Source organism: Bifidobacterium sp. LH_419 (assembly GCF_056356955.1).
The window spans coordinates 1-113,529 of the sequence record NZ_JBKEVG010000010.1 but is presented as its reverse complement, the minus strand read 5'-3'; the positions used below and the strand labels follow the sequence as shown (position 1 = coordinate 113,529).

The window sequence follows — 113,529 nt, the reverse complement described above, 5'->3', positions numbered from 1 at the left end:
CGGCGGTCTTTAACGCGACATCGTGTTAAAACCAACCCGACACGCCTACTGTCACAAGGCCAAACCCCGGTCATAAACACCACGTTTGGTTCCTATAGCCCCGCCGTGGCGTCGCGTGGCGTCCATATGAGCTGCGCATCGGCGCATTACAGTAGGAGTCATGACGGAAAACACACGTGCGCCCGAGGGCATGTCTTCAAGGCCGAGGATCAAGCCGGCGGAGGCGGGGGACACCCGTCCCCTGTCCGTGTCCGCCCGCTTGGGGCGTCTCCAGTTCCACCATTCCGGCAAGTTCCGTGTGCTGCAGGTCGCCGACATCCAGGACGGTCCGAAGGTCGCGAAGGACACGATTCGGCTCATCGAGGCGAGTCTCGACGCGGTCCGCCCCGATCTGGTCGTCTTCACCGGCAACCAGATCGCCGGCTATGATCCCGCGTTCGCCGAAACGTTCCGCAAACGCCGCTGGAGCGCCCCCGCCAGCAGCGATATCGACGCCGATATCGACACGTCCGACGCCGAAGCCGCCAACGCCGCCGCCGAGGCGCACGAGCGTACGCGCGAACTGGTGCGTGGCGCAATCGCCCAGTTCCTCGCGCCACTGATCGAGCGCAAGGTGCCGTTCGCCGTCACGTACGGCAATCACGATTTCCAGTGCGGCCTGTCGAACGACGAACTCGACGCCATCTACCGCGAGTTCCCCGGTTGCGTGAATCCGACGCCCGGCGTGGAGGCGGACGTGCTGTCGGAGCGCACGTTGCTGCCCGACCAGGTCGTCTACCCGCATGCGGCGGGTACGTTCGCGCTGCCCGTCGCCGACGAGGCGCACAAACGCACGGTGCTCGGTCTCGTCGTCCTCGATTCGGGCGACTATGCGCACGGCGGCGGGTTCGCCGCGCCGTCCGCCGACGCGCTCTCGTTCCTCGCGCGCGTGCCGTCGGCGATTGGCGCGCGGTCCGTCCTGTTCCAGCACATGCCGTTGCCGGAATACTATGACCTGCTCACGCCCGTCACCGCGACCACGCCGTATGCGATGCAGGGCTACCGCGACCACGCCGCGCGCTATTACGCGCTGGATGAGGAAAAGGTGCGTCCCGGCGGCTATCTGGGTGAGGGCATCAGTTGCCCGGATACGTCGCGTGAGTTCGCGGTATTGCGCGGCGATGACGCGACGGTGCGTGCGGTGATGGATGATGCGGATGCGGATGATTCCGGTGTGATCGGGGAAGCCGGTTCGGATGATTCCCGTGCCGAGGTGTTTCCTTATATAGGGGTGGCGACCGGCCATGATCATCGCAATTGGTTCGTCGGCGAACTGGACGGCGTGATGATGGCGGCGACGCCGACCTGCGGATTCGGCTCGTATGGGCCCGCGCCGGCGAAGCGCGCGACCAGACTCATCGAATTCGACATCCGGCATCCGTATGAGCCGCGCACGCAGCTGCTGGAGTTCGGAGAGCTCGTCGGCAAGCCCAGTTCGAAGAAGGCGTACACGTACGCGTTGAACGCGAAGCCCCCGCAGGACGGCGAAGGCGACGATCTGCTGCGCAAGCCCACGATATGGGAGCAGCTCAAAGGCCTGTTCGCGTGAGTATGCATTGGCCCCCTCGCCAGAGGGGGCCGAGTAGGGTCTGTTGCCGGCTCAGCGGCCGGAGGAGGCCTTGATAAGGGCTTCGGTCAGGTACTTGCCGGCGGCCATGACGAGCGGCGCGTAACGGCGGCCGGGGGCGTTGCCCATACGGCCGGACGGGCCGGAGATCGAGATCGCGGCGATCACCTGGCCGGAGGCGTTGCGGATCGGCGCGGAGATCGAGCACACGCCCTCCTCGCGCTCGTTCACCGACTCGGACCAGCCGCGCTTGCGGACGGCGGCCAGCTTGGTCGCGTTGAACTTCGCGTGGCGCAGACCCTGATGCATGCGCTCGGAATCCTCCCAGGCAAGCAGGATCTGCGCGGCGGAGCCGGCTTCCATCGAGAGCATCGCGCCCACGGGAATCGAATCACGCAGACCGGAGGCGCGCTCCACGGCGGCGATGCACACGCGCTGGTCGCCCTGACGGCGGTAGATCTGCGCGGATTCGCCGGTGCGGTCGAGCAGCGTCTGGAGGATCGGGCCGGCGGCGGTGAGGAGTCGGTCCTCGCCGGCGGCGGCGGCGAGCTCGGCGAAACGGGAGCCGAGCACGAAACGGCCGTGCTGGTCGCGCAGCACGAAGCGATGGCGTTCGAGCGCGATCGCGAGTCGGTGGGCGGTCGGTCGGGCCAGACCGGTGGCGGCCACGAGCTGGCCGAGCGTGGAGGGGCCGGTCTCAAGGGCGTCGAGAATCTTCACGGTCTTGTCGAGCACGCCGACGCCGGAATGAACCTCGCCGTCGTTCTGCTCGGCGGCCTGCGCAGTGGCGGCGGTGGAGGCCTTGTCGTCGGTGGTGTCCTGCTCGGCGACCGGCTCTTCGGCCACAGCGGTATCTGAGTGCATGGAAGTCATGGTTTCCGTTTATACCATCTCACATAGTGAAATGCCAAATCGAGGCAGTGTACCACGTGACGAACGCCGCATGTCGGCGAATGACCGAGTAATGGAATCTGTGTGCGCTCACATCGTCCACGGGCGGCATGCGAGGTCAACCGACGTCATCGCGATGCGCTCGGAAAGTCGGGGGAAAGGTGACGATTTCGGCGGAATTCCAGCCATAATCCGGCGGAAAACCGGGCTTCCGATGGCACATCTCATAATCCGGCCGGGATATGGTCGCCCCCATGTTGACCGCATACTCTATTACCACGAACACGGCGCAAACACAAGACCTAGCGCCGAGAAATTTAGGAGGAATCCCCATGGGAACGACACTGGCCGAGAAGGTCTGGGCCGATCATCTGGTACGGAAGGGCAGCGACGGAGCGCCCGACCTGCTGTACATCGACCTGATGCTCATGCATGAAGTCACGAGCCCCCAGGCGTTCGAGGGCCTGCGACTGGCCGGCCGCAAGCCCCGCCACGTCGATCAGCTCATCGCCACCGAGGACCACAACACGCCCACGGTGGACATCGACCGTCCGAACCCGGACAAGACGAGCGCCCTCCAGCTGAGCACGTTGGAGAAGAACTGCAAGGAGTTCGGCGTGCGCCTGCATGCGCTCGGCGACGCCGACCAGGGCATCGTGCACGCGTTCGCCCCGATCCTCGGCCTCACCCAGCCGGGCATGACCATCGTGTGCGGCGACTCGCACACCTCCACGCACGGCGCGTTCGGCGCGCTCGCGTTCGGCATCGGCACCTCCGAGGTCGAACACGTGATGGCCACGCAGACCCTGTCCCTGAAGCCGTTCAAGACGATGGCGGTCAACGTGAACGGCAAGCTGCCGGCGGACGCCACCGCGAAGGACATCATCCTCGCGATCATCGCGAAGATCGGCACCGGCGGCGGCCAGGGCCACGTCATCGAATACCGCGGCGAGGCGATCCGCAACCTCACGATGGACGAGCGCATGACCGTGTGCAACATGTCCATCGAGGCGGGCGCGCGCGCCGGCATGATCGCGCCGGACGAGACCACGTTCGAATACCTGAAGGGCCGCCCGCACGCGCCGGAAGGCGAGATGTGGGACAAGGCCGTCGCGTACTGGAAGACGCTGAAGACCGATGACGACGCCGTCTTCGACAAGGAGGTGGACATCGACGCGTCCACGCTCGGACCCTACGTGACGTGGGGCACCAACCCGGGCCAGGGCCTGCCGATCACCGCGAACGTGCCGGTCCCGGCGGACATCGCCGACGCGACCAAGCGTTCCGCCGCCGAGCGCGCCATCACGTACATGGGCCTGAAGCCGGGCATGCCGATCAAGGACATCGCCGTCGACACCGTGTTCATCGGCTCCTGCACGAACGGCCGCATCGACGACCTGCGCCAGGCCGCCGCGATTATGAAGGGCCACCACAAGGCGAAGAACATCCACCGCGTGCTCGTCGTGCCCGCCTCCTCGCGCGTGCGCCTGCAGGCGGAGAAGGAAGGACTTGACAAGGTGTTCGAGGACTTCGGCGCGGAATGGCGCAACGCCGGCTGCTCGATGTGCCTCGGCATGAACCCGGACAAGATGGTGCCGGGCGAACGCTCGATCTCCACGTCGAACCGCAACTTCGAAGGCCGTCAGGGCAAGGGCTCGCGCACGCACCTCGCGTCGCCCGCCGTCGCCGCCGCCACCGCCATCCGCGGCACGATCTCCAGCCCCGCCGATTTGTAAACGGACCGCGCGCCGCGGGCGCACGGACGATTATTCATATGCTCCCCCTTCAGGGGGAGCTGCCCGCGCCGCGGGCTGAGGGGGCGTCGGGTGATTCCCCCTCAGTCGGCCTACGGCCGCCAGCTCCCCCATAAGTGGGGACGCACAACACATCACAAAGGACTTTCATCATGGAAAAACTCACCACGTTGACCGGCGTGGGCGTGCCGCTGCGCCGCTCCAACGTCGACACCGACCAGATCATCCCCGCCGTGTTCCTGAAGCGCGTCACCAAGACCGGCTTCGATGACGCGCTCTTCTACGCGTGGCGCCGCGACCCCGAGTTCGTGCTCAACAAGCCCGAATACGCGAAGGGCCAGATCCTCGTCGCCGGACCGGAGTTCGGCATCGGATCCTCCCGCGAGCATGCGGTGTGGGCGCTGCACGATTACGGCTTCCGCGTCGTCATCGCGCCGAGCTTCGCCGATATCTTCTACGGCAACACGGCGAAGAACGGCGTGCTCGCGGCGATCATGCCGCAGGAGAGCGTCGAACTGCTGTGGAAGCTCCTCGAAGAGGAGCCGGGCCGTCCGATGACCGTCTCGCTCGAGGACCGCACCGTGACCTGCGGCGACGTGACCCTGCCGTTCGAGGTGAACGACTACACGCGTTGGCGTCTGATGAACGGCTACGACGACATCGACCTGACGCTCCAGCACGAGGACGACATCGCCGCCTACGAGAAGATGCGCGCCGAGAAGTTCCCGTTCAAGCCGAAGACCCTCCCCGCCAAGCACCTCCCCGAAGAGCCCGTCGCCTCCGCCCGCGAGCCTGAGTATCAATGGGCAGGCCCGTTGGCCGATCGCGGCATCATTTAGCCGCGATCGCTCGGTCGGGAGCCCGGTGGGCTCCCGGCAGGGCCTGCGCCGAGCCGCGGCAGCGGTGAGGCTGATATCAAGTCTCGCCGTAGGCGAGTCCGTAATCGCCGGACCAGGCCCGTTGGCCGATCGCGGCATCATCTGATATTCCCTTTTGCCTCCCTCTGATGAGGGAGGTGGCCGCCGGAGGCGGTCGGAGGGAGAGACCACAGCGGCCGCAGGCCGCGGGAGGAACGGAATCGGCGTCAAGCCGATGTGTGTTCCTTTCCGCAGCCTGTGGCCGCTTGCGTTTACCCCCTCAGTCGCGCTTCGCGCGCCAGCTCCCCCTGAAAGGGGGCGCAAGGAAAGGTTGGTGCGGCGGTTGCTTTCCAGCCTGCTTTGATTTTCTGCTATCTCTCCCCCAGTCGGCCTACGGCCGACAGCCCCCTCGTCAGAGGGGGCCAAAGAGGTGGCAGTATGGCGCCCCCTTCAGGGGGAGCTGGCCGGCCGGAGGCCGGACTGAGGGGGTTCGTTGCGGCACCCCATGGTTCTTCGTTGTCTATTCCGCGACGCACTCGCAGTCCCTCGCCGGAGCATCTGTTCCGCCTATCGGGACGGCGTCCTATACTTGGCCCCGTATACGAAGGGGTGCTCATGACGTCGTTTGGTCGGGCACTTCGCGAATGAAAGTATGGAGAAGGAAGATGTCGAAGAACATCATGACGCGAGTGGGGATGGGAGTCGTCGGCGTACTTGCCAGTGCGGCGATGCTCTTCTGCGTCCTGCCCGCCCAGGCGGCCACCGGCTGGAGTGCGCTGTCCACCACGGAGAAGAAGTCGTCCTACGGCTACTTCGTCTGGAAGTCCGAGAACGCAACGGATGCCAATGAGAAGGCCACCGCTGCGGATGCGGCTAACATCCTGAGGAACTCCGCGTTGCCGACCACGAAGAACATCGGTGGCAATGGCGATGCGACCAGCCTTGAAAACATGCAGAATGCTCTTGATCAAATCAAGAACATCAATAAATATCGTCTGACTCTGGTCAATGAGCCGTGCCGCACGGATTTGGCCTCCGGCAAGGGACGTGTCTGCGATGACGCGAATAAGAAGCTGACCCCGTACAAGGTCTCGGACACTTTCATGGCGACGGCTCAAGCCAATGCGAATTTCTCTTCGACCAAGGTTGATCATGCCGGCAATAATGGGCAGGAGTTTCCCGGAGCCAAATATCTGACCAGCTATATGGAGAATGCCGCTTGGCCGACCAAACTATTCGATGAAAATGGCAATTCCGGTGCCGCGGTACTGTGGTATAGCGAGAAAGCGAACTACGACAAAAATCCTGCTTGGTCAAGCAATACTGGGCATTACATTTCACTGACCAACAAGTACGCTTATAGCGGCGCGCCGACCTACCTCGAATTGGATATCACTGGTCTGGGCGTCAACTCCACGGCTCCGGCTCCGTACGGCAGCTACGGCAACAAGACGGTCGTGCAGCAGTATGTGCCGTCAAGCTGGGGTTACAGGGGGTATAGCGAAGATGTTGACTCCTACGCCAGCGACTTTAACGCCTATGTCGCCAAGGTGAACGAGCTGGGCAAGAAGTACACCGTCACGTTCAACACGAACGGTGGCTCTGCTGCTGCCACGCAGACCGTGGAATCCGGTGAGACCGCGACCGCGCCGACCGCACCGACCAAGGCCGGGTACACGTTCGGCGGCTGGTACTCCGACGCGCAGCTCACGAAGCCGTACGACTTCTCCACGCCCGTCACCGGCAACATCACCCTGTACGCGAAGTGGGATGCAGTCACCATCACCTCGCTCGACCCGGCCGGGGCCGTCTCCACGCCTGCGGGTGTGGCTCCGACCCTGCCCAAGCAGGTGACCGCCCACTACAGCGACGGTTCCTCCAAGCAGGTCGACGTCACGTGGAACCCCATCAGCAAGAGCGACTACGCCACGGCGGGTAACAGCTTCACCGTGAACGGCACCGTCAACGGCACCGGTATCAAGGCCGAGGTCACGGTGAACGTGATCGCCGCCGTGCCGCAGAGCGCCGCCGTCACGCCCGCCACCGTCTCCACGATCGCCACGCACGCGCCGTCCCTGCCGCAGCAGGCGACCGTCACCTACTCCGACGGCACCACGCAGCAGGCCGACGTCATGTGGGATCCCATCGACCAGAGCAAGTACGCCACCGAGAACGCCGACGGCTTCGACGTGAACGGCACGGTCAGCGTGAACGGCCAAACCTTCACCGTCACCGTGAAGGTGATCGTCACCGCGCGCACCATCACCTCCGTCACCGCGCCGGACGACCAGACCGTCGAATCCGGCACCGAACCCACATACCCGGACGCCGTCGCCGTCACGTACAACGACGGCGAAACCGGCACCGCGAACGTCACGTGGACGAAGCTCACCAAGGACCAGTACGGCAAGCGCACCGGCGGCGAGTTCACCGTGAAGGGCACCGTCGACGGATACGCCGATGGCGTCTCCTTCAAGGTGGCCGTCAAGCCCGCCACCGTGACCGATGTCAAGGCGACCGCCGACACCGCACAGACCGTCGTCGGCGAAACGCCCGACCTGAGCGGCATCAAGGCGACTGTCACCTACTCCAACGGCGATACCGAGACCAAGGACATCACGTGGGAGAAGACCACCGCCGACCAGTTCAAGACGGAAGGCGCCACCGTTCCGGTCAAGGGTTCCGTGACCGTTGACGGCACGGCCTACGAGTTCACTGTCAACGTCGCCGTGGTCGCCGCCACCGTCGAATCCGTCACCGGTCCGTCCGCCGACCCGGTCGTGACCGTCGAATCCGGCACCAAGCCCGACCTCTCGAACGCGAAGGCCACCGTCACGTGGTCGAACGACACCATGACGCAGGAACCGGTGACGTGGGACGAACCGGACAAGGCCGACTACACGAACCGTAAGGGCGGCACGTTCATCGTCAACGGCAAGGTCACCATCGCCGGCAAGGACTACAAGGTGACCGCCACCTACAAGGTCAACCCGGCCGTCGCGCAGAGCGCCACGCCGACCGACGGCACCACCACGATCACCGTGCCGTCCGGCACCGACCCGACCAGCAAGCTGCCGAAGACCGCGACCGTCACCTGGTCCAACGACGATACGACCACGAGCCTGATCACGTGGAAAAAGACCTACACGAAGGGCGACTACTCGAAGCGTGAAGGCAACACCTTCACCGTGAGCGGCACCGTCGATTCGACCGTCGAATCCGCCGCCGCGGCCGACTCCTCCAAGGTCATCGTCGCGAAGGCCGTGGAAGCCGCCACGTTGTCCGTCTCCGTCACGGTCACGGTCACGCCGGCCACCATCACCAAGGTCGCCGACATCCCCGCCGTGACCACCGAGGCGAAGGTCGCGCCGCAGCTGCCGGCCAACGTCAAGACCGACTGGAGCAACGGCGAGACCGGCGTCGACACGCCGATCACGTGGGATGCCATCGACGCGTCCAAGTACGCGAAGCGCGGCGAGTTCACCGTGAACGGCACCGTGTCCGACACCACCGGCAAGACCACCAAGGTGAGCGTCACGGTCAAGGTCACCGCCAAGGCCGAATCCGCCGACAAGCTCGCCGACGTGACCGTCGACTCCGGCACGGACCCCGCATCCGCGCTGCCGAAGACCGTCAAGGTCACCTACACGGACGGTGTGACGGAAGACGCCGCGGTCACGTGGGACACCACGTCCTACACGAAGGCCGACTACTCGAAGCGTGAAGGCAACACCTTCGTCGTCAAGGGCAAGGCCGCCGGACTTGACGTGACCGTCACCGTGAAGGTGAACCCGGCCACCGTGAAGTCCGTCGACACCACGGCCGTGACCATCGGCACCAAGGTCGGCGTGCAGCCCGACCTGCCGAAGACCACCACCGTCACCTGGTCCAACGGCGATGTCGAGAACGTCGCCATCACGTGGCCGGAGATTCCCGCGGACAAGCTCGACCAGGCCGGCTCGTTCGAGATCGAAGGCACCGTTACCGCCGGCGGCAAGGACTACACGATCAAGGCGACCATCACCGTGAAGGAAGCGGAGAAGGTGACCGTCACCTCCGTCGAGCGTGACGTGAAGGTCTCCACCACCGAAGGCACGGCGCCCGCCCTGCCGAAGACGGTGAAGGCCCACTGGTCCGACGGTTCCACGACCGATGCCGCCGTGGTCTGGGGCGACGTGCCCGCTGCCAAGTACGCAAAGACCGGCACGTTCCAGGTGAAGGGCGTCGCCACGGTGAACGGCACCGATTACGAGGTGACCGCCACCGTGACCGTCGTTCCCGGCACGCTGAAGCCGTCCGCGAGCCAGAACGCGAACACGGGCGCCAACACGCTGACGACCACCGGCTCCAACATCGCGATCATCGTGATTGTGATCGTGCTGCTGGTCATCGCCGCCGTCGCCCTGTTCTTCCTCACCAAGCGCAAGAAGTGACAGGTTCCCGCGGGGAATCGTGAGAACGATTCGATTCCGCGACCACGGCTGACGGCGATCGGCGGTTGATGCCGCCGACGAATCGGCCCCATAGTGGCCTCCTTCCCTTCCCGGGAAGGAGGCCACTATGCGTTTCACCGAAGCGAATTGATGTTTCTTGGTTACAAGGGGTACTTCATGGCCGGTCCGACGGTGTAACCGGCTTACGAGGGGTGCCTGACCGGCGATAATCGCCCCCATGAGCGCCGTAAAACGGCGGCAGACGGCCGTACAACGATCCTGTGGTACCCCTCGTAACGAAGATGGGTGACCGCTATCTCAGACATGTACCCCTCGCAGCCGAGAAACCCCTCCCATAAGGAATCCCGCGGCGCATCACCGCCCCGTGAACCATGCTTCGAGCGCGTCCGCGTCAGCACGCCGCAGGAAACGGAACCGGATTTCGGACATGCCGTTCATCACGAACAGGCGCATGCGCAGACTCTCCACGCCGCGTGCGTCGCGCCACGGCGTGGTCGTGCGCGTCACCGACTGCACGCGCGCCCGTCGCGTCATCATCGCGAACAATCCCCAGTGCGTCGCTCCCGTCACCAGAATCCGATGCGGCAGGGCGTTCCCGTCGTCCGGAAGCATCGCATACCCTTCAGCCCTCGCCTGCAGCCATCGGCAGACCGTCCACCACGATCCCGCCGCAAGCGGCGCGACCATCACCCACCATGGCCACGAGTGGGTCGCCGGGCCGCCCATGCCGACGAGCAGCGTGGCGGCGGCGGTCGCGGCGAGCGGCATCGTCACGTAATACCGTGCGAGGCCGCGGCCCGTGCGATGGGTTGGTGCCGTCGCGGCGAATGCGTCTGGAACATCCCATTCGGGCAGCATCGCCCGCAACGTCGCGGCCACGCAGCGTGCACCGATGACCGGCAGCACGACCGCGGCTGATGCGACGTCGTCGCCGCTCGCCGCCGCGGACAGGCCGAGTCGTGTCGAGCACAGCCCGAACACGCGGCGCGGCAACGACTGCGATATGACGATCGTCTGCACGCGGGACGCCGGAATCGTCGTCGCATGGCGCGTGAACAGGCCGCGTTCGACGATCAGATCGTCCCCGCGCCGCCACACCTCGAACCCGTGGAAATGCAGCAGGGAGATCGCGATACTGACGAGCATCAGCAGAATGACGCACGCCAGGATGAGCAGCGTGATCGCCGCGGCACCCTGCGAGGCGTAGTCGCCGATCGACCGTTCCGCAGTGCGCGTGAGCGTGTGGGGCAGCACGTCCTGCACGTTTTGGATGAACCCGAATACGACGAACGCGGCCGCGACGATGCGCGGATCGGTGACGGCGAACAGGAGGATGTCGCGCGTCGACGCACGGAATACAGGGATGGGGGAGGGGCAGGAGGTGACGATGCCGGCGCGCGGGGCGGTGGGGTCGGTGGCGGTGCCGGTTGCAGCATCGGCGGCGGTTATGGCGACCCCATCCGTGGTGACTCCGGACGAGGAATCGGAGGCGGCCTGTGGTGTCGAGGTGCCGGATCGTGCCGCGCCGGCCGCTTCGGCGCGTCGGCGTTCCAACTCGCTTCGCAACGCCGACGGAACCGCGCTCAGATCGATGTCGGCATCGTCGCCGACCGGGGAGACCGTCAGACGGATCACGCCGAACGGGCGCAGATACCACGGGCTCGCGCTGTTGATCGCATGAATCGAGCCATAGGCGATGGCGCGGCGCTTGTGGAACAGCACGCCGGAACGGTATTCGAGCATCGTGGCGGACAGCCGGTATCTGGTCGACATCCATGCGCAGACCGGGCCGACCGCCACATAGGCGACGATCGCCGCGGCCGCCAGCCACAGCCACCATTCGTGGCGCATCAGCGAGATGCGGACGATCACGATGAACGAGAGCAGCAGCGAGACCGTGCCCTTCGCGTTCGACGCCACGCGCACGATCAGCGCCGCCGGGTGGAGACGACGCCACGTCACGGGCCACGTCACGGGCCGCATCACAGGTCCTCCCGCGCGTCGGCCACGCGGGCCGCGATCGTCGCGGCCATGCGCTCGGCCTCCGCGGTGTCCAACGCGGCGATCTCGGTCGTGTCGGCCGCCGTGTGCACGACCACCGTGGTCAGTCCGAACCGGCGCTGCACCGGATTCTGCTTCGTATCCACATGCTGCACGCGGTTGTACGGGGTGGTCGTGGATCTGCGCCACAGCCAGCCCGTGCGCGTGGCGAGGTCGCGCTCGCCGATGCGGAAACGCGTGAACGCGTACCGGTATTTCGTCTGCAACGGCTGGGTCGCGAGGTCGCCGACCGCGTAGACCGCGGCGAGCGCGGCGGCCAGCTGCGTCCAGAACCCCCACCAATCGTGGGATATGCAGACCGCTGTGAACACGCCGCACGCCGCCAACCAGACCGCGCATTGGATCGCCTCGTTGATGAGCCACACCGTCCGCACCCGCTCCGGCAGCGGCCGCCACGCGGCATCGGTGGCGTCGCCGTTGCCGTTGTTGCCGTTTCCCGTGTTGCCGTCGTCACCTTCCCCAAATCCGTTCATGTGTCCCACTGTATCGAATCGAGGCATGTATGCCGATTATGAGCCGATCTCCTGTGGACGCATGTTGACCGTCGCCCTGCGCGGGTGGACGGCCGGCGCGGAATGCGGTTGAGTGGAGGGCAGTGAATGAAAGGAGACCATGATGAGCGTGGATGAGGACAGGCCGGTGCCGGAGCCGCCGTTGCGGGAGGAGCCTCCGCTGTGGGAGGAGCCTCCGTTGTGGGCGCCGTGGTACGGCATCGGATTCAGGCGTGCGGTCGGACGGTTCTTCCGCAAGATGAAGGTACTCGACGGCCGAGCCTCGCGCAGCGAATACTGGTGGGCCGTGCTGTTCTGCACGATTGTGGCCGCCATCGTGGTCGTCGCGGCGATGGGGATCGGCACCGCGGCCGGCGTCAGCGACGTGGCGGGCGGAACCGACGGTGAATCACCGCTGGACGCCGTCGCGGACAACGCGGCGACCGTCGTCCAGCTGCTGCTGTTCATCCCAATCATCACACTGTCCGTCCGACGGCTGCACGACGCGAACCGGAGCGGTCGGTGGCTGCTTCTGCCGATCCTGCTGCAGCTCGGCTCGCTGCTGCCGGTCTTCGTGCTCGCCGTCGTGTACGGCTACGACGGCATGGGGAACAGCGCCGCGGCACCGGCGACCATTGTGGGAATGTTGCTTGCCTTCGCCTGCTACACGATGGGATCGCTGGCATGGGTGATTCTCATGGTGCTGCCGAGCGATCCGCGCGGCATGCGGTTCGACAAGCCGGATGGCATGGCTGCGGCCGGTATGGTCCGTGCGGTTCGCGCGGAGACCGCACGATGAACGACGGTCGATTCGGTCTCTCCGAGACCCGCGCCGCGTTGGAACAGGTGCGCGGCTGGTGGTGTGAACCGCATTTCTTGGAGAAGGATGCGGGAATCGGCCTCGCCGTGATGGTGGCCGGGCTGATCGTCGCGCCTCCGTCATCGCCCGGGCGGATGCTGCTGACGCTGGGCTGGATAGCCGTCATCGCCCTGCTGCCGTTCCGGCCGCGCGAAGTGTGCCTGGTCGCGCCCGTGCTGCTGCTGACGATGGGATTTCTGCCTGATGGCTGGTGGGCGAGCGGCGGATTCGCCGTCGTCACCCTGTTCCTTGCCATCGGCTACGCGCTGCCTAACCGGATGATGCTCGCCGTGCTGGTCGGCTACGCGGCGGTGGACGCCGTCTGCTTCGCGCTGTTCGGCACGCGGTCGATGGGCAGTGGCGTGGTCGCAGGCATGATCGCCGGGTTCGGCGACGTCGGCTTCGGCGTGATGGCCTCCGACGTTCCGGCCGCATCGGTGCCGGGATACACGGCGATCGCGGGCGTCGCGACCGGCGTGTTCGACATCATGGGCTTCGGATTCCTCATCATGTTCGGTGCCGCGTTCCGCCACGCGTCCGTCGCCGGTGAGCGGGCGGCGCGCGTCGAACGGCTGCTCGGCCGCGTCACGCGAGAACAGGCGCTCGCGCACATGATCCACGACGCCGTCGCCAACGACATGTCCACCATCGCGATGCTCGCATGGCGCGCCAAAGCGACGGACGACGATGCGGCCATGCTCGACGCGATCTACGCGCGCTCGCACCACGCGCTCGCCCGCGTGCACGACGTCATCGACGTGCTCAACGGCAAACGCGACCTCGCCGGCCTCGAATCGGAAGTCGCGGCCGAGAGCGCGGAGGGCGGCGGGGTGACGGGCGGTACACCGCCGTTCGACGTCGAACTGGAGAAATACCTCGAAGACCAGGACCGCACGATGACGATGCTGGGATTCGTCGGAACCAGTCGGATCGATGTGACGGGCGGCGGGGACGCCGCGGCAGGGGACGCAGGCGGCGGCGCGCGCGTGCCGAAACCGGTGCAGCGTGTCGTGATGGAACTCGTCGAGGAGATCTACGCGAACATCGTGCGGCATTGCGCGATACCGGATGACGCGACGACGCCCGCGTACAGCCTGTTCATCGGCATCGACGATTCCGGCATCCGCATCAGCGAGGTCAACGCGCTCGCCGGCGACGCGTCGACGCTGATGCACGGACGCAGGCACGGCGGCGGACTGGCGATGCACCGCGCGGCGGTCGAGGCGCTGGGCGGCACGCTCGCCGCGAGCGCGCAGGACGGCGCGTGGACGATCGGCGCGGAGATCCCGCTGCGGCCGGTTCCCGCGGAAACCGGATCAGCGCGCGAGGAACAGGGCGATGGCGTGCGCCAATGAATTGGCGTGCAGCTTGTCGACCGCACGATGGGCGTGCGTGCGCACCGTCGACGCGGCGACGCCCCATCGTGCGGCGATCTGGTCGTAACTCAGGCCGCATGACAGCAGGCGCAGCGTCTCGGATTCCTTGGGGCCGAGTCTCGGGGCGTCGGATGACGGGGAATCCGGGTGTGTGCCGTTCGGGGGTGTGCCGGTCAGCAACCGATGGGCCTCGTCGACGGTGCGGAACACGGGGACGTCCGGCGTGGTCGCGCCGGCCCGGGGCCTGCGGTCAGGTGGGGTGAACGTACCGCCCGATGCGACGACGCGCAACGCGCGGGCCAATTGCGGGACATCCGCCTTGGAGACGATGCCCTGCGCGCCGGCCTCGGCCGCACGTGCGGCATAGTCGGCGGTCGAGAAGGCGGTGATGCCCAGCAGCGCCACGCGGGCATCCCGTTGGCGGATCCTGCGGCATACGCTGATGCCGGTCGCATCACCCAGCGACATGTCCACGAGCAGCAACCGGGGGCGGGTCTCGGGGTCGAGCGCGAGGCGCACCGCTTCGTCGGCGGAACCGACGCCCCACAGCCATCGCGATTCAGGCAGCAGCTGCGGCAGGATGCCCCGCAGCGCGAGCAATGCCATGCGGTCGTTGTCCACCGCCGCGACCAGTACCTGCGGCATCCCCTGAGATTCCATGGCCGTCATCATAACGCGGTCAGGCGTTGCGCGGAATCGATACGGCGGACTTCTGTGGACATCTGTGGACGTGGTCATGTTACGTTCAGGAACGGGGCATAGGTTGGGCGGCATGAATACGAATGAAGAACATCCGCAGGGGGATGCGAATCCGCAGATGCGGCAATCCGAGCAAAAACAACGGGAACAATGGGACGCGACGCAGCAGTCGCAGTATGGGAGCCAGGCGCAGGCGGGTGAGTCGGTACAGCCGGGGAATTCGGGGTGGCCGGGCGGGCCGGTGTCATCGGGTGAGCCGGTGCGGCCGTCGGCATCAGCGGGTGACAGGGGCGAATTCGTAGGGGCTCCGGGCGAACCTGCATGGTCTGGGGGCGAACCTGTAGGGTTTTCGGATGGACGTGTAGGGTCCGAGGGCCAACCTGTAGGTTTGGGGGCCGAACGTGTAGGTGCTGCGGGCCAACCTGTACGGGGTGGCCGAGTAGAAGCTCCCGCCGAGCCGTTTGCCAGCTCGGGGAATCCGCGGAATACCGCGGTTCCCGAAAACCCGGTGATGACGCGGAGCGCCGGTCTTCAGCAGGGGACTGCACAGGTTGCGATGGGAAGCCTGCACGTTGCCGGCGAAACTCCGCACATTGCGCCGGAAACCATGCAGGTTGGTGCCGAAACCATGCAGGTTGGAGCCTATCCGCAGGCCGTTCCCCAGTCTTCGGCCTACCCGCAGCCGCCGGTGTGGCAGCCGGCCCAGTCTCAGGCACAGCCCATGCCGCAGTACGCGCAGTATCCGCAATACGCCACTCCGACTCCCCAGCCTGCGGCGGTTTCACAGCCCGTGGCTGCTCCTCAGGCCGCGTCGGCCCCGCAGACTGTTCCGTATGCTCAGCCAGCCCAGTCCGTGCCATATTCCCAGCAGGCGGCGCCTGTCGCCCAATATCCATCGCAGGCCGCCCAATACCAATATGCGCCGCGCCACGATCACTACGCGTCGCAGTCTGCACAGTACCCGCCGCAATCGGCTCCGTACCCGCCTCAACCTCAACCCCAGTCCTACCCGCAACCCCAGTTCCAGCCCCAGCCGATGTGGCCCACCTACTACGCGCAACCGGTGCCGATGGCGGTGCCGACGTTCGCGGCCATCGACCCGCGCGCATGGTGGCGCACCTGGCGACGCAAGGTCGTCAACCGCGCGATGGGTCTGACCTTGGCCTATCAGGGCGTGATGACGGGCGTGAGCATCGTCGCCGGCATCGTCTTCGGCGCTATCTTCGCCGCGACGAACCGAAGCGGCGGCTCGTCGGCCTACGACAGCGCGCTCAACCGATGGACCGGCGTCCTGAGTCTCATCGCCGTGTTCGCCGCGGTCGGATTCCTGATGTTCATGCGCTGCCGCGACATCTTCACCCGCGAATTCTGGCTCGGCGGCCCGCATCGCGAGACCTACGGCGAGACGAACCAGCTCGGCACGGTCAGCCAGTACGGCGGCCGGCGCATGACCCCGCTCGCGTGCCTCGCGATCATCGTGGTCGCTCTGGGCGTGCAGGGCGTGATCGTCCTCATCCAGCTCGCGTTCTCGATGCTCGGCGCCGATCTGGCCTCGCCCACGTCGGACAGCATCAACGAATCGGCCATCACCGTGAGCATGTGGCTGTACATCGGCCTGGTCGGCCCGATCTGCGAGGAGATGATGTTCCGCGGCGTGCTGATGAAGGAGCTGAAGCCGCTCGGCCGGAACTTCGCGATCCTCACGTCGGCGCTCGCGTTCGGCCTGTTCCATGACGACGTGGTGCAGGGCTTCTTCGCGTTCCTGTTCGGTCTGGTGCTCGGCTATGTCGCGATGGAGTATTCGCTGGTCTGGGCGATCGCGTTGCACATCTTCAACAACGCGATCCTGTCCGGCGTGATCGACGGTCTCGCCAGCCATTTCCTCGGCGACATGGGGTATGGCATCTTCACGCTCGCGTTGGCGCTGGCCGGCGTGATCGGCACGATCCTCGTGTTCGCGCTGTACGGTCGGCGGCTCGGCTGGTTCGTGCGCGCCAATCGCAGCGGCCAGGACACGTATGCCGGGTGGACGTCGTGGGCGTTCATCGTGTTCGTGTCGCTGAACGCGCTGTTCGCCATCGTCTCGTTCGTCTCGGCGATGGTCGGTTGAGCGGAACGGCGCCGCGCCGGCGCGCGGCTTACGTTCCGCTCCGTCGCGTGCGGTCCGTTCCGTGGGTGGTCCGGTTCGCTCCGGTTTTCGCGCGGTTCGCTCCCGGGCATGCACGGTTCGCTCCGTGATTCGCGTCGGTTTTCCGTGGAGAACCGTGGAGTGATCCGTGACGATCGTGGCGCGATCCGTGATAAGCGGGGATCGATCCGTGACCGATGAGGATTGCACGACGAGCGACGCGCCCTTGAAGGCGCGTCGTTTGTGTATGACGATGCCTATGCTGGATAATGGACAGATAGGCGAGCACATCCGCCGGTTTTCGGCGATTTCCGCTCAACGTCGCGCATATGCGCACATCGTCATCTGCGCACAGCATCCGCACATAGTCGAGGAGAATCGAGAACACCATGAGCCAGGGCCTCCAGCAGTCCGAACCGTTCTACGACGTGAACCGTACCTATGAGGACAACTACGAGCAGGGCCCGTTCGGCGCGTTCGCCGAGGCGTTGCATCGGGATGCCGAGGCCGGCGAGACCCCCTCAGACCGCTCCGCGGCCAGCTCCCCCTTGGAGGGGGAGCAAGTCAATGGCGTTTGCTCCCCCACGCATGTGGGGGAGCTGTCGGCGAAGCCGACTGAGGGGGAGACGGCCATCACTGAGGCCGGCTCCGCCCCTGCCGACTCGTTCCTCGGCGTGCCGGTGAACCTCGCGTTCGGCATCCCCGCCGGCCCGCTGCTCAACAGCCGCTTCACGACGGCCGCGTTCCGCATGGGCTTCGACCTGGCCACCTACAAGACCGTGCGTTCGCGCGCGTGGGGCTGCAACCCGTTCCCGAACGTGCTCGCCGTACACCCGAAGTCGGCGGACGGCAGCCTCACCCCCGGCAGCCCGGAACTCGACGAGGGCGTGCTCGCCGACACGAACTATGAGCGCCCGATCTCCATCTCCAACAGCTTCGGCGTGCCCTCGCAGGACCCGGACCTGTGGCAGCCGGACATGTTCCGCGCGATCGCGGCGGCCGGCCCCGGCCAGCTGCTCGTCCCCGGATTCCAGGGCTCCCGCGTGGAGGGCATGACCGAGGAGGAGTACATCGCCGACCATGCGACCACCGCCCGCCTCGTCAAGGAGACCGGGGCGAAGGTCATGGTGATGAACACGAGCTGCCCGAACGAGGGCCACAACGTGCTCCTGTGCCATAATCCGCTGCTCGTCGGCCGCATCGCCGAGGCGGTGAAGAACGAGATCGGCGACACGCCGCTCATGGTGAAGCTCGCCTACATCCCCGACGACGCGGCGCTCGAGCTCATGGTGCGATCGACCGTGGGCCGCGGCACCGTGCAGGGATTCAGCACGATCAACACGATCTCCGCGCGTCTCGTCGACGCGGAGGGACGTCAGGCCCTGCCGGGCAAGGGCCGCGACCGTTCCGGCGTGTGCGGCCACGCGATCCGCGGCGCGGGCCTCGACATGGTCGCGCGCCTCGCCGCGATCCGCGAGAAGAGCGGTCTCGATTTCGCGATCAACGGCGTCGGCGGCGTCGTGACGCCGGATGATTTCGCCGCGTACAAGCGCGCCGGCGCGGACAGCGTGATGTCCGCCACCGGCGCGATGTGGGACGCCGACCTCGCCCACAAGATCAAGGCGACCCTGTAGGTCGGCTTGAGAGGATCGGACCCTCTGACGAGGGGGTTCCCGGCGGAGCCGGGTGGGGGAGAGATACCGCGAACGTGATGTTCCGGCTATCTCTCCCTCCGACCGCCTTCGGTGGCCACCTCCCTCGTCAGAGGGAGGCAATGGGGAGTCCGTCAGGCTTCGGTGACGCGGCCTCCTTCGTCGGAGGGAGACGATGGGTTGCGTCCGTCAGGCTTCGGCGGCGGCCTTCATGGCGACGGCGCCGACGTAGTAGACAGGCTTGTCGAAGTTCGGCTGGAACAGGAAGTCCACGTTCGCGAGCTGGTCGATGGTGAACTTCGCCTGAATCGCCATCGAGATCACGTTCGCGGCACCGGAGATGTCCGCCTTCGAGCAGAACTGGCCGCCCTTGACCTCACGCGTCTCCGGATCCCACGTGAGAATCGACGTGACGGGCGTGGTGGTGAGCATGAAGTCGGGGCGGTAGTCCTCGGTCAGTTCGGTTTCGCGCACGGTGAGCCCGCGGCGTTCCGCGCCGGTTGCGGTCAGGCCGGACGCGGCGAGCGACAGGTCGTACAGCTGCACGGCGCTCGTCGCCTGCGTGCCGAGGTACTTGACGGTCGGCTCCGCGATGTTGCGGCCGACGAGCAGGCCCTGGCGCACCGCGTTCGTGGCGAGCGGGATGTAGTCGTGCTTGCCGGTCGGGTTGTAGAAGACGGTCGCCGAGTCGCCGCACGCGTACACGTCGGGCACGGAGGCGCGCATATAGTCGTCGACGATAATCGCGCCGTTCGGCAGCATGTCGACCTGTCCCTTGAGAAGGTCTGTGTTCGGCAGGAAGCCGACCGCGAGGATCGCCATCTCGGCCGTGTACTCGCCCTTCTCGGTGACGACGGTGACGGTGTCGTCGTCGTTGTCGCGGAAGGCGGTCACCTTCTGTCCGAGCGCGAGCGTGACGCCGTGCTCCTCGAACGCGGCGGCCACCTGGTCGGTGATCTTCTTGTCGAAGTTGTTGGCGAGCGGGCGGTCGAGTCCGTCGACGAGCGTGGTCTTCACGCCGGTGAGCGAGAACTGCTCGGCGATCTCCGCGCCGATGTAGCCGGAGCCGATCACGACCGCCGACTTCGCCTCCTTCGCCTTCTCCTTGATGGCGATGGCGTGGTCCCAGTTCTTGCACAGCAGCACGTGCGGGCTGTCGATGCCGGGAATCGGCGGCACGACCGGGCGCGAGCCGGTGGTGACGACGAGCTTGTCGAAGTGGAGCGTCTGCTCCTCGCCGGCCGCGTCGCCCACGCCCACGCCGATCGCGTCGACCGGACGGTAGGTGAGCGTCTTGGCGGCGACGTCGATGGACGTCACGTCGGTGCGCATGTGCATGGTCGCGCCCGCCTCGGCCAGCGCCTCGGGCGACGAGTAGAACATCTTCTTCGGGTCGGACACGTGGTCGCCGACCCACAGCGCGATGCCGCACGAGAGGAACGACAGCGTGCCGTTGCGTTCGAACACGTGGACGGTCCAATCGGGATGCTCGGCGAGGATCGACGTGGCGGCGAAGGTGCCGGCGTGCGTGCATCCGACGATGGCGACGGTGGTCATGGATTATGCTCCTTTGCGTAGTGGTGCGGGTGGTGCGTTCCGGCAGTCTTCGATCGCCTGCCATCCGTGAACGTTCACCTCTGTTGCCCACCATAGCAAAGCGACGGCGGCGGGTCCGTCGGGCGCGCGGCGATCGCCGACGATTGTGACGCGCGTCACAATCGGCGTGGCGGTCGCGGCGGCGTGCGGCCGGCGGCGCGGCGATTACGCCGCCAGCCGCATCGCCACGGGTTTCACGGTGTTCGCACATGCCTTATGGCACACTGTTTGATAGTGTTTCGCGGTCCTGTTGAATCGAAAGAGGTAATCGTGGGCGAAAACGAGAACGACGTGCTGCACGTCGAGGGCGGCAAGCCGCTGAACGGCACGATCAAGGTGCGTGGCGCGAAGAACTTCGTCAGCAAGGCGATGGTCGCCGCGCTGCTCGCGCCGGGCAAGTCGGTGCTGAAGAACGTTCCGGAGATCCGCGACGTGCACGTCGTGTCCGATCTGCTGCGTCTGCACGGCGTGGACGTCGACGTGGACGGCGATCACGGCGTCGTCACGATCGACGCGACGCACGTCCAGCTCGCCGACGTGGCGGACGTGGACACGCTGTCCGGTTCGTCGCGCATCCCGATCCTGTTCTCCGGTCCGCTGGTGCACCGTCTGGGCGAGGCGTTCATCCCCGCGCTGGGCGGCTGCAACATCGGCGGCCGTCCGATCGACTTCCACCTGGAGACCCTGCGCAAGCTGGGCGCGAACGTCGACAAGGAGCATAAGGACGGCATCCACATCACCGCGCCGAACGGACTGCACGGCGCGAAGATCCACCTGCCGTACCCGTCCGTGGGCGCGACCGAGCAGACGCTGCTCGCCGCCGTGCTCGCCGAGGGCAAGACCGAGCTGTCCGGCGCCGCGATCGAGCCGGAGATCATGGATCTCGTGGCCGTGCTGCAGAAGATGGGCGCGATCATCTCCGTGGACGTGGACCGCACGTTCCGCATCGAAGGCGTCAAGGAGCTCAAGGGCTACACGCACACGTCGCTCACCGACCGCATCGAGGCGGCGAGCTGGGCGTCGGCGGCGCTGGCCACGCGCGGCGACATCTTCGTCAAGGGCGCGACCCAGCCGGAGATGATGACGTTCCTCAACGTGTTCCGTAAGGTCGGCGGCGAATTCGACGTGACCGACAAGGGCATCCGCTTCTGGCATCCGGGCGGCGATCTCAAGCCGGTCGCGATTGAGACGGACGTACACCCCGGCTTCATGACCGACTGGCAGCAGCCGCTGGTCGTGGCCCTCACGCAGGCGAACGGCCTGTCGATCGTGCACGAGACCGTGTACGAGAACCGTTTCGGCTTCACCAAGCCCCTGGTGCAGATGGGCGCGACGATCCAGCTGTACCGCGAGTGCCTGGGCTCCCTGCCGTGCCGCTTCCAGCAGCGCAACTACAAGCATTCCGCGGTGATTTTCGGACCGACCCCGCTGACCGGCCGCGACATCGACGTGCCGGATCTGCGCGGCGGCTTCAGCCACCTCATCGCGGCGCTCGCCGCGAAGGGCCCGTCCAACGTGCAGGGCATCAGCCTGATCGACCGCGGCTACGCCGACTTCCGCGGCAAGCTCCACCAGCTCGGCGCCGACATCGACTGACGGACAACGCATCCAGGCCCCCTCTGACGAGGGGGCTGTCGAACGGAGTGAGACTGGGGGAGAGATAGCTGGAACGTAACGGTTCCCGGTATCTCTCCCCCAGTCCGCTTACGCGGACAGCCCCCTCGTCAGAGGGGGCCTGTACGTGGGGCTGTTCTGCGCCCCCTTCAGGGGGAGCTGGCCGGCCATGAGACCGGACTGAGGGGGCCGTAGCCGGAGCATCCGCCCGGCTCGGCGCATGGACCGCGGTAGGGGGCGAACGTACAATAAGGCGCATGGCATCCAAAGGAAAACCGTCGCCGCGCTCCGCGGTCAAGCCCCTCTCGGACGAGCGCGTCGCCGAACTCGCGAAGAAGCACCATCTCGTCGACCCGATGCGCGACCTGCCCACCGGCACCGACCGCAGCGTCAACCAGCATGAGATCGACGCGCAGAACCCGAAAGGCACGAGGCGTCTGCTCAAAGGCGTCGACGTCGTCTTCAACGCGAGCTGCCGGACCTACGCGTGGGGACTTGACAACATCCCCGAAAGCGGCCCGTTCATCACCGCCGCATCGCACGTGACCATGTTCGACGTGTTCGTGCCGATGGCCAGCCTGTTCCACATGGGCCGCCGCCCGCGCTACATGGCCAAGGCCGAGATGGCGAAGTGGCCGATCATCGGCAAATGGTTCCAGATCGTCGGCATGCAGCCGGTCCAACGCCACTCCGGCAAGGCCAAGGAGATCGAGGAGACGTCCATCGACATCCTCATCTCCGGCCGCCCGCTCACTGTCTGGCCCGAAGGCACCGTCACCCGCGACCCGCAGAAATGGGTGATGAGCATCAAGGAGGGCGCCGCCTACATCGCGCTCGAAGCCTCCCGCCGACTCGGCAAGCAGGTGCCGCTGTTCTGCGCCGCCACCTGGGGCGCCGCCTCCATCAACCACTGGTGGCCGTGGCCGCGCAAGAACGTCGTCATGTGCTACGACCACCAGCTCGACTACTCGGACCTGCTCGAAGGTATGGAGGACTGGGGCGACGAGCCGCCGGCCGAAGCCGTCGAAGCGCTCAAATGGCGCATGTTCATCCGCCTCAACGAACTGCTCGAGGAGATCCGCGGCGAGAAGTTCCCGAAGGAAGGCTACTGGGACTACCGCACGATGAGCCGCACCCCGATCGCCTCGGCGTGAGCGGCGAGTAGCATGGCACGAAGGTCACGAAACAGTCACGAACCGAAAGTAAGGAATCACATAGCATGAAGATCACTGTTCTCGGCGCCGGCGCATGGGGCACCGCGTTCGGCCAGGTGCTGGCCGACGCGGGCAACGACGTGACGATGTGGGCGATGGAGCCCGAAATCGTCGAAGGCATCCGCGACAACCACTGCAACCACGTGAGGCTCCCGTTCATCGAGCATCTGCCGGACAACATGACCGCCACCGGCGACCGCGCCGAATCGGTCAGGAACGCCGAGATCGTCGTCGTCGCGATCGCCGCGCAGTTCGCGCGCGTCGCGCTCGCCGAATTCAAGGGCCTCATCCCCGACGACGCGATCGTCGTGAGCCTCATGAAGGGCATCGAACGCAACACGAACAAGCGCATGGACGAGGTCGTGCGCGAATCCCTCGACCTGCCGGCCGAGCGCTTCGCCGCCGTCTCCGGCCCGAACCTGAGCAAGGAGATCGCGCTGCGCCAGCCCGCCGCGACCGTCGTCGGCTGCGAGAACCTCGACAACGCGACCAAGGTCGCCAAGGCGTGCACCACCGAATACTTCAAGGCGTTCGTCACCACCGACGTCATCGGACTGGAGATGTGCGGCTCGCTGAAGAACGTCGTCGCGCTCGCCGTCGGCATGGCGCGCGGCGCCGGCTACGGCGAGAACACGGCCGCGATGATCGAGACGCGCGGACTCGCCGAACTCACCGCGCTCGGCAAGGCCGCCGGCGCCGACCCGAAGACGTTCGCCGGACTCGCCGGCGTGGGCGACCTGATCGCCACGTGCGGCTCCCCGCTGAGCCGCAACTACACGTTCGGCGCGAACCTCGGCAAGGGGCTGAGCAAGGAGGAGGCGACGAAGGTGAGCAACGGCGTCGCCGAAGGCGTGCCCACCACCGACGCCGTCGTCGCGCTCGGCGACGAACTCGGCGTGCCCACGCCGCTCGCCTACGCGATGAGCCGCGTGCTCGACGAGGGCATCTCCTGCGCCGAGATGCTGTCCCTGCTGTTCGGCCGCGAGATCACCGCGGAATAGTCGCGGAATAGTCGCGGAACCGCCGCGGTGGACGCGGAGCCGCCGCGGAGTAGGATACGGTACCCGGAACGATTCGGTAATTCGGCAAAGAACGATAAAGAAACGGACGAGAAAACGACTATGACCAAGAAGCGCATCGTGGTGTTGTACGGCGGCAGGGCCGACGAGCACTCGATCTCCTGCATTTCGACCGCCGGCGTGCTCAACGCGCTCGACACCGACCGCTTCGAGGCGGTGCCGGTCGGCATCACCAAGGACGGCAAGTGGATCGTCGACGGCGAGGACCCGCGCGGCTGGAACCTCGACGGCGGCGCGCTGCCGACCGTCGAACGCACCGCCGGCGCGCGCGACGTCGTGCTCGACGTGGCGCTCGGCCAGGACGGCTTCTTCGCGCGCAACGCGGACGGCACGCTCGAGCCGTTCGGCCACGTCGATGCCGTGTTCCCCGTGCTGCACGGCCCGTACGGCGAGGACGGCACCGTGCAGGGTCTGCTCGAGATGATGGACGTGCCGTACGTCGGCTGCGGCGTGTTCGCGTCCGCCGCGTGCATGGACAAGCACTACACGAAGGTCGTGCTCAACGCGGCAGGCATCCCCACCGCGCCCGGCGTGATGGTCGACGCGCGTTCCGTCCGCCCCGAGGAGGCGCTTCAGCGCGTCGCCGAGGCGGGCCTCACGTACCCGCTGTTCGTCAAGCCGTCGCGCGCCGGCTCCAGCTTCGGCGTGACGAAGGTTGAGGAATCCGATTCGCCCGAGGCGCAGGCCTCCCAGCTCGGCGCGGCCATCGCCGAGGCCGGCAAGCATGATTGGAAGGTGCTCATCGAACAGGGCATCGACGGCCGCGAGATCGAATGCGCGGTGCTCGCCGCCGCCCCCGGCGACGAGCCGGAGGCCAGCTGGCCGGGCGAGATCGTGCTCGACCATCAGGACGACGACCAGTTCTACGATTTCGACTCCAAGTACATGGACGCGTCCGCCAGCCACGTCGAAGTGCCCGCCGACCTGCCGGTCAGCGTGCTCGAGGACGTGCGCGACGTGGCCCGTCGCGCGTTCGTCGCGGTCGACGGCGCCGGCCTGAGCCGCGTGGACACGTTCGTCACGGCGGACGGCACCGTGATGGTCAACGAGATCAACACGATGCCCGGCTTCACGCCGATCTCCATGTACCCGAAGGCGTGGGACGCCACCGGCGTGAGCTACACCGCGCTCATCACCCGCCTGATCGACGGCGTGTTGCGCTAGGCGCCTGTGTGCCGGTGAGGGCCGGTGGGGGGTGCCGGTCGATTGGTCGATTGGTTGATTGTGTCGGGGAGGGTTCCGTCGCTATGTCGGGACCCTCCCCGCGTGTTTCCGCCGTCCGAATGTCGATGCGGACAACGTAATCGTCGCAGTTCATCTACGGATTCCGAGTGTTCATCAATCCGTCGCGCAAGGTCGCGCGGCGTTCACCGGGGCGTCGGTGTCGGGACGGATAACGGACGTACCTTTCTCAATTGGATTACGGGCCGCGCGCCCACGGCGCGGATGAAGGCCCCCCGATTCCCTAGAGGCAACTCCCTAGAGGCAAGTTGAGTAAGGAACACCCATGAAGAACCTGCGTAAGATCGCGGCTGGCGCCATCGCCACCGTGCTCGCGTTCTCGATGGCCGCCTGCGGTTCGTCGAACGCCTCCTCCAGCAACGGCTCCGGCTCCACCGGCAAGTCCGTCACCGTCGACCAGAAGTCCGCCAAGGCCACCTCCCTCGCCGATTTCGGCACGATGGACGACCTCGTCAAGGCCGCCGAGAAGGAGGGCGCGCTGAACGTCATCGCCCTGCCGCACGACTGGTCCAACTACGGCGAGGTCATCTCCGCCTTCAAGAAGAAGTACCCGAAGATCAAGATCACCGAGCTCAACCCGAACGCCTCCTCCAAGGAGGAGCTCGACGCCGCCAAGACCAACAAGGGCACCGACGCCGCGCCGGACGTCTTCGACCTCGGCCAGCAGATCGCCGCCACCTCCACCGACTCCTTCGCCCCGTACAAGGTGCAGGCCTGGGACAAGATCCCGGACGAGGACAAGGACGCGAACGGCGCCTACTACGCCGACTACACCGGCATCATGTCCATCGGCTGGAACAAGGACAAGTACGGCGAGATCAAGTCCCTCAACGACCTGCTCGACCCGAAGTTCGCCGGCACCGTCGCCCTCAACGGCAAGCCCGCCGAGGCCGGCGCCGCCTTCAACGGCTACCTGATGGTCAACCAGCTGGCCGGCGGCGACATCAAGAACGTCCAGCCCGGCCTCGACTTCTTCAAGAAGCTCAAGGACGCCGGCAACCTCACCACCGTCGACGTGACCAACGGCACCATCGACTCCGGCCAGACCGGCGTCGTCATGGACTGGACCTACAACCAGGCCTCCTACAAGAAGGAGCTGAAGAGCAAGGGCGTCAACTGGGAGTACAAGACCTTCCCGAAGGCGCAGGTCGTCAGCTACTACAACCAGGCCATCAACAAGGACGCGCCGCACCCGGCCGCCGCCCGCCTGTGGGAGGAGTACCTGTACACCGCCGAAGCCCAGAATCTGTGGTTCAAGGGCGGTGCCAACCCGGTGCTGCTCGACTCGATGAAGCAGGACGGCACCGTCGACCAGGCGACCCTCAAGGACGCCATCACCATCGAAGGCAAGCCGGTCAGCTACACCAACGACGACGCCACCCGCATCACCGAGTGGCTCCAGAACAACTGGGACAAGACGATCGGCAACTGAGCCGGTTCGAACGTCAGACCAAGGGAACCGATCCCATGACTGCGTCAATCGCACAGAACGGGTCCGTCGCCGGCAAGGCCGCGGGCCCGTCCGCTACATCCTCCTCCGCGCTCGCGAGGCATCGCAAGGAGCTCGGCACCTTCGCGGTGACGATTCCGTTCTTCGCGTACACCGCGTGCTTCCTGCTCGCCCCGACCGTCATCGTGGTCGTCGGCGCGTTCCAGACCCGTGACGGCGGCTTCACGCTCGACAACTTCAGCAAACTGTTCGAACCGAACACCGTCTCCGCGTTCGTCACCTCCATCCTCGTGTCCGTCGCGTCCTCCGTGATCGGCGCGGTGGTCGGCGGCCTCGCCTCCTACGCGCTCGTCATCGGCTCGAAGCCGAACGGCCTGCTGCGGCGCCTGGTCTCCGCGATCTCCTCCGTGCTCGCCCAGTTCGGCGGCGTGATGCTCGCCTTCGCGTTCATCGCGACGATCGGCATCAACGGCATCGGCACGATGCTCATCAAACAGGTGACCGGACTGACCGTCAACCCGAACTGGCTGAGCTCCCTGCCGGGCCTCGTGACCGTGTACTGCTACTTCCAGATTCCGCTGATGATCATCATCTTCCTGCCCGCCGTCGATTCGATCCGACCGCAGTGGCGCGAGGCGTGCGAGTCGCTCGGCGGCAACACGTTCCAGTACTGGACGCGCATCGCCCTGCCGATCCTCACCCCCCGTTTCATCTCCGCGTTCCTGCTGCTGTTCGCCTCCGCGTTCTCCGCGTACGCGACCGCCGCGGCCCTGTTCTCGCAGCGTTCGATCCTCGTGCCGCTGATGATCCAGGGCGCGATGCGCAACGAGATGGACCCCAACCAGCAGGGATTCGCCCAAGTGCTGGCATTCGCAATGATTATCGTCGTGGCCATCGTCATGCTGCTGAGCCACGCCGTGGAAAAGAGGGCCGGACGTTGGCAGTGAACACCACCACCGAAACCGTCGCGGCGTCGAACCGCCCGCCGCAACTGCGCGCCGCCCGCGTGCGCAGGCAGAGCGTCATCAAGTTCGTCATCCTGTTCGTCACCTTGGCGTTCCTGTTCGTGCCGCTCATCTCCATGCTCGTCTTCACGCTGCGCCACCCGCTGTCCGGACGCTGGTCCGCGGCCCCGTGGATCGCGATCTTCACCGGCAACGGCGAATCGCTCGGCGCCGACCTGACCGTCCTGTGGCAGGGGCTCGGCGCCTCGCTCGGCCTGTGCGTCGTGACCGTCGTGCTCATGCTGCTGCTCATGATCCCCACCATGGTGATTGTGCACATCCGCTCCAAGGCGCTCGAACGCGCCATCGAATGGGTTGCCACGCTGCCGCTGACCATCCCCGCCATCGTGCTCGTCGTCGGACTCGGCCCCATCTACCGCTGGCTGAGCTCCGCCGTGCTCGACACCAACCCGATCTGGCTGTGCTTCGCCTACGTCGTGCTCGTCATGCCGTTCGCCTTCCGCGCCATCGCCGTCGGACTCAACTCCATCGACGTGAAGACCCTCGTCGAAGCGTCCCGCTCGCTCGGTGCCTCCTGGCCGAAGGTCTTCTTCCGCGTCATCATCCCGAACCTGTGGCAGTCGATCCTGTCCGCCAGCTTCATCTCCATCGCCGTGGTGCTGGGCGAATATACCGTCGCCTCGCTGCTCGGCCGCATGAACCTGCAGGTCGCGCTCTACCAGCTCGGCCAATCCAACTCCCAGATCTCCACCGCCATGTCGCTGCTCGCGTTGCTGTTCGGCGTGGTGCTGCTCATCGCGCTCGACCTCATCTCCGAACATATCGGCAGGACGCGCACGGGCGAAACCAAGGAAGGCAAGTAACCGATTATGTCTCTCGCGCAACAGAACAACGTCACGGCCGGCGGCGCCAAGCAGGCCGAACACAAGCAGGCCGAACACGAGTTCAAGAACGACCCGACCGCCACGCTCGAAGGCGTGCGCGGCAAGGACGTGACCAAGGCCGCCAAGGCCCTGCTCAAGGATTCCGCCACCCGCGGCGGCGGCATCCGAATGCAGGACGTTGTCAAGATCTACCCCGGCTCCACCGTGCACGCGCTCGACGACTTCAACCTCGACATCAAGCCCGGCGAGATGGTCGTGCTGCTCGGCGGCTCCGGCTGCGGCAAATCCACCGCGTTGCGCTCCCTCGCCGGCCTCGAGGACATCCAGGGCGGCCGCATCCTCGTCGGCGGACAGGACGTCACCGGCGTGCCCGTCAACAAGCGCGGCATGTCGATGGTGTTCCAGGCGTATTCGCTGTTCCCGCACATGACCGCCGTCGAGAACGTCGAATTCGGTCTCGAAGTGCGCGGCGTCGGGCGTGAGGAACGTCGCCGCGTCGCCATGGAGCATCTCGAACTCGTCGGCCTCGCCGATCAGGCGAACAAGTTCACCCAGCAGATGTCCGGCGGCCAGCAGCAGCGCGTGGCGCTCGCCCGCGCGCTCGCCATCAAGCCGCGCGTGCTCCTGCTCGACGAGCCGCTCTCCGCGCTCGACGCGAAGGTGCGTGTCCAGCTGCGCGACGAGATCCGCCGCATCCAGCTCGACACCGGCACCACCACCGTGTTCGTCACGCACGATCAGGAGGAGGCGCTCGCCGTCGCCGACCGCATCGGTGTGATGAACCACGGCCGCATCGAGCAGATCGCCGCGCCGCAGGACCTCTACCAGCGTCCCGCCACCGAATACGTGGCCACGTTCATCGGTCTGACGAACCGTCTGCCCGGCGCCTCCGACGGCGAGGAGGCGGTCGTGTTCGGCCAGCGCGTGCCGCTGCTGCCCGGTTCCAGGAAGGGCGATCCGGTGGCCGTGCTCGTGCGCCCGGAGAACATCGCGCTCGTGCGCGCCGGCGAGGCCACGTCCGCGGCCGGCGAGCGCGCCCGCGTCGAAGTGATCCACTTCCTCGGCGCCGTGGCCCGCGTCGACTGTGAGATCTCCAGCGGCGAATACCGGCATTGGAACAAGGGCGAACATCTCAAGGTCACCGTGCAGCTGCCCGCGAACGAGCTGCCCGCCGGTCTCGCCGTCGGTGACGAGGTGATCGTCACGCCGCGCCCCGTCGCCGCGCTCGCCTGCTGAATCGCCTTGTGTGGCGTGCCGGCGGTGTGCCGGTGGCATGCCGTTCCGCGTCGCCTTGCGCCGTCCCGCACGGCCTCCCACGGCGGTTGTTGTCAAAAGTGTGCAGTCAACACACTTTTAACATGTTAAAAGTGTTGAGTTGATACACTTTTGACAACAACCGATTGGATAGGAGGCGATGATGCGGCGAATCATCGACGACAGGCTGGAACAGTGGAAACGTTCCGCACGGCGCAAGCCGTTGATTCTGTTCGGGGCGCGTCAGGTCGGCAAGACCTACGCCATCACGCATTTCGCGCGGCGCGCCTTCGACTCCATGGCTTACGTGGATTTCTCCCGTGAACAACGCGCCGCCGCGGTGTTCGGGGATTCCATCGCGCCGGCGGACATCGTGCATGGGTTGGAGACGCTGCTGCGGATGCGCATCGACCCGCAGCGGACGCTGATCGTGCTTGACGAGGTCCAATTGTGCGAACGCGCGTTGACGAGCCTCAAATACTTCTGCGATGACGCGCCCCAATACCATGTGATCGCCGCCGGCAGCCTGCTCGGCGTCAAGGTGAACCGCAGTCGGTACTCGTTCCCCGTGGGCAAGGTGGACATGCTCACCCTGCATCCGATGGACTTCGAGGAGTTCCTATGGGCGAAGGGGGAGGAGCGGCTCGCGTCGGACATCCGCGAGGCGTACCGCACGCCGGAGCGGGCGTTCGGATTCCATGACAGGGCGATGGAGCTGGTGCGCGAATACGTGCTCGTCGGCGGCATGCCCGAAGCGGTCGGCGTCTATGCGCAGTCCGGGCGTCTCGACGACGCGCGCGCGGTCCAACGCGACATCGTCACCGCGTATACGGCCGACATGGCGAAATACGCGTCGCCCCGCGAGACGCAGCGCATCCTCGAAGCGTGGAACAGCGTGCCGAAGCAGCTCGCCAAGGAGAACCACAAGTTCCAGTACAAGGCGATTCGTTCGGGCGGACGGTCGAACATGTATCAGGGGGCGTTGTCGTGGCTGGTGTCCGCCGGCATCATCACGCGTCTCACCCAGGTGAGCGAGCCGGTCGCGCCGCTGCGCGCGTTCGAGGACGTCTCCGCGTTCAAGATCTACATGGCCGACACCGGGTTGCTGTCATGCGAATACGACGCGCTCCCGGCCGACCTGGAACCGTCGGACGACAAGGCCTCGGTGTTCCGCGGCGGCCTGTACGAGAACTATGTGCTCCAACAGCTCACCGCCGCGGACGTCTCCCCGCACTACTGGGGGACGCTGAACCGCGGCGAGGTGGAGTTCATCGCCCGTGACGGCAACGGCGACGTCATCCCCATCGAGGTCAAATCCGGAACGAACGTGACGGCGCGCAGCCTCGTCGCCTATCGGGCGAAATACCGGCCACGGTACGCCGTGCGGTTGAGCGCGCGCAACTTCGGCGTGGACGGCGACCTGAGGAGCATCCCCCTGTACGCCGCATGGCTGCTGGGCGAGAACCTACGGTGAACGCGTGGCTGTGTCCTGATTTGATGCGGCCTTTACTATGGGCGTGACTATTATAGTCGTGACTAGTCACGCCCATAGTTTTGCGCTGGCATCGAGTGCCGTAAGCTGGGACGTATGAGTGATGAACAGCCGCAGATGACACCGTCGCAGATGACACCGTCCCAGACGTCTCAGTCGGGAGACCCGTACCGGCCGTTCTTCATGGAGGCGCACCGGCGGTTCACGCTGATCGGCGTCGGCCTGTGCGTGATGATCGCGTTCTGGGTGGGATTGAACATCGTCTTGTCCGGATTGCTGCGGCCGCTGTTCCCCGGCCCGGGCGGCGCTCCCATGTGGCTCTCCATGCTCATCTCGTCGGGGCCGCTGTATGCGGTCGCGATGCCGTTGGGGCTCAGCGTGTTCTCCCATGTGCCGGCATTGAAGGCGCGCGAGTTCAAGCTCGGCGCGAAACGGTTCTGGACGCTGATGATCGCGTGCTTCCCGATCATGATGGCGGGCAACATCATCGGCACGTGGCTGTCCGGCGTGATCTCGGGAGGCACGGCCACGAACCGCGTTTCCGAGATGATCCTGCACGTGGACCCGTGGGTGGACGTGCTGTTCGTCGTGTTGCTCGCGCCGTTCTTCGAGGAATGGCTGTTCCGCAAGCAGATCATCGACCGCACGCGCCGCTACGGCGAACGCACGGCCATCGTGCTGTCCGCGTTCGCGTTCGCGCTGTTCCACATGAACCTGTACCAGTTCTTCTACGCGTTCGGACTCGGTCTCGTGTTCGGCTACGCGTACATGCGCACCAGCCGGCTGCGCTACCCGGTGATCATGCACATGGTGATCAACGCGTCCGGTTCGCTCGTGGCGCCCGGCATCCTGAAGCTCATCAGCGCCGGCGGCGGCGACGTCGCCAAGATGATGGGCGGTTCGGCGGGCGAGGCCGAGATGATGCGCGTGGCCGAGCACGATCCGGTCGCCATGATGGGCGTCATGCTGCTCGGCCTGTACGGGGTGCTTATGGTCCTGCTCGTCATCGCCGGAGTGGCGCTGATCTGCGTGAACGTGAAGCGCATCGAATTCTACGACCCGCCCGAACAGCTGCCGAAGTGGTACGGCGCGCGCCTCGCGTTCCTCAATCCCGGCATGGCGGTCTACATCCTGCTCACCGTCGTGCTCGGACTGTGGCAGATGGGATTGATTACGCTCTTCTGACCGCGGTCTCTCCCTCCGTCATCGCTGCGCGATGCCACCTCCCTCGTCAGAGGGAGGCAGGGGCAGGTTGGTCATCGCTGCGCGATGCCGTTTCTACTCGGAGGCGCCGCCGTCCTTGACCAGGTAGTCGGCGGTGGCGATGGCGCGCGCCGCGCGGTCCTTCGCCGTGGACAGCAGCACGCCGTCGCGCACGAACAGCAGGATCTCGCCCTCCGCGCCGTACGGGGAGAACCCGGTGAACTTCACCAGCGGCGGGTTCTCCGGCCGTAGCACCGCGCTCGCGCCTGCCTCCACGCGCCGCAGCATGTCACGGCTCACCTCGTCCGGGTCGGCACTGCCCTTCACCGTGAACGGCACCGTGGCCATGCCTTCGGTGACCGTCGTGAGCTGCGTCAGCGAGGCGGTGTTGAGGATCGAGTTCGGGATGACCATCTGGTCGCCGGAGCGCGTCTCGATCATCGAATGACGCCACGTGATGTCCTTCACCGTGCCGGTCACGCCCTGGATCGACACCAGATCGCCTGGCTGGATCACGCGGCCGAGCATCAGCCCGAACCCGCCGATCACGTTCGCGATCGTGTCCTTCAGACCGAGGGACAACGCGACGCCGCCGACGCCGAGGGCGGTGACCAACGTCGTCGGATTGATGCCGAACACCGGTTGCAGCACCATCGTGGCGGCCGCGCACCAGACCACCACGCGCATCAGGTTGATGAAGATGGAGGCGCTGGGGATTTGCGAATTATCCAGCACCTTGCGTAGCAGCCGTCGCAGCACGCGGTCCGCCACCCACGCGGCGGCGACCACCACGAACAGCCACAGCAGTTTGCCCGCGTTCGCACGGAACCAGGCCGCAATCATGTCATCGAAGTTTTCCATGCGCACCACGATAAACGCGGGGGCTGGAAGCCGGTGCATATCCACCGGAGAATATCCGCAAAACCGCACGTCGGCGTGTCGCGCGCGGCGGGCACCCCCTCAGTCGCGTTCCGCGCGCCAGCTCCCCCTGAAGGGGGCGCGAATTCAGTCTGCGCCCCCTTCAGGGGGAGCTGGCCGGCCGTAGGCCGGACTGAGGGGGTGCCTGCCGGACTGAGGGGGTGTCGTTCCGGTCCCTACTCCCGAATCTCCCTACTCCCGGTGCTCGCGGCAGGTCTGACCCAATCCACGCGCCAGACGTATCGGATCGAGGATCTCGTCAAGCTTCTCCGCCGGCAGATCGGTCATCTCGCCGGCCACCTCGCGTACCGTGCGGCCCGAACGCACCGCTTCGGCGGCGATCGCCGAACCCCGCTCGTAGCCGATGTAGTGGTTGAGCGCGGCCGCGATCGACGGCGTCGATTCGGCGTGTGCGCGCCCCACCTCGGTGTGCACGACGATGCCCTCGATGCAGTTGACGCGGAACACGTCCATCGCGTTCGTGAGCAGCGACATGCCGGTCAGCAGCTCGTGCACCATCACCGGGTCGAACGCGTTGAGCTGCAGCTGGCCCTCGGCCACCGCCCAGTTCACCGTCACGTCCATGCCGAACACCATGAAGCAGCACTGGTTCACGCATTCCGGGATCACCGGGTTCACTTTCGCCGGCATGATGCTCGAACCCGCCTGACGCGCCGGCACGTCCAGATCGTTGAATCCGGCGCGCGGGCCCGAGTTGAGCAGACGCAGGTCGTCGGCCGCCTTCTTCAGGTGCACGGCGAGGTTCTTCAGCGCCGCGGAGGTCGACACGTACGCGCCCATGTCGGTCATCGCCGCCACCGGGTCCGGCGCCGCCGTGATCGGCAGGCCGGTGATGCGCGCCAGATGCTCGGTCGCCGCGCGCCGGAACCGCAGATCCGCGCAGATGCCGGTGCCGATGGCCGTCGCGCCGAGGTTCAGCTGCGCGAGCTGCGGCACGAGCCGTTCGAAACCGGCGAGATCGGATTTGAGCAGCGTCGCGAACGCGTGGAACTCCTGCCCGTAGGTCATCGGCACGGCGTCCTGCAGCTGCGTGCGGCCGAGCGTCACGTCGTTGATGTGCTTGTCCGCCAGATCGTGGAACGCCTTCGCGAGACGCTTCGTCGCCTCGGCGAGCGGATGGATCGCGTCGATCAGCGCCAGTTTGCACGCCGCCGGATACGTGTCGTTCGTCGACTGCGACTCGTTCACGTCGTCGTTCGGGTGGATGTACGCGTAGTCGCCGCGCCTGTGCCCGGCGAGCTCCAACGCGCGGTTGGCGATCACCTCGTTCATGTTCATGTTCGACGACGTGCCCGCGCCGCCCTGCATCACGTCCACCGGGAACTGGTCGGCGAGCTTGCCGCCCTCGATCTCGACGCACGCCTCGCGGATGAACCGCGCCTTGTCCGCGTCGATGAGCCCCAGCTCCTCGTTCGCGCCCGCACAGGCCCGCTTGACCGTCGCGTAGGCGCGGATGAGTTCGGGGTGCGCCGAATCGGTGATGCCGGAGACCGGGAAGTTGCCGATCGCGCGTTGCGTGTGGATGCCCCAATACACGTTCGCCGGTACGGCCAGTTCGCCGATGCAGTCGTGTTCGATGCGGACCGGCGCCGGTGCCGGCGCCGGTCCGCCGTCCGTCCGCATCGTGCCGTCGCCAGTCGCGTTCATTGCGTTCGTCTCGTTCGTCATGTCTCCATGATGTCGCCTCGACGCGGGAAACGCCATGATGACGCGATGATTCCCCTCTGTGAGAAACCGCACACCCCCTCAGTCCGCCTACGGCGTCCAGCTCCCCCTTCAGGGGGCGCGGAACCGGCTGGCGCATGTCCAACCTCTTGCGCCCCCTTCAGGGGGAGCTGGCGGGCGAAGCCCGTCTGAGGGGGTGCCGTCGCCCTCCTACTTGTTGTAGATGCGGTTCCAGTAGGCGAGCATGTTCTCCTTGGACATGGACAGGTAGATGCCCATCGCGAGCACGGCCACGTCCTCGTTGAGCAGGTCGTCCATCGAGACGCTCTGGCGCAGCTCCGGCCAGCGTTTGAGGATCGACAGCAGGCCGCCGGCCGTGAAATCGAGCAGCAGATCGGTCTTGAGGTCCAGATGGTCCGCGTCGAGGTCGAGCGTCTGCATCAGCGACAATCGCGCGAAATCATGCAGCGATTCGACGAGTTCGGGGGAGCTGTGCGGCCCGGCGAGCAGGGCGAGGCGGTCGAGACGCTGCTGTTCGCGCGGCGAATGCATGAAATGGGTGACGCGTTTGCGCCACTGCTCCTGCGGGTCGGCGTCCGGATCGGGCGCCTCCTGGATGAGCGGCGAGGTCTGCACCTCGGCGAGGATCGCGGCGTCGGCGAGTTCCGACAGTCCGGAGAAATGATAGTAGAACGAGTTGCGGTTCACCTGCGCGCGATGCACGATGTCGGTGACGGTGATGCGGCGGTACTCGCGGTCGGCGAGCAGCCCCCAGAACGCGTTCTCCATGCGCTCCTTGGCCGGTGGGATGCTCGAGTCCCTGCGTGGTCGTGACATGGTCCCTCCCGTCAACAATCTAGACAATCTGTCTAGACAGTATAACCAATAAGAGGACATGGGGCGAGCGCTGCGCTATGCGGGCTGTTCCGTGGGCTGTTCCTTGGGCTGGTTCCCGGACTGCCGCGCGGACTGTCCGCCGGACTGCCGCGCCATCGTCGCGCGCACCAGGATCGCCACCGCCTCCAGCAGATGACGCCGGTCCTGCGCCGGCAGGCCCAGCATCGACGCGATCATCGCCGGAATCGACCCCGGGAACCCGGCCATCACCTCGGAGAACGTCGTCGCGCCGTTCGCATGCAGCACCGCGAACAGCGCATCCACCGCGCGCTCGCGCTGCTCCACCGTCAACCCGGCCATCCACGCGTTCAACGACTGGTTGAACAGCTGCGAACTCGACGCAAGATCCGGCTCCGTCACGAACCGGTCGCCCTCCACCTGCCAGGAGAACGAGAAATGCTGCATGATCCCGTCCGAATCCGACGTGACCACGCGGCATGGCTCCGGCGTCTCAAAAATCTGCCCCACGATCGACGAACTCGGTACGATCTTCGTCACTTTCGGCTGGATGTCCAGATACTGCCGCGACGTGACCACGTTCGGCGGGAATCCCGGACCATCCAACGAATACACGTGACGGATGCGCCGGCGCACCTCCTCGTCCGCGTTCATCGCCGCGTACACCGCCAGATTGCCGCCCTTCGAATGTCCGGTGAGTACGATGTCCCCGCGCCACAGCCGCGCCACCATGTCGAGGTAGGCGCTCGCCGCCCGCTGCGCCGGCACCGGGTACTGGAAGGCCATGTTGAAGTCCTCCTTCCAGCCGATGAGCGAATCGTCGGTGCCGCGGAAGGCGATGACCAGCGTGCCGCCGCGCGTCGGTTCCTTGACGCGCGGGCGGCCGCGCCAATCCCTGCCGTCGGGCAGCATGAACGTCATCGCCGCGAACTGCGTCTGCTCGCCTGGATTCACGTGTTCGGCCACCGCGCCGAGCCGCGTCGCCGCGAACCGCGGCGAGGCGGCCACGGCGGCGAAGAAGTCGTGCGTCTCGTTCGGGTCGGTCAGACCGACCATCTGCACGTCCGGCTTGCCTGTGTCGGCCGCGCCGGCCGTATTGCCTGTATTGCCTGCCTCGCCCGTATCGCCTGCGTCGTCGCCGTTCCTGTCGCCGTCGCCGCCGGTGCTGCCGGAGTCGTCGGTGTCACCGCTGACCGCGCCCGTGAGCTCGCGATGCAGCGCCTGTTCCGCCTCGGCGAGCGTGACCGATTCGAACGGCTCGCGCACCAGCCCCTTGACCCACAGCCACGGGTGGCGCGGCTCGAACGCGCGCAGCCGGGCCGCGAACGAGCCGCCGCGGCCGCCGTTGCTCTTGCCTTTGGTCTCGTCGAGCGCGAGCGTGGGGGAGAGCCGCGCCACATCCTCGTAGGAGAGCGAGGCGAACACGAGCGCGTCGACCTCGTTGAACGGCGCGTCCGGATCGGTGAGCGGGCGTCGTTCGCCGGTCACATAGTCGAACACGTTGCCCATGGGCGTCTCCTTCCGTGCGTGTGTGGCGCGATTCCCGTGCGATGTCGCGATGTCGCGATGCCGCCGCTCGCGCCCGCCCGGTCGTTCGGCGGTCTCCGGTTGCACCCGGTTGCGTCCCATCGCGTTCAGTCACTCAGTCTAGTCGCGCTTCAGACGGCGCTCATGCGTCATTATCGGCGATTTCGTGCGGTTTTCGCGATGACGGAGACGTGCTGCGAAGCTCCAGGAATCGCGCGCGACACGCCGATGGGGCGTCTCGATTTGCATGATGGTGGAAACTCGCGTAAGTTATTCACTCGTTGCTTCACGGAGCAGCAAACAACTGCGGACATAGCTTAGTTGGTAAAGCGCAACCTTGCCAAGGTTGAGACCGCGGGTTCGAGTCCCGTTGTCCGCTCTCGGAAGGCCGAAGCGATTCGGTCTGAAGATGACCCGGGCGGTTGGCGCAGAGGTAGCGCACTTCCCTGACACGGAAGGGGTCACAAGTTCGAATCTTGTATCGCCCACGAACGTGTCTGCTTCGGCAGACGCGTGCATAACAAAACACGGGGCTATGGCGCAGCTGGTAGCGCATCTCCATGGCATGGAGAGGGTCAGGGGTTCGAATCCCCTTAGCTCCACTCGAAGAAGGAACCGGCGTCCGCCGGTTTTTTCGTCGAAACGCCGGTTTCGCTCGGACGAGCGGCATCGACGCGCGATATGGGCGATTGGCGCAGCGGCTAGCGCACTTCGTTCACACCGAAGGGGTCGTAGGTTCGATTCCTACATCGCCCACCACCAAGGCCACCGCCACAAGCGGTGGCCTTTTGCGTATTCGCGTCGCCTCTCATAGCCCGCGGCGCTTCAGATCGGCGACCAATCCCACGTAGAACTCGCGTACGTCGAAGCCGGGGATGTTCTCGCGGTTCAGGTCGATCATGTCCGCATGGGAGATACCGCGCACGCCGTTCGGCTCCAGCCAGGTGAAGCTCTCGCCCCACGGGAACGACGGCCGTGCGACCAGCCCGTCGTTCGGCCCGTCGAACCATTTCACCAGCGGGTACGTGAAGTTCAACGGGAACTTGCCGGTCGTCGCATGCGCGAGCCGCGATCCGACGCTGCGGCACAGGATGCCCGCGAACGGACCGAGCCCCGGCATACCCGCCGTGCGTCCCGCCGCGGCCGGCACCGCGAGACCAGCCGTACTGCCAGGCATCGGCACCGTTACCGTGCCGGCCGCACCACCCGCCGCCGCACGTGCTCCCTCCTCCAGCAACGCCGCATCGCCGATCTCCGCGTTGAGCCGCGCGCACCCCGCCTGCGTGAGGTCGTGCACCGCAGCCATGAAGTCGGGCCGCTTGTCGCCCAGATGCGAGGCGGCCGCGTTGTACGCCGCCTCGACGCGCCGCTGCACCGCCATCGGGATGTTCGTCAGCAGGTAGTCCGCGAACCCGCAGCCGCGATGCGGCGTGTTGATCGTCGTCAGCGACGCCACCCACCGACCGGCGCCGCACCGCGCGATCGCGTAGCGCATGTCCAATCCGCCCTTCGAATGGGCGATCACGTTCGCCTTCCCGCATCCGGTCGTTTCGACGATCCTCCGGATGCGTTCGGTCAGTTCGCGCGCGCTGTCCGCCACGGACGCCGCCGACTGGTGCTCGCCGTAGTACACGACCGCGCCGTTGCGCTCCAGCTCCGCCGGCACACGACCCCAATAGTTGAGCGCCTTCGTATCGCGGAAGAAGACGCCGTGCACGAACAGGACCGGGTAGCGGGTCGCGCACACGCGTGCGTCGGCGCGCGCCCGGTCCAGCCGCTCCTTCGCCGATTCGAAGCGCACCTCCTCCGCCACGGTGCGGATGATATGGTGCAACGCGATGAGATTCGCGATCGGGATCCAGCCGCACAGGACGCCGATCACGCGGATCTTCAACCCCAGTTGCACCGACGTGAGATACACGGTGACGATGCCGATCCAGAAGACCACCGATTCGACCACCACGACGCCGCCCAACGCGGCGAGCCACGTCGTCCAGCCGTCGGGAACCCAAGGGGCCGGCCATGAGGCCGTCAACATCGTCACAAGAGACGCCGCCAACGCGATGCCGGCGACCAGCGTCGTCCACCAGAACACGCGCAGCATGGCCACGCCGAACGCGCAGGCGGCGATCCGCCCGCTTTTCACCGGGGCGGCCGCCGTCGCGGTCGCCGGAGCACCTGGAACCTTCGCAGAGCCGTTCACGCTTTCACTATACGGCCCCTGTACGGCAAACGGAGGGTCATATCGCTTTGGAGGGGTACCGCCTCTCCTGAGCCGACACTTATCTGCGTTGCGAGGGGTGCCTGCAACGCGATATTCCCGGTTGCCGGCATGCAATGGCGCGGCCCATACCCGGAATATCCGTGGAAAGGTACCCCTCACAAGCCAGATACGCGTCCCACGGAACCGGAATGTACCCCTTCCAACGCAGAAGCCGTCGCAATCGCGACGGCTTCCAGGGCCGCGGCCCGTTATCCGCGGTTATCCGCGGTTATCCACGGCTTTACGGCAGCTGCACCTCGGCCGCCGGATGCTTGTCGCGCCACCACTTCTGCACGAAGTACGCGGCATAGCACACGACGATGAACAGCAGCTCGGCCACGAGCGCGAACCGCTGCTCCTTGTCGAAGAACACGAGCAGGAACGAGGCGGTGCACAGGATGAACGCGCCCCACGAGGTCCACGGGTATCCGGGCGTCGCGTACTTGAGCTCCGCGGCCGTATGTCCGGAGGCGACCCAGCGGCGGCGGAACACGATCTGGCAGTACGCGATCGCGATCCACACCACCACGGCCGACAGGCCGGACAGGGCCACGAGCACGAGGTACACGGTGGAGGCCGCCACCACCGAGGAGAGCAGTGCGAGCAGGCCGCCGGCCATCGCCGCGCACAGGGCCAGCATCGGCACGCCGCGGCGGTTCGTCTTCGCGAACCAGCGCGGGATCATGCCCTCGTGGCCCATCGACCACACCATGCGCGTCGAGGCGTACAGGCCGGAGTTCGAGGCGGAGAGCACGGCCGTGAGCACGACGAAGTTCATGATGTCCGCCGCGTACGGGATGCCCACCGAGTTGAGCACGAGCACGAACGGGCTTTCGCCCACGCCCGCCTGACGCCACGGAATCAGCGCGCTCATCACCACGATCGAGCCGATGAAGAACAGGACCAGGCGCCACAGCGTCGTGTGGATCGCCTTCGGCACCGCCTTCTCCGGGTCGCGCGTCTCGCCGGCGGTCACGCCGATCAGCTCGGTGCCGGAGAACGCGAAGTTCACGGTGAGGATCGTCGCGAACACGGGCATGAAGCCGTTCGGGAAGACGCCGTCCTTGAACAGGTTGTCGAACATCGGCGCGTGCGTGTACCCCTTCATCGGGATGATGCCGAAGATCGTGAGCGTGCCGATCAGGATGAACGCGCAGATCGCGAACACCTTGATCGAGGCGAACCAGAACTCCGCCTCGGCGAAGAACCGCACGGATAGGGCGTTCAGCGTGAAGATCAGCGCGATGCACGCCGCCGACCATATCCATGTGGGCGTGTGCGGGAACCACCGCTGCATGAGCAGGCCGGCCGCCGTGAACTCGGAGCCGAGCGCCACCGTCCACGTGAGCCAGTACTGGATGGCGATCACGAAGCCGGTGCCCGGTCCGATGAACTTCTCCGCGTACACGTGGAACGAGCCGGTCACCGGCATCGCTACGGACAGTTCGCCGAGCGTGAGCATCACCAGGTACACGATGACCGCGCCGATCGCGTAGGCGAGAATCGTGCCGATCGGTCCCGCCTGCTGGATCGTGTAGCCGGAGCTCAGGAACAGACCGGTGCCGATCACGCCGCCCAGCGAGATCATCTGCAGATGCCGCGCCTCCATGCCGCGCTTGAGGTTCGTGTGCAGTGCGTGCCTCGTATGCTTCTCGGTGCCGGTGGTCGGGTCGTCCGGCGGGGTGGTGGCCGGTGCGTCGGTCGCCGTCGCCGTCATGGCGTCGGCGCGCGCTTCCGCCGTCGTTCCGGCTTCGTTGTCGCTCATCTCTCTCGTCCTCTGTCTCGCGGTTGCGGTCGAATCGCAGACAGTATACGCTAGGCCGGTCACGAGCGGGACGCCGGTTCCGGCGCGACGTTCCGCCGGCGCGCGTGCCGCGACGCCGCGGGCGCGCACGCGCCGGCCGGTCTGGTTCAGTCCGCCTTCACGTCGCCTTCCGCGTTGGTGATCGCCTCGGCGATGTTGTCGCGGGTGAAGTCGTGATTGCGGTAGTCAGGATTGTCGACGGGCAGGTGCGTGACCATCGTGTCGAACACCTGGCTCAGGATTTCGCCGCGTTCGAGCACCGCGTCGAGCACGTGGCCTCCGATCGAATGGTCGTCGGCGAGGAAATGCTCGTGGAATCCGGCGACGGCCGCGCCGTGGAACATGACGGGGGAGAAGTAGCCGAGCATCGTGCCGCGCACGTCGTGGCCGAGGAAGATCGCCTGCCGGTCCGCGACCTCCTCGAGCGTCGGGTACGGTGCCTGCTGTTTGATGACGGCGCGCGTCTTGATGAAGCTGAACGTGCCGCGCACGATGACGGCGAAGAACGTGTTCGCGCGTCCGTTCGCCTCGACGATGCGCCGGTTGAGCTCCTCCAGGCCGATGTCGCTGCGTTCGCACTGGTACTGGAACGCGGCCCGGTGCATGTTCGCGAACGGCAGCGTCAGATCGTCGGGCACGGCCTCCACCTCGCCGGTGCGGCCCACCTTCCACGCGCGCCCGTCGAGCACGATGATCTCGCCGTCGAGCCCTTCGCCGGTGCCGATGCCCGTGTCGCCGTGGGTGAGCAGTTCGCCCATCGTCGTGGTGCCTTCCAGCAGCCCTGGCACGAGCAATGCGAGCGTGCCGTGCTGGTAGAGCACGTTCGCGCGGTGATCGTGGATCGGTTCGATCGATTTGCCCTTCAGTTCGCTCACGATTCCGTAATATAAATGACCGCCTCCGGCGAGGCAAGGAAGATGTCGCGGATTCCCGCATCCGCCGCCGTGACCTCGCTCACAGCGTGATTGCGTGTGGATTGGGCACGGCTGGGTATAGCGTATTCGCGTGCTTTCGGGGAGCCGCATCGTGGTCGACGGCGGCCGAATCCCCTCGGGAATCGCACGGGAAGAAGTATGCGGCATATGGTGACGAAGCTGGGATCGAAGCGCACGCTCACGCGTGAGGAATCATACGTTGACGGGCATCTGACGCACACGGCGTTCGTCTCGCTCGCCATCCTCACGTTCATCACGTTCGTCGGCAACTTCACGCAGCTCCAGCTGTCCGCCGCGTTGCCGTCGATCGTCGACGAATTCCGCATCAATGTGACCACCGGACAGTGGCTCACGTCCGTGTTCCAGCTTGTGATGGGCGTGATGGTGCCGCTCACCGCGTTCCTCACGCGCCGCTTCTCCACGCGCCAGATCGTCATCACGTCGATGATCGTGTTCACGCTCGGTTCCGTGTGCGCGTGGCTCGCGCCCACGTTCCTCGTCCTGCTCGCCGGCCGCGTGCTGCAGGCCGTCGGCACCGGCGTGATGTGGCCGGTCCTGCAGATCACCGTGTTCTCGATATTCCCGCTGTCGCGCCGCGGCGCCGCGATGGGCACCGTGGGCATCGCGATGAGCGTCGCCCCCGCCATCGGCCCGACGCTCGGCGGCCTGCAGACCGACGCGAACGGATGGCGTTCCATCTTCCTCACGCTCACGGTGATCGGTGCGCTCTCGCTCGTCGCCGCCGTGCTGTGGCTGCATGATTTCGGCGAGAACGACGCGACCGCGCGGGCCGACTTCTTCTCCGTCGCCCTGTCCGTGTTCGGTTTCGGTGGACTGATGTTCGGATTCACGAACATCGAGAACTATCCGTTCACGCATCCGATGGTGTGGGCGTCGATGCTCGTCGGCGTGGTCGGCATCATCTGGTTCGTCGCGCGTCAGGTGCGCCGTTCGCGCCGTTACCGTGAGGGCGTCGTGCGCGGGGAGAGGCCCGAGCCGGCGCTGCTCGACCTGGGCGTGCTGAGGAACCACTCGTTCACCGTAGGCACGATCACCGCGTCGCTCGCGTTCTTCGCGTTCAGTTCGATTCTGGTGATCATGCCGCTCTACATCCAGAACGACCGTGGCTACTCCGCGACGATGAGCGGCCTCATCATGCTGCCCGGCGCGATCGGCCAGTGCATCTCCCAGCTGTTCGGCGGCAAGGCGCTCGACCGCTTCGGCGCGCGGCCCGTCGCCCTGTTCGGCGCGATCATGCTCACCGTCGGCACGATCGGCATGAGCCTCATCTCGTCCGACACGTGGATCTGGTGGGTGTCGATCTGCCAGTTCGTGCGTCAGATCGGCATGGGGTCGCTGCTGATGCCGATCACCACGTGGTCGCTCAACTGCCTCGAGCCCTCCGGTATCTCCGCCGGCTCGGCCGTGACGAACACGGCCCGTCAGGTGGCGGGCGCGATGGGCGCGCCGATCCTCGTGATCCTGATGGAGACGTTCACCGCCATGTACCATGCGGGCGGCATGTCCGCGACGCTCGCGAACATCGCCGGCATCCAGTGGGCGCTGCGCATCTCCGCCACGCTGTGCTTCGTCATGGTGTTGCTCGTCGCCTTCGGCGTGCGCGGCAACGGCGCGGGCTCCGCCCACGAGGCCGCCGCCCGCGCGATGCGCCGCCTGCGCCGGTAGCGCCGTTAGCGCCGTTAGACTGGGCGTATGAGTGATGTGCCCAAGCCGGTGAAGGCCCCTGTGAAATCTCCCGTCGGCTCTCCCGCAAAGTCCCGCGCCACGGGCGTGCGGGACTGGATTCCCGACCAGCCGGGAGCGTGGGTGATGGCGCTTGCGCCCGCGGCGGCCGGGCTTGTCGCAGGAGGTCCGACCCGGGATTCCGTGTGGCTGGTGGTGCTGTGGGCGCTGTGCTACTGCGTGCAGTTCGTCGCGGCGCGGTGGCTCAAATCCCAGTTCGCGCGGCGGTACCGGATGCCCGTGGCGGGGTATGGGGCGGCGCTGGCCGTGTTCGGGATTCCATTCATCATCGTCAATCCGGGCATACTGCGCTGGGCTCCCTTATATATGGTGCTGGCCGCGCTCTCGTTCCTCGCCGCATGGTTCAGGCGCGAACGCAGCCTGTGGGGCAACGCGGTGGCCGTGCTCGCCTCGTCGCTGATGGCCACGGTCGTCGCCTCGTATGGGGCGCATAATCCGTTGCATGCGATGATGCCGTCCACGGCGGTGATGATGTCGGCCGTGTTCGCGGTGACGCAGTTCGGTTCGGTGCTGTTCGTCAAGACGATGATCCGCGAGCGGGGGAGCCGCGCGTACCTCGTCGCATCGATCGCATGGCATGCGGCACTGTTCGCGGGCGTGACCTGGTGGGTGTGGTCCGCGGCGGCAGGACTCGGACCCGGCGCGTGGATGCGCGCGCGGTTCCTGTGGGCGCAGCTCGCCGCGGTCTGGCTGCTGGCGCGCGCGGTCACGCTGCCGTGGATCGGTTCGCGCCGACGGGTGAAGCCGGTCGTCGCCGGCATGGTCGAGATGGTCTCCACCCTGCTGGTCTTCGTCGCCGTGCTGGCGGTGACGACGGCATGAGCCTGCCTTATACGGTGACGGCGTGTCGCGGGGGCGCGCTCGTCCAAGGCCGGTGATTAGATACTCAAGTTGCCTGATTTGGGCTCGCACATTGGAAATAACAAAGCGAGCACGGGCCGGCGGATCGCAGTGCGATTCGTGGTGCCGTGCACTGATGTCGGATGACCGCCAGAGGACGTATGTCCAAGGGAGGCCATGCGCGCCGGTGCCCTGAAGAAGCAGGCTGGAAACCAGTACACGAATCGCTAGAAAGGGCGGACGGCAATGGCGGGACAGAAAATCCGCATCAGGCTTAAGTCCTATGACCACGAGGTCATCGACCAATCGGCGAAGAAGATCGTCGAAACGGTGACGAACGCGGGCGCAACTGTTGTTGGCCCCGTTCCGCTGCCGACCGAGAAGAACGTTTTCTGTGTTATCCGTTCTCCTCATAAGTACAAGGATTCTCGCGAGCACTTCGAGATGCGCACGCACAAGCGCCTCATCGACATCGTGGACCCGACCCCGAAGGCCGTGGATTCCCTGATGCACATCGATCTGCCTGCGGACGTCAACATCGAGATCAAGCTGTAAGGGAGGAGGGAACCGCTATGTCGCAACATAAGGATCGCAAGGCGCTGCTGGGCAAGAAGCTCGGCATGTCGCAGGTGTGGGACGAGAACGGCTTCTTCGTGCCCGTCACGCTGGTGGACGTCTCCACCAACGTCGTCACCGCCATCAAGACCCCGGAGACCGACGGCTACACCGCCGTCCAGCTCGGCTACGGCCAGATCGACCCGACGAAGGTCACCAAGCCGCTCGCCGGCCACTTCGCCAAGGCCGGTGTGACCCCGCGCCGTCACCTCGTCGAGGTGCGCGAGGACAACGCCACCGAGTACGAGGTGGGCCAGGAGCTCAACGCCGACGTCTTCGCCGAGGGCGCTGAGGTCGACGTGACCGGCACCACCAAGGGCAAGGGCTTCGCCGGCACCATCAAGCGTTGGGGCTTCAAGTCCTACCGCCGTACCCACGGCTCCCACAAGAACGAGCGTCGCCCCGGTTCCGTCGGCGCGTGCGCGACTCCGAGCCGCATTCTCAAGGGCAAGCGCATGGCTGGCCGCATGGGTCATGTGACCTCCACCGTGCAGAACCTGACCGTCGTCTCCGCGGATGTCGAGAACGGCATCCTCGCCATCAAGGGCGCCATCCCGGGCCCGAAGGGCGGCATCGTTCTCGTTCGCTCCGCCGTGAAGGGAGCCTGATAAGCCATGGCTAACGTTACTCTGAACGTCACCGACCCGCAGGGCCAGGCCGCCGGCACCGTCGAGGCCCCGGCCGACCTCTTCGGCTTCTCCGCCGAAGAGGTCCAGTCCCGCATCCCGCTGATTCACCAGGTCGTCATCGCGCAGCTCGCCGCCCGTCGTGCCGGCACCCACGCGACCAAGACCCGCGCCAACGTCTCCGGCGGCGGCAAGAAGCCGTGGAAGCAGAAGGGCACCGGTCGTGCCCGCCAGGGCTCCATCCGCGCCCCGCAGTGGTACCACGGCGGCGTCGTGTTCGGCCCGCAGCCGCGTGACTACTCCCAGCGCACCCCCAAGAAGATGAAGGCCGCCGCCCTCAAGTACGTGCTCTCCGACCGCGCCAACGCCGGTCGCGTGGCCGTCGTCGACTTCGGCGTCTCCGAGAAGCCGTCCACCAAGGCCGCCATCGCCGCCCTGAACCCGGTCATCGGTGAGAAGTTCGCCACCATCGCGCTGACCCGTGACCAGGTCAACGAGTGGCTCTCCGTGCGCAACCTTCCGTATGTCCACCCGATCTTCGTCGATCAGCTCAACACGTACGACGTGGTGACCGCGCAGTACGTCGTCTTCACCAAGGAGGCCCTCGAGGCCTTCGTGGCGGCGAAGACCAAGAAGGAGGCCTGATTTCCATGGTCGCTATTCACAAGCCGGCTCACGACATCATCATCAAGCCCGTCGTGTCCGAGAAGAGCTACGCCGCCTCCGATCGTGGCCAGTACACCTTCGTGGTGGCCCCGAACGCGAACAAGGTGCAGATCAAGCAGGCTATCGAACAGATCTTCAATGTCAAGGTGACGAAGGTCAACACCCTCAACCGTGAGGGCAAGCGCACTCGCGCCCGCCTCGGCTTCGGTCGTCGCGTTTCCCAGAAGCGTGCGATCGTGTCCGTCGCCGAGGGCCAGACCATCGACATCTTCGGTAACTGAAGGTTAGCCGAGAAAAGTTAAAGGAAGAACTACATTATGGCTATCCGCGTTTACAAGCCGACGAGCGCCGGCCGCCGCAACGCCTCCGTCTCGGACTTCTCCGAGATCACGCGTTCCACGCCTGAGAAGTCGCTCGTTCGTCCGCTCTCCAAGACCGGCGGTCGTAACTCCTACGGCCGTATCACGTCCCGCCACCGTGGCGGCGGCCACAAGCGCCAGTACCGTCTCATCGACTTCCGTCGCTGGGACAAGGACGGCGTGCCGGCCAAGGTCGCTCACATCGAGTACGACCCGAACCGCTCCGCCCGCATCGCCCTCCTGCACTACGCCGACGGCGAGAAGCGCTACATCATCGCGCCGAAGGGCATCAAGCAGGGCGACGTCATCGAGACCGGCGCCCAGGCCGACATCAAGCCGGGCAACAACCTGCCGCTGAAGAACATCCCGACCGGTACGGTCATCCACGCCATCGAGCTCAAGCCGCTCGGCGGCGCCAAGATCGCCCGTTCCGCCGGCACCTCGGTCCAGCTCGTCGCGAAGGACGGCGCCTACGCCCAGCTGCGTATGCCGTCCGGCGAGATCCGCAACGTCGACGCCCGCTGCCGCGCGACCGTCGGCGAGGTCGGCAACGAGGACCACGCGAACGTCCAGCTCGGCAAGGCCGGCCGCGCCCGTTGGATGGGCAAGCGCCCGATCACCCGTGGTGAGTCCATGAACCCGGTCGACCACCCGCACGGCGGTCGTACCCGCGGCGGCAAGCCGCCGGTCTCCCCGTGGGGCAAGGGCGAGGTTCGTACCCGTCGTCCGAAGAAGGCTTCGAACAAGATGATTGTCCGTCGCCGTCCGTCCGGCAAGAACCGCAAGTAAGGAAGATTCGAAGCGATGACTCGTAGCATCAAGAAGGGCCCCTTCGTCGACGCCCACTTGCAGAAGAAGGTCGACGAGCAGAACGAGAAGGGTACCAAGAACGTCATCAAGACGTGGTCCCGCCGTTCGATGATCACCCCCGATTTCATCGGACACACGTTCGCTGTCCACGATGGTCGCAAGCACGTCCCGGTGTTCGTCACCGAGGCCATGGTCGGCCACAAGCTGGGTGAGTTCGCCCCCACGAAGACCTTCAAGGGTCACGTGAAGGACGACAAGAAGGCCCGCCGCTAAAGGAGAGAATGACTTATGGAAGCTAAAGCAATCGCCCGTCACGTCCGCGTGACGCCGCGCAAGGCTCGCCGCATGGTCGACCTCATCCGAGGCAAGCAGGCGACCGAAGCCCTCACCATCCTCAAGTTCGCTCCGCAGGACGCGTCCATCCCGGTTCGCAAGGTCCTCGAGAGCGCCATCGCCAACGCGCGCGTCAAGGCCGACAAGGCCGGCGAGCCGTTCCGTGAGAACGACCTGGTCGTCAAGGCGACCTACGTGGACGAGGGCGTGACGCTCAAGCGTTTCCGTGCTCGTGCCCAGGGCCGTGCCGCTCGTATCAACAAGCGCACCTCCCACATCACGGTCGTCGTCGCCAACAAGGAAGGAAACCGCTAAAGATGGGTCAGAAGATCAATCCCTTTGGCTACCGCCTGGGCGTCACTGAAAACCACCGCTCCAAGTGGTTCTCCGATTCCAACAAGGCCGGCGAGCGCTACAGCGACTTCGTCCTTGAGGATGACAAGATCCGCAAGGAGATGAACAAGGACCTCGAGCGCGCCGGCGTGAGCAAGATCGTCATCGAGCGCACCCGCGACCGCGTCCGCGTCGACATCCACACCGCCCGTCCGGGCATCGTGATCGGCCGCCGCGGCGCCGAGGCCGAGAAGGTCCGCGCCAAGCTCGAGAAGCTGACCGGCAAGCAGGTCCAGCTCAACATCTTCGAGGTCAAGAACGCCGCGCTGGACGCCCAGCTCGTCGCTCAGGGCATCGCGGAGCAGCTGACCAACCGCGTCACCTTCCGCCGCGCGATGCGCAAGGCCCAGCAGGACGCCATGCGCGCCGGTGCCAAGGGTATCCGCATCAAGCTCTCCGGCCGTCTCGGCGGTGCCGAAATGAGCCGTTCCGAGTTCTACCGCGAGGGTCGCGTCCCGCTGCAGACCCTCCGCGCCCTGATCGACTACGGCTTCTTCGAGGCCAAGACGACCTACGGCCGCATCGGCGTCAAGGTCTGGATCTACAAGGGCGACATGACCGAACGTGAGTTCGAAGAGCAGCAGGCCCAGCAGAACAACCGTCCCGGCCGTCGCGGCGATCGCCGTCCGCGCCGTGGCAACCGCAACGCCGGTGCCGCCCGCAACGCCGAGGCCCCCAAGGCCGAGGCCGCCGCGGCCCCCGCTGCCACGGAAACGAAGGAGTGAGCAAGAATGCTTATCCCAAAGAGGACCAAGTACCGCAAGCAGCACCGTCCCGTCCGCTCCGGCATGTCCAAGGGCGGCAACGAGATCAACTTCGGTGATTACGGCATCCAGGCGCTGGCCCCGGCTTACGTGACCAACCGCCAGATCGAGGCCGCGCGTATCGCCATGACCCGCTACATCAAGCGTGGTGGCCGCGTGTGGATCACGATCTTCCCGGATCGTCCGCTGACCAAGCACCCGCTCGGCGCCCGAATGGGTTCCGGTAAGGGTACTCCGGAGTTCTGGATCGCCAACATCCACCCTGGTCGCGTGATGTTCGAGATCGGTGGTGTCTCCGAGGACGTCGCCAAGGAAGCCCTGCGTCGTGCCATCGACAAGCTCCCCATGAAGTGCCGTGTGATTGCTCGTGAAGGCGGTGACATCTGATATGGCAGTCGGAACCGAAGAATACTCCATCAAGAATCTCAACGAGAAGACCAACGCGGAGATCGAGGGCTTCCTGAAGAAGTCCAAGGAAGAGCTGTTCAACCTGCGCTTCCAGTCCGCCACCGGTCAGCTCGAGAACACGGCCCGCCTCAAGGCCGTCAAGCACGACATCGCCCGCATGTACACCGTGCTGCGCGAGCGCGAGCTTGGCATCACCTCCGAGCCGGCCGACGAAACCGCTAAGGAGCAGTGATCATGGCTGAAGAGCAGCAGGAGCGCAACTTCCGCAAGGTTCGCCGCGGCTACGTCGTGTCCGATAAGATGGACAAGACGATCACCGTGGAGCTGGAGAACCGCAAGACCCACCCGCTGTACGGCAAGGTCGTCCGCACCACCAAGAAGGTCAAGGCCCATGACGAACACAACGAGGCGCACATTGGCGACCTCGTGAGTATCATGGAGACTCGTCCTCTGAGCAAGACCAAGCGTTGGCGTCTCGAGTCGATCATCGAGCGCGCCAAGTAAAAAAATAAGTTCGGCAAGGCTCGCCGTCCACCGGGCGCGGTTAGATAGATGTTCTGTGCGTCTATCCACCGCGCCCGGTGTGCGGGGAGAACCAGCTCGGCTAAGGAGAATCAATGATTCAGCAGGAAACGCGGCTTCATGTCGCCGACAACACGGGTGCCAAGGAAATCCTTGCCATCCGCGTGCTCGGTGGCTCGAAGCGACGCTATGCCGGCCTGGGCGACGTCATCGTCGCCTCGGTCAAGGACGCGATCCCTGGCGGATCGGTCAAGAAGGGTGACGTGGTCAAGGCCGTCGTCGTCCGTACCGTCAAGGAGCACCGTCGTGTCGACGGCTCCTACATCAAGTTCGATGAGAACGCCGCGGTGATTCTCGGCTCCGGCCGTGAACCGAAGGGCACTCGTATCTTCGGACCGATCGCCCGTGAGCTTCGCGACAAGAAGTTCATGCGCATCGTGTCCCTCGCCCCGGAGGTGATCTGACATGGTAGCCAAGATCAAGAGCGGCGACCAGGTGAAGGTCATCCGCGGCAAGGATCGCGGCAAGGAGGGCAAGGTCCTTCGCGTGCTGCCGAACGACCGTCTGATCGTCGAGGGCGTTCAGATCGTCAAGAAGCACGTCCGCGCCACCCAGCAGGGCCAGCAGGCCGGCATCGTCTCCGTCGAGGCTCCGATCCATCGCTCCAACGTGATGGTCATCGACCCGGAGACCGGCAAGCCGACCCGCGTCGGCGTCATCGTGAAGGAAGAGGCGCGTGACGGCAAGGTGAAGACCGTGCGCGTGCGCGTCGCCAAGAAGTCCGGAAAGGAGCTGGCATGACCGACACCACTACCGTCGAAGCGCCGGCCACCCCGCGCTTGAAGGTGCAGTACAACGAGCATATCGTGCCTGAGCTCGAGAAGGAGTTCAAGTACTCCAACCCGATGCAGGTCGCTCGCGTCCAGAAGGTCGTCGTCTCCATGGGTGTCGGTGCCGCCGCTCGCGACTCCAAGCTCATCGAGGGCGCCGTCAAGGACCTCACCCTGATCACCGGCCAGAAGCCGAAGATTACCAAGGCCAAGAAGTCCGTCGCGCAGTTCCACCTGCGTGAGGGCCAGGCCATCGGTGCGTACGTCACCCTGCGTGGCGACCGCATGTGGGAGTTCCTCGATCGTCTGCTGACGATGGCCCTGCCGCGCATCCGCGACTTCCGTGGCATCAACGGCCACCAGTTCGACGGCCAGGGCAACTACAACTTCGGTCTCACCGAGCAGTCCATGTTCCACGAGATCGATCCGGATTCCATCGACCACCAGCGTGGCATGGACATCACCGTGGTGACCAGCACCAAGGACGACAAGGAAGCCTACGCGCTGCTCAAGCACCTCGGCTTCCCCTTCAAGGAGAACTGATATGGCAAAAACCGCTCTTAAGAACAAGGCGGCCGGCAAGCCGAAGTTCAAGGTGCGCGCCTACACGCGTTGCCAGGTCTGCGGTCGTCCCCATTCCGTGTACCGCAAGTTCGGCCTGTGCCGCATCTGCCTTCGCGAGAAGGCCCACCGCGGCGAGCTGCCCGGCGTTACGAAGTCCAGTTGGTAAACATCGACGCTGAAGGTCCGCGGCTGTAGCTCTCCTGGAGCCCCAGGGGAGCCGGCGGCGGAAACCACGGCGAGAAAGGGCATAAGCCCACATGACAATGACAGATCCGATCGCAGACATGCTCACGCGTCTGCGTAACGCGAGCGCGGCGAAGCACGAGACCGTGGATATGCCGTACTCCAAGTTCAAGAAGAACATCGCGGAGATCCTGAAGCGCGAAGGCTTCATCAAGGACTACACCGCCAAGGAAGCCAAGGTCGGTCAGACCCTTGAGGTCACCCTCAAGTACGGTCCGAACGGCGAGCGTTCCATCCAGGGCATCAAGCGCATCTCCAAGCCGGGCCTGCGTCGCTACGCGAAGTCCGACTCCCTGCCGATGCCGCTCGGTGGCCTCGGCATCGCGATCATCTCGACTTCGTCGGGACTGCTGACCCAGAAGGAATGCCTCGATCGAGGCATCGGTGGCGAGATCGTCGCCTACGTGTGGTGAGAAAGGAGAGCTGACACATGGCATCGCATATTGGTAAGCTCCCCATCGCCATCCCCGCTGGCGTTGAGGTCAAGATCGACGGTCAGAACTTCGAGGCCAAGGGCGCGAAGGGCACCGATTCCTACATCCTGCCGGAAGGCATCACCGCGGCCGTCGAGGGCAACGAGATCATCGTCACCCCGGCCGACGACCTGCGTCCGACCCGTGCCAAGCACGGTCTGGCCCGCTCCATCATGGCCGGCATGGTCAAGGGCGTGCACGACGGCTACTCCAAGACCCTGGAGATCGTCGGCACCGGTTACCGCGCCGTCGCCAAGGGCAAGGGCATCGAGTTCTTCCTCGGCTACTCCCACACGATCACCGTCAACCCGCCGGAAGGCATCACGCTCAAGGTGACCGACGCGACGCACGTCGTCGTCGAGGGCACCGACAAGCAGATGGTCGGTCAGGTGGCCGCCAACATCCGCAAGCTGCGCGCTCCGGAACCCTACAAGGGCAAGGGCATCAAGTATGCCGGCGAGCATATTCTGCGCAAGGCTGGAAAGGCTGGTAAGTGATATGAGCGTCACTATTTTCGGCAAGGGCAAGAAGGCCGCGCTCAAGCGTCGTCACGCCCGCATCCGCAAGCGTATCTCCGGCACCGCCGAGCGTCCGCGCCTGGTGGTCACCCGTTCCAACCGCCACATGGTCGCGCAGGTCGTGGACGATACCAAGGGCATCACCCTGGTCTCCGCCTCCACGCTGACCGCTGACTTCGCCGGCTTCGAGGGCACCAAGGTCGAGGCCGCCAAGAAGGTCGGCGAGCTCATCGCCGAGAAGGCCAAGGCCGCCGGCATCGAGTCCGTCGTCTTCGACCGTGGTGGTCACAAGTACACCGGCCGTGTCGCCGCCGTCGCCGATGGCGCCCGTGAGGGAGGTCTGGCACTGTGAGCGAAGAAATGAAGGAAACCCAAGTGGCTGAAGAAACTCAGAACACTCAGGCTGCCCCGGCTGACGAGAACAACGCCAACGCCAACGACGAGCGTCGTGGCGGCCGCCGTGGCGGTCGTCGCGGCGAGGGCCGTCGCGGTGAGCGTCGCAACCGTCGCGAAGAGAACAAGGGTGATGAGCTCCTCGATCGCGTCGTGACCATCAACCGCGTGTCCAAGACCCACAAGGGTGGCCGTACGTTCAGCTTCGCCGCCCTCGTGGTGGTCGGCGACGGCAACGGCACCGTGGGTGTCGGCTACGGCAAGTCCCGTGAGGTCCCGGCGGCCATCGCCAAGGGCCAGCTGGATGCCAAGAAGCACATGTTCACCGTGCCGCGCGTCCGCGGCACCGTCACCCACCCGGTGATCGGTCACGACGCCGCGGGCACCGTCCTGCTGCGTCCGGCCGCCCCCGGTACCGGCGTTATCGCCGGTGGCCCGGTGCGCGCCGTCATGGAGTGCGCCGGCATCACCGACGTGCTGACCAAGTCCATGGGCTCCCCGACCGCGATCAACATGGTCCGTGCGACCGTCGCCGCCCTCAAGCAGCTTGAGGAGCCGGAGGAGATCGCCGCCCGTCGTGGTCTCGCCCTGAACGAGGTCGCCCCCGATGCCCTGCTGCGCGCCCGCGCCGCCGGCATCGCCGAGGCCCGCAAGGCCCGTGAAGAGGCTCAGGCCGCCAAGGCCGCCGAAGCGAAGGATGGTGAGTGATAGATGGCTAACCTGAAGATCACGCTCCACCACGGTCTCGTGAACCGCACGCCGAAGCAGCGTGCCGCCGCGCAGACCCTGGGTCTGAACAAGATCGGCAAGACCGTTGTCCGTCCGGACATCCCGGCCAACCGCGGTCTGGTGAACGTCGTTCGCCACCTGGTCACCGTCGAGGAGGTCGACTGATTATGGCAGACAACGAAATCCTGCAGATGCACGATCTGAAGCCGGCTCCGGGCGCCAACAAGGCGAAGACCCGCGTCGGCCGCGGTGAGGGCTCCAAGGGCAAGACCGCGGGTCGCGGCGCCAAGGGCCAGACCAAGCGCACCAACGTGCGTCCTGGCTTCGAAGGTGGCCAGCTCCCGCTGTACATGCGCCTGCCGAAGCTCCGTGGCTTCAAGAACCCGTTCAAGGTCGAGTTCCAGGTCATCAACATCGCGCGTCTCGTCGAGCTCTTCCCGGAGGGCGGCGAGGTGTCCGTCGAGAACCTGGTCGCCAAGGGCGCCGTTCGCGGCAACGCCCCGGTGAAGGTCCTGGGCGACGGCGACGTCTCCGTCGCGTTCACGCTCAAGGGCGTGAAGGCCTCCGTTTCCGCCAAGGCCAAGATCGAGGCCGCCGGCGGCAGCATCGAAGCCTGATTCGCCTTCGCGGATCACTCACTTCGGTGAGATAACTTCACGAACATGACCCTCTCGCCCCTCGTGAGCGAGGGGGTCATGTCGTTTCCGACGACTTCTACCCGCGTCGGGGTCCGTGATTTTCCCCGTGTTTTTCCCCGCGATTCCGACGCATTGTTAGCGCTAAGTAGGCACGATACGATATGCTCGTGCGTTAGCGTTCAAAACACGAACACATGAGCATAGCTGTAGCGCCTTGGGCGCATGGGAGGATTTCAGGTGAGGACGTTAATTCAGGCCCTGAAGACGAAGGAGCTGAGGAAGAAGATCCTCTTCGTCCTGTTCATCATCATCATCTACCGCATCGGTTCGTTCATCCCGACCCCGGGCGTGGACTACACCGTCGTGCAGAAGTGCGTGGCGCCCCTGCAGGGCAGCCAGGAGAACTTCATCGGACTGGTGAACCTGTTCTCCGGCGGCGCCATGCTGCAGCTGTCGATCTTCGCGCTGGGCGTCATGCCGTACATCACCGCGTCCATCGTCGTGCAGCTGCTGCGCGTCGTCATCCCGCGCTTCGAGGCCCTGCACAAGGAGGGCCAGTCCGGCGAGGCGAAGCTGACGCAGTACACCCGATACCTCACCATCGGTCTGGCCGTGCTGCAGTCCACCACGATCCTCGTCACCGCCCGCTCCGGCGCGCTGTTCAACTACGCCTGCTCCCAGGTCATCCCCGACGGTTCGGTGTGGAACCTCGTGGTGATGGTCCTCATCATGACCGGCGGCACCGGCCTGATCATGTGGATGGCCGAGCTCATCACCGACAAGGGCATCGGCCAGGGCATGTCCGTCCTCATCTTCATGTCCATCTGCTCCGGCTTCCTGCCGCAGCTGTGGGAGATCGGCTGGGGCACCAACGGCACCGACGGCGACTGGACCAAGTTCGGCATCGTCGTGTCCGTCCTCGTCGTCATCCTCATCTTCGTCGACTTCGTCGAGCTGTGCCAGCGCCGCATCCCCGTGCAGTACACGCGCCGCATGATCGGCCGCAAGATGTACGGCGGCTCCTCCACCTACCTGCCGCTCAAGATCAACATGTCCGGCGTCATCCCGCCGATCTTCGCCTCCTCGATCCTCGCCATCCCGACGCTCATCGCGCAGTTCGGCAAGACCGACCAGAGCTGGGTCAAGTGGATCAACGCCAACCTGGCGAACACCACCAGCGTGTGGTACATCGCGCTGTACGCGCTGATGATCGTGTTCTTCTGCTTCTTCTACACGGAGATCACGTTCAACCCGGACGAGACCGCCGACAACATGAAGCAGTACGGCGGCTTCATCCCCGGCATCCGCGCCGGCAACGCGACCAGCCGCTACCTGAGCTACGTGATGAACCGCCTCAACACGGTGGGCGCCGTCTACCTGTTGTTCGTCGCGCTCATCCCGACCGTCCTCATCATGGCCCTCGGCCTCAACACGCAGCTGCCGTTCGGCGGCACGACGATCCTGATCATCGCGGGTGTCGGCCTCGACACCCTGCGCCAGGCCAAGGCCCAGACCGAGCAGTTCCAGTACGCCGGATTCCTGCTCGAAGACATCGACCACAAGGAAAACTGAGCCAACAAGACAAGGAGCAACGACATGCGTCTTCTCATCATGGGCCCGCAGGGCGTCGGCAAGGGCACCCAGGCCGCGCTGCTCGCCGAGCACTACGGCATCCCCGCCATCTCCACCGGCGACATCTTCCGCGCCAACATCAAGGGCAAGACCCCGCTGGGCCTCAAGGTCATCGAGTACACCGACAAGGGCGAACTCGTGCCGGACGAGCTGACCAACTCGATTGTCAAGGACCGCCTCGCCCAGGACGACGCCAAGAACGGCTGGATCCTCGACGGCTACCCGCGCAACGCCTCCCAGGTCGAGGCGCTCGACGCCATCCTCGCCGAGCTCGGCACCCCGCTCGACGCGGTGGTCGCGCTCGATGCCGACCACGACGTGCTCATGCAGCGCATCGCCAAGCGCGCCGAGGAGCAGGGCCGCACCGACGACAATCCGGAGGCCATCGCCAAGCGCCTCGCCACCTACGCGAAGGAGACCGCCCCGCTGCTGGACACCTACAAGTCCCGTGGCCAGCTGGTCGCCATCGACGGCGTCGGCGAGATCGACGAGATCCAGAAGAACATCGTCGCCGCGCTCGACGCCCGCTGAGTGTAGCGGCATAGCGCGCGTATACCACACGACGGAAGAGCCGGACGAAATGACACGCCGAGTGTCGATTTCGTCCGGCTCTTCGCTATCCTAGTAGATTGGTGTGTCTTCGGATACGTCAATGTAATGCAACCAACGAAACGGAAGCCGGGAGCTCATGGCAAAAGACGGTGTGATTGAAGTCGAAGGTCGGGTGGTCGAAGCGCTGCCCAACGCGATGTTCCGCGTTGAACTCGAAAACAAGCACATCGTGCTGGCCACCATCTCCGGCAAGATGCGGAAGAACTACATCCGCATCCTCCCGCAGGACCGCGTCGTGCTCGAGATGAGCCCGTACGATCTCAACCGCGGTCGCATTACGTACCGTTACAAGTAAGGTACAAGCAAAGGATAACCATGAAGGTCAGCCCTAGTGTGAAGAGGATCTGCGAGAACTGCCGCGTGATCCGTCGTCACGGCCGCGTCATGGTGATCTGCACCAACCCCCGCCACAAGCAGCGTCAGGGCTGAGAGCAGATTCTCCAGCGGCACAATTGAAAATCAGGCGCTCACTCACAGTGCTTCCCGCAAGGGAACGACACTGAACCACGGGTACGTAGGCCCGTGCCGGACAGCCGGACGAGTGGGTGCAAGACCTACGTCAACCAGAAGGAATCGCAATGGCACGTCTTGCCGGAGTCGACATCCCCAATGAGAAGCGCATCGAGATCGCCCTCACCTACATCTTCGGTGTGGGCCGTACTCGTGCGAAGGAAACGCTTGCCGCGACCGGTATCAACCCGGACATCCGCGTCAAGGATCTCACCGACGAGCAGCTGATCACGCTGCGTGACTACCTCGAGGCCAACTACAAGATCGAGGGCGATCTGCGTCGTGAAATCGACGCGGACATCCGTCGCAAGATTCAGATCAACTGCTACCAGGGCCAGCGTCACCGCAGGGGACTTCCTGTGCGCGGCCAGCGCACCAAGACCAACGCCCGCACCCGCAAGGGCCCGAAGCGCACGGTCGCCGGAAAGAAGAAGGCCACCAAGTAATAGGTGGCATTGGCACGGGCCACGGGGTGACACCCATCGCCCGAGCCGCAACCCCAAGCAAACAAGTTCGTTACTAGGAAACGAGGGTCAATGGCAGCGCCTAAGCAAGCCGCTCGTAAGCCCGCTCGTCGCCGCGATCGCAAGTCGATCCCGGTGGGCCAGGCTCACATCAAGTCCACTTTCAACAACACGATCATCTCGATCACCGATCCGTCCGGCGCGGTTGTGTCCTGGGCGTCCGGTGGTGACGTCGGCTTCAAGGGCTCCCGTAAGTCCACGCCGTACGCTGCCGGCATGGCCGCCGAGTCCGCCGCCCGCAAGGCGATGGAGCACGGCGTCAAGAAGGTCGATGTGTTCGTGAAGGGCCCGGGTTCCGGTCGTGAGACCGCCATCCGTTCCCTGCAGTCCGCTGGTCTCGAGGTCGGTTCCATCACCGACGTCACCCCGCAAGCGCACAACGGCGTTCGTCCTCCGAAGCGTCGTCGCGTCTGAGCACTACTAGACAATATTCATCCAACCCGCTGTTGGCCCGGTGAGTGCACCACCGGCCAAAAGCTGAAAGGATACCACAGTGCTTATTGCACAGCGTCCGACTCTTACCGAGGAATCGCTGAACCCCCAGCGCTCCCGCTTCACCATCGAGCCGCTCGAGCCGGGCTTCGGCTACACGCTTGGCAACTCGCTGCGCCGCACCCTGCTGAGCTCGATTCCGGGAGCCGCTGTGACTTCGGTGCGTATCTCCGGTGCCCTGCATGAGTTCACCACGCTGCCGGGCGTCCAGGAGGACGTGACTGAGATCCTGCTCAACATCAAGGGCATCGTGCTCACCAGCGAGTACGACGAGCCCGTCGTGATGTACCTGCGCAAGAGCGGCAAGGGCGAGGTCACCGCCGGTGACATCACTCCGCCGGCGGGCGTGACCATCGCGAACCCGACCATGCACATCGCCACCCTCGCGGAGGACGGCGAGCTCGAGATCGAGTTCACCGTCGAGCGTGGCCGTGGCTACGTGCCGGCTGCGATGAACAAGCAGGACAATGACGAAATCGGTCGCATCCCGGTCGATTCCATCTACTCCCCGGTGCTCAAGGTGAGCTACAAGGTCGAGGCGACCCGTGTGGAACAGCGCACGGACTTCGATAAGCTCATCCTGGACGTGGAGACCAAGCCGGCCATCTCCCCGCGCGACGCGGTGGCTTCCGCCGGTTCCACCCTGGTGGAGCTGTTCGGCCTGTGCCGTGAGCTCAACACCCAGGCCGAAGGCGTCGAGGTCGGCCCCGCCCCGGTGGCGGAGGAGTCCAACCCCGAACTCGCCGTGCCGATCGAGGATCTCAACCTCACCCAGCGCAGCTACAACTGCCTGAAGCGCGAGGGTATCCACACCATCGGCGAGCTGGTCTCCCACACTGAGCAGGATCTGCTCGATATCCGCAATTTCGGCATGAAGTCCATCGACGAGGTCAAGGAGAAGCTCCAGTCTCTGGGCATGTCCCTCAAGGCCTCCCCGCTGGGTGGCTTCGATGCCAACAATCTCGAAGGCGGCACCTTCTTCTCGCCTGAAGACGAGTGAGAACCCGTTAGCCGCATTCGACCAACCGTCCGACCGGTTCGGATGTTCGGGCCACTGCCCACCTGAACCGGCCTGACATAAGGAGTTACTATGCCCACACCCAAGAAGGGCCCGCGTCTGGCCTCCAGCCCGGCGCACGAGCGCCTGATGCTCGCGAACATGGCCACCAGCCTGTTCCAGAACGGCCGCATCGTCACCACGCTGCCGAAGGCCAAGCGCCTTCGTCCGCTGGCCGAGCGCCTGATCACCTTCGCCAAGCGCGGTGATCTGCACTCCCGCCGTCGCGTGATGCGCGTCATCCGCAACAAGTCCGTCGTGCACGTGCTGTTCACCCAGATCGCCGAGCAGATGGAGCAGCGTGAGGGTGGCTACACCCGCATCGTGAAGATCGCCCCGCGCAAGGGCGACAACGCGCCCGCCGCCATCATCGAGCTCGTCACCGAGCCGGTGAGCAAGAAGCAGGCCGTCGTGAAGGAAGCCGAAGCCGCCGCCAAGTCCGCCGAGACCGAGGCTCCGGCTGCCGAGGCTCCGGTTGAGGCTCCGGCCGAGACCGCCGCCGAGGCCACCGAGGCTCCGGCCGAGCAGGCCGAGTGAGCCGTTAGCGTCAGCTGACTCGCGATACAAGGGGTCGGGAATCCACCAGGGTTCCCGACCCCTTTCGCATACCCACCCAATTCCCCTTCCTCCTCTTCCATCCCACCTATCCACCCCACCTATCCCACCTATCCACCCCACTCATCACCCACTCAACCTCCCATGGTGCGGTAAAACACCCATGGTGCGGTAGGCGAAAATGGCGGAATTCCGCCGTTGTGGAGAAAGTGTGTTGCCGCACCATGGGAGAGAGGGCGCTATGGGGAGGTGAGTGATGGGATGGTGGGTTGTGGAGGAGTGGGTTGTGAAAAGGTGGGTTGTGGAGAAGTGGGGAAGTGAGTCGCGGGGAAGCGTTACGGCAACGTGCGGACGGCGCGGATCGCTTCGGCGCGGGAGGCGAGTTCGTCGTCGGGCGGGTAGGCGACGTGTTCCAGCGTGAGTCCCTGCGGCGCGATCGGTCCCGTCGATCCCTCGCGCTTCGGCACGGCCATTTTGCCGGCGAACCAGTCCAGATCGCGTTTGCCGATGCCCACCGCGACGCATGCGTTGACGAGCGATCGCACCATGTTGCGCGCGAACGCGTCCGCGACGATCGTGAAGCACACCAGTCCCGACTCCAGCGTCGGCGTCACGTACCCGATCGTCGCGTCGTCGCCGGTACCGTGCGTCGCGACGTCGTCGCGCGCCGGTACCAGCGGGCGCGACGGGACGCGCGTCCACGCGGCGCGCTTCACCTCGCGAATCGTCGTGCCTCCCGGATTCGGCGTCGCGAACGAACCGAAATCATGGAGTCCCAGCGTCATCGCCGCCGCCCGGTTCATCGCGTCCAGGTCGAGCGTGTCGTCGATGTGCAGCACGCAGCCGCGCAGACGCGGGTCCACCTCGCTCGCGCGGTCGGCGATCCGGTACACGTACGTGCGTTCCAGCGCCGAGAACCGTGCGTCGAAGCCGTCCGGCGCGACGGACACGCGATGGATCGCGATGTCCATCGGCAGAAGACGTTGCAGACGATGCTCCAGCGCGGTGGCCGCCGGCACCTTCATGTGCCCGACGGCGCGTTCCAGCGTCGATTCCGCGATGTCGAGATGACAGACCTGATGGCTCGCGTGGACGCCCGTGTCGGTGCGTCCGGCGACGACGAGACGAAGCGGCTCGTCCGGGTCGTGTTCGGGCACGCGCAGCAGCTTGTGCAGCGCCGCCTCGATGGTGCCCTGCACGGTGCGGATGTCCGGTTGCGTGGCCCATCCGTAGAAGCCGCCGCCGTCGTATGCCAGGTCGATGCGCAGTCGTGTCATAGCCAACGAGTATACGGTTCAGCGCCGATGCGGCGGTGATGGTGCGGCGATGCAGTGACGCGATGATGCGACGATTGTGATGATTGCGACGATGCGGCGGTGACGTGTTCGTAACATTGGCGCGCGTTTGCCGAAACCGGGTCTTCCTACGGTGAGTCGGGTACGAAAGACAAGACCCATCACAAGGAAAGTGGCACGATGATTGAATCGGCGGCGAGCAGGCTTGCGGCGGAACTGGTGGCGCGACGTGAGGAGATCAACCGCGAACTGAGCCGCAACGGCGTGCGGTTCGGCGTGTACAAGGACGGCGTGTACAAGGACCGTCTGTTCCCCTACGACCCGATTCCGCGCGTCATCGAATCCGACGAGTTCGACGAGCTGGAGGCGGGCCTGAAGCAGCGCGTCAACGCGCTGAACGCCTACCTCAGGGACATCTATTCGGAGAAGCGGATCATCCACGACGGCGTCGTGCCCGAGGAGTTCGTGTACACGTCCGCCGGCTACTACCCGCAGGTCAACGGCGTGACGCCTCCCGGCGGCGTGTTCGCGCACATCGCCGGCGAGGATCTCGTGCAGGGCGAGGACGGCCGCTGGTGGGTGCTCGAGGACAATCTGCGCATCCCGTCCGGCGCCAGCTACCCGCTGTTCGCCCGCGACATCGAACGACGCACGAATCCGCGACTGTTCCGCGAGATTCACGTGCGCGACAACCGCGACTACCCGCGCCTGCTGCGCAAGTCGATGGACTTCGTCTCCACCGAGGGCATCGCCGTGGTGCTTACGCCGGGACGCTACAACTCCGCGTTCTTCGAGCACGCGTATCTGGCGGAGAAGACCGGCGCGACGCTCGCCTTCCCCGAGGACCTCGAAGTCGTCGAGAACAAACTGTTCTTCCTCGACTACGCGGGCAACCGCCATCGCGTCGGCGTCGTCTACCGCCGACTCGCCGACGACTTCCTCGACCCGTTCGCGTTCAACCCGGATTCGGTGATCGGCGTGCCGGGACTCCTGTCCGCCTACCGCGCCGGCAACGTGGCGATCGTCAACGCGCCGGGCAACGGTGCCGCCGACGACAAGGCCATCTACTACTTCGTGCCGCGCATGATCAAGTACTACCTCAACGAGGAGCCGATCCTGCACAACGCGCCCACCTACATGCCGATGTTCGAGAAGGACCGCAAGGAGGTCCTCGACCGCATGGGCGAGCTCGTCATCAAGGACGTGGCCGAGGCGGGAGGCTACGGCGTGGTCTTCGGCCGCGACCTTGACAAGGCGAAGCGCGAGGAGCTGGCCGACAAGATCAAGACCGACCCGCGCCGGTTCATCGCGCAGGAGATTATCCAGTTCCGCGACATCGACGTGGTCGACCCGGCGACGGGGGAGCGGAGCCCGCGCAAGTGCGACCTGCGCGCGTTCGTCGTGACCGGCCAGAACACGCACGTGTGGTATTCCGGCCTGACCCGCTACTCGTCCGTGCCTGGCCAGATGATCGTCAACTCCTCGCAGGGCGGCGGCTTCAAGGACACGTGGGTGCTCGCCCCGTCCGACGGCAGCAAGGACTTCGCGCGCGGCGCCGAGATCGAATCGGTGAGCCTCATGCCGCATGCGCGCAAGCATTCGCTCCAGCTTGTCACCGCCTCGAAGGCCGACAACCTGTACTGGCTGGGCCGCTACACCGAACGCGCGTTCACCACGCTCGTCCAGTTCTTCCCGTTCTACGACCGCGTGATGGATGAGAACCCAGACGCGTTCCGCCCGTTCGCCCGCGCGCTCGACCTGCCGGAGGACTTCGAGGACTTCGACACGTTCATCCACTCGTTCCTCTACGACGGCACGAACCCGGATTCGGTGCGCTCCGCCATCGTCGCCGCGTTCAACAACGCGGTCATCCTGCGCCCGGAATTGAGCTCGCGCCTGCTGCAGTACGTGGAGCTCGCGATGACGAACATCACCGACGCGGCCGAACGCTCCGCCAGCGCGGAGGACATCTACACGCAGCGCGACGTGGCCGACGACATGCTCGCCTTCTGGGGCGGCATCGAGAACTCGGCGGCGGACATGACGCTCAAGGCGTTCATCTTCATCGGCAAGTACATCGAACGCATCGACCTGTACACGCGCTTCGGCATGCCGATGGCGGAGATGGAGGCGCCGCTGCGCAAGCTGGAGACCTACGCGCACGCGCTCGACGGCATGCCGCTGCCGCAGTGCTTCGCCGAGGGCGTGAGCTGGCTGCTCGGCCAGCTGCCGCAGCGCGGCTACCCGGAGCTCAACGGGCGCCTGCAGGAGTTCCTCAGCGACTTCGGCCGGCGGTCCATCCACGGCGACATCAAGGACGGCAGCTCGCTGAGCTCGATGAACATGGACGCGCGCAGGCCGTGACCTGGGTCACACTGGTAAAGTTGGAAGACAGTATGTCGTTCCTATGCCGTCCACTTTCCCGGAGCCTGAAGCATGAAAAAACTGGTGTTTGATTATGAGATGAAGCTCAGCTTCAGCTCACCCGTCACCGACCACCGGTTCCAGTTGCGGTGCATCCCCGCCACCGGCCCGCGCCAGCAGGTCGTGGACGTGGAGATCGACATCGAACCGGACGTGGAGTTGGAGACCACCATCGACTCGTTCGATTCGGTCGTGAAGACCGGGTACATCCCCGAGCCGCACGACGTGTTCAACTACAAGGTGACCGGCATCGCGTTCGTCGACAACGAGCACATCAAGCCGGAGATCTACAAGCCGCTCTACCGGTTCGACTCCGCGCTGACGATCCCGGGGCCCGCGGTCGAGGCGCTGACGGCGATTTGCCGCGGGCGTCTCGCCGCCCTGCCGGACAGCGCCTCGCCGATCGACAAGGCGCGCGAGATCATGGACGAGGTGTTCCGCGCGTTCGTCTACACGCCCGGATCCACGACGATCCGCACGACCGCCGAGCAGGCGTTGGCGCAGCGCAAGGGCGTGTGCCAGGACTACGCGCACGTGATGCTCTCCGTGGCGCGCCACTGCGGGCTGATCGCGCGCTACATCGCGGGCCTGCTGGGCGGCGAGGGCGCGACGCACGCGTGGGTGGAGATCTATCACAACGGCCGGTGGATCGGCCTCGACCCGACCCACAACCGCATGGTCGACGACAACTACATCACGATCGCCCACGGCCGCGACTACCGCGACTGCATGCTCGACATTGGCATTTTCTCCGGATACAACGTCCAGCAGAGCCAGTGGGTCAACGCCTCCGTCCACGAGCAGGAGCTGTAGCGGCGGGTCGCGCGCGACGCGCGGTGATTTGCGTATCGGACGAACAGGCTTATAATGAACAGGTTGCGTTTTACGTGACGACTGGATAAGTGTCCGAGCGGTCTAAGGAGCACGCCTCGAAAGCGTGTGAGGGCGAACCCCTCCGCGAGTTCGAATCTCGCCTTATCCGCGATATCAAGGGCTTCGGGAATTCCCGAAGCCCTTTTCGTATGCGGCCGTTCTCTGGCCCCCTCTGACGAGGGGGCTGTCAGCCGAAGGCTGACTGGGGGAGAGACAGCGGCCGCAGGCCGCGGAAGATACGGCATCGGCCGCAGGCCGATTCGATGTTCCCGCGGCCTACGGCCGCTCATCTTCTCTCCCTCCGTCATCGCTTCGCGATGACACCTCCCTCGTCAGAGGGAGGCGATGTTCCGTAGAGGGGGCCGAGGAGCCGTTGCTCAGCGGAAGAGGGCGGAGTCGGCGGAGGGGTAGCCGAGCTCCATCGCACGCCAGGCGCGGGCGGCGGCCATGCGGGCCAGCCAGGCGAGCGTCTTGCGCGACGGGGACGAGGCCGTGCCCGAGGCGTCGGACGAACCGGTGCCGCTCGAATCGGCGGTGCCCGAGCCGGATTCCGCGGAGCCGGAGCCGGCGGCCGATCCGGAATCATCCGTCGTGGAACCAGTCGTCGAATCGTAGGTGGCGGTGCTGTTGGACGTATCGGATTCGGCGGCGATATCGGACGAATCCGCATCGTCGACGCCGCCGATCGCGTCGAGGTAGGCGCGGGCGCAGTCCATCTCGACGACGGCCACCGTCGGCGCTGTCACGCCGGCCGCGGAATCCTCGATCGTGTCGGGATGTGCGAGAAGCTCGTCGACGGCGTACACCTTCTGACGTGGGTCCCGGCTCGCACCGGACAGCGTGAACAGGCGCTGGGCGGCGGTCTTGTGGTTGTCGGAGGCGGCGAGCGTGGCGTCGTCGACGCCGCGCGCCGCCAGCACCTCGAGCGCGAAACCGGCGCGGTCCTCCGCCAGCGACATCGCCGCCAACGCGTCGGCTCCCGCGTCGAGCCGCACGACGTCGCCGTAGTCGACGGTCGGCGGCGTGGGCGAGGCGACGCCGAGCGCCGCGCCGAGCGTCTCGGTGCGGTAGGCGACCTGCGCCGAGCGCAACGCGCCTTCGGCGAACCGCGACGTGCAGACGGAGGCGACGGTGAGCCACGCGTCCGTCGCCGCGAGGCCGTTGAGGTAACGCATCATCGTCGGCTGCGCGTCGGCCGTGCCGGCGTCGCCGCCGGTGCCGGCCTGCGCGGTCAGGTAGGCGCTTTCGCAGGCGCCGAGTTTCGTCGCGTCCGTGTTGCGCGCTTCGAGATGCGGCGTGGCGCATCCCGCCAGCGGCGCGACGAATGCGCATACGGCGACGGATGCGGCGAGACGCGAGACGAGACGCGATGACGTGGGATGCGATAGGGGACGCGACCTGCGGCGCGAGGCGAGACGGGCGATGACGGCGCCGGGGCCCGTGCCCCGCGCGCCCACGGCTGAATCTCGAAGTGTCTGCATAAAACAGTAGAGTAAACATCGACTGTGACCAAATGGGCCAAGAGCCGATATAACTGAACTCAAGGGAGGTCTTGCGACATGGAACTGGACCTGCAAGGCATGCACAAGCTCGCATCCGAGCAAGGAATCGACCCGGCCGCGCTCGACGCGGCCCTCGCCGAGGCGCTGCGCCTCGCCTACATGAAGACCTCGCACCCGGCCAAGCACGCGCGCGTCGAACTCGACGAGCGCGCCGGCACGTTCACCGTGTGGGCCGCCGACGAGATTCCGGGCACCCCCACCGAGGAGGACCCGCACCCGGCACCGACGCTCGGCGAGGAGTACGACGACACCCCGCGCGACTTCGGCCGTCTCGCCGCCGCCACCGCGCGCCAGGTCATCACCCAGCTGTTCCGCCGCGCCGAGGACGAGCGCGTGTTCGGCGCGTTCTCCGGTCAGAAGGGCAAGCTCATCACCGGCATCGTCCAGCAGGACGTGAAGGACCCGTCCAACGTGCACATCGCCGTCGGCGATGTCGAGGCGATCCTGCCCCGCCGCGAGCAGGTGCCGGGCGAGCGCTACCGTCACGGCCAGCGTCTGCGCGTGTACGTGGTGAACGTGGGCCGCGGCGTGAAGGGCCCGGAGATCATCGTCTCTCGTTCCCACCCGGAGCTCGTGCGCAAGCTGTTCGAGCGCGAGGTCCCGGAGCTCGTCTCCGGCGCCGTGTCGATCATGGCGATCGCGCGTGAGGCCGGCGCCCGTACGAAGATTGCCGTCAAGGCGAACACGGACGGCGTGAACCCGAAGGGTGCGCTGATCGGCCCCGGCGGCGCCCGCGTGCGCGCCGTCATGGAGAACCTCGGACCGGAGAAGATCGACATCGTCGACTACTCCGACGATTCGGCGAAGTTCGTGGCCTCCGCGCTGAGCCCGGCCGTCGCGACCGGCGTGCAGGTGATCAGCGAGAAGAACAAGACCGCGATCGCGTTCATCCATGACGACCAGCTGTCGCTCGCCATCGGCAAGGAGGGCCAGAACGCGCGTCTGGCCGCCAAGCTTACCGGTTGGAAGATCGGCATCGAGTCGTCCGAGGCCCACGCGAAGAAGGTCGCCGCGGAGAAGGCCGCTGAGGCCGCCGAGGCTGCCGGTGCGGCGTCCGGCGACGCCGCCTCCGCCCCGGAATCGGCCCCGGAAGCGAAGTAACCGGAAGGCTTGCGCCCGGCGTGCCCACATCCAGCGCTTTGAGTATGCTTGATGCGGTATGCCGGGCGTAAGCATGCCCGGCCAAAGAACGAGGATTACACGATCATGGTCGCACGATGAACAGGCTCGTCGTCTTCAAGTTTTGACCGCGCAGGCGCGTGGTCACGGATAGGAGAACAAGTAGTGGCGAAACCACGCGTTTATGAAATTGCCAAGGAACTCGGCATCGACAGCAAGACCGCGCTGGAGAAGCTGAAGGATATGGGGGAGTTCGTCAAGTCCGCCTCCTCCACGGTCGAGCCCCCGGTGGCTCGCAAGCTCAAGTCCGCCTTCGCGAAGCAGGGCGGCAACGGTGGCCAGGGCGGCAACCGTCAGAACGGCGCCGGCTCGCACGGCGCGAAGGGCGCGCGTCCGGCGGCCCCGTCCGCGCCGCGTCCCGGCCAGCATCATCCGTCTCCGGCCCCGACTCCGGGCCCGGCGGCGTCCCACACCTCCCACACGTCCTCCGCGCCGACTCCGGGCCCGCGTCCGGCGGCGCCGACCCCGGCTTCGGCCGCGGCCGAGCACGAGCAGCGTCCGGTTCCGGGCGCGCGTCCGTCCGCCCCGCACCCGGGCCAGCATCGTCCCGGCCAGGGCGGCGCGCAGGCCGGCGCCGGCTCCCGCGGCGAGCGCGGCGATCGCGGTCAGCATCGCGGCGAGCGCGGCGAACATCGTGGCGAGCGCCGCGGTGAGCGCCCCGGCCAGAACCGTTCCGGCGCCCCGCGTCCGGGCGGCGAGCGTCGCGGCGGCCAGGGCCGTCCGACCGGCGCCCCGACTCCGGGCCCGCGCAACAACCAGCCGCGCGGCGGCCAGCAGGGCGCTCCGCGTCCCGGCCAGGAGCACGGCGGCCAGCAGGGTCAGGCCGGCCAGCGTCCGCACACCCCGGGCCCGCGTCCGGGCAACAATCCGTTCAGCCGCAAGCAGGGCATGCACACGCCTACGCCCGGTGACATCCCGCGTCCGCATCCGATGGCGCGTCCGACCGTGAACGACAGCCGCAACGGCGGCGGTCGTGGTCGCGGCGGCGCCCGCGGCGGCTTCCGCAACGGTCGTCCGGGGCAGGGCGGCGCTCCGCGTCCGGGCCAGTGGGGCCACAACCGTCCGGGTCAGGGCGGTGCGCAGGGCGGCGGCGCCCGCGGCGGCTTCCGCTCCGGCACCGGCACCGGCGGCTTCCAGAACAACGGCGGTCCGAGCAACGGTCCCGCGCGCGGCGGCGGTCGCGGTCGCGGCGGCGCGGCCGGCGCGTTCGGCCGTCAGGGCGGCAAGAGCTCCAAGGCGCGTAAGAACCGTCTGCAGAAGCGCAGGGAGTACGAGGAGATCAAAGCGCCGACCATCGGCGGCGTGCGCATCCCGCGCGGCAACGGTCAGACCATCCGCCTGCGCCAGGGCGCTTCCCTCGCGGACCTCGCGGAGAAGATCAACGTCAATCCGGCGGCCCTCGTCACCGTGATGTTCCATCTCGGCGAGATGGCCACGGCCACGCAGTCCCTCGACGAGTCCACGTTCCAGATCCTGGGCGAGGAGATCGGCTGGAACATCCAGATCGTCTCCGCCGAGGAGGAGGACAAGGAGCTGCTCCAGCAGTTCGACATCAACCTGGACGAGGAGGAGCTGCAGGAGGACGAGGATCTGAAGCCGCGTCCGCCGGTCGTCACCGTCATGGGCCATGTCGACCACGGTAAGACCCGACTGCTCGACACGATCCGCAAGACCAACGTCATTGAGGGCGAGGCCGGCGGCATCACCCAGCGCATCGGCGCCTACCAGGTGACGGTCGAGCTGGACGGCGAGAAGCGCAAGATCACGTTCCTCGATACCCCGGGCCACGAGGCGTTCACCGCCATGCGTGCCCGCGGTGCGGAAATCACCGACGTGGCGATCATCGTCGTGGCCGCGGATGACGGCGTCATGCCGCAGACCGTCGAGGCCATCAACCACGCGAAGGCCGCCCACGTGCCGATCGTCGTGGCCGTCAACAAGATCGACAAGCCGGGCGCGAACCCGGACAAGGTGCGCGGCCAGCTCACCGAGTTCGGCCTCGTGCCGGAGGAGTACGGCGGCGACACCATGTTCGTCGACATCTCCGCCAAGCAGAACATCAACGTCGACAAGCTCCTCGAAGCGGTGCTGCTCACCGCCGACGCGGACCTCGACCTCAGGGCCAACCCGGATATGGACGCCCGCGGCGCCACCATCGAGGCGCGACTCGACAAGGGCCGCGGCGCCGTGGCGACCGTGCTCGTCCAGCAGGGCACCCTGCACATCGGCGACGCGATCGTGGCCGGCACTTCGTACGGCCGCGTGCGCGCCATGCTCGACGAGAACGGCAAGCACATGAAGGAGGCCACCCCGTCCACGCCGGTCCAGGTGCTGGGCCTGACCTCCGTGCCGACCGCAGGCGACCTGTTCCTCGTCGCCCCGGACGACCGCACCGCGCGTCAGATCGCCGAGAAGCGCCAGGCCACCGAGCGTGCCGCGCAGCTCGCGAAGCGCCGCAAGATCGTCTCCCTCGAGTCCCTGAAGGAGCAGTTCGCCAAGTCCGAGGTGGACATGCTCAACATCGTCATCAAGGGCGACTCCTCCGGCTCCGTCGAGGCGCTCGAGGACTCCCTGATGAAGATCGAGGTGTCCGACGAGGTCGGCATCCAGGTCATCCACCGCGGCGTCGGCGCGATCACCCAGAACGACGTCAATCTCGCCACGGTCGACAAGGCCGTCATCATCGGCTTCAACGTGCGTCCGAACCGTCAGGTGCAGGACCTCGCCGACCGCGAGGGCGTGGAGATCAAGTACTACTCGGTCATCTACCGCGCCATCGAGGACATCGAGGCGGCCCTCAAGGGCATGCTCAAGCCGGAATACGAGGAGGTCGTCACCTCCCATTCCGAGATCCGCGAGATCTTCCGCTCCTCCAAGTTCGGCAACATCGCCGGCGTCATGGTGCAGGACGGCGAGGTCAAGCGCGGTACGAAGTGCCGTATCCTGCGCAACGGCGTCGCCACGGTCAACGACCTGGAGATCTCCTCGCTGCGTCGTTTCAAGGACGACGTGCAGTCCGTCAAGGAAGGCTACGAGGCGGGTATCAACCTCGGCACCTTCAACGACATCGAGCTCGGCGACATCATCGAGACCTTCGAGATGCGCGAGGTCGAGCGCAAGTAGCGCACAATGGTCGCCTCCGCGGGAAGCGGAGGCGGCGGTTTTCATGCTCCCCCTGTCAGGGGGAGCTGCCGAACGAAGTGAGGCTGAGGGGGTTGCAGGGCGCGACCGGATGAGGCCGCGTGACCCCCTCAGTCGTCTACGACGACAGCTCCCCCTGACAGGGGGAGCAAACTGTATGGGGCTCCCCTTCCCCGGATGCGGGAGCGAATCATCGAAAGGACTTTCATGGCAGGAACGAATCCCCGCGCCGCGCGCATCGCGGCCCTGATCCAGCGCGTCATCGCGTCCTCCATCGAACGCGAGCTGCATGACAAGCGACTGACGAACATCACCATCACCGACGTGCGCGTGACCAACGATCTGCAGATCGCCAAGGTCTACTGGACGCAGTACGGCCACGAGGGCAAGGAGGCGGGCGAACGCAAGCGCGCCCAGCAGGCCCTCGACCAGGCGAAGGGCCATCTGCGCAAGCTCGTCGGCCACAAGGCCGGCCTGCGCCTCACCCCGCAGCTCCAGTTCGTGTTCGACGAGGTGCCGGGCGAGGCCCACGAGATCGAGGACATCCTCGCCATCGCGCGCAAGCGCGACGAGGAGCTCGCCAAGGCGCGCGCCACCGCCCAGTACGCGGGCGACGCCGACCCGTACAAGCACGACGAGCCGGAAGACGCCGACACCGAGGCGGATGGCTTCGACGACGATGCGGATTCCGACGACGATTTCGACGACATGGACGATTTCGACGTCACCGCGAACGACGCCGAATGACGACGATCGCCTCTCTTTGAGGGAACGAGACCTGCGGAGGTGCCCAGAATGCCGATGACCACCACCACATGCGCCGACGGCCTGCTGATCGTCGACAAGCCGAAGGGCGTGACCAGCTTCGACGCGGTCGCGGCCGTGCGCGCCGCGCTGCACACGAAGAAGGTCGGGCACGCCGGCACGCTCGACCCGATGGCCACCGGCATGCTGGTCATCGGGTTCGGCCGCGCCACGCGCCTCCTGCAGTACATCGTCGAACACGACAAGACGTATGAGGCGACGATCCGCCTCGGCCTCGCCACCACCACCGACGACGCCGAAGGCGACATCATCCCGCCCGACACCGCCTCCCTGCGCTCCCGCTGGCGGGAGCTGTCGGCGCAGCCGACTGAGGGTGGTCGTCCGGACGCGTCGGATGACGACGCCACGAACGCCGCCCGTCTCCGCGCCGTCATCGCATCGACGATCGCCGAACGGTTCACCGGCGACATCGAACAGATTCCGAACACGTTCTCCGCGATCAAGATCGACGGTCAACGCGCCTACGATCTCGCGCGCGCCGGCAAGGACGTCGCCCTGAAGGCGCGTCCCGTCCACATCGCCGAGTTCGCCGTGCTCGCCACACGCGAAGGCGTCGCAAGCACAAGCGACCCCACTTCCCCGCTGCAAACTGACTCCACGTCCCGCTCCCGCTGGCGGGAGCTGTCGGCGCAGCCGACTGAGGGTGGTCCCGAGGGCGGCTCCGAAGTCGAACAGACGGAAGCCGTCGTCCCCGTCATCGACGTGGACGTGCGTGTGAGCTGCTCGTCCGGCACGTACATTCGCGCGCTCGCCCGCGACCTCGGTGAGGCGCTCGGCGTCGGCGGGTACCTCACCCGCCTGCGCCGCACGCGCGTCGGCCGGTTCGCGCTGTCCGACGACCATTCCGGTCTCGCGCAGGTGACCGTCCTCCCGGCCGTCACGGACGCCGGAATCGGCGATGATACGACCGGAACCGGCGAAACCGCGCCCGCTGCGATGCAGGTGATCGCCGCGCACGCCGAGCCGAAGACGTTCACGAACCGCGACGGCGAGACCGTCACGCGCAACCGTTGCGTGCTCGATACGCCCGCCGGACTGTCCGGCGACGCGCGCGGCGACTGGCTGCGCGCGCGTGCCGTCGGCATGGCCGACGCGGCGCGCGGCGCGATGCCGGTCGTCGCCATCACCGCCGACGAGGCGCGTGAACTGCGATTCGGCCGCCGCATCGACCGCGAACTGGAGAAAGGCGTCCACTACGCCGCCATCGTGGCAGAAACGCGCGATGACGCGGCCGGTGCCATCGCCCCCGCCGACGTGGCCGCCATCATCGAACGCGCCAACCGCACCCAGGCCAAGCCCGCCGTCGTCTTCCCGGCGGCGTGAGCGGCGGGAGACGACGGACAGCGTGGCGGCCGAATGCCGTCCGCCACGTCGTCCGTCACAGATGCTGCAACGCGGCGACCGGGCTGATGCGCGACGCCTTCCACGCGGGATAGAGACCCGCGAGCACGCCTGTCAGTATGCCGAGCGCGGGACCCAATGCGAGCAGCAGCGGGTCGATGACGGCCGTCCATGATTGCGCCACGCATACGACGAGTACCGCCGCCAAACCGAGATTCATGCCGAGCAGACCGCCGATGCCGCCGAGCACCGCGGTCTCGCCCAGCACCTGGGCGGCGATATGGGCGGGACGTGCGCCCAACGCCCGGCGCAATCCGATCTCCGGGATACGCTCGTAGATCGATGTCAACGTCGCGTTCGCGATGCCCACGCATCCGATGAGCAGCGCCATCGCCGCCAATCCCAGCAACAGGCCGGACATCGATGATTTCACGCCGCCGGTCGCTTTCGACCAGTCCGGTGGCGCATCCACGACGAATCGGTCGGGGGCGTCCGGCCGCAACGCATACGGTGCCTGACGTGAGATGAGTTGCGCCGCGCCCAGTTGCGTGTGCACCATCATCTCCGCCGGAGAATCCGCGGAGGGAGCGCCGTACATGCCGATCGCCGTGCTGACGGGAATGACGCCTGCGGTCGACAGTTGCGGAATCTCCGGTACCGCGCGCATGACACCGATCACCGTGTACGGTTCGTCGCCGATATAGACGGACCGCGGCGTCGTCGGATCGCCGTCCATACCAAGCGCCTGTGCGGCCTTCGTGCCCAGCACGATCACATGTGAACGATGCCGGACATGCGCCGCGTCGAACGGTACGCCGGACTTCATGCCGGCCCCGATGCCGAAGATCCCCGTATCCGCGGCGTACACGGGGAACGAGGACCGCCCACTGGAACCATCCGCCGCCATGGCCGACGCCGGTGATGTGCGTATCGCCGCCGGACTGCCGTCATCCCCCGAACCGGTCGATACGCGCCAGAACAGCGTCGCCGATTCGACGCCATTGAGCCGTTCCATGCGTTTGCCGGAATCCAGCGGAAATCCCAAGCCCGGCACCAAGCCGGCTGTGTCGCCGGTCTCGCTATCCCCGGCTGCGTTATCACCGTCTCCGGCACCCGGCTTGTCCGTGATGTGCACGGTGGTCGCCTCCAGCTCGTCGAAGCCTTCACTGATCTGGCCATTCGCGCTTTGCGTCAGCCCGATGATGCCGATGAACGCCGCGATACCCAGCACGGTACCGACCAGCGTCATCAGTGTGCGCGACGGGCGTCCGGACAGTGATGACACCACTTCGTAGATGAAATCGGACATCGTGATACGCGATGTCGCGCGTGATTTCGCCCGCGACGCGGAACTCGACTTGAACCATGGCCTCATGATGCGCACCGCTCTTCCCGAACCACGCCGTCCTCCGTACGGAACACACGGTCGGCGAACCGCGTCTGCCGCTCGTTGTGCGTCACCATCACCACCGTCATGCCGTCGTCATGCAGCTGCGCGAACAGACGCATGATCGACTCGGCGCGTTTGGAATCGAGATTGCCGGTCGGCTCGTCGCATAGAATCAGCCGCGGTCTGCCGCAGATCGCGCGCGCGATCGCGACGCGCTGCTGCTCGCCGCCGGACAGATCGCGGGGCAACGACTGCGCCTTGCTCCCCAATCCCACACGTTCCAACGATTCCAACGCGCGACTGCGTCGCACGTCGCGCGGCACGCCGCCGTACAGTCCCGCCATCGCGACATTGTCCAGCACGCTGCGAGCGGCGATGAGATGGAACGCCTGGAAGATGAATCCGATGCGTGAGGCGCGCAGATACGCCGATTCCGCGGCGTCCATCGCACTCACGTCACGCCCCTCGAACCGGTAGACGCCCCGCGTGGGCGCGTCCAACAGGCCGATGATGTTCAACAGCGTCGATTTGCCGGATCCCGATTCGCCGACAATCGCCGCGAACTCGCCCTCGTGGATTGTCAGGGTCACGTCGCGTAGCGCGTGGACGGGCACCGCGCCGCCATACTCCCGGTCGACGTGTTCGAGTTCGATGACCGGTTCCGGCAGGACTCTCGTATCATCCATCGGCGTCACTGCTCCCGTCATCGTCCGCCTACCGCCACGCGGTCGCCTGCGCGCAGGTCCTTCGCATGCGTCGGCGTGACCTGCACGTACCCGTTCGCCTGCACACCGACCTTCACCGGCACGCGCGCGAGCTTATCCTCCTCGCCGCTCCCGCCGCCCGTGACCTTGATGACCGCGTCGCCGCCATCCGTCGCGGTGGTGAGCGCGCCGATCGGCACGGCGAGCACGGCGTCACCCGTGGTGGCGCGTGTCAGACGCACCGTCACCTGTCGTCCCGACAGCGCGGCGTCAAGCGGCTGGTCGCAGTTCACGGTGACGATCGTCGCGTCCGTGTGGACGATGCCGCCGACCTTGCACGGCAATCCATCGCCCGTCCCGGTCTCCACGATGGCGCTCGTACCCGGCACGAGTCCGTCCGTCTGCGCGGAATCCAACGTGGCGTGCACCACCAGCGCGGACGAGGCGAGCGTCAGCACCGTGCCGGACGCGTCGCCGCCGACTTGTGACGTGACGTCGGCGACCGTCGCCGGCATGTTCGGGACGAACACGATTTCGGCGCGCGGCATCGTCGTGCCGGAACGCGCCTCTACCGCCTCCAGCGAGGCCTCGGCATCGGCGAGATCCTGCTGTGACGTGGCGTCGCCGCCGGACGCCGCCGCTTCGGCTGCGCGCACGGCGGCGCGCGCCTGCCGAAGCGACTCGTCGTCGGCGCCGGTGCCGCCGTCGGCCTGCGTCGCGTCATAGCCGTTATCGGCGTACAGCCGTGCGACCGCCGCCTTGGTGAGTGGACCGTAATAGCCAGTGATGCCGCTGCCGTCCAACAGTCCCAGCGCGGTCAGTCCGGTCTGCAACTGTATGACGTCGGGGCCTTTCATACCGGGTTTCATATCGCGCCAGGCCGGCAGCGCACCACGGAACGCGAACACCGGTCGGCCGGAGACCTCCGCCACGATCGTGCCGTCGTTGACCGCCGCGCCTTTGGCGAGCGGCAGTGCGGTGACGATCGGGGAACCGGTGGCGGCGGGTGCGCTTGGGGTCTGCTGGGTGGAGGAGGTATCGCCGGATGAGTTCGTATTGGTGTCGGGCGCGCCTGCGCCGGTGCCCGATGCGACGGCGCCGGTTCCGTTCGTCGCCGCTCCCTGCCCGGAACCGGTGACGGAAACCGTGTTTTCGGCTTCGACGGTGCCTTGGACGGCGATGACGTCGCTGACCACTTTCCGCTCCACCTTCGCGGAAATGATCGATGGCGTGGGTGCGGCGGAATGCGCGGCGATATCCTGCGGCGATTTGATGGCCATGCCCGCCACGAAGCCGACGATCGCCGCGACCACGGAGATCGCGGCGACCAATACCAGCCAGTGGCGGCGCAGACGCTCGACGATGCGGCGTTTGCCGCTCTTGGGAGTGACGCTCACTGTCCGTCACCTTTGGCGAGTTCCTCCTGTGCCTTGAGGAACATGGCATCCGACAGGCGCTTGATGGTGTCCATCGTCGCCTGGTTGTCACGCACGGCCTGCGACTCGTACTCATAGGTCACGTCGGTCACAGTGCGCATCAGACCGCTGGATGCCTTGCAGCCGGCATCGGCGACGGCGATGTTCCGTTCCTCGTCGGTGACGGTGTGCGTGCCGCCGCCTGCCGAACCGTTTCCGGATGCGCCGTTCGTGTAGTGCTTGACGATGTCGCGCGGGTCGTTGTATTCGTAGCCTTTGCCGTCCATGCACGTCTTCCAGTCGCCGATCGCCTTGGTCACGCGGGAATCCTGCAGGGCGTTCTCATCGGCGTTGCGCCGGGCCGTGTCGTAGGTGCCGATTTGGGCGAACCATTCGTCGTTGTATCCCAGGGCGGTGGTGTTCTGATTGTCGCAGCCGGTGCCGTCCGGATTCGCCAGCGCCTTGACATAGCCGGAGGAGGAAGGGCCTTTGAGGGAGGTGCCGTTCGGGGACTGTTGCGTGTTCGTGTTCTTCTGTGTGTTCTTCTGTGTGTTCTTCTGTGTGTTCTTGGTGGACTTGTAGAGCTTGTCGTATTGCGGGGCGTAGCCGTACTTGCGCGCCCATGCGGCGGTCAGCGGGCCCCACTGCGGCGCGTACATCGCCTCGGGATCGTCGGTCGCGGCCTCCATGCCACCCGTGTCTTCGTAACGATAGCCGCGTTCCGCCATGCATGCGGTGTTCATCATCACAAGGGCCTGATTCACCGTGTCCTTCTTGTCGCCCTGCAGGAAGTACTGGTCGAACGGCGATCCGGTTTTGAGGTCGGCGGTCTGGCCGGTACCGGTGTCGTTGGCATCGTCGTTCGCGCCGTCGGATTCGCTGCTGGATTTGCCTCCGGACTGCGACTGTGACGACGATCCGCCGTTCTGACCGTAAATGTCTTCTGCAGTCAGCCCGTCGCCGGCTGCGCCGCTCTGCCCGCACCCCGTGCAGAGCAACAGCATCGTCATGATCAATGCCGACGATTTTACGATCCAGTCCATCGATTCCCCTTAGCGATTGTCTCCCGATGATGACCCGCACCGGCGTCGTCATTGACTTCGAACACGAAAGCGCGCAGCTTCGTTTCGTTTCCGATGATATCGAAACGTGCGGGGGGGGGACAAATCTAGGGCGGGTTGGGCGAAGTCGTTTGGAGGATGAACGACTGCGCCATGTGGCGCCGCGGAGCCTGCCGTGAGGCCACTTCGTCGGCGTTTGCTAGAGTGGTCGCGGCGAAATCGGGCCGCGATCGGTCGCGGATAGCGCCGCGGGCGGCGCCGTGGGCATCACGGCGGTCATCACCGCGGCGACGAGTATGAGGAGCGCAATGGACATCACCTATCTGACCCCTGACGAGACCGGCGACGTCGAGTGGCCGTCCTTCGACAACGACAAGCGATCGGTCGTCACGGTCGGCGCGTTCGACGGCATGCACCGGGGGCATCAGGCCGTGGTCGACCGCGTGGTCGAACTCGCGCGCAAGCATGACGCGTTCTCCATCGTCATCCTGTTCGACCCGCGTCCCGCGTTCGTGCACGGCTGGGCCGCCGCGCACGACGGCGAGGAGCCGGGTGCGGACGTCATCGACGCGAACGCGCTGAGCGGCGTGGACGACCGTCTCGCCTATCTGGAGCAGGCGGGCGTCGAACACGTGCTTGTCGTGCGCTACACGCTCGCGTTCGCCGCGAAATCGTACATCTTCTTCCTCGGCCGACTGGTCGGCAAAATCGGTATGCGTACGCTCGTGCTCGGCTCCGACGCGGCGATGGGCGCGGGCCGCAAGGGCGACGTGAAGGCCATCTCGAACCTGGCCGCCGGCGCCGGCGTGTTCGAACTCGATGTGGTCGACGACCGCGGCCCCGGCGACGTGCGCATCCCGCGCGACTGGAAGCCGGAAATGCCCGCCGAATGGGGCGAGCCGGCCGACCCGTTCGCGAACGCGACCAAGGCGGAACGCCGCGCGTGGAGCAAGAAGCATCAGGCGAAGCTGGCGCGCGCGTGGAGCTCCACGAACGTGCGCTACCTGCTCGGCCACGGCCGCATCAAGGATGCGAACGCGATCCTCGGCCGCCTGCACAGCGTGGTCGGCGAGGTCGTGCACGGCGAGGAGCGCGGCCGCACCATCGGCTTCCCGACCGCGAACCTCGGCGACGACGTGATCGGCTACCTGCCGGTCGACGGCGTGTACGCCGGCTGGCTCGTGGATGGCGACAAGCGCTGGCCCGCCGCCATCTCCATCGGCACGAAGCCCACGTTCAGCGAGAAGACCGGCCTCAACGAGCGTGTGGTCGAAGCGTACGCGATCACCGACGACTGGCTGGAACTCTACGGCCACAAGGTGCGCGTCGAATTCGCCGGCTTCCTGCGCCCGCAGGTCAAGTTCGACGGCGTCGACGCCCTGAAGGCCGAACTCGCCCGCAACGTCGAAGAGACCAAGCGCCTCACCGCCTGACACGCTCGCAGGTTCGCGCAGGCGGCATAGGGCATACGCCTATGCCGCCAGCTCGATGGGGGCTCGTTTCCGTAGCTCCGAATAGGCGATGACACTCACCCCGTAGTTACGGAACGCCTGTACGGCCCCATCCCGTAAATCGCCGTTCCGGTCGTCACCGATGACGATGAGTTTGGAATCCTGCCGTTGCGGGTCTCCTACGGTGTCGTTCCAACCGAACATGATGCTCTGCATGGTGGTCTTATCCAATCGGTTGGGAGCCTGACAGAACCGTGTGGGGTGATTGGCACTACGCTGGAACAGAAAATCGAAATTCACATCGTAACCGGATATGCCACGCACCTGCACGTTCTCCGTGTAGTACACCCCGCAATCGGTGAGTTCAGTGGCGACATCCTCGGCGAAATACTCGGAGACACGACGCTGGGACGCCTCCATGACGGCACCGATGCCGTTCAAGGCCTGAACATACCGGTTCAACGCGTCGGCGCGCCCCTCGTCTGAGGACAGAGTGACGCTGCCGTTCGATTCGATGCGGGCACCGTATTTGCGGGCGATGCGTTCCACACGCCCTCGTCGTGTTTCGGTGAGTGTGATGCCGTTCTGATGGAACGCCTCGAGCGTATAGCCGTCATCGGTGAAACTGATGGAAGGGCCATCGGTCTTGGCGTAGAAACACAGGTCGTCGTTAGAACGGTCGAGGAACGGCAGCGTGATTTCCTGCCAATCGCCGAGCATGCGGAAGGAGGATTCACGTGCCAGCCATTCTCCATACTCCTCGACGAGGGTTTCGGCATTGATGACGGTCATAGCAGGACCCCCAAGGCGGATTTGAGGGTGGCGACCTGGACTATGGTGAGGCCGGGGATCTCGACGCGTTTGCGCATGCGCGGCACCACGGCCGTCGTGAAGCCCAGACGAGCCGCCTCGCGCAGGCGGTATTCCAATCGCGGCGCCGGACGCACCTGACCGGTTAGGGAGATCTCGCCGATCGCACACGTGGTGCGGGGGATTGGCGCATGCTTCGCCGCGCTCGCCAACGCGGCCACGATCGCCAAATCGCACGCCGGTTCCTTCGCGAGTCCGCCCGCGATCGTCGAGATATACAGGTCGTTCTGCAGCAGGTTCACGTGACCATGCCGGTACAGCACGGCCACGAGCATCGCGATGCGGTTCGAATCCACGCCGTTCACCGCGCGGCGCGGCGTCGGCAGCACCGAATTCGTGACCAGCGACTGGATCTCGATCGGCAACGACCGGTGGCCATCCAACGTGAACGTCACGCACGTGCCCTCCACTGGGGAAGGGGCGTCATCGCCTGCGCCGCCATCTCCGTCAGTACCGTCGCCCGAATCGCCGCCGCCCGACAGGAACAACCCGGCCGGATCGGTCACCTCCTCGATGCCTTCGCCGCTCATGTCGAAGCAGCCCACCTCGTCCGTCGGGCCGAAACGGTTCTTCACCGCGCGCAGCATGCGCAGCGCCGTCTCGCTGTCGCCCTCGAACTGGCACACCACATCCACCAGATGCTCCAACGTGCGCGGACCAGCGATCGAACCGTCCTTCGTGACATGGCCGACCAGCAGCACCGGCACGTCCAGCGTCTTCGCCACGTCGATCAGCGCGCTCGCCACCTCGCGCACCTGCGTGGAACCGCCCGAAATGCCATCCACGTCCTGCGAGACGATCGTCTGCGCCGAATCGACGATCGCCAACGTCGGCCGCTCACGCTCGATCAGACCCAGTACCGTGCCCAGATCGGTGGTGGCGGCGAGCAGCAGGTTCGGCTCCACCGCGTCGATACGCGTCGCGCGTAGACGCACCTGCCCCTGCGACTCCTCGCCCGACATGTACAGCACCTTGCCGCCCGCCGCCGCATGGGCGCGCGCGATGTTACCCGCCGTCTCCAACAGCAGCGTCGACTTGCCGATGCCCGGCTCGCCGGCGATCAGCACCACCGACCCCGGCACGATGCCGCCGCCCAGCACCCGGTCGAACTCGGAGAATCCCGTCGGGATGCGCGTGACGTCGTCCGTGCCGACCTCGGTGATCGGCACCGCCGCCGATTCCGCCACCACCGAGGCCTGCGTATGCCCGACGCGCCCGCCGCCCGCCGCGCCGCGACCCACGCCGGCACCGCCGGCCGCACCCGAGCCGCCGCTGCGCCGCGCGGCCGCCGGCCGGGCCTCGTGGAACTCGTCCACCGTGCCCCACTGGCCACATTCGGGGCATTTCCCATACCATTTCGTGCCCGTCCAGCCACATTCCGAGCACAGGTACTGCACATTCGTCTTCGCCATGCCTCGACGATACGCACGCGATCCGCGAATCGGTGCATACGTACCGTTTTCCTTCCGCTCCCGGTGTGTCGCGCCGGCATCCCGTCTCCCATCCCCGGCGTTCCGCGCCTTCCGCAGCGTCACAAGGCTGTGCCACAATCGGAATCATGTCGAATACTCGTAGTTCCTCGCAACACGGCCACGGCAAACTGATCGCCGTCATCATCGCCGCGGCGCTCGTCGTCATCCTCGCACTGCTGTCCGCCTTCGTCTGGCCCGGCTGGGCTCTCAACAAGAACGCCGCCGGCGAACAGAACGGCACGCAGCAGACCGCGGAACCGACCACGCCGAGCATCAAGGCCACGGCCCTGCCGGACAATGCGACCGAACTGCTCAAGGCCATGCCGGACAGCGTGCTCAACTTCGCGCGCACCAAGGCGGACGCCTCGACCACGTGGAACTCCGCCACGCCGCTCGAAGAGTACACGCTCACCTATTCGACCGGCAAGAAGGCCGCCGACGTGACGCTCATCGTCGCCCAATGGAGCACGTCCGACCCGGCGAAGACCCAGTACGACGCGCTCGCCAAGGCGCTGGACGGCAAGTCGATCGCCTCGGGCTCGGTGAAGGTGCAGGGCGACACCACCGGCGACTACGTGGTGAAGACCGACAAGGACGATGCGAAGAAGGCCACCGCCCTGTGGCGCAACGACACGGTCGTGTTCCAGGCCACCGGCACGAAGGCTTCGATCCAGCGGTTCTACGAGAAGTTCCCGCTGTGATGTTGCGACGCTGCGACGCACGGGTGGCGTAGTCCGCGAGAACGTGTATACTCGTGCGAGTTGCAACTTTTACGATTAATCGGATTGGAGGCTTCAGATGGGTTCCGTCATCAAGAAGCGCCGCAAGCGGATGAGCAAGAAGAAGCACCGCAAACTGCTGCGTAAGACCCGCCACCAGCGCAAGTAGTCTTACCTGCATCAAGGCATGAGAAGACCCCCGCGGACCGGAAGGTTCGCGGGGGTCTTCGTTTGTTTTGCGGGGTCGGAGGGGAGGACGTAATGGTCGTTCCGGTGATATCACGGTTCACTCCGGGATTTTCCACGGGAAAACGTGGACAGCTCCGGAGTGAACCGTGACGAATCGGGAGGGGAGCGTGACGGGCCAGGGCGAACTGTGGTCTACCCCTCAGTCGGCTTCGCCGACAGCTCCCCTGTCAAGGGGAGCCGAGAAAAGTGAGGCCGACTCGGTCCGACGTCGGTCGAACTATCTCACTTGTTGCCGTTGGTGAGGACGCGCGGGCCGTTCGGATCGCCGACGATCACCTTGTCGACCATGTTGAGGAACAGGCCGTGCTCGACGACGCCCACCGTGTTGATGAGGTCCTCGGCCAGCTCGAACGGGTGCTCGATCTTCTCCAGGTGCAGGTCCACGACGTAGTTGTTCTCGTCGGTGCGGACCTCCTTGCCTTCGGCGTCGAGACGCAGGACCGGCTTGTAGCCCTTGGCCTCGAACTTCTTGATCACGTGGCCGGCACCGAACGGGATCACCTCGACCGGCAGCGGGAACTTGCCGATCGTGTCGACGACCTTGGATTCGTCGACGATCCACACGATCTTGTCGGAGTTGGTGGCCACGATCTTCTCCCACAGGAGGGCCGCGCCGCCGCCCTTGATGCCGTTGAAGTTCTTGTCGACCTCGTCCGCGCCGTCGATGGTCACGTCGATGTGGTCCACGTCGTCGATGTCGACGATCTTGATGCCGTAGCTCTCGGCCTGCGCCTGCGTGCGGCGGGAGGTGGTCACGCCGGTGAACTGGAGGCCTTCCTCCTGCACGCGGCGGCCGAGCTCGTCGACGAGGAACTTGACGGTGGAGCCGGTGCCCAGGCCCGCGATCATGCCGTTCTCGATGAGCTTGGCGGCCTCGATGCCGGCGGCCTTCTTGAGGGCGTCCTGCTGTGCCTTATCCATGATGTGAATCCTTTCCTTCCATGTGAAAAGTCGTTTCCATCCTAACGCGGGTGGAAGATTGTGCGCGGCTGTGTGCGCTCGTGTTCGCGAAGTGTTCAGTTGCGCAGGAAATCCGCGTTCGCAATCGTGAGATTGCCGTCGCCGTCCACGAATCCGTCCACTGCGATGTACCCGTGCACGTGCATCGCCGTGCCGTCGTAGAACGGGCTCGTCTTCGGTGCGGGCGAGAAGCGCACCGCCCCCGACACCTTCAGCCCGCTCGGCGCGAGTCGCGGCGCGGACTGTGCGGACTGTGCGGACTGTGCGGGTTGCGCGGACTGTGCGGGTTGCGCGGACTGTGCGGGTTGCGCGGACTGTGCGGGTTGCGCGGTGGCATGCGCGGTGGTGCGTTCCGCTGTCGCGCCGCGCGTTTCCGTCGCGTCCGGCGTAGCGTCGCGCGTCGTACGGGGGGCGTCCGGCGCTACGTCAGACGCGTCGCCGCCCGCGCCGCCGAGATCGTCCGGCACGCCTTCCGGTTCGGCGAGCAGATCCGCGAGACTCTTCCGTGATTCCGCCCGCGTCGTCGCCCGAGAGCCGGCCGTCGCGTCGCGACGTGCGCGCGACGGCGCGGCGGCCGTGCCGGCCCCGCCACGCCCCGTCGCCGTCGCGTCGCCGGCCGCGTGCTTGCGCAGGCTCGCCGCGTCCGCCTTGCCGTCCAGCACGAGCTGGACGTCCGGCGGCACGTCGGTTCCGCGCGAGTATTCCGAGTTCAGTAGCGAGCGCCACCCCTCGATCGGTAGATAGCCGTCGCGCGCGCCCGACCGGCAGTCGCCGGCGTACGTGCGCGCGAGTTCGTCGACGAGTTCGTTGCCCGCGTTGCCCGCGTGCCCCTTCACCCATTTGAATTCGACGGGACCGGGGCGTTGCGAGATCGCCTCGTCGATCGCCTGAATGAGTTCGCGGTTCTTGACCGGCTTCTTCTGCGAGTTCTTCCAGCCGTTGCGTTTCCAGCCTTTGACCCATTTCGTCGAGCAGTTGATCGCGTATTGCGAATCCGATTCGATGATGAGCTTCTGCGGTCCCGGATGCGTGCGCAGCGCCTCCAACACGGCGCACAGCTCGCCGATCTGGTTGGTGCCGTTCGTGGCGCCGCCCGCATCGTAGCCGCGTGAGTCGTGCTCATGCCCCGGTTCGCCGCCGTCGCCCGCGTCCTTCGCGTGGTCGGCCCACGCCCAGCCCATCGGTCCGTTCGGATTGCCGAGCGCGGAGCCATCCGTCGATACCACAATCGTGTCAGTCATGCCTCCACCCTAACGGCACCCGCGGGCGTGACGGGGAACGACCGTCCCACCCGCTTCGCGGGACTCCCCGCCGGCGGGAAGTCCGAGGCGAACCGGCGAATGTGAGGTTTATCACACCTATTGATTTCGGGGCGGGAATCTGCCATCGCGCGCGTGCGAATAGCGGCGGAATCCCGTGGACACAAGACTGTTCTTCCCAAAGAATCCTTCGTAGATTGCGAAATGCTTTCGCGGCCGCCTGCCAGCGACTCCAGGGAATCAGGGGCGGAATCCGCGAACCTCCGCAAGCGAACCTCCGCAAGGGAACGAAGGAACGAAAGGAACCCAGGATGACCGCATCATCCCACCGCGCAATCGCCGCGAATGCCGCACGTGCCGTAATCGCCGCGTTCGCGGCCGTCGCCGCGCTCGGCTCCGGACTCGTCGCGCCGGCCGCATACGCCGCCGACGCCGCACAGGGCACGCAGAAGACCACCAGCGACGCCACGCTCACGTGGAGCCTCAACAAGGAATCGAACTGGCGCGCCTACGCGCCGGGCACGTTCAACTTCCTGTCCGCCGGCATCGTCGACAAGACCTCGGCCGACGACTCCGTCGAGGAGAACGAGTGGAAGCAGACGGACGGCAACGTGTCCATCGAGAAGAAGCAGGCGGACGGCACGTACAAGGCCGCCACCTGGGCCGGTCTCAAGACCACGCCGGACGGCAAGGACCTGCCCGCCGCCTATTCCGCGACCGGCGAGGGCAGCGGTAACCGCGTCAAGCTCACCAAGGGCGTCGGCACGATTGATGCCGCGAACGACGACGCCGAGATCTCGTGGGACGGCGCGTTCACCGTCGTCTACTACTCCGGCCTCAACCAGTGGTACGCGAAGGACCTCAAGCTCACCGTGACGAACGGTTCCGGCAAGCTCACCGCCACGCTCGGCGGCTGGGGCACCGACATGAACGACACGAGCAAGTTTGCCGTGCTCGACGAGGAGCAGGACGTGGAGATCGCCACGCTTTCGAACGTCGACGTGAAGGACGACGGCACCGTCGTCACCCCCGACTTCAACGAGACCGACGTGGACGGCCAGGGCACGATGTTCAAGAGCTGGCCGAAGCCGTTCCTCGACTTCGTGACCAAGACCGGCTCCGGCCCGTACTGGTACGCCTCCGGCGGTGCCGCCGACCAGCGCAAGGCACCCGCCGAGATCCAGGTCGCCTACACGGCGAAGACCCCGGAACCGCAGGCCACCGTGCCGGACGCGCCGGCCAAGCCGACCGTGACCGTCGCCGGCACCATGGCCGACCCGTACCGCGTGAAGGTCGATTGGACTGCCCCGGCGAGCGATGGCGGTTCCGCGATCACCGGCTACACGGTGACCCTCACCCCGTCCACCGGCGACCCGGTCAACCAGGACGTTGACGCGAGCGCCACCACCGCGACGTTCGGCAAGCTCACCGCCCAGAACGTCTCCTACACGGCGTCCGTCGTCGCGAAGAACGCGGAAGGCGCGTCCGTCGCGTCCCCGGCCTCCGACGCGGTCACCCCGAACGCCGATCCGACCGCCACGCCGGCCGTCACCGTCGAACCGACCGACGGCATCGACACGGCCGTGGAGAACACGTTCACCGTCAAGGGCACCGGTTTCACCGGTGGCGCCGCCTTCTACGGCGCGTACGCCGTCGTCGCCGACACGAGCAAGTGGAACGCCGGCCAGAACCCAGCCTCGCCGAACGACTTCGTCAAGGCCGCGTGGGTCAAGGCCGCCGACATCAAGGACGGCGCGTTCACCGCCACCGTCACCGTGCCCGCCGGCTCGCTCGAATACGGCAAGACCTACGTGGTCGGCACGACCGCCGCGCACGGCCTGTCCCTGACCGACCGTCGCCTCGACACCGCCACCGCGATCACGCTCAAGGCCCAGCCGAAGGCTCCCGAGGCCCCGGCCCAGCCCACGCTCGCCGCGAACGGCACCAGCGCCACCGTCACCTGGACCGCCCCGGCCGACAACGGTTCCGCGATCACCGGCTACACGGTGACGCTCACCCCGGCCAGCGGCACGGGCGACGTCAAGACCCAGGACGTCGCCGCCGACGCCACGTCCGTCACGTTTGACGGCCTCGCCAAGGGCGTCGCCTACACGGCGTCCGTCGTCGCGAAGAACGCGATCGGCGCGTCCGCCGCGTCCCCGGCCTCCGCGCCGGTCACGATTGATGATGACGGTGATGGTGATGGTTCCGGTGATGGTGATGGTAACGGTTCCGGTTCCACCGATGGCGACGGTACGACCGGCGGCAACGGCGGTAACGGCACCACCGACGGTAACGGCACGACCGGCGGCAACGGCGGCAACGACTCCACCGATGGCACCGGCTCCGGCACGACCGGTACCACGCAGTCCGGCACGACCGGTTCGACCACGACCGGCACCTCGAACACCACGACGAACGGCACGACGAACGCCGCCGGCTCCGCCACGCTGAGCTCGACCGGTGCCTCCGTCGCCGCGCTCACCGCCGTGATGATCGCCCTCGCCGCCTGCGCGGCCACTGCGACCATCCTGCGCCGCCGCAACGCCTGATAGGTGGCGCGAGTACCCCCTCAGTCCGACCTCCGGCCGGCCAGCTCCCCCTAAAGGGGGCGCAAAGGGCCGGCCCGAAAAGACCGTCGATCTCGACAGCTCCCCCTGACAGGGGGAGCAGAGTGATGGCATGTGCCGAAGGCGCATTCCGTTTTTGCTCCCCCACGCATGTGGGGGAGCTTGGCACGCGCGAGATACCCGCCTCCAATAAATCCTTGCTCCCCCACGCATGTGGGGGAGCTGGCGGCGAAGCCGACTGAGGGGGCATCCCGCCCCTCACCCTCATCTCCACCACCCATCTCCCCGTCACTCCCGGAAGGAATACCGATGCCCAGCGGACATGCGATCGCGACTGCGGCCTTCGTGGCCGTGTGCCTGCTGGCGTTCGGCGGATGCGCGAACATCGGCACGATTTCCGAGGCGAGCCTCGACAGCTGCGACGTGCCGACCGCCTCCACCGAGCCGAATCCGCCGCAACTGCCCGACGTCACGCAGGCGCAGCTCACCGATCCGCGCGAAATCACCGGCCCTACGACCGCGTACACGCGATCGGACCAGATCATCCCGATCACGAACGTGCCGTTCGAGGAGCAGCATCTTCCCGTCACCGTGGAAAGCGCGGACGGGCCGGAACAGACCGTGACCGACACGACGCGCATCCTCGCGCTCAACCAGAACGGCGGTCTCGCCGCGGCCGTGTACGCGCTCGGCTTCGGCTGCAACCTGGTCGGCCGCGACACGGCCACCGGCTCGTCCGGCATGGACAAGCTGCCCAAGGTGACCGTCAACGGCATGGACCTGAACGCGGAGGCGATTCTCGCGCTGGAACCGACCGTCATCATCACCGACACGTCGATCGGCCCGTACGACGTGCAGCTGCAGTTGCGCCAATCCGGGATTCCGGTCGTGTTCGTGCCGTTGGAAAGCGAGAAGGGCGTCGCCGGCGTGGGCGCGCAGATCCAGGCCGTCGCCGACGCGCTCGGCGTGTCCGGCCTCGGCAGACAGCTCGTCAAGCGCACGAACAGCGAGATCGGCCGGACCATCCAGAACATCGGCAAGAACCTCGTCCCCACGGACGAGAAGCGGCGCCCCCGCATCGTGTTCCTCTACGTGCGCGGCAAATCGATCTACTACTGGTTCGGCGAAGGCTCCGGCGCGGATTCGCTCATCCAGTCGATCGGCGCGGTCGACGTGGCCGAGGAGGTCGGTTTCAACGGCATGGCCCCCACCAACTCGGAGGCGCTCATCAAGGCGAAACCGGACGTGATTCTCGCGATGACCCTCGGCGTCGAATCCGCGGGAGGCGTCGACGGCATGCTCGCCCTGCCCGGCATTGCGGAGACGCCCGCTGGGCAGCACCGGCGCATCGTCGACATGAGCGACTACGAGATCATGAGCTTCGGTCCGCAGACCGCGCAGGTGCTGGCCGCGCTCGCCACCGCCGTCTACGCGCCCGAACACAGCTACCAGCCGGACGACGAGCCGGAAGTCATCCAGAAACGACTCGACGAGATGCAGGAGGAGAACAAGTCATGACCGAACGTGACTCGCGCATCCGCGCCAACGCGGCCGACCTCGGCCTCGCCGCCCGCACCCCGCGCGTCGGCAGGACCGCCCTCACCTTCATCGTGCTCGCCGCGGGCCTCGTCGTCATGACCGTCGTCTCCGCGTCGCTCGGCCAGCTCATCATCCCCTTCGACCAGGTGCTCGGCTCCGTGCTCAACAAAGTCGGCCTCCACTGGCTCGACGGCCCGTCTCGCGCGTTCGGCGAGGAAGCGTTGTGGAACGTGCGCTTCCCGCGCATCGTCATGGCGATCGTCGTCGGCGCGGCGCTCGGCGTGGCCGGCGCGCTCATGCAGGGCGTGTTCGGCAACCCGCTCGCCGAGCCGGGCACGGTGGGCGTCTCCTCCGGCGCGGCCGTCGGTGCGAGCTGCTCGATCCTCATGGGATGGGATTTCCTCGGCGCGCTCACCACGCCCGCGCTCGCCTTCGCGTGCGGCCTGTTCACCACCCTGTCCGTCTACCTGCTCGCCCGCCGTGACGGCCGCACCGAGGTCGTCACGCTGATTCTCACCGGCGTGGCCGTCAACGCGGTGGCCGGCGCGCTGATCTCGTTCTGCACGTTCGCCGCGCCCACCTCCGCCCGTGACCAGATTGTGTTTTGGCAGATGGGTTCGTTCAACGGTTCGCGTTGGAACCAGGTCGCGCTCGTCGCGCCGATGTGCGTGGTCGGCGTCATCGCCGTGCAGTTCATGGCGCATCGTCTCGACCTGCTCGCGCTCGGCGAGAAGCCGGCCCGCCATCTCGGCGTCGACGTGGAGCGTCTGCGCTTCTGCTCGATGCTCGTCGTCGCGCTGCTCGTCTCGTCGGCCGTCGCGTTCTGCGGCATCATCGCGTTCGTCGGTCTCGTCGTGCCGCATCTGCTGCGCATCATCATCGGTCCTGGGCATCGCGCGCTGCTGCCCGCCTCCGCGCTGGGCGGCGCGCTGCTGCTCACCATCGCGGATTTCGCCGCGCGCACCACGATCCAGTTCGCGGACCTGCCGATCGGCATGCTCACCTCGCTCGTCGGCGGACCGTTCTTCTTCTGGCTGCTGCGCCGCAGCCGCTCCAAGTCGGGAGGTTGGGCATGAAACTAACGGCCATGAACGTCCTGAGCCCGAACCGCACGCATCGCCCGCCGGTCCCGCCGCAGCCGGGCGACACCGTGCTGGAACTGGACGGCGTCGATGTCGAGATCGACGGCCGGCGAATCCTCGACGGCATCGACCTCGACATCCGCGCCGGCGAACTGCTCGCCATCGCCGGGCCCAACGGTGCCGGCAAATCCACGATGCTGGGCGCAATCACCGGCGACGTGCCGGTCACGTCCGGCTCGATCAGCCTGTTCGGCGAGCCGATCGCCGCGTGGGACGCGACCGAGCTCGCGATGCGCCGGGCCGTGCTCACGCAGAACGTGGACGTCACGTTCCCGTTCACCGTCGACGACATCGTGCGCATGGGCCGTTCGCCGTGGGAGGGCACGCCCGACGAGCTGGATGACGACATGGTCGTCGCGTCGGCGATGGCGATGACCGAATCCACGCCGCTCGCGGAACGCGTCTACACGTCCCTGTCCGGCGGCGAGCGCGGGCGCGCCGCGTTCTCTCGCGTGCTCGCGCAGGCCGCGCCGATCCTGCTGCTCGACGAGCCGACCGCCGCGATGGACGTGAAGCATCAGGAGATGCTGATGCGCCTGGGCCGCGACTACGCCGAAGCCGGTTGCGCGGTGGTCGTCATCGTGCATGCGCTCGACGCGGCGGCCGCATGGTCGGATCGCGTGGCGCTGCTGGAGCGCGGCCGGATCGCCGCGCTCGGCGCGCCCGATGAGGTGTTCACGTCCGCGCGACTGTCCGCCGTGTACCAGTGTCCGATCGAGGTGCTGCACCGCGGCGACGGGAGCCTCGTGATCCTGCCGGAGCGTCCGGCCGTGAGTCGTCACGTGTACGGCCGCCGCGCGTTCCCGCTCGAGGGACGCGCGAACCTGCCGCAGTTCGATCATGTGTCCGGTCAGATGTCCGGTCATGGGGAGGAGACGCGATGATGGTGAAGAGGACGATGACGCGTCTGGCCGCATGCGCGCTGTCCGCCGCGCTCGCGCTCGCCGCGGCCGCGACGGCGGTCACGCTCGGCGGCGTGCCTGCCGCGCACGCCGCCGGCGCGAGCGTCGCCGTCAGCGTGGACGGCGGCACGCTCAATTCGGACGGGAACACGGCGGTCGCGTTGTCTGGCAGCGGATTCCAGTCCGTGAAGAACGGATTCGGCGGCATCTACGTGCTGTTCGGATGGGTGAACGATCCGTCCGGCGGTACGTGGAAGCCGTCGCAGGGCGGCGTCACCGGCGAAAGCTACAAGTACGTGCCGGACGACGAGAACGATCCGGCCGGCTACGACGTGTTCGTCGCGTTCCCCGGCAGTTCGACGGCGAGCGCGGCGAATGGCGGCACGATCTCGTCCGACGGCACGTGGAGCGCGACGATCACCGTGCCGGGCGCGCGGTTCACGAGCTACGACCGCAACGGCGACCCGTCCGACGTGGACTGCACGACCGTCCAGTGCGGCATCATCACGATCGGCGCGCACGGCGTCGCGAACGCGAACAACGAGACGTTCACGCCGTTGACGTTCGGCGCGTCCGCCTCGCCCGCGCAGGATGCGGGCGCGACGGGGGCGTCCGATTCGTCGGCGGATGCGGGTGCCGCGGGAGGCGATGCCTTCGCCTCGGGCGGACAGTCCGCCGCGACGACCGCCACGCCGCGATCACAATCGAAGAAGACGACATCGAAGACGGATGCGGGCACGGGCGCGATTGCCGCCGACGCCGCAGTGGAGGGAACGGATATGGGAACCATCGCCACGTCGACGCTCGGCGTCGCGGGAACGCTGATCGTTGCTGCGGGCGTCATCCTCGGCGTCGCCGTGATCGTGCTCGCGGCGGGCATGGGCGGATATCTCGCCGCGAAGTCGCTGCTGCTCGGCGTCTCGCCGGCCGCGTTGGAGAAGGAGATGGCGCGGCGTGAGCGTCGCGCCGAGGCCGTGCGCGCGCGTGAGGAGCTCAAGTCGGCGCGCCGTCGCCGCAAGCAGGCCGAACGGCTGGCGCGCGAACAGGCGAAAGCCGGTCCCGCGCAGGGCCTGCTGGCCGATGCGGGCACGGGCGTGGATGCGGGTGGCGCCGTGGGCATGGCGGCGTCGCGCGCCACGATGCCGGGCGGCATCGGTGCCGTCGGCGATGAGACGCAGGTGCTTGCGATGCCGACGGGGGAGACCACGGTGATGCCTGCGGTCGCGGGTACGTCGGGTGCCGTCGCACGTCGCGCGGCCGACATCCGCGGGTTCTTCACCCGTCAGGTGGCGGCCGGCGCGGTGACGGCACAGGAGGGCGCGTGATGGGAGTGTGGCGCATGATGCTGAGGATGCTGTGCGCATTCGCCGTGGCGCTGACCGTGTGCGCTGGTTCGGTAGCCGTCGTCGCGCCCGCGTTCGCCGTGGGCGCCGACAGTGCGGATAGTGCGGGCGGTGCTGACAATGTGGACGGTGCGGACGGTTCCGGTGATAACGGGGATTCCGGTGATGGCGATGATTCCGGCGACTCCGGGAACGCCACGACACTCGCCGACGTGACGCTGCGCTGGGGCGTGAACGACGAGACCAACTCGGCCGCGTTCTACGGCGGCTGCAACTTCCTCTCCGCGGGAGTCGCCGCGAATACGGGCGGCTCGAAGACCTGGGATGAAAGCCTCTACCGGGCGAGCGACGGGAAGGTGAGCATCCAGAAACCCGACGCGAACGGCACCTGGACCAAGGCGACCTGGGCGTCGAAATGCCTCACCCGTGACGGCAACAACGTGACGATGGGCAAACGCGCCGACGGCCGGTCGATCAACACCGAAACGCAGGTCGTGCTCGGCGGCGGCACCGGCATGGTGAAGGCCGATGGCACGACGACCATCAGCTGGAAAGGCTCGTGGACGGTCGCCTACTACGGCGGCATGACCTACTGGTCCGTCACCGATCCGACGCTCACGCTCGCCGCGGACGGCACCGGCGCGCTCACCGCCACCGCCTCCGGCTACGGCGCCGACATGAACGACGCGAGCAAGTGGCTCACGCTCGAACCGCAGGAGATTCACCTCGCCGACTTCACCGGCGGCAACGCGGTGGACGTCGCGAAGGCGCTCGACGACCACGGGTTCACGGCGACGCCCGACTATCTCGGCATCGCGGTGAACGCGAGCGGCGACCACGGTTCGCAGGCCGCGAAAAGCGACGCGAACGCCGCCTACTGGGGCTCGTTCCCGCAGTCGTTCGTCGACTTCCAGCTCAAAACCGGCCAGTCCGCGTACTGGTACACGTCCGACAGCGCGCGCGATTTCGCGAAACCCGCGCTGCCGGTGAGCGTGCAGTACGACGCGTCGTATCAGGTGGACGCGGGGGAGGGGAGTCCGGACGCCGGGAGCGCCGCCGGGGGAGCGGCGTCGGGGAGCGCGCGCGGTTCGGGTGGTTCGGGTTCCGGCGGTTCCGGCGTGAGTGGTGTGACGGGGAAGGCCGCGTCCGGTGCGACTGGTTCCGGTGCGCGCACGAACGGCACGGGAACGGCGGGTGCGGTTTCCGGTGATGCCGGTGATGATACGGCTGCCGCGGGCGACGATGCGGACGGCGGCGTCGCCGGTGATGATGCGGCGGATTCCGCGGATTCGGGTGACTCCGGTGACGCGGGCGTGCTGCTCGTCGCCGACAACGCGCGCACCATCGCCGTCGGCTCCGGCTCGGTGGCCGTCGCCTCCGGCCTGCCGCTGGCGCTCGGCTGGCTCATCCGCCGCCGTCTCGGCCTCGACGCCGCCGCCGAATTGGACCGGCGATTAGGGCTGTAGGACAACTGTGGCCCCCTCTGACGGGCTGAGCCGTGAAGCGGAGAGCCCGGTGGGTTCTCCGTCGGCGAAGGCGAGCGACAGCGAGCTGATATGAGGTCGGCCGCAGGCCGTCCCTGATTGCGGACGGGCTCCCGGCGAAGCCGGGTGGGGGAGAGAAGAAGAGCGGCCGTAGGCCGCGGGGAAATCGAATCGACCTTCGGTCGATACCGCATCTCCCGCGGCCTACGGCCGCTCCACATACTCTCCCTCAGTCGCGGCTACGCCGCGTCAGCTCCCTCATCAGAGGGAGCCGAGAATGAGGACGTCACTCGCCGAGGGCCTTGTCGACGACCTCGGAGGCCTCCGCGAGCACCTTGTCGAGGGCTTCGGGGCTCTCGAAGGACTCGGCGTACACCTTGTAGATGTTCTCGGTGCCGGAAGGACGGGCGGCGAACCAGTTGTCCTTCGTGGTGACCTTGAGGCCGCCGATCTTGGCGTGATTGCCCGGCGCCTCGGTCAGCTTGGCGGTGATGTCCTCGCCGGCGAGCTGCGTGGCGGTCACGTCGTCGCCGGACAGGGAGGCGAACTTCTGCTTCTGCTCGAGCGTGGTCGGGGTGTCGACGCGCTTGTACCAGGACTCGCCGAAGCGGGCCACCTGGTCCTTGTGGAGCTCGGCCGGGTTCTTGCCGGTCTTCGCGGTGATCTCGGCGGCCAGCAGGTCGGGGATGAGACCATCCTTGTCGGTGGTCCACACGCGGCCGTCGCGGCGCAGGAAGCTCATGCCGGAGCTCTCCTCGCCGCCGAACGCGACCTCGCCGGAGAACAGCGGGTCGACGAACCACTTGAAGCCGACCGGGACCTCGATGACCTTCGCGTCGATCGACGCGGCGACGCGGTCGATCAGGGAGGAGGAGACGAGCGTCTTGCCGACGGCGGCGCCCTTCGGCCAGTCCGGACGGTTGCCGCCGAACAGGTACTCGACGCACACGGCGATGTAGTGGTTCGGGTTCATCACGCCCCAGTTCGGGCAGACGATGCCGTGGCGGTCGGCGTCCGGGTCGGTGCCGCCGACGAGATCGTACTTGTCCCACGCGCCGGCGTTGAGCTGGTCGACGAGGCCCTTCATCGCGTACGGCGAGGACGGGTCCATGCGGATCTTGCCGTCGTGGTCGATGGTCATGAAGCGCCAGGTCGGGTCGACCTCCGGGCGGACCACACCGATGTTCAGGCCGTACTTCTCGTTGATGAGCGGCCAGTAGTTGACGGACGCGCCGCCGAGCGGGTCGATGCCGAGACGCACGCCGGAGTTGCGGATCACGTCGAAGTCGATGACGTTGCCGAGGTCGGCCACGTAGTGCTCGCGGAAGTCGAAGCCCTCGACGTACTCGGACTTGACGGCCTCCTCGTAGGGCACGCGCTTGACGTTCTTGTAGTCGCCGAGCAGCTCGTTGGCGCGGGCGGCGATCGCGTTGGTCACGTCGGCCGGGGCGGGGCCGCCGGTGACGGGATCGTACTTGAAGCCGCCGTCGGTCGGCGGGTTGTGGGACGGGGTGACGACGATGCCGTCGGCCAGGCCTTCACCGGTGAAGCGCTGGGTGCCGTCGGCGGCGCGGTTGTGGGTCAGGATCGCCTGGGAGACGACCGGGGTGGGGACGAAGTCGTCGCGGGAGTCGATGCGCACGTGCACGCCGTTGGCGACGAGCACCTCGATCGCGGTCTTCTTGGCCGGGCCGGACAGCGCGTGCGTGTCGGAGCCGAGGTACAGCGGGCCGGTGACGCCGGCCTTCTTGCGGTATTCGGCGATGGCCTGGGAGATGGCGACGATGTGGGCCTCGTTGAACGAGGTCTTCAGGGACGATCCGCGGTGGCCGGAGGTGCCGAAGATGACACGCTGTTCCGGAACGGACGGGTCGGGGACGAGGTCATAGTACTTGCCGATGACCTCATCGACGTTGATCAGATCTTCTGGGGTGGCGGGCTTGCCCGCATTGTTTGCTACCATGGTTCCTATTGTGCCACGGTTTCGAAGCACGACATGGATGTTGTGTTAATTTTTGTCATATTTTGTGCGAAGTAGTCCCGTTGTCGGCCCCCTCTCGTTGACTGGCCTCTCGCTGGCCGGCCTCCCTCTGACGAGGGAGGTGTCATCGCGAAGCGATGACGGAGGGAGAGAAAAAGAGCGGCCGTAGGCCGCGGGGAAATCGAATCGGCCTTCGGCCGATGCCTTATCTCCCGCGGTCTACGGCCGCTCCTGTCTCTCCCCCACCCGGCTCCGCCGGGAGCCCCCTCGTCAGAGGGGGCCTAGGGGAACTTAGGCCTGGCGCTTGCGCCAGACCGTCAGGCCGATGCCGGCGGCGGCGGCGATGGCGGCGAGCGTCATGACCGCGGCGACGGCGGAACCGGTCGAGGACAGACCACCCTTGGCGGCCGTCTTACCGCCCTGCTGGTCCTTCTTGTCGGACTTGTCGGCGGGCGCGGACGGCTCCGGCTTGGGTTCGGGCTTGGGCTGCTCGGACTCCGTCAGGGCGTCGAAGGCGGTCTTCAGATCGCTGTAGGCGGTCTCGACTTCGGGCTGGGTGGCGTCCTTGTTCGCGAGCACGTCCTGCGCGGCCTTGAGGGCCTTCTGGAACGCGTTCCAGGAGTCGTCGGTGTAGTCGCCCTGCTTGGTGTCCTTCACCTGATCGACCAGAGCCTGCAGCTTGGTCTTGTCCACGGTGGCCTCGATGTGCTTCAGGCCGTCGAAGGCGGTCTTCAGATCGTTGAGCGCACCGTTGACCTCGTCCTGGGTGGCGTCGGTCTTGGCGAGCACGTCCTCGGCGGCCTTGAGGGCCTTCTGGAACGCGTTCCAGGAGTCATCGGTGTAGTCGCCCTTCTGGGTGCCCTTCACCGAGTCGACGAGCTTCTGCAGCTCGGTCTTGTCGACCTTGGCGGCCGGAGTGGACGGCGTCTCGATGTCGATGTTGTCGGTCTCGTCGGTGGACTTGACCGGCTCGACACCGTTGAGGTGCAGTACGAGGGCCTTGGACTTCGGGGCCTCCGGGCCGGCGCCGATGTGGGCGGCGATGCTCGTGTCGCCCTTGTCGGCGAAGACCGCGGTGCCGGAGTCGGACTGGCCGGCGTCGCCGAACCACAGGTACGGGTTCAGCGCGTCGAAGGCGAAGACGTCGCTCTTGTCGGACACGGCGGAGCCGGTGGTGGACACGTTGGCGGCGGCGGAGGATTCGATCTGCACATAGCCCTGCATGTATGCGGTCTTCGAATCCTTCGTGATGCCGAGCTTGGAGAGCTTCACCGGCAGCAGCACGATGTTGGAGTCGGCCACGGTGGAATCCGGAATCGGCTCGGAGTCGATCACATCGCCGAGGGCCAGGCCCTGACCGTTGTTGTAGACCTCGTAGGTTTCGGCCCACACGGCGTCGGTCGCGGTGGACTTGCCGGAGATGGGCTCGGCGGTGCTGATGGAGACGAAGGCGTCGACCTGACCGTCGCCGTTGGAATCCAGCAGCACTTCAGGGATGAAGTTGTTGCCGAGACGCGACCAGGTCTTGTCGGTCTGGACGCCGATGGTCAGGTATCCGGCGGACGGGTCGGACAGCTGGCGGGCGGTGGAGGAGAAGCCGACGGCGCGGATGTCGCCGGCGGCCGCGGAACGGGAGGTGTCGACGCTCGTGGCCTCGTCCCCTGCCGGGTCCTCGGTGAGCAGCTGCATCGGAGCGACCTGCGAGGTGTAGTTCTCCTCGCCGTCGCCCTGCGCGAAGCCGGCGTCGCCGGAGAGCTTCAGTGCGCCCTCCTTCGAATCCTTGGCGAATTCGAGCGAGGACTTGGTCGAGACGGACGGACGCGGCGCGGAGGAGACGGCCACGCGCAGCGGGGAGAACGCGGCGTCGGAGCCCTCGGCCGGGGCGAGACGCACGATGCCGCTGGCATCGGTCACGTAGTTGCTGTCACGGGTGGCGAGGCTCGGGTTCTTCGCCGGCTGGGTGGTGTCGCGCGTGTGGCGCAGCGCGGAGCGGTCCGGGATGCTCAGCGTCACGTTGAACGTGGCGGAGCCGTTGGCGGGCACGGCGAGCGTGGACTTGTCGACCGTGTAGGTGACGCCCGGGGTCTCGGTGCGCGGCACGTAGGCGACGTTGTAGGTCACGGCCTTGTCGGAGGAGTTGGTCACGGTGAAGGACTTCGTCGCGGTGTAGCCGTCGGCGGGCACCTGCACGATGCCGAACTGGCCGGTGACGGCTGTCGGGTCGTCGCTGGCGGCGACGGTGACAGGGTTGTTCACCGCGTCGAGGGCGTCGATGCGGCCGGTGCCGGAGCGGATCGGGCTCGTCGCGGCGCCGCCCTTGCTGATCGTCACGTCATGGTCGGCGGTGTTCATCACGGCGGCCTTGACCTGCTCCGGGGTCCAGCCCGGATGCGCCTGGAAGGTCAGCGCGGCCACGCCGGAGGTGAGCGGGGTGGCCATCGAGGTGCCGCTCATGACCTCCGGCTTGGTGCCGGTGCCGGCGGACGCGGAGACGATGCCCACGCCGGGGGCGGAGACGTCGGGCTTGACGGTGCCGTCGGCGGAGCCGTGGATGCCGCGGGAGGTGAAGTCGGCCACGGTGTCCTGGAAGTCGGCGGAGTAGTCGACCTTGAGGCTCATGCGCTGGTCGGAGGAGAGCTTGACCTCGAGCGTGCCGGCGTCGAGCGCGGACTGGATCTTCTCCACGCCCGGAGCGGTGACCTGGAAGCCGGGGATGCCGGCGTTGCCGGCGATGCCGGCGGACGGCAGCTTGGACTGGGAAGCGAAGATGATGGCCTTCGCGCCGGCCTTCTCGGCGTTGTTGAAGCGTGCGCCGGAGCCGCAGACCACGTTCGCGTCATCCCATTCGACCCACGCGATGTTGCCCTTGACGGCCTTCGCGTCGGCGTCGGAGTAGGCGGCGCAGCCGTTGAGGTTGTTCGGGTCGGAGACCTTCACGACCTTGCCGGTCACGGAGAAGTCCTCGAGCTTCGTGTAGTTCTGCGAGTACTGGCCGGGCAGCGCGGTGCCGGCGATGTCGCTCGGGGCGGTCGCGGTGATGGAGTCCTGCAGCGTGCCGCCGGACTGGCTGGCGGCCACGGCGAGGGAGCTGGTCGCGGTGGCCGGGCTGCCCATGATGTCCGTGAAGTCGCCGTCGTTGCCGGCCGCGACCACGGAGAGCACGCCCTGCTTGGTGAGTGCGTTCACCTTGGCGGTGTCCGGGTCGTCCGGGGTGCCGTAGCCGCCGCCGAGGGACATGGAGAGGATGTCGATCTTCTTGCCTTCGGGCGCGTTGACGAGGTTCTTGGCGACCCAGTCGAGGCCGGCGCCAACCAGACCGGTGGAGCCGCCGTTGTCGCCGAACACCTTGACGGAGTAAATGCCCGCCTGCGGCGCGGAGCCGGGGGCGACGGTCATCGCGCGCACGTCGGCTTCGGAGATCTTCGTGTAGTCGGAGTCCTTGGCGCTCGTGCCGTCGGCCTTCACGCCGTAGCCCGCGGCGGTGCCGGCGACGTGGGTGCCGTGGTGGCCGCCCTTGCCGTCGATCGGGTTCTCGTCCGGGTTCGGGGTGACGTGCACGTTGTCGTTCGGGTAGTAGTCGGAACCGGCGAGATCGGTGCCGCCGAGGAACTTGTTCGTGTCGGCGAGGCCGGCGGGCACGGTCGTGGAAGCGAGCGCCTGCTCGTAGGCCGCGGTGGTGCCGGGGCCGCCGAAGTCGGCGTGCGTGTAGTCGAGACCGGTGTCCATGATCGCGATGTTGACGCCCTTGCCGGTCTTGCCGGTCTGCGTCCACGTGCTCACGGCGCGCACGAGCGCGTCGTTGTTCGCGTTGGCCGGGTTCGCGTTGGTACCGGCCGCGGTGGTGTCCGCCGTGCTGGCGGTGGTCGCGGTCTTCAGCGTGATCGGGCTGATCTTGACGACGTCGCCATTGTTCCCGGCGAGCGTGCGCAGCGCGTTGGCGTCGGCGTAGACGGCGACGCCCGGAACGGTGTACGAGGTGGTGTACACGAGCTTGGCGTTCGGGTCGAGCTTCTTGAGCTGGGCGAACACGTCGTCGGCGGTCGCGGCGGACTGCTCGGCGGCCGCGTTGGCGGCGGCCTTCATCGACGTGCGTGCACGGGTCGAACCGCCGTTGTTGCTGTAGACGGACAGACCGCTCTTGCCGACGGTCTGGATGAACACGAGCTTGGTGCCGGTCGCGTCGGCGAGACGCGACGAGATGTTGGCGTACTGCAGCGGGGTGCCGGTCGCCGGTGCGGCCGACGCGGTGGCCACGAACGACCCCGCGGCCATCGCCGCGCAGGCCGCCGCGGCGGCCCAGCGCATCCATGTGGGTTGCTTCATACCTCTCCTTTTCAGGTGTTCTGCGACCGGATGCGTCGAACGTGCGCGGGGGTATGGCGGAACGCGGATGCGTCGAGACGCTCCCGTGTGATTCAGCTTCGAGTCCCCCGTGCGCGTGCGTGAACCGCCCGCGATAAACGTCTGCATTGTATGGACGCGATTGTTTCCGTCGCCCGTCCGTCCGATTGGTGACACGGTGCCCGCCATGCGGCGATACCGTGGCCCGCGGCCCGCCGCCGGCATCGTTTTCGTTGCCGTTTCAGCGTTTTCAGGCTTCCTTCACATCGTTGTCCGGGCTGTGCCGAATCGCCGCGATACGACGTTTTTCTGGATGTTTCTGAAGATTTTCTTGCATGAATCCTGCATAATTCACATACGCTTGGAACCGTTGCCGTGCATGGCATGCACGATGATTTCGATGCCGGTCGTCAGCCGGAATCTTTCATTGTTTTTACAAGCCTGTAACACGATTCTCGTTTTTCCGTCACGAGCCCTGTCGCCTCCCTCTGACGAGGGAGGTGTCATCGCGAAGCGATGACGGAGGGAGAGAAGCAAAGCGGCCGTAGGCCGCAGGAAACGGAATCGGCCTTCGGCCGATGCGGTGTCTCTGTGGCCTGCGGCCGCTGTCTCTCCCTCAGTCGGCCTGCGGCCGCCAGCTCCCTAACCCCCTCAGTCCGGCCTTTGGCCGGCCAGCTCCCCCTGAAGGGGGCGCAAGAAAATCGACATGCGCGAAGCGCATGATCTTTTCCCTTGCGCCCCCACGGATGTGGGGGAGCTGTCGCGCGAAGCGCGACTGAGGGGGCCGGCGGTTTCATACCGTGGAGGCAATCGTAAAAATTTTCTTTCATAATTCCCGCGGCGCTGGCGGCATTGGAACGATGGGGCTGTGAGGACCGAATCATCCGGTCCGCACAGCCCCGTCTTTTGATTGTTTTTACTTCGGCGCAACATGATGTTCTTCCGTTTCGAGAATTTTTCATAACATGGGGCCACTTTGATCGGGAAACCTGGACGTGCGCACCTTGGCAGTCAAGGAAAGGGGAGTCGCGGCAACGGGCGGGGAAGGATCGAAGCGTCACTCGGAAGGGAGTCGAGAACATCATGAACATCACCACCACGCGCAAGGCCCTGGGCGGGCTGTGCGCGGTCGTGCTCGGGCTGACGAGTCTGGGCGCCGGGACGATGACGGCCATCGCCCAGACCGCGCAACCCGGCCAGACGCAGGCCGCGACGTCGCAGACCACGGCGACGGGCACCGCCGCCAAGTCCGCCAAGGACGACTACACGCTCACCGGCGCGGACGGACAGGCCGCCCCCGTGCAGTCCTCGAACGGCGACGACGCGCTCAAGGCCGCCACCACGCCGCAGCAGGGCGCACCGGATCTGAAGAACGCGAAGACCTTGCCGGACACGGTCAAGCTGAACGACATGTTCCGCTACGAGGCCGCGTCCACGTCCGGCGCCAAGCCCTCCGACGCCGACGCGTTCGCCGCGGACGGCGTGGCAGACACCGGCACCGGTGCCGCAGACAGTGCCCCGGCCCCGGCCTCCGCAACCGCCGCCAAGGCCGAGATGACCCTGTTCCCGCAGACGGTCACGCACAAGGAGCTGTCCGACCGGCGCGCCATCGCCATCCACGCGTCCGGCTTCGCCGCGGGCGAGGCCATCGCGTACGAGGTGGCCGGCCCCGGCGACCCGCTGTACAACATGACCAAGTACTTCGCCGGCTACGCCGACAAGAACGGCAAGTGGATCAACACGATCAGCTACCTGAACGCCGACTACGCGCGCAAGGGCGACTACACCGTCAAGCTCACCGGCATGAAGAGCGGCGCGAGCGTCGAAGACAAGTACACGATCACCGATGATCCGGCCGAGCTGGCCGCCGGCACCGCGAAGATCGAGCCCGCCTCCGCCACGGTCACCCAGTACGACATGCGCTTCACCGGCATGAAGTTCACCGCCTCCGGCTTCAAGGCCGGCGAGGACGTGAAGATCTACGTGGTGACCTCCCTCGGTGACGCGCAGGCCATCGACGACTACAAGGCCTCCGCCGACGGCACCGTCTCCGACGCCATCGTCACCCGCACCTCCGTCGGCCTGACCGGCGTGTTCCAGCTGATCGCGGTCGGCACCGAATCCGGGTCCGCGAAGGCCGACTTCACCATCGTCGCCAACGACGACCCGTTCGCCGACGCGGTGGACAGGAAGGCCGCCGACACGGTTAAGCTCACCATCGACCCGAAGCGCATCTCCCAGTACGCGCTCGGCCTGCAGGGCATGAAGTTCACCGTCGACGGCATGCAGAAGGACGAGAAGGTCGAGTTCATCCTCACCGATCCGGACACCGGATTCCAGCAGGCGTACACGATGCTGCCCACCACCTACCCGAAGCCGGTCGAAGGCCAGTATTCCTCGCCGCTGTACGACACGTCGCTTGCCGCCAAGCCCGGCACCTACGCGGTCAAGGTCGTCGGCACCAAGTCCGGCTACGTGACCGGCAGCTACGAGGTCTACGACGACACCAGCATCACGATCGACCCGAAGATCGTACCGACCGGCGAATTCGCCAAGCACGTCAAGGACGGCGTCGCCACGATGACCCAGTCCGATCTGCTGGCCGACGGCGCGATCACGTTCAAGGCCACCGGCTACGTGCCCGGCGACTACACGGAAAGCTACATCATCAACCCGAACGGCTCCCAGATGCCCGGCGTCAGCGGCCTGACCGGCGACGACGGCACCTACGTGGACGACGGCAGCTACTGGAAGGCCCCGAACAACTTCGGCGGCCGCAGCGGCTACAACAACGCGCTCGTGCCCGGCACGTACACGCTCGTCGTGGCCGACCACTACGCCAAGAGCCGCATCTACAGCCAGATCGCCATCAAGGTGACCGACGACTCCAAGACCGCGCCCCGCGGCAAGGTCGCCGTCTCCGCGAACACGATCAGCGCCTACGACCTCTACAAGAACGGCCTCAAGCTGGACGTCAGCGGCTTCAACGCCTCCGAGCTCGGCAGCCTGCTCATCACCACGCCGAACGGCACGCCCGCCATCGCCAGCCCGATGACGCTCGGCGCCAACGGCAACTACGAGGGCACGTTCAAGGCCAACGATCCGGAGACCGCGCAGACCGGCGAATACAAGGTCGCCTTCTACACCAACGACGCGGACCACCCGAAGCAGGAGGCCACGTTCACCGTGACCGACGACCGCGCGCCCGAAGCCACGATCGGCGTGACCCTCTCCGCCGACACGCTCACCCAGTCCGACTTCGCCAAGACCGGCCTCGACCTGAGCGCCACCGGCCTCGACGCCTACCAGTACGGCGACGTGCGCATCACCGAGCCCGACGGCACCACCGTGATCGCCGCCACGCTGCAGGCCGACGCCGACGGCGACATCAAGCTCGCCGCCCCGCTCAAGCGCGCCACCGACACCGCGCAGTCCGGCGAATGGACCGTCCAGGTGAAGACCAAGGACTACCACCACGGCGAGGCCACGTTCGCCGTCACCGGCGACAACAAGCCGGCCGGCGTCGACAAGACCGAGCTCAAGCGGCTCGTCGACAAGGCCGCCGCGCTCAAGGAATCCGACTACACGGCGGAATCCTGGGCCGGTCTCGCCGCCCCGCTCGCCGCAGCCAAGGCCGTCCTCGCCAAGGAGAACGCCACCCAGGCCGAAGTGAACACCGCGTGGGGCGACCTCAACGCCGCGATCGACGCGCTCGTCGCCGCCGCCAAGCCCAGCACGGCCGATAAGACCAAGCTGCAGGATCTCGTCGCCAAGGCCGAGACGCTGGACTCCTCCAAGTACACGGCGGAATCCTGGGCCGGTCTCGCCTCGCCGCTCGCCGCGGCCAAAGCCGTCCTCGCCAAGACCGACGCCACGCAGCCGGAAGTCGACGCCGCCTACCGCGACCTCGCCGCCGCGATCGACGCGCTCGTCGCCAAGAGCGAGCCGACGCCGCAGCCCGGTTCCGGCGCGGGCGCGGGTGCCGCGAACGCCGGCACCGGCGCGGCCGCGACCTCGCCGCTGGCCTCGACCGGCGCATCCGTGAGCCTGCTGGCGGTCGGCGCGCTGCTGACCCTCGCCGGCGCCGCGATGCTCGCCAAGGCGCGTAAGGAGCGTGCGTGATGGAACACTCGGATAAGGAGAACAAGATGAACGCAACGCGCGCGACGATGTCGCGTTCGAAGAAACTGGGCGTCGCCGCGCTCGCCGCCGGACTGGCGTTCGCCACCGCGGCCGGCGTGATGATGGCCGTGAACGGCCCGGCGGTGGACATGAGCGGCGTCGTGCGATACAGCGCGCCGAACGTCGCGGACTACACGGCGCAGGCCGGCGCGCTCGGCGACGGTCTCAACGCGGCCATCGCGCATGATCTCGACATGAGCGGCGCGAAGTATCTGGCGCTCGCCGACGCCGGCCGCGCCGGGGCGGCGACGGTCAAGTCGCTGGGGAGCGGCGTGAAGGCGTCATGGATCGACGGCGACGGCACGCTGCACGTCATCGCGTCCGACGCGGCGACGGCGCGACGCGCGTCCGCCGCCGGCGCCGACGCGACGACCTCCGATCCGCTGGGACGTGAGGCCGCCGCGAAACAGGCGTCCGACGCCTCCCGCACCTACTACGCCGACTACACGGACGGCACGGTGAAGTCCTACGCGAAGAAGTCCCTCAAACTCACCTCGGGCGGTCTCGCCGCGGGCGACTTCATCGGCGGCACCGGCTACATGGTGACGACCACGTCGGGCGGCAACGCGCGTTGCTCCGCCGGATTCGCCGGCACCGACGGCTTCGGCCAGAACGTGAACCTCACCGCCGGCCACTGCGTCGAAGGCATCGACACCGGCGTGCAGATCAAGGCGATGACCTTCCCGGTCCCGACCATCTACCTCGACCGCCAGTGGGGTCTCGACGACGCGCGCAACGTGGTCGGCCGCGCCGCGCAGGGCCACGTCGGCGACGAGAACGACGCCGGCGTCATCAACCTGTCCGAGAACACCTACCAGTCGTTGCCGCAGGTCTCCACCTGGGGCGCCGACGGCAAGGACGCCTCCCAGTCGAAGGGCGAGGGCCTGTACTCGCAGGACGACGGCACGCCGCTCGACGTGTACGACGGCTCCGACGTGATCGTCGGTATGCCCGCGTGCAAGTCCGGTTCCACCAGCGGCTGGACCTGCGGCACCATCAAGCGCGTGAATGTGAGCGAAAGCATCAACGCGGAAGGCGTGATGAAGTCGGTCTCCGGCTTCCAGTTCGACGCATGCATGCTGTCCGGTGATTCCGGCGGCGCGATCGTCTCCGGCCACTACGCGATCGGCATGGACTCCTACGGCAACATGGACAGCTGCGCCGACCGCGACAATCCGGACGCGGTGGCCGGCGGCTTCGCGTTCATCGCCGGAGACCACAACGCCGAGAAGATGTTCGGCGATAACTTCAACCTGACCATCAAGGTCGGCGAACCGGTGATTTCGGCCGCGGACGCGCAGTCCGTGTCCGGCACGGTCGATGCGGCGACCGGTGCGAAGGTCGCGGTGTCGGTGGACGGCAAGTCGTACACGACGGTCGTCAAGGACGGCGGCAAGTGGTCGGTGCGTCTCGGTGACGGGCTCGCCACGGGTTCGCATGAGGTGAAGGCGACTGCGTCGCTCAAGGCCGCGGGCTCGGATCTGACGACCACGGGTGCGACCGCGAGCAAGCAGTTCACGGTCTGATCGCTTTCGGGTTGTAACCCCCCTCAGTCCGGCCTGCGGCCGGCCAGCTCCCCCTGAAGGGGGCGCGGAGAACGGTCATGCGTTGCACGCATGTCGATCTCCCTGCGCCCCCTTCAGGGGGAGCTGTCGCGCGAAGCGCGACTGAGGGGGTAAACGCGGCTGAGGACGAGGAGGATGATAATGGTGGATGACTTGACCGACGAGTGGGAGGAGATGACGGCGATGGCCTACGACGAGCTGCCCGAGGTGTTCGAGGTCAGCGACCGCCGCGTGCTGCGCGTCATCACGAATCCCATCCGCTACGCGGCGCTGTCGGAGCTATTCGAAAGCCACGAGCCGCTGACCGCCACGCAGATCGCCGACGCGGTGGGCGTCAGCCCCAGCGTGATGAGCTACCATCTGCGCGAACTCGGCAAGGTCGGCATCATCCATCGCGTCCGCGGACTGCGCGACGGACGCGAGGCGCCGTGGATGCCGAGCGCCAAGCAGTACCGCATCGTCGTCAGCAAGGAGCCGAGTCATGAGGCGCGCATGAAACTGATGGACGCCGTGCTCGTCGCGATGCGCGACCGCATCGAACGCATGATCGTCGCGCGTGCCCGGAGCCGCGCCGTGCCGCCGAACGACGCCAGTCCCTACACGATGCTCTCCACCGGCAACCTGGTGCTCACCGAGGAGGAGGGCATCGCCGCGCAACAGGAGGTCCGCGCGATCTGGCGCAAATACGAACAGCTTAGCGACGGGCGCAAGCCGGGACGCTACCCGGTCAACGCCGTCTACGTGTGGTCGTGCCTGCCCGACGCGGCACGTGACGGCGCTACGCGTGACGGCCACGCGCGTAACGGCGGCAGGCGCGCCGCCGCATCGCGCGAGGGCGGCGCGGCGGCGTCTCGACGGGCGCGACACGACCGACAGTGAAAAGGTTTGCACAATCGTTACCGTTCTGTTATAGTGACGCACTGTCAGTTTCCTTAGCAGGGTTGCTACTCAAGATTTCGAGGCAAGACCTGAGGCGTGAGCCAAACCATAGGAACATGCACCCACAAGGTGCGCATCCTACGGTTCCAGACTCTTGCCCCAGGTCTTTTTCGTTGTCTGGGCCAATGTCGACCTGGCAATGGGGAATCTGCGTCATATGGAATGAAGGAATGGAGAACACGATGTCGCATCAGGACGATGTCAAGGCGATCATCACCGCCGTCGGTGGTGCCGCCAACGTCAAGTCGTTGACGCACTGCGCCACCCGACTGCGTTTCGAACTCAAGGACGGAGGCAAGGTCGACCAGGCCTCCCTCGACTCCAACAAGATCGTGCTGGGCGGCGTGCCCCAGTCCGGTGACCGCTACCAGGTCGTCATCGGCGGCCAGGTCGCCTCCGTGTACGAGGAGATCATGCACCTGCCGGAGATGGCGGGTCTCGGCTCCGGCTCCTCCGACGACGACGCCGCGTCGGACGGCGAGATGAGCGACGCCGAGCTCAAGGCCGCCAAGCGCAACCAGGGCGTGCGCGGCAAGGTCGCGTGGCTCGACAACTTCTTCGAGTACCTGGCCGACTCCTTCCGCCCGATTCTGGGCGTCCTGCTCGGCGCGTCCATCATCATCGCGCTCGTCAACCTGTTCATCTCCATCGGCGTGATCCCGAACGACGAGGCCAACACCGGCCTCATGTTCATCAAGGCCATCTGGAAGGGCGTGTTCTACTTCCTGCCGATCATGGTCGCCTACAACGCCGCCAAGAAGCTCAAGGTGGACCCGTGGCTGGGCGGCTCGATCATGGCCATCCTCATGACCCCGCAGTTCGCCTCCCTGTCCGACACGAAGACCTGGGGCAGCGCCGTCAGCTGCGTGGAGAACGCCACGCTCGGCACCTCCGACTGCACCGCCACCGTGTTCGGCCTGCCGATGCAGCTGTCCGACTACTCCGGCAACGTGTTCGTCCCGTTGATGATGGCCGCCGTGCTCGCCCTCGTCTACCACGGACTCAAGAAGATCATCCCGGATTCCGTCCAGCTCGTCTTCCTGCCGTTCTTCTCGATGATCATCGTCGGCGCGCTCACCGCCTTCCTCATCGGCCCGCTGGGCGTGTGGGTCGGCAACGGCCTCGGCGTCGGCCTCGCCTGGATGAACGGCCACGCGCCCTTCATCTTCGCCATCGCGATCCCGCTGCTCTACCCGTTCCTCGTGCCGCTCGGCCTGCACTGGCCGCTCAACGCCCTCATGCTGATGAACATCAACACGCTCGGCTACGACTTCATCCAGGGCCCGATGGGCGTGTGGAACTTCGCCTGCTTCGGCACCACCGCCGGCGTGCTGTTCCTGTCCATCCGCGATAAGGATGACCAGATGCGCCAGACCTCCATCGGCGCCCTCGCCGCCGGTCTGCTCGGTGGCGTCTCCGAGCCGAGCCTCTACGGCATCCACCTGCGCTACAAGCTCATCTACTCCCGCATGCTCGTCGGCTGTGGCGTCGGCGGCGTCGTCATCGCCGTCCTCGGCTGGCTGTTCCCGGCGACCGTCGCCTCCGGCGAGGTCGTGCACGGCGTCACCACCACCGCCTTCGCCTTCACCTCGCTGCTCACCGTCCCGGTGTTCAACCAGATGTGGGTCTACGGCGTGTCCATCGCCGTGGCGTTCTTCGTCGCCATGTTCCTCGTTATCACGCTCGACTACCGCACTCCGGAGCAGAAGGCCGAAGTGAAGGCCCGCGTCGCCGCTGCCCAGAAGGCGAAGGCCGGCAAGGGCGAGGCCGCCGTCGAGGCCGCTCCGGCCGCCGACGCCTCCGCCCCGGCTGCCGAGGCCGCCGCTGAGGCCTCCGCGCCGGCCGCCGAAGCCGCGCCGACCACCGCCGTGCTCGCCCCGGTCAACGGCCACGTCGTCTCCCTCGACGACGCCGGCGATCCGGTGTTCGCCTCCCGCGCCCTCGGCGAGGGCGTCGGCGTCCAGCCCGCCGCCTCCGAGGTCAAGGCCCCGGTCTCCGGCGTGCTCCAGACCGTCGCCGAGACCGGCCACGCGTTCGGCCTCAAGACCGACGACGGCGTCGAAGTGCTCGTGCACGTCGGCATCGACACGGTCAAGATGAACGGTGAGGGCTTCGCCGTCAAGGTCGCCAAGGGCGACCGCGTCAACGCCGGCGATCCGCTCGTCGACGTCGACTTCGACAAGGTGAAGGCCGCCGGCTACAGCACCACCACGCTGATGACGGTCCTCAACACGGCCATGCTCAAGGCGGTCACTCCGAAGACGGACGTGGACGTCAAGGCCGGCGACGAGGTCATCGCCATCGAGAAGTGACCACTCCGACGCGCCGGTCCGGGCCCTCGGCGGATGATTCCGCCGCGGCCCGGGCCGGCGCGTCGGCTATGCTGAGCCCTATGGGCGGCCCGTGAACGGCCTTCGGTCCGATTCGGGCCGCCCATGAGGTGAAAGGGTTGTCATGGAAATACTTCGCGTCTTCAACAACAACGTCGTCCTCGCGAAGGACGGCACGCGCGAGGTGATCCTCACTGGCCGCGGGCTTGGCTTCAAGGCGAAACCCGGCATGACGGTTGACCGCACCAAGGTGGCGCGCGTGTTCGTGCCCGCCGACGGGCGCGACCCCGACCATCTCGCCCAATTGCTCGGCGACATCCCGCCCGAGGTCATCAAACTCGTCTCCGAAGCCATGGACCGAATCGGTCTGGGCGAGGAGGCGGGACAGAATCCCACGCTCGTCATGGCCCTCGCCGACCACGTGTGCGGGGCGCTGCGCCGCGTCAAGAACGGCATCCCGGCCATCGCCTACCCCCTCACCGAAGAGGTGCAGACGCTGTACGAGCGCGAATACACGCAGGGGAAGTCCCTGCTCAAGGCGTTGAACACACGGCTCGGCGGCGTGCTGCCCGAGAACGAGGGCGTCGCGTTCGCGCTGCACCTCGTCAACGCCGGATTCTCGACCGGCGACCTGACCCACACGTATGCGATGACAGGCGTGATCCAGCAGCTGCTCGCCGTCATCGAAAGCACGTACGGCATCACGCTCGACGAACATTCCGTCAACGTGGGCCGATTCATTACGCATCTGCGCTACCTGTTCGTGCGCATCCACCAGCACAGCCAGCTGAAGCGCGAACCCGAGGCGATCGTCGCGTCGATCATGCAGTCCTATCCGAAGGCCGCCGAATGTGCCCACCGCATCGCCGCCCTCATCGAACTGCGTCTCGGCACCACGCTCACCGAAGACGAGATCGCCTACCTCACCCTCCACGTAGCCCGAGTCAGCGCCGCCTGACGTTCGGTTCGGCCCCCTCTCCTTGCAGGGATGGTGCCTGACGTTCCTTCTGTTCTCCCGCAGGGAGGGTGGCTGTTTTTTCTTCCCTCCCCTTGCAGGGGAGGGTGGCGGCGAAGCCGACGGGTGGGGTAGTCCGATACCCCCTCAGTCCGCCTCATGGCGGCCAGCTCCCCCTGAAGGGGGCGCAGAAGCAATGGACCCTACGCCCGAATCGGCTCCATCGTGCCGGTGGCGGACGGGTCGCCGCCGGTGATCTCCGGCACGCGCACGATCAGCGCGTTCCGGTCGACGGTGAACCGGATGTGCTGCGTGGCGGGCAGCATGTCGCCGTCCACCTGCGCGGGCGTCGGCTTCTCCAGTACGAGTTCCGCGCTCACGCCCTGCACCTGGTCGATCGTCGAATTCGTGGAGAGCGGGTTCTGCTCCGCCTTGCCGGTGATCGTCTGATGCACCACGTCGCCGAACAGGTTCGCCCATCCGATGATGCCGCCCGTCGTGTCGATGATCTCGAAATCGAGCAGGCCGTCGTGGAACGAGGCGTTCGGCATCAGCGAGAACACGGGGATCTGGCCGCAGTTGCCGGCCATGAACGTGCGGAACACGAGTCCGCGCGTCGAATGCGTGCTGCCGTCCGCGCTCGTAATCGTCACGTTCGCACGGTATTTCGGCGCGAACAGGTTCTTCACGCCGCCCACGAAATACGCGAGCCAGCTGATGTTCTTCTTCAGTTCCGGATCGGTGTCGTCGATCATCGCCGCGTCGAAGCCGACGCCCGCGATGATGAGGAACGCGTGCGCGTGATCCTCCTCCGGGTGGTCGAGCAGCGCGAGACGGCCCATGTCCACGCGACGCGACCCGTGCGACGTGGCCACGGTGAGCGCCGCATCGATGTCGTCCACCGGAATGCCCATGTTGCGCGCGAACAGGTTGCCGGTGCCGATCGGCACGATGCCGAGCGCGTGGCCGGTGCCGGACACGGCGGACGCGACCGTGCGCACCGTGCCGTCGCCGCCCACCGCGACGACCACGTCCGCGCCGTGCTCGAGCGCTTCGAGCGCACATGCGCGGCCGTCCTTGTCGAGCTGCGTGTCGATGAACTCGATTTCGGTGAGCCCCTTCTCCTTGCAGAACCGTTCGATATGCGCGCGGCGCGCGGCGGCCTGCGGCTTCGACGGGTTCACGATGAACGCGTAATGCACCTGGTCGTCATCGCGTGCGACGAGTTTCTCGGCGAGACGGCGGCGCCGGTACGCGCGGACGGCGAACGCGACGGCGACGATGACGGCGACGACGCCGAGGACTACTGCGATGATGACTGCGGCTGTGGGCATAATCCTTATTCTGCTCACTCGGCGCTAAGATTCCCGCATCGCCACGGAATAATTGAACGATTCCTGCACGTTGGGGTGTGCGGGTCGGACCGGCCGGCGGGCGCCGATTACATGGTCCGCGTCGGTTGCGTGCCATGATTGGCGTGGCGACGACGTGTTTGGCATGGAAGCGACTGCGTTGCCCGTCGGAACGAGACCGCGATACAGGACAACGGGACCCCGCATCCCGCGTGTCGGCTTACGGCGGTAGGCTGGGCGGCATGCTTGATATTCAATTCATTCGCGAACACGCCGATGTCGTCAAGGAATCCCAGCGCAAGCGCGGCGAGTCCGTCGAACTCGTCGACGAGGTCCTGCGCTCCGACGAGGCGCGCCGTTCCTCCCTCAAGGAATTCGAGGCCGCACGCGCCCAGCAGAAGGAGATCGGCAAGAAGGTCGCCGCCGCCCCGGCGGACGAGAAGGCCAAGCTGATCGCCGAGACCAAGGCGCTCGCCAACAAGGTCTCCGAGTACAAGGCCGCCGCGGACGCCGCGTCCGAGGAATACACCACCGCGATGTGGAAGCTGTCCAACATCGTCGAGCCGGAGGCGCCGGAAGGCGGCGAGGACGATTACGTCGTCGTCAAGAAGGTCGGCCAGATCCGCGACTTCGCGGCCGAAGGCTTCGAGCCGAAGGATCACCTGACCCTCGGCACCGAGGTCGCCGGCATCGACATGCGCCGCGGCGTCAAGGTCGGCGGCTCCCGCTTCTACTTCCTGCGCGGCCAGGTCGCCCGCATGCAGATCGCGATGCTCACGATGGCCGTCGACCAGGCCGAGGAGCACGGCTTCACGCTCGCCATCACCCCGACGCTCGTGCGCCCCGAAGTGATGCGCGGCACCGGCTTCCTCAACTCCCACGCCGACGAGATCTACCGTCTGCGCGAGCCCGACGACCAGTACCTCGTCGGCACCTCCGAGGTGGCGCTGGCCGGCATGCACGAGAACGAGATCCTCGACCTCGGCAACGGCCCGCTGCGCTACTGCGGCTGGAGCTCCTGCTACCGCCGTGAGGCGGGCGCCGCCGGCAAGGACACCTCCGGCATCATCCGCGTCCACCAGTTCGACAAGGTGGAGATGTTCGTCTACGCGAAGCAGGAGGACTCCTACGCGGAGCACCAGCACCTGCTGGAGATGGAGCAGGAGATGCTCGCCAAGGTCGAGGTGCCGTACCGCATCATCGACACCGCCGCCGGCGATCTCGGCTCCTCCGCCGCCCGCAAGTTCGACTGCGAGGCTTGGGTGCCGACCCAGGGCCGCTACCGCGAGCTCACCTCCACCTCGAACTGCACCGAGTACCAGGCCCGCCGTCTCAACATCCGCGAGCGTACCGAGGACGGCTCCACCCGCCCGGTCTCCACGCTCAACGGCACGCTGGCCACCACCCGCTGGCTCGTCGCGATCCTCGAGAACCACCAGCAGAAGGACGGCTCCATCGAGATTCCGAAGGCCATGCGTCCCTACATGGGCGGCAAGGAAGTCATCGAACCCACCAAGTGGGAGGCGTGACGCCCTCGCCGGCGTGACGTCCGCTTAGCTCGCCCCACACCCCCATGGTGCGGCAACACACAATCTCCATAACGTTGGAAAATGGCCGTTTTGGTCTACCGCACCATGGGGATTTCACCGCACCATGGGTGTCGGGGGCGATTTATTGGTGCGGGGCGCGCCGCCGTGAAGGCGGAAGGGCGTGTTCCGCACCTTCTGTATAATGAATCGTCGTGCATGCGGCCGAAACGGGGTGTGCGCGTATACGGGTAGATGTCTGAGCGGTCTAAAGAGACGGTCTTGAAAACCGTTGAAGGGCAACCTTCCGCGAGTTCGAATCTCGCTCTGCCCGCCGTAACGAAACGGGGCTTCGGGAATGTCCGAAGCCCCGTTTCGCGTATCCGCCGACTTCCGTCGCGGGTTATAGGAACCAAACGTGGTGTTTTAGAAATCCCGGGCGTGGTGTGGATGCTGTCGCAGGATTTCCGTTGTCTTCCTTTCCTTTTGCATCCAGGCCGAAGCTCGAT

Annotated in this window: 94 protein-coding genes, 6 tRNA genes and 1 pseudogene; 76 read left to right on the top strand and 25 right to left on the bottom strand. The window is 66.4% G+C overall.

Going from position 1 to position 113,529, the window contains the following annotated elements; all coding sequences use genetic code 11:
• Nucleotides 1–160 precede the first annotated feature (160 nt).
• Nucleotides 161–1,588 carry a metallophosphoesterase family protein gene (locus AC1AYX_RS07725; RefSeq protein ID WP_476502939.1) on the top strand — a complete coding sequence of 476 codons (1,428 nt, stop codon included), beginning with the start codon at nucleotides 161–163 and terminating at the stop codon, nucleotides 1,586–1,588.
• Between the two features lie 51 nt (nucleotides 1,589–1,639).
• On the opposite strand, the gene AC1AYX_RS07720 is transcribed toward AC1AYX_RS07725, so the two are convergent.
• The gene (locus AC1AYX_RS07720; protein WP_476502938.1) at nucleotides 1,640–2,479 is read right to left on the bottom strand and encodes an IclR family transcriptional regulator; all 840 of its coding nucleotides are present in this window, start codon (nucleotides 2,477–2,479) and stop codon (nucleotides 1,640–1,642) included.
• 350 nt (nucleotides 2,480–2,829) lie between these two features.
• Here AC1AYX_RS07720 and leuC point away from each other — a divergent pair, with 350 nt between their 5' ends.
• From leuC to AC1AYX_RS07705, 3 genes are all read left to right on the top strand, one after another.
• On the top strand, nucleotides 2,830–4,233 hold the full coding sequence (gene leuC / locus AC1AYX_RS07715; RefSeq protein WP_476502937.1) for a 3-isopropylmalate dehydratase large subunit: 1,404 nt from the start codon (nucleotides 2,830–2,832) through the stop codon (nucleotides 4,231–4,233).
• 170 nt (nucleotides 4,234–4,403) lie between these two features.
• Nucleotides 4,404–5,090 (top strand): 3-isopropylmalate dehydratase small subunit, encoded by a 687-nt coding sequence (gene leuD, locus AC1AYX_RS07710; protein WP_476502936.1) that lies wholly within the window; start codon nucleotides 4,404–4,406, stop codon nucleotides 5,088–5,090.
• A 683-nt stretch (nucleotides 5,091–5,773) separates the two neighbouring features.
• Complete coding sequence (locus AC1AYX_RS07705) at nucleotides 5,774–9,541, top strand: Ig-like domain-containing protein (RefSeq protein ID WP_476502935.1); 3,768 nt, start codon at nucleotides 5,774–5,776, stop codon at nucleotides 9,539–9,541.
• Nucleotides 9,542–9,916: 375 nt separating this feature from the next.
• Here the strand turns inward: AC1AYX_RS07705 and AC1AYX_RS07700 are convergent, their stop codons facing one another.
• Together AC1AYX_RS07700 and AC1AYX_RS07695 are read right to left on the bottom strand one after the other, a co-directional pair.
• Complete coding sequence (locus AC1AYX_RS07700; protein ID WP_476502934.1) at nucleotides 9,917–11,536, bottom strand: PH domain-containing protein; 1,620 nt, start codon at nucleotides 11,534–11,536, stop codon at nucleotides 9,917–9,919.
• A gap of 8 nt (nucleotides 11,537–11,544) precedes the next feature.
• A complete protein-coding gene (locus tag AC1AYX_RS07695; RefSeq protein WP_476502933.1) occupies nucleotides 11,545–12,096 on the bottom strand; it encodes a PH domain-containing protein in 552 nt (183 codons plus the stop codon).
• Between the two features lie 139 nt (nucleotides 12,097–12,235).
• On the opposite strand from AC1AYX_RS07695, the gene AC1AYX_RS07690 reads away from it, so the two are divergent.
• A complete protein-coding gene (locus AC1AYX_RS07690; RefSeq protein WP_476502932.1) occupies nucleotides 12,236–12,913 on the top strand; it encodes a DUF805 domain-containing protein in 678 nt (225 codons plus the stop codon).
• Nucleotides 12,910–14,328, top strand: a complete 1,419-nt coding sequence (locus AC1AYX_RS07685) for a sensor histidine kinase (RefSeq protein ID WP_476502931.1) — start codon at nucleotides 12,910–12,912, stop codon at nucleotides 14,326–14,328. The genes AC1AYX_RS07690 and AC1AYX_RS07685 overlap by 4 nt, the downstream gene beginning before the upstream one ends.
• Here AC1AYX_RS07685 and AC1AYX_RS07680 read toward each other — a convergent pair.
• On the bottom strand, nucleotides 14,290–14,994 hold the full coding sequence (locus AC1AYX_RS07680; protein ID WP_476502930.1) for a response regulator transcription factor: 705 nt from the start codon (nucleotides 14,992–14,994) through the stop codon (nucleotides 14,290–14,292). The two genes, AC1AYX_RS07685 and AC1AYX_RS07680, sit on opposite strands and share 39 nt — an antisense overlap.
• Before the next feature lie 1,123 nt (nucleotides 14,995–16,117).
• On the opposite strand from AC1AYX_RS07680, the gene AC1AYX_RS07675 reads away from it, so the two are divergent.
• On the top strand, nucleotides 16,118–17,158 hold the full coding sequence (locus AC1AYX_RS07675) for a lysostaphin resistance A-like protein (protein ID WP_476502929.1): 1,041 nt from the start codon (nucleotides 16,118–16,120) through the stop codon (nucleotides 17,156–17,158).
• A 407-nt stretch (nucleotides 17,159–17,565) separates the two neighbouring features.
• Nucleotides 17,566–18,810: a diguanylate cyclase gene (locus AC1AYX_RS07670; RefSeq protein WP_476502928.1), complete on the top strand. Its 1,245-nt coding sequence runs from the start codon at nucleotides 17,566–17,568 to the stop codon at nucleotides 18,808–18,810.
• 207 nt (nucleotides 18,811–19,017) lie between these two features.
• Here the strand turns inward: AC1AYX_RS07670 and AC1AYX_RS07665 are convergent, their stop codons facing one another.
• Nucleotides 19,018–20,385 carry an NAD(P)/FAD-dependent oxidoreductase gene (locus tag AC1AYX_RS07665; RefSeq protein ID WP_476502927.1) on the bottom strand — a complete coding sequence of 456 codons (1,368 nt, stop codon included), beginning with the start codon at nucleotides 20,383–20,385 and terminating at the stop codon, nucleotides 19,018–19,020.
• 309 nt (nucleotides 20,386–20,694) lie between these two features.
• Between AC1AYX_RS07665 and murA the strand changes: the two genes are divergently transcribed.
• The 10 genes from murA to AC1AYX_RS07615 all read left to right on the top strand — a co-directional run bounded on the left by murA (nucleotide 20,695) and on the right by AC1AYX_RS07615 (nucleotide 32,803).
• Nucleotides 20,695–22,020: a UDP-N-acetylglucosamine 1-carboxyvinyltransferase gene (gene murA / locus AC1AYX_RS07660; protein ID WP_476502926.1), complete on the top strand. Its 1,326-nt coding sequence runs from the start codon at nucleotides 20,695–20,697 to the stop codon at nucleotides 22,018–22,020.
• 275 nt (nucleotides 22,021–22,295) lie between these two features.
• Entirely contained in the window at nucleotides 22,296–23,192 is an 897-nt protein-coding gene (locus AC1AYX_RS07655; protein ID WP_476502925.1) for a lysophospholipid acyltransferase family protein, read from the top strand.
• A 65-nt stretch (nucleotides 23,193–23,257) separates the two neighbouring features.
• A complete protein-coding gene (locus AC1AYX_RS07650; protein ID WP_476502924.1) occupies nucleotides 23,258–24,253 on the top strand; it encodes an NAD(P)H-dependent glycerol-3-phosphate dehydrogenase in 996 nt (331 codons plus the stop codon).
• Between the two features lie 120 nt (nucleotides 24,254–24,373).
• On the top strand, nucleotides 24,374–25,495 hold the full coding sequence (locus AC1AYX_RS07645; RefSeq protein ID WP_476502923.1) for a D-alanine--D-alanine ligase family protein: 1,122 nt from the start codon (nucleotides 24,374–24,376) through the stop codon (nucleotides 25,493–25,495).
• Nucleotides 25,496–25,838: 343 nt separating this feature from the next.
• Nucleotides 25,839–27,005, top strand: coding sequence for an ABC transporter substrate-binding protein (locus AC1AYX_RS07640; protein ID WP_476502922.1), 1,167 nt, complete (start codon nucleotides 25,839–25,841; stop codon nucleotides 27,003–27,005).
• Between the two features lie 35 nt (nucleotides 27,006–27,040).
• Nucleotides 27,041–27,970: an ABC transporter permease gene (locus AC1AYX_RS07635; protein ID WP_476502921.1), complete on the top strand. Its 930-nt coding sequence runs from the start codon at nucleotides 27,041–27,043 to the stop codon at nucleotides 27,968–27,970.
• Nucleotides 27,961–28,851, top strand: a complete 891-nt coding sequence (locus AC1AYX_RS07630; protein WP_476502920.1) for an ABC transporter permease — start codon at nucleotides 27,961–27,963, stop codon at nucleotides 28,849–28,851. The genes AC1AYX_RS07635 and AC1AYX_RS07630 overlap by 10 nt, the downstream gene beginning before the upstream one ends.
• A gap of 6 nt (nucleotides 28,852–28,857) precedes the next feature.
• Nucleotides 28,858–30,108 carry an ABC transporter ATP-binding protein gene (locus AC1AYX_RS07625; RefSeq protein ID WP_476502919.1) on the top strand — a complete coding sequence of 417 codons (1,251 nt, stop codon included), beginning with the start codon at nucleotides 28,858–28,860 and terminating at the stop codon, nucleotides 30,106–30,108.
• Nucleotides 30,109–30,286: 178 nt separating this feature from the next.
• Complete coding sequence (locus tag AC1AYX_RS07620) at nucleotides 30,287–31,600, top strand: ATP-binding protein (RefSeq protein ID WP_476502918.1); 1,314 nt, start codon at nucleotides 30,287–30,289, stop codon at nucleotides 31,598–31,600.
• A gap of 114 nt (nucleotides 31,601–31,714) precedes the next feature.
• Nucleotides 31,715–32,803, top strand: coding sequence for a lysostaphin resistance A-like protein (locus AC1AYX_RS07615; protein ID WP_476502917.1), 1,089 nt, complete (start codon nucleotides 31,715–31,717; stop codon nucleotides 32,801–32,803).
• 93 nt (nucleotides 32,804–32,896) lie between these two features.
• On the opposite strand, the gene AC1AYX_RS07610 is transcribed toward AC1AYX_RS07615, so the two are convergent.
• The 4 genes and pseudogenes from AC1AYX_RS07610 to AC1AYX_RS07595 form a co-directional block, all read right to left on the bottom strand.
• Nucleotides 32,897–33,682: a mechanosensitive ion channel family protein gene (locus AC1AYX_RS07610; protein WP_476502916.1), complete on the bottom strand. Its 786-nt coding sequence runs from the start codon at nucleotides 33,680–33,682 to the stop codon at nucleotides 32,897–32,899.
• A 249-nt stretch (nucleotides 33,683–33,931) separates the two neighbouring features.
• Complete coding sequence (locus tag AC1AYX_RS07605; RefSeq protein WP_476502943.1) at nucleotides 33,932–35,383, bottom strand: aspartate ammonia-lyase; 1,452 nt, start codon at nucleotides 35,381–35,383, stop codon at nucleotides 33,932–33,934.
• A gap of 252 nt (nucleotides 35,384–35,635) precedes the next feature.
• Nucleotides 35,636–36,262: a TetR/AcrR family transcriptional regulator gene (locus AC1AYX_RS07600; RefSeq protein ID WP_476502915.1), complete on the bottom strand. Its 627-nt coding sequence runs from the start codon at nucleotides 36,260–36,262 to the stop codon at nucleotides 35,636–35,638.
• A 32-nt stretch (nucleotides 36,263–36,294) separates the two neighbouring features.
• A pseudogene (locus AC1AYX_RS07595) lies at nucleotides 36,295–37,789 on the bottom strand (DUF2974 domain-containing protein).
• Between the two features lie 324 nt (nucleotides 37,790–38,113).
• Here AC1AYX_RS07595 and AC1AYX_RS07590 point away from each other — a divergent pair.
• The 4 genes from AC1AYX_RS07590 to AC1AYX_RS07575 all read left to right on the top strand — a co-directional run bounded on the left by AC1AYX_RS07590 (nucleotide 38,114) and on the right by AC1AYX_RS07575 (nucleotide 38,566).
• Nucleotides 38,114–38,186 (top strand) — tRNA-Gly (locus AC1AYX_RS07590).
• Nucleotides 38,187–38,223: 37 nt separating this feature from the next.
• Nucleotides 38,224–38,295: transfer RNA gene (locus AC1AYX_RS07585), tRNA-Val, on the top strand.
• 41 nt (nucleotides 38,296–38,336) lie between these two features.
• Nucleotides 38,337–38,409: transfer RNA gene (locus AC1AYX_RS07580), tRNA-Ala, on the top strand.
• 81 nt (nucleotides 38,410–38,490) lie between these two features.
• Nucleotides 38,491–38,566 (top strand) — tRNA-Val (locus tag AC1AYX_RS07575).
• A 49-nt stretch (nucleotides 38,567–38,615) separates the two neighbouring features.
• Here the strand turns inward: AC1AYX_RS07575 and AC1AYX_RS07570 are convergent.
• The 3 genes from AC1AYX_RS07570 to budA form a co-directional block, all read right to left on the bottom strand.
• Nucleotides 38,616–40,010, bottom strand: coding sequence for an esterase/lipase family protein (locus AC1AYX_RS07570; protein ID WP_476502914.1), 1,395 nt, complete (start codon nucleotides 40,008–40,010; stop codon nucleotides 38,616–38,618).
• A gap of 301 nt (nucleotides 40,011–40,311) precedes the next feature.
• Nucleotides 40,312–41,835 carry an amino acid permease gene (locus tag AC1AYX_RS07565; protein WP_476502913.1) on the bottom strand — a complete coding sequence of 508 codons (1,524 nt, stop codon included), beginning with the start codon at nucleotides 41,833–41,835 and terminating at the stop codon, nucleotides 40,312–40,314.
• Between the two features lie 146 nt (nucleotides 41,836–41,981).
• Nucleotides 41,982–42,749, bottom strand: coding sequence for an acetolactate decarboxylase (gene budA / locus AC1AYX_RS07560; protein WP_476502912.1), 768 nt, complete (start codon nucleotides 42,747–42,749; stop codon nucleotides 41,982–41,984).
• Between the two features lie 198 nt (nucleotides 42,750–42,947).
• Between budA and AC1AYX_RS07555 the strand changes: the two genes are divergently transcribed.
• The 31 genes from AC1AYX_RS07555 (at nucleotide 42,948) to rplQ (ending at nucleotide 60,661) form a co-directional block, all read left to right on the top strand.
• Nucleotides 42,948–44,495, top strand: a complete 1,548-nt coding sequence (locus tag AC1AYX_RS07555) for an MDR family MFS transporter (RefSeq protein WP_476502911.1) — start codon at nucleotides 42,948–42,950, stop codon at nucleotides 44,493–44,495.
• A gap of 27 nt (nucleotides 44,496–44,522) precedes the next feature.
• Nucleotides 44,523–45,395, top strand: coding sequence for a YwiC-like family protein (locus AC1AYX_RS07550; RefSeq protein WP_476502910.1), 873 nt, complete (start codon nucleotides 44,523–44,525; stop codon nucleotides 45,393–45,395).
• Between the two features lie 264 nt (nucleotides 45,396–45,659).
• Nucleotides 45,660–45,968: a 30S ribosomal protein S10 gene (gene rpsJ, locus AC1AYX_RS07545; protein WP_003827292.1), complete on the top strand. Its 309-nt coding sequence runs from the start codon at nucleotides 45,660–45,662 to the stop codon at nucleotides 45,966–45,968.
• Nucleotides 45,969–45,985: 17 nt separating this feature from the next.
• Entirely contained in the window at nucleotides 45,986–46,636 is a 651-nt protein-coding gene (rplC, locus tag AC1AYX_RS07540) for a 50S ribosomal protein L3 (RefSeq protein ID WP_034527320.1), read from the top strand.
• A gap of 6 nt (nucleotides 46,637–46,642) precedes the next feature.
• Nucleotides 46,643–47,299 (top strand): 50S ribosomal protein L4, encoded by a 657-nt coding sequence (gene rplD, locus AC1AYX_RS07535; protein WP_476502909.1) that lies wholly within the window; start codon nucleotides 46,643–46,645, stop codon nucleotides 47,297–47,299.
• A 5-nt stretch (nucleotides 47,300–47,304) separates the two neighbouring features.
• A complete protein-coding gene (gene rplW, locus AC1AYX_RS07530; RefSeq protein WP_476502908.1) occupies nucleotides 47,305–47,601 on the top strand; it encodes a 50S ribosomal protein L23 in 297 nt (98 codons plus the stop codon).
• Between the two features lie 36 nt (nucleotides 47,602–47,637).
• Entirely contained in the window at nucleotides 47,638–48,468 is an 831-nt protein-coding gene (rplB, locus tag AC1AYX_RS07525; RefSeq protein WP_034527305.1) for a 50S ribosomal protein L2, read from the top strand.
• 15 nt (nucleotides 48,469–48,483) lie between these two features.
• Complete coding sequence (rpsS, locus tag AC1AYX_RS07520; protein ID WP_003814508.1) at nucleotides 48,484–48,762, top strand: 30S ribosomal protein S19; 279 nt, start codon at nucleotides 48,484–48,486, stop codon at nucleotides 48,760–48,762.
• A 15-nt stretch (nucleotides 48,763–48,777) separates the two neighbouring features.
• Nucleotides 48,778–49,137 carry a 50S ribosomal protein L22 gene (gene rplV / locus AC1AYX_RS07515; RefSeq protein WP_101622003.1) on the top strand — a complete coding sequence of 120 codons (360 nt, stop codon included), beginning with the start codon at nucleotides 48,778–48,780 and terminating at the stop codon, nucleotides 49,135–49,137.
• A gap of 2 nt (nucleotides 49,138–49,139) precedes the next feature.
• Nucleotides 49,140–49,940 (top strand): 30S ribosomal protein S3, encoded by an 801-nt coding sequence (gene rpsC / locus AC1AYX_RS07510; RefSeq protein WP_034527300.1) that lies wholly within the window; start codon nucleotides 49,140–49,142, stop codon nucleotides 49,938–49,940.
• Nucleotides 49,941–49,946: 6 nt separating this feature from the next.
• Nucleotides 49,947–50,366 carry a 50S ribosomal protein L16 gene (rplP, locus tag AC1AYX_RS07505; RefSeq protein ID WP_055428030.1) on the top strand — a complete coding sequence of 140 codons (420 nt, stop codon included), beginning with the start codon at nucleotides 49,947–49,949 and terminating at the stop codon, nucleotides 50,364–50,366.
• A gap of 1 nt (nucleotide 50,367) precedes the next feature.
• A complete protein-coding gene (gene rpmC / locus AC1AYX_RS07500) occupies nucleotides 50,368–50,619 on the top strand; it encodes a 50S ribosomal protein L29 (RefSeq protein WP_055428029.1) in 252 nt (83 codons plus the stop codon).
• Nucleotides 50,620–50,621: 2 nt separating this feature from the next.
• Nucleotides 50,622–50,891, top strand: a complete 270-nt coding sequence (rpsQ, locus tag AC1AYX_RS07495) for a 30S ribosomal protein S17 (RefSeq protein ID WP_034527291.1) — start codon at nucleotides 50,622–50,624, stop codon at nucleotides 50,889–50,891.
• A gap of 113 nt (nucleotides 50,892–51,004) precedes the next feature.
• A complete protein-coding gene (rplN, locus tag AC1AYX_RS07490) occupies nucleotides 51,005–51,373 on the top strand; it encodes a 50S ribosomal protein L14 (protein WP_034527288.1) in 369 nt (122 codons plus the stop codon).
• A gap of 1 nt (nucleotide 51,374) precedes the next feature.
• Entirely contained in the window at nucleotides 51,375–51,710 is a 336-nt protein-coding gene (gene rplX / locus AC1AYX_RS07485; RefSeq protein ID WP_034527286.1) for a 50S ribosomal protein L24, read from the top strand.
• Nucleotides 51,707–52,282, top strand: a complete 576-nt coding sequence (rplE, locus tag AC1AYX_RS07480; protein WP_476502907.1) for a 50S ribosomal protein L5 — start codon at nucleotides 51,707–51,709, stop codon at nucleotides 52,280–52,282. Before rplX ends, rplE begins: the two co-directional genes overlap by 4 nt.
• 1 nt (nucleotide 52,283) lies before the next feature.
• Nucleotides 52,284–52,469, top strand: coding sequence for a type Z 30S ribosomal protein S14 (locus AC1AYX_RS07475; protein ID WP_003814530.1), 186 nt, complete (start codon nucleotides 52,284–52,286; stop codon nucleotides 52,467–52,469).
• Between the two features lie 91 nt (nucleotides 52,470–52,560).
• Nucleotides 52,561–52,959, top strand: a complete 399-nt coding sequence (rpsH, locus tag AC1AYX_RS07470; protein WP_034527281.1) for a 30S ribosomal protein S8 — start codon at nucleotides 52,561–52,563, stop codon at nucleotides 52,957–52,959.
• A gap of 17 nt (nucleotides 52,960–52,976) precedes the next feature.
• Entirely contained in the window at nucleotides 52,977–53,516 is a 540-nt protein-coding gene (gene rplF / locus AC1AYX_RS07465; protein ID WP_476502906.1) for a 50S ribosomal protein L6, read from the top strand.
• A 1-nt stretch (nucleotide 53,517) separates the two neighbouring features.
• A complete protein-coding gene (gene rplR, locus AC1AYX_RS07460) occupies nucleotides 53,518–53,889 on the top strand; it encodes a 50S ribosomal protein L18 (protein WP_034527275.1) in 372 nt (123 codons plus the stop codon).
• On the top strand, nucleotides 53,886–54,638 hold the full coding sequence (gene rpsE / locus AC1AYX_RS07455; RefSeq protein ID WP_084686093.1) for a 30S ribosomal protein S5: 753 nt from the start codon (nucleotides 53,886–53,888) through the stop codon (nucleotides 54,636–54,638). The genes rplR and rpsE overlap by 4 nt, the downstream gene beginning before the upstream one ends.
• Nucleotides 54,639–54,641: 3 nt before the next feature.
• The gene (rpmD, locus tag AC1AYX_RS07450) at nucleotides 54,642–54,824 is read left to right on the top strand and encodes a 50S ribosomal protein L30 (RefSeq protein ID WP_476502905.1); all 183 of its coding nucleotides are present in this window, start codon (nucleotides 54,642–54,644) and stop codon (nucleotides 54,822–54,824) included.
• Between the two features lie 2 nt (nucleotides 54,825–54,826).
• Nucleotides 54,827–55,276, top strand: coding sequence for a 50S ribosomal protein L15 (gene rplO / locus AC1AYX_RS07445; protein ID WP_476502904.1), 450 nt, complete (start codon nucleotides 54,827–54,829; stop codon nucleotides 55,274–55,276).
• Between the two features lie 258 nt (nucleotides 55,277–55,534).
• Nucleotides 55,535–56,869: a preprotein translocase subunit SecY gene (secY, locus tag AC1AYX_RS07440; protein ID WP_476502903.1), complete on the top strand. Its 1,335-nt coding sequence runs from the start codon at nucleotides 55,535–55,537 to the stop codon at nucleotides 56,867–56,869.
• 24 nt (nucleotides 56,870–56,893) lie between these two features.
• Nucleotides 56,894–57,460 carry an adenylate kinase gene (locus AC1AYX_RS07435; protein ID WP_476502902.1) on the top strand — a complete coding sequence of 189 codons (567 nt, stop codon included), beginning with the start codon at nucleotides 56,894–56,896 and terminating at the stop codon, nucleotides 57,458–57,460.
• A gap of 157 nt (nucleotides 57,461–57,617) precedes the next feature.
• Nucleotides 57,618–57,836 carry a translation initiation factor IF-1 gene (gene infA, locus AC1AYX_RS07430; protein WP_004268611.1) on the top strand — a complete coding sequence of 73 codons (219 nt, stop codon included), beginning with the start codon at nucleotides 57,618–57,620 and terminating at the stop codon, nucleotides 57,834–57,836.
• Nucleotides 57,837–57,856: 20 nt separating this feature from the next.
• Nucleotides 57,857–57,970, top strand: coding sequence for a 50S ribosomal protein L36 (rpmJ, locus tag AC1AYX_RS07425; protein ID WP_003814578.1), 114 nt, complete (start codon nucleotides 57,857–57,859; stop codon nucleotides 57,968–57,970).
• Nucleotides 57,971–58,119: 149 nt separating this feature from the next.
• Nucleotides 58,120–58,497 carry a 30S ribosomal protein S13 gene (rpsM, locus tag AC1AYX_RS07420; protein WP_034527264.1) on the top strand — a complete coding sequence of 126 codons (378 nt, stop codon included), beginning with the start codon at nucleotides 58,120–58,122 and terminating at the stop codon, nucleotides 58,495–58,497.
• Nucleotides 58,498–58,587: 90 nt separating this feature from the next.
• Complete coding sequence (rpsK, locus tag AC1AYX_RS07415) at nucleotides 58,588–58,989, top strand: 30S ribosomal protein S11 (RefSeq protein WP_034527262.1); 402 nt, start codon at nucleotides 58,588–58,590, stop codon at nucleotides 58,987–58,989.
• Between the two features lie 79 nt (nucleotides 58,990–59,068).
• Nucleotides 59,069–60,067 carry a DNA-directed RNA polymerase subunit alpha gene (locus AC1AYX_RS07410; RefSeq protein WP_476502901.1) on the top strand — a complete coding sequence of 333 codons (999 nt, stop codon included), beginning with the start codon at nucleotides 59,069–59,071 and terminating at the stop codon, nucleotides 60,065–60,067.
• Nucleotides 60,068–60,157: 90 nt separating this feature from the next.
• Nucleotides 60,158–60,661 carry a 50S ribosomal protein L17 gene (gene rplQ / locus AC1AYX_RS07405; protein WP_101622008.1) on the top strand — a complete coding sequence of 168 codons (504 nt, stop codon included), beginning with the start codon at nucleotides 60,158–60,160 and terminating at the stop codon, nucleotides 60,659–60,661.
• 353 nt (nucleotides 60,662–61,014) lie between these two features.
• Here rplQ and AC1AYX_RS07400 read toward each other — a convergent pair whose 3' ends face one another.
• Complete coding sequence (locus AC1AYX_RS07400; RefSeq protein ID WP_476502942.1) at nucleotides 61,015–61,956, bottom strand: tRNA pseudouridine synthase A; 942 nt, start codon at nucleotides 61,954–61,956, stop codon at nucleotides 61,015–61,017.
• A gap of 198 nt (nucleotides 61,957–62,154) precedes the next feature.
• Here AC1AYX_RS07400 and AC1AYX_RS07395 point away from each other — a divergent pair, with 198 nt between their 5' ends.
• The 3 genes from AC1AYX_RS07395 to AC1AYX_RS07385 all read left to right on the top strand — a co-directional run bounded on the left by AC1AYX_RS07395 (nucleotide 62,155) and on the right by AC1AYX_RS07385 (nucleotide 65,380).
• Nucleotides 62,155–64,338, top strand: a complete 2,184-nt coding sequence (locus tag AC1AYX_RS07395) for a circularly permuted type 2 ATP-grasp protein (protein WP_476502900.1) — start codon at nucleotides 62,155–62,157, stop codon at nucleotides 64,336–64,338.
• Nucleotides 64,339–64,410: 72 nt separating this feature from the next.
• Nucleotides 64,411–65,211: a transglutaminase family protein gene (locus tag AC1AYX_RS07390; RefSeq protein WP_476502899.1), complete on the top strand. Its 801-nt coding sequence runs from the start codon at nucleotides 64,411–64,413 to the stop codon at nucleotides 65,209–65,211.
• An 83-nt stretch (nucleotides 65,212–65,294) separates the two neighbouring features.
• A tRNA-Ser gene (locus AC1AYX_RS07385) sits at nucleotides 65,295–65,380 on the top strand.
• A gap of 268 nt (nucleotides 65,381–65,648) precedes the next feature.
• Here the strand turns inward: AC1AYX_RS07385 and AC1AYX_RS07380 are convergent.
• Nucleotides 65,649–66,752 (bottom strand): hypothetical protein, encoded by a 1,104-nt coding sequence (locus tag AC1AYX_RS07380; RefSeq protein ID WP_476502898.1) that lies wholly within the window; start codon nucleotides 66,750–66,752, stop codon nucleotides 65,649–65,651.
• Between the two features lie 78 nt (nucleotides 66,753–66,830).
• Between AC1AYX_RS07380 and nusA the strand changes: the two genes are divergently transcribed.
• From nusA to AC1AYX_RS07360, 4 genes are all read left to right on the top strand, one after another.
• The gene (gene nusA, locus AC1AYX_RS07375) at nucleotides 66,831–67,934 is read left to right on the top strand and encodes a transcription termination factor NusA (protein ID WP_476502897.1); all 1,104 of its coding nucleotides are present in this window, start codon (nucleotides 66,831–66,833) and stop codon (nucleotides 67,932–67,934) included.
• Nucleotides 67,935–68,117: 183 nt separating this feature from the next.
• Entirely contained in the window at nucleotides 68,118–71,135 is a 3,018-nt protein-coding gene (gene infB / locus AC1AYX_RS07370) for a translation initiation factor IF-2 (protein ID WP_476502896.1), read from the top strand.
• Between the two features lie 225 nt (nucleotides 71,136–71,360).
• Nucleotides 71,361–71,900 (top strand): 30S ribosome-binding factor RbfA, encoded by a 540-nt coding sequence (rbfA, locus tag AC1AYX_RS07365; protein WP_476502895.1) that lies wholly within the window; start codon nucleotides 71,361–71,363, stop codon nucleotides 71,898–71,900.
• Nucleotides 71,901–71,954: 54 nt separating this feature from the next.
• Complete coding sequence (locus tag AC1AYX_RS07360; protein WP_476502894.1) at nucleotides 71,955–73,301, top strand: tRNA pseudouridine synthase B; 1,347 nt, start codon at nucleotides 71,955–71,957, stop codon at nucleotides 73,299–73,301.
• Between the two features lie 55 nt (nucleotides 73,302–73,356).
• Here the strand turns inward: AC1AYX_RS07360 and AC1AYX_RS07355 are convergent, their stop codons facing one another.
• The 4 genes from AC1AYX_RS07355 to AC1AYX_RS07340 form a co-directional block, all read right to left on the bottom strand.
• Entirely contained in the window at nucleotides 73,357–74,628 is a 1,272-nt protein-coding gene (locus AC1AYX_RS07355) for an ABC transporter permease (protein WP_476502893.1), read from the bottom strand.
• Nucleotides 74,629–74,690: 62 nt separating this feature from the next.
• Nucleotides 74,691–75,416 (bottom strand): ABC transporter ATP-binding protein, encoded by a 726-nt coding sequence (locus AC1AYX_RS07350; RefSeq protein WP_476502892.1) that lies wholly within the window; start codon nucleotides 75,414–75,416, stop codon nucleotides 74,691–74,693.
• Nucleotides 75,413–76,810, bottom strand: a complete 1,398-nt coding sequence (locus AC1AYX_RS07345; RefSeq protein ID WP_476502891.1) for a peptidoglycan-binding protein — start codon at nucleotides 76,808–76,810, stop codon at nucleotides 75,413–75,415. The genes AC1AYX_RS07350 and AC1AYX_RS07345 overlap by 4 nt, the downstream gene beginning before the upstream one ends.
• Nucleotides 76,807–77,871 carry a hypothetical protein gene (locus tag AC1AYX_RS07340; RefSeq protein WP_476502890.1) on the bottom strand — a complete coding sequence of 355 codons (1,065 nt, stop codon included), beginning with the start codon at nucleotides 77,869–77,871 and terminating at the stop codon, nucleotides 76,807–76,809. Before AC1AYX_RS07340 ends, AC1AYX_RS07345 begins: the two co-directional genes overlap by 4 nt.
• Before the next feature lie 326 nt (nucleotides 77,872–78,197).
• On the opposite strand from AC1AYX_RS07340, the gene ribF reads away from it, so the two are divergent.
• The gene (ribF, locus tag AC1AYX_RS07335) at nucleotides 78,198–79,322 is read left to right on the top strand and encodes a bifunctional riboflavin kinase/FMN adenylyltransferase (protein ID WP_476502889.1); all 1,125 of its coding nucleotides are present in this window, start codon (nucleotides 78,198–78,200) and stop codon (nucleotides 79,320–79,322) included.
• Nucleotides 79,323–79,361: 39 nt separating this feature from the next.
• Here the strand turns inward: ribF and AC1AYX_RS07330 are convergent, their stop codons facing one another.
• Entirely contained in the window at nucleotides 79,362–80,132 is a 771-nt protein-coding gene (locus AC1AYX_RS07330) for a DUF1829 domain-containing protein (RefSeq protein ID WP_476502888.1), read from the bottom strand.
• Nucleotides 80,129–81,622 (bottom strand): DNA repair protein RadA, encoded by a 1,494-nt coding sequence (radA, locus tag AC1AYX_RS07325; RefSeq protein WP_476502887.1) that lies wholly within the window; start codon nucleotides 81,620–81,622, stop codon nucleotides 80,129–80,131. Before radA ends, AC1AYX_RS07330 begins: the two co-directional genes overlap by 4 nt.
• A 146-nt stretch (nucleotides 81,623–81,768) precedes the next feature.
• Between radA and AC1AYX_RS07320 the strand changes: the two genes are divergently transcribed.
• Nucleotides 81,769–82,383, top strand: coding sequence for a hypothetical protein (locus AC1AYX_RS07320; RefSeq protein WP_476502886.1), 615 nt, complete (start codon nucleotides 81,769–81,771; stop codon nucleotides 82,381–82,383).
• 97 nt (nucleotides 82,384–82,480) lie between these two features.
• Nucleotides 82,481–82,570 (top strand): 30S ribosomal protein bS22, encoded by a 90-nt coding sequence (locus AC1AYX_RS07315; protein ID WP_004268639.1) that lies wholly within the window; start codon nucleotides 82,481–82,483, stop codon nucleotides 82,568–82,570.
• A gap of 302 nt (nucleotides 82,571–82,872) precedes the next feature.
• On the opposite strand, the gene rpiA is transcribed toward AC1AYX_RS07315, so the two are convergent.
• Together rpiA and AC1AYX_RS07305 are read right to left on the bottom strand one after the other, a co-directional pair.
• The gene (gene rpiA / locus AC1AYX_RS07310) at nucleotides 82,873–83,571 is read right to left on the bottom strand and encodes a ribose-5-phosphate isomerase RpiA (RefSeq protein WP_034527071.1); all 699 of its coding nucleotides are present in this window, start codon (nucleotides 83,569–83,571) and stop codon (nucleotides 82,873–82,875) included.
• 95 nt (nucleotides 83,572–83,666) lie between these two features.
• On the bottom strand, nucleotides 83,667–84,791 hold the full coding sequence (locus AC1AYX_RS07305; protein WP_476502941.1) for a ribonuclease H family protein: 1,125 nt from the start codon (nucleotides 84,789–84,791) through the stop codon (nucleotides 83,667–83,669).
• A gap of 389 nt (nucleotides 84,792–85,180) precedes the next feature.
• Here AC1AYX_RS07305 and AC1AYX_RS07300 point away from each other — a divergent pair, with 389 nt between their 5' ends.
• The 6 genes from AC1AYX_RS07300 to AC1AYX_RS07275 all read left to right on the top strand — a co-directional run bounded on the left by AC1AYX_RS07300 (nucleotide 85,181) and on the right by AC1AYX_RS07275 (nucleotide 93,831).
• A complete protein-coding gene (locus AC1AYX_RS07300) occupies nucleotides 85,181–87,421 on the top strand; it encodes a fibronectin type III domain-containing protein (RefSeq protein WP_476502885.1) in 2,241 nt (746 codons plus the stop codon).
• A gap of 327 nt (nucleotides 87,422–87,748) precedes the next feature.
• Entirely contained in the window at nucleotides 87,749–88,957 is a 1,209-nt protein-coding gene (locus tag AC1AYX_RS07295) for a heme/hemin ABC transporter substrate-binding protein (protein ID WP_476502884.1), read from the top strand.
• Nucleotides 88,954–90,054 carry a FecCD family ABC transporter permease gene (locus AC1AYX_RS07290; RefSeq protein WP_476502883.1) on the top strand — a complete coding sequence of 367 codons (1,101 nt, stop codon included), beginning with the start codon at nucleotides 88,954–88,956 and terminating at the stop codon, nucleotides 90,052–90,054. The genes AC1AYX_RS07295 and AC1AYX_RS07290 overlap by 4 nt, the downstream gene beginning before the upstream one ends.
• 11 nt (nucleotides 90,055–90,065) lie before the next feature.
• Nucleotides 90,066–91,004 carry a heme ABC transporter ATP-binding protein gene (locus AC1AYX_RS07285; RefSeq protein WP_476502882.1) on the top strand — a complete coding sequence of 313 codons (939 nt, stop codon included), beginning with the start codon at nucleotides 90,066–90,068 and terminating at the stop codon, nucleotides 91,002–91,004.
• A complete protein-coding gene (locus AC1AYX_RS07280; protein ID WP_476502881.1) occupies nucleotides 91,001–92,347 on the top strand; it encodes a hypothetical protein in 1,347 nt (448 codons plus the stop codon). Before AC1AYX_RS07285 ends, AC1AYX_RS07280 begins: the two co-directional genes overlap by 4 nt.
• A 14-nt stretch (nucleotides 92,348–92,361) precedes the next feature.
• The gene (locus tag AC1AYX_RS07275) at nucleotides 92,362–93,831 is read left to right on the top strand and encodes a hypothetical protein (RefSeq protein ID WP_476502880.1); all 1,470 of its coding nucleotides are present in this window, start codon (nucleotides 92,362–92,364) and stop codon (nucleotides 93,829–93,831) included.
• 304 nt (nucleotides 93,832–94,135) lie between these two features.
• Here AC1AYX_RS07275 and pgm read toward each other — a convergent pair whose 3' ends face one another.
• Entirely contained in the window at nucleotides 94,136–95,812 is a 1,677-nt protein-coding gene (pgm, locus tag AC1AYX_RS07270; protein WP_476502879.1) for a phosphoglucomutase (alpha-D-glucose-1,6-bisphosphate-dependent), read from the bottom strand.
• A 309-nt stretch (nucleotides 95,813–96,121) separates the two neighbouring features.
• The gene (locus tag AC1AYX_RS07265) at nucleotides 96,122–100,153 is read right to left on the bottom strand and encodes a S8 family serine peptidase (RefSeq protein ID WP_476502878.1); all 4,032 of its coding nucleotides are present in this window, start codon (nucleotides 100,151–100,153) and stop codon (nucleotides 96,122–96,124) included.
• Nucleotides 100,154–101,254: 1,101 nt separating this feature from the next.
• On the opposite strand from AC1AYX_RS07265, the gene AC1AYX_RS07260 reads away from it, so the two are divergent.
• The 5 genes from AC1AYX_RS07260 to AC1AYX_RS07240 all read left to right on the top strand — a co-directional run bounded on the left by AC1AYX_RS07260 (nucleotide 101,255) and on the right by AC1AYX_RS07240 (nucleotide 110,145).
• The gene (locus tag AC1AYX_RS07260; protein ID WP_476502877.1) at nucleotides 101,255–104,293 is read left to right on the top strand and encodes a hypothetical protein; all 3,039 of its coding nucleotides are present in this window, start codon (nucleotides 101,255–101,257) and stop codon (nucleotides 104,291–104,293) included.
• The gene (locus AC1AYX_RS07255) at nucleotides 104,293–105,879 is read left to right on the top strand and encodes a hypothetical protein (RefSeq protein WP_476502876.1); all 1,587 of its coding nucleotides are present in this window, start codon (nucleotides 104,293–104,295) and stop codon (nucleotides 105,877–105,879) included. The genes AC1AYX_RS07260 and AC1AYX_RS07255 overlap by 1 nt, the downstream gene beginning before the upstream one ends.
• A 180-nt stretch (nucleotides 105,880–106,059) precedes the next feature.
• Nucleotides 106,060–106,797 (top strand): helix-turn-helix domain-containing protein, encoded by a 738-nt coding sequence (locus AC1AYX_RS07250; RefSeq protein ID WP_476502875.1) that lies wholly within the window; start codon nucleotides 106,060–106,062, stop codon nucleotides 106,795–106,797.
• Nucleotides 106,798–107,039: 242 nt separating this feature from the next.
• Nucleotides 107,040–109,169 (top strand): glucose PTS transporter subunit IIA, encoded by a 2,130-nt coding sequence (locus AC1AYX_RS07245; protein ID WP_476502940.1) that lies wholly within the window; start codon nucleotides 107,040–107,042, stop codon nucleotides 109,167–109,169.
• A gap of 142 nt (nucleotides 109,170–109,311) precedes the next feature.
• Nucleotides 109,312–110,145 carry a PRD domain-containing protein gene (locus AC1AYX_RS07240; RefSeq protein WP_476502874.1) on the top strand — a complete coding sequence of 278 codons (834 nt, stop codon included), beginning with the start codon at nucleotides 109,312–109,314 and terminating at the stop codon, nucleotides 110,143–110,145.
• Nucleotides 110,146–110,345: 200 nt separating this feature from the next.
• Here AC1AYX_RS07240 and AC1AYX_RS07235 read toward each other — a convergent pair whose 3' ends face one another.
• Nucleotides 110,346–111,476 carry a diacylglycerol/lipid kinase family protein gene (locus tag AC1AYX_RS07235; RefSeq protein ID WP_476502873.1) on the bottom strand — a complete coding sequence of 377 codons (1,131 nt, stop codon included), beginning with the start codon at nucleotides 111,474–111,476 and terminating at the stop codon, nucleotides 110,346–110,348.
• Nucleotides 111,477–111,736: 260 nt separating this feature from the next.
• On the opposite strand from AC1AYX_RS07235, the gene serS reads away from it, so the two are divergent.
• Nucleotides 111,737–113,023, top strand: a complete 1,287-nt coding sequence (gene serS, locus AC1AYX_RS07230; RefSeq protein ID WP_034527232.1) for a serine--tRNA ligase — start codon at nucleotides 111,737–111,739, stop codon at nucleotides 113,021–113,023.
• Nucleotides 113,024–113,269: 246 nt separating this feature from the next.
• Nucleotides 113,270–113,354: transfer RNA gene (locus AC1AYX_RS07225), tRNA-Ser, on the top strand.
• Nucleotides 113,355–113,529: the final 175 nt, after the last annotated feature.

Coding starts and splice junctions, on each gene's coding strand:
- AC1AYX_RS07725 (WP_476502939.1), top strand. CDS start 161: ATGACGGAAAACACACGTGCGCCCGAGGGCATGTCTTCAAGGCCGAGG.
- AC1AYX_RS07720 (WP_476502938.1), bottom strand. CDS start 2,479: ATGACTTCCATGCACTCAGATACCGCTGTGGCCGAAGAGCCGGTCGCC.
- leuC (WP_476502937.1), top strand. CDS start 2,830: ATGGGAACGACACTGGCCGAGAAGGTCTGGGCCGATCATCTGGTACGG.
- leuD (WP_476502936.1), top strand. CDS start 4,404: ATGGAAAAACTCACCACGTTGACCGGCGTGGGCGTGCCGCTGCGCCGC.
- AC1AYX_RS07705 (WP_476502935.1), top strand. CDS start 5,774: ATGTCGAAGAACATCATGACGCGAGTGGGGATGGGAGTCGTCGGCGTA.
- AC1AYX_RS07695 (WP_476502933.1), bottom strand. CDS start 12,096: ATGAACGGATTTGGGGAAGGTGACGACGGCAACACGGGAAACGGCAAC.
- AC1AYX_RS07690 (WP_476502932.1), top strand. CDS start 12,236: ATGATGAGCGTGGATGAGGACAGGCCGGTGCCGGAGCCGCCGTTGCGG.
- AC1AYX_RS07685 (WP_476502931.1), top strand. CDS start 12,910: ATGAACGACGGTCGATTCGGTCTCTCCGAGACCCGCGCCGCGTTGGAA.
- AC1AYX_RS07680 (WP_476502930.1), bottom strand. CDS start 14,994: ATGCCGCAGGTACTGGTCGCGGCGGTGGACAACGACCGCATGGCATTG.
- AC1AYX_RS07675 (WP_476502929.1), top strand. CDS start 16,118: ATGGCGGTGCCGACGTTCGCGGCCATCGACCCGCGCGCATGGTGGCGC.
- AC1AYX_RS07670 (WP_476502928.1), top strand. CDS start 17,566: ATGAGCCAGGGCCTCCAGCAGTCCGAACCGTTCTACGACGTGAACCGT.
- AC1AYX_RS07665 (WP_476502927.1), bottom strand. CDS start 20,385: ATGACCACCGTCGCCATCGTCGGATGCACGCACGCCGGCACCTTCGCC.
- AC1AYX_RS07655 (WP_476502925.1), top strand. CDS start 22,296: ATGGCATCCAAAGGAAAACCGTCGCCGCGCTCCGCGGTCAAGCCCCTC.
- AC1AYX_RS07650 (WP_476502924.1), top strand. CDS start 23,258: ATGAAGATCACTGTTCTCGGCGCCGGCGCATGGGGCACCGCGTTCGGC.
- AC1AYX_RS07645 (WP_476502923.1), top strand. CDS start 24,374: ATGACCAAGAAGCGCATCGTGGTGTTGTACGGCGGCAGGGCCGACGAG.
- AC1AYX_RS07640 (WP_476502922.1), top strand. CDS start 25,839: ATGAAGAACCTGCGTAAGATCGCGGCTGGCGCCATCGCCACCGTGCTC.
- AC1AYX_RS07635 (WP_476502921.1), top strand. CDS start 27,041: ATGACTGCGTCAATCGCACAGAACGGGTCCGTCGCCGGCAAGGCCGCG.
- AC1AYX_RS07625 (WP_476502919.1), top strand. CDS start 28,858: ATGTCTCTCGCGCAACAGAACAACGTCACGGCCGGCGGCGCCAAGCAG.
- AC1AYX_RS07620 (WP_476502918.1), top strand. CDS start 30,287: ATGATGCGGCGAATCATCGACGACAGGCTGGAACAGTGGAAACGTTCC.
- AC1AYX_RS07615 (WP_476502917.1), top strand. CDS start 31,715: ATGAGTGATGAACAGCCGCAGATGACACCGTCGCAGATGACACCGTCC.
- AC1AYX_RS07610 (WP_476502916.1), bottom strand. CDS start 33,682: ATGGAAAACTTCGATGACATGATTGCGGCCTGGTTCCGTGCGAACGCG.
- AC1AYX_RS07605 (WP_476502943.1), bottom strand. CDS start 35,383: ATGCGGACGGACGGCGGACCGGCGCCGGCACCGGCGCCGGTCCGCATC.
- AC1AYX_RS07600 (WP_476502915.1), bottom strand. CDS start 36,262: ATGTCACGACCACGCAGGGACTCGAGCATCCCACCGGCCAAGGAGCGC.
- AC1AYX_RS07565 (WP_476502913.1), bottom strand. CDS start 41,835: ATGAGCGACAACGAAGCCGGAACGACGGCGGAAGCGCGCGCCGACGCC.
- AC1AYX_RS07555 (WP_476502911.1), top strand. CDS start 42,948: ATGCGGCATATGGTGACGAAGCTGGGATCGAAGCGCACGCTCACGCGT.
- AC1AYX_RS07550 (WP_476502910.1), top strand. CDS start 44,523: ATGAGTGATGTGCCCAAGCCGGTGAAGGCCCCTGTGAAATCTCCCGTC.
- rpsJ (WP_003827292.1), top strand. CDS start 45,660: ATGGCGGGACAGAAAATCCGCATCAGGCTTAAGTCCTATGACCACGAG.
- rplC (WP_034527320.1), top strand. CDS start 45,986: ATGTCGCAACATAAGGATCGCAAGGCGCTGCTGGGCAAGAAGCTCGGC.
- rplD (WP_476502909.1), top strand. CDS start 46,643: ATGGCTAACGTTACTCTGAACGTCACCGACCCGCAGGGCCAGGCCGCC.
- rplW (WP_476502908.1), top strand. CDS start 47,305: ATGGTCGCTATTCACAAGCCGGCTCACGACATCATCATCAAGCCCGTC.
- rplB (WP_034527305.1), top strand. CDS start 47,638: ATGGCTATCCGCGTTTACAAGCCGACGAGCGCCGGCCGCCGCAACGCC.
- rpsS (WP_003814508.1), top strand. CDS start 48,484: ATGACTCGTAGCATCAAGAAGGGCCCCTTCGTCGACGCCCACTTGCAG.
- rplV (WP_101622003.1), top strand. CDS start 48,778: ATGGAAGCTAAAGCAATCGCCCGTCACGTCCGCGTGACGCCGCGCAAG.
- rpsC (WP_034527300.1), top strand. CDS start 49,140: ATGGGTCAGAAGATCAATCCCTTTGGCTACCGCCTGGGCGTCACTGAA.
- rplP (WP_055428030.1), top strand. CDS start 49,947: ATGCTTATCCCAAAGAGGACCAAGTACCGCAAGCAGCACCGTCCCGTC.
- rpmC (WP_055428029.1), top strand. CDS start 50,368: ATGGCAGTCGGAACCGAAGAATACTCCATCAAGAATCTCAACGAGAAG.
- rpsQ (WP_034527291.1), top strand. CDS start 50,622: ATGGCTGAAGAGCAGCAGGAGCGCAACTTCCGCAAGGTTCGCCGCGGC.
- rplN (WP_034527288.1), top strand. CDS start 51,005: ATGATTCAGCAGGAAACGCGGCTTCATGTCGCCGACAACACGGGTGCC.
- rplX (WP_034527286.1), top strand. CDS start 51,375: ATGGTAGCCAAGATCAAGAGCGGCGACCAGGTGAAGGTCATCCGCGGC.
- rplE (WP_476502907.1), top strand. CDS start 51,707: ATGACCGACACCACTACCGTCGAAGCGCCGGCCACCCCGCGCTTGAAG.
- AC1AYX_RS07475 (WP_003814530.1), top strand. CDS start 52,284: ATGGCAAAAACCGCTCTTAAGAACAAGGCGGCCGGCAAGCCGAAGTTC.
- rpsH (WP_034527281.1), top strand. CDS start 52,561: ATGACAATGACAGATCCGATCGCAGACATGCTCACGCGTCTGCGTAAC.
- rplF (WP_476502906.1), top strand. CDS start 52,977: ATGGCATCGCATATTGGTAAGCTCCCCATCGCCATCCCCGCTGGCGTT.
- rplR (WP_034527275.1), top strand. CDS start 53,518: ATGAGCGTCACTATTTTCGGCAAGGGCAAGAAGGCCGCGCTCAAGCGT.
- rpmD (WP_476502905.1), top strand. CDS start 54,642: ATGGCTAACCTGAAGATCACGCTCCACCACGGTCTCGTGAACCGCACG.
- rplO (WP_476502904.1), top strand. CDS start 54,827: ATGGCAGACAACGAAATCCTGCAGATGCACGATCTGAAGCCGGCTCCG.
- AC1AYX_RS07435 (WP_476502902.1), top strand. CDS start 56,894: ATGCGTCTTCTCATCATGGGCCCGCAGGGCGTCGGCAAGGGCACCCAG.
- infA (WP_004268611.1), top strand. CDS start 57,618: ATGGCAAAAGACGGTGTGATTGAAGTCGAAGGTCGGGTGGTCGAAGCG.
- rpmJ (WP_003814578.1), top strand. CDS start 57,857: ATGAAGGTCAGCCCTAGTGTGAAGAGGATCTGCGAGAACTGCCGCGTG.
- rpsM (WP_034527264.1), top strand. CDS start 58,120: ATGGCACGTCTTGCCGGAGTCGACATCCCCAATGAGAAGCGCATCGAG.
- rpsK (WP_034527262.1), top strand. CDS start 58,588: ATGGCAGCGCCTAAGCAAGCCGCTCGTAAGCCCGCTCGTCGCCGCGAT.
- rplQ (WP_101622008.1), top strand. CDS start 60,158: ATGCCCACACCCAAGAAGGGCCCGCGTCTGGCCTCCAGCCCGGCGCAC.
- AC1AYX_RS07400 (WP_476502942.1), bottom strand. CDS start 61,956: ATGACACGACTGCGCATCGACCTGGCATACGACGGCGGCGGCTTCTAC.
- AC1AYX_RS07395 (WP_476502900.1), top strand. CDS start 62,155: ATGATTGAATCGGCGGCGAGCAGGCTTGCGGCGGAACTGGTGGCGCGA.
- AC1AYX_RS07390 (WP_476502899.1), top strand. CDS start 64,411: ATGAAAAAACTGGTGTTTGATTATGAGATGAAGCTCAGCTTCAGCTCA.
- AC1AYX_RS07380 (WP_476502898.1), bottom strand. CDS start 66,752: ATGCAGACACTTCGAGATTCAGCCGTGGGCGCGCGGGGCACGGGCCCC.
- nusA (WP_476502897.1), top strand. CDS start 66,831: ATGGAACTGGACCTGCAAGGCATGCACAAGCTCGCATCCGAGCAAGGA.
- rbfA (WP_476502895.1), top strand. CDS start 71,361: ATGGCAGGAACGAATCCCCGCGCCGCGCGCATCGCGGCCCTGATCCAG.
- AC1AYX_RS07360 (WP_476502894.1), top strand. CDS start 71,955: ATGACCACCACCACATGCGCCGACGGCCTGCTGATCGTCGACAAGCCG.
- AC1AYX_RS07355 (WP_476502893.1), bottom strand. CDS start 74,628: ATGTCCGATTTCATCTACGAAGTGGTGTCATCACTGTCCGGACGCCCG.
- AC1AYX_RS07350 (WP_476502892.1), bottom strand. CDS start 75,416: ATGACGGGAGCAGTGACGCCGATGGATGATACGAGAGTCCTGCCGGAA.
- AC1AYX_RS07340 (WP_476502890.1), bottom strand. CDS start 77,871: ATGGACTGGATCGTAAAATCGTCGGCATTGATCATGACGATGCTGTTG.
- ribF (WP_476502889.1), top strand. CDS start 78,198: ATGGACATCACCTATCTGACCCCTGACGAGACCGGCGACGTCGAGTGG.
- AC1AYX_RS07330 (WP_476502888.1), bottom strand. CDS start 80,132: ATGACCGTCATCAATGCCGAAACCCTCGTCGAGGAGTATGGAGAATGG.
- radA (WP_476502887.1), bottom strand. CDS start 81,622: ATGGCGAAGACGAATGTGCAGTACCTGTGCTCGGAATGTGGCTGGACG.
- AC1AYX_RS07320 (WP_476502886.1), top strand. CDS start 81,769: ATGTCGAATACTCGTAGTTCCTCGCAACACGGCCACGGCAAACTGATC.
- AC1AYX_RS07315 (WP_004268639.1), top strand. CDS start 82,481: ATGGGTTCCGTCATCAAGAAGCGCCGCAAGCGGATGAGCAAGAAGAAG.
- rpiA (WP_034527071.1), bottom strand. CDS start 83,571: ATGGATAAGGCACAGCAGGACGCCCTCAAGAAGGCCGCCGGCATCGAG.
- AC1AYX_RS07305 (WP_476502941.1), bottom strand. CDS start 84,791: ATGGGCTGGGCGTGGGCCGACCACGCGAAGGACGCGGGCGACGGCGGC.
- AC1AYX_RS07300 (WP_476502885.1), top strand. CDS start 85,181: ATGACCGCATCATCCCACCGCGCAATCGCCGCGAATGCCGCACGTGCC.
- AC1AYX_RS07295 (WP_476502884.1), top strand. CDS start 87,749: ATGCCCAGCGGACATGCGATCGCGACTGCGGCCTTCGTGGCCGTGTGC.
- AC1AYX_RS07290 (WP_476502883.1), top strand. CDS start 88,954: ATGACCGAACGTGACTCGCGCATCCGCGCCAACGCGGCCGACCTCGGC.
- AC1AYX_RS07285 (WP_476502882.1), top strand. CDS start 90,066: ATGAACGTCCTGAGCCCGAACCGCACGCATCGCCCGCCGGTCCCGCCG.
- AC1AYX_RS07280 (WP_476502881.1), top strand. CDS start 91,001: ATGATGGTGAAGAGGACGATGACGCGTCTGGCCGCATGCGCGCTGTCC.
- AC1AYX_RS07275 (WP_476502880.1), top strand. CDS start 92,362: ATGATGCTGAGGATGCTGTGCGCATTCGCCGTGGCGCTGACCGTGTGC.
- pgm (WP_476502879.1), bottom strand. CDS start 95,812: ATGGTAGCAAACAATGCGGGCAAGCCCGCCACCCCAGAAGATCTGATC.
- AC1AYX_RS07265 (WP_476502878.1), bottom strand. CDS start 100,153: ATGAAGCAACCCACATGGATGCGCTGGGCCGCCGCGGCGGCCTGCGCG.
- AC1AYX_RS07260 (WP_476502877.1), top strand. CDS start 101,255: ATGAACATCACCACCACGCGCAAGGCCCTGGGCGGGCTGTGCGCGGTC.
- AC1AYX_RS07255 (WP_476502876.1), top strand. CDS start 104,293: ATGGAACACTCGGATAAGGAGAACAAGATGAACGCAACGCGCGCGACG.
- AC1AYX_RS07250 (WP_476502875.1), top strand. CDS start 106,060: ATGGTGGATGACTTGACCGACGAGTGGGAGGAGATGACGGCGATGGCC.
- AC1AYX_RS07245 (WP_476502940.1), top strand. CDS start 107,040: ATGTCGCATCAGGACGATGTCAAGGCGATCATCACCGCCGTCGGTGGT.
- AC1AYX_RS07240 (WP_476502874.1), top strand. CDS start 109,312: ATGGAAATACTTCGCGTCTTCAACAACAACGTCGTCCTCGCGAAGGAC.
- AC1AYX_RS07235 (WP_476502873.1), bottom strand. CDS start 111,476: ATGCCCACAGCCGCAGTCATCATCGCAGTAGTCCTCGGCGTCGTCGCC.
- serS (WP_034527232.1), top strand. CDS start 111,737: ATGCTTGATATTCAATTCATTCGCGAACACGCCGATGTCGTCAAGGAA.